The 115,343-nt window shown below is 73.4% G+C and carries 94 protein-coding genes and 2 pseudogenes (1 of these 96 only partly in view); 33 read left to right on the top strand and 63 right to left on the bottom strand.

What is annotated here, in order from left to right; translation table 11 throughout:
- The 3 genes from AB0947_RS04015 to AB0947_RS04005 all read left to right on the top strand — a co-directional run.
- On the top strand, positions 1–433 hold the end of the coding sequence (locus AB0947_RS04015; protein WP_366748662.1) for a DNRLRE domain-containing protein. The gene continues 3,035 nt to the left of window position 1, outside the view; the window shows 433 of its 3,468 coding nt (coding positions 3,036–3,468); the start codon falls outside the window, past its left edge; it ends in the stop codon at positions 431–433.
- Between the two features lie 108 nt (positions 434–541).
- Positions 542–952, top strand: a complete 411-nt coding sequence (locus AB0947_RS04010; RefSeq protein ID WP_366748661.1) for a VOC family protein — start codon at positions 542–544, stop codon at positions 950–952.
- Between the two features lie 74 nt (positions 953–1,026).
- Complete coding sequence (locus AB0947_RS04005) at positions 1,027–1,773, top strand: TetR family transcriptional regulator (protein ID WP_366748660.1); 747 nt, start codon at positions 1,027–1,029, stop codon at positions 1,771–1,773.
- 150 nt (positions 1,774–1,923) lie between these two features.
- Here the strand turns inward: AB0947_RS04005 and AB0947_RS04000 are convergent, their stop codons facing one another.
- The 3 genes from AB0947_RS04000 to AB0947_RS03990 all read right to left on the bottom strand — a co-directional run bounded on the left by AB0947_RS04000 (position 1,924) and on the right by AB0947_RS03990 (position 5,638).
- Positions 1,924–3,468 carry an ABC transporter substrate-binding protein gene (locus AB0947_RS04000; RefSeq protein ID WP_366748659.1) on the bottom strand — a complete coding sequence of 515 codons (1,545 nt, stop codon included), beginning with the start codon at positions 3,466–3,468 and terminating at the stop codon, positions 1,924–1,926.
- Positions 3,469–3,696: 228 nt separating this feature from the next.
- Positions 3,697–5,316: a metallophosphoesterase gene (locus tag AB0947_RS03995; RefSeq protein WP_366748799.1), complete on the bottom strand. Its 1,620-nt coding sequence runs from the start codon at positions 5,314–5,316 to the stop codon at positions 3,697–3,699.
- An 82-nt stretch (positions 5,317–5,398) separates the two neighbouring features.
- Positions 5,399–5,638 (bottom strand): SCO4848 family membrane protein, encoded by a 240-nt coding sequence (locus AB0947_RS03990; RefSeq protein WP_171153452.1) that lies wholly within the window; start codon positions 5,636–5,638, stop codon positions 5,399–5,401.
- 91 nt (positions 5,639–5,729) lie between these two features.
- On the opposite strand from AB0947_RS03990, the gene AB0947_RS03985 reads away from it, so the two are divergent.
- Positions 5,730–6,989: a D-alanyl-D-alanine carboxypeptidase gene (locus AB0947_RS03985; RefSeq protein WP_366748658.1), complete on the top strand. Its 1,260-nt coding sequence runs from the start codon at positions 5,730–5,732 to the stop codon at positions 6,987–6,989.
- Here AB0947_RS03985 and AB0947_RS03980 read toward each other — a convergent pair.
- Entirely contained in the window at positions 6,937–7,848 is a 912-nt protein-coding gene (locus tag AB0947_RS03980) for a YihY/virulence factor BrkB family protein (protein ID WP_366748657.1), read from the bottom strand. The genes AB0947_RS03985 and AB0947_RS03980 overlap by 53 nt on opposite strands.
- 85 nt (positions 7,849–7,933) lie before the next feature.
- Here AB0947_RS03980 and AB0947_RS03975 point away from each other — a divergent pair, with 85 nt between their 5' ends.
- On the top strand, positions 7,934–8,689 hold the full coding sequence (locus tag AB0947_RS03975; protein WP_366748656.1) for a decaprenylphospho-beta-D-erythro-pentofuranosid-2-ulose 2-reductase: 756 nt from the start codon (positions 7,934–7,936) through the stop codon (positions 8,687–8,689).
- On the opposite strand, the gene AB0947_RS03970 is transcribed toward AB0947_RS03975, so the two are convergent.
- The 3 genes from AB0947_RS03970 to AB0947_RS03960 all read right to left on the bottom strand — a co-directional run bounded on the left by AB0947_RS03970 (position 8,686) and on the right by AB0947_RS03960 (position 12,015).
- Complete coding sequence (locus AB0947_RS03970) at positions 8,686–9,270, bottom strand: 2'-5' RNA ligase family protein (protein WP_366748798.1); 585 nt, start codon at positions 9,268–9,270, stop codon at positions 8,686–8,688. The two genes, AB0947_RS03975 and AB0947_RS03970, sit on opposite strands and share 4 nt — an antisense overlap.
- A gap of 150 nt (positions 9,271–9,420) precedes the next feature.
- The gene (trpS, locus tag AB0947_RS03965) at positions 9,421–10,437 is read right to left on the bottom strand and encodes a tryptophan--tRNA ligase (RefSeq protein ID WP_366748655.1); all 1,017 of its coding nucleotides are present in this window, start codon (positions 10,435–10,437) and stop codon (positions 9,421–9,423) included.
- Between the two features lie 123 nt (positions 10,438–10,560).
- Positions 10,561–12,015 carry a glycine hydroxymethyltransferase gene (locus AB0947_RS03960; RefSeq protein WP_366748654.1) on the bottom strand — a complete coding sequence of 485 codons (1,455 nt, stop codon included), beginning with the start codon at positions 12,013–12,015 and terminating at the stop codon, positions 10,561–10,563.
- Positions 12,016–12,240: 225 nt separating this feature from the next.
- Here AB0947_RS03960 and rocD point away from each other — a divergent pair, with 225 nt between their 5' ends.
- Complete coding sequence (rocD, locus tag AB0947_RS03955) at positions 12,241–13,449, top strand: ornithine--oxo-acid transaminase (RefSeq protein WP_366748653.1); 1,209 nt, start codon at positions 12,241–12,243, stop codon at positions 13,447–13,449.
- A gap of 32 nt (positions 13,450–13,481) precedes the next feature.
- Here rocD and AB0947_RS03950 read toward each other — a convergent pair whose 3' ends face one another.
- The gene (locus tag AB0947_RS03950; protein ID WP_366748652.1) at positions 13,482–13,943 is read right to left on the bottom strand and encodes a nuclear transport factor 2 family protein; all 462 of its coding nucleotides are present in this window, start codon (positions 13,941–13,943) and stop codon (positions 13,482–13,484) included.
- 140 nt (positions 13,944–14,083) lie between these two features.
- On the opposite strand from AB0947_RS03950, the gene AB0947_RS03945 reads away from it, so the two are divergent.
- The 3 genes from AB0947_RS03945 (at position 14,084) to AB0947_RS03935 (ending at position 15,772) form a co-directional block, all read left to right on the top strand.
- Positions 14,084–14,665: a TetR/AcrR family transcriptional regulator gene (locus tag AB0947_RS03945; RefSeq protein ID WP_366748651.1), complete on the top strand. Its 582-nt coding sequence runs from the start codon at positions 14,084–14,086 to the stop codon at positions 14,663–14,665.
- Positions 14,666–14,837: 172 nt separating this feature from the next.
- Positions 14,838–15,332, top strand: a complete 495-nt coding sequence (locus AB0947_RS03940) for a MarR family transcriptional regulator (RefSeq protein ID WP_366748650.1) — start codon at positions 14,838–14,840, stop codon at positions 15,330–15,332.
- The gene (locus tag AB0947_RS03935; protein ID WP_366748649.1) at positions 15,329–15,772 is read left to right on the top strand and encodes a MarR family transcriptional regulator; all 444 of its coding nucleotides are present in this window, start codon (positions 15,329–15,331) and stop codon (positions 15,770–15,772) included. The genes AB0947_RS03940 and AB0947_RS03935 overlap by 4 nt, the downstream gene beginning before the upstream one ends.
- A gap of 46 nt (positions 15,773–15,818) precedes the next feature.
- Here AB0947_RS03935 and AB0947_RS03930 read toward each other — a convergent pair whose 3' ends face one another.
- Both AB0947_RS03930 and AB0947_RS03925 read right to left on the bottom strand, forming a co-directional pair.
- A complete protein-coding gene (locus AB0947_RS03930; RefSeq protein WP_366748648.1) occupies positions 15,819–17,003 on the bottom strand; it encodes a glutathionylspermidine synthase family protein in 1,185 nt (394 codons plus the stop codon).
- A 13-nt stretch (positions 17,004–17,016) separates the two neighbouring features.
- Entirely contained in the window at positions 17,017–17,436 is a 420-nt protein-coding gene (locus AB0947_RS03925; RefSeq protein WP_366748647.1) for a hypothetical protein, read from the bottom strand.
- Positions 17,437–17,559: 123 nt separating this feature from the next.
- Between AB0947_RS03925 and AB0947_RS03920 the strand changes: the two genes are divergently transcribed.
- Entirely contained in the window at positions 17,560–18,381 is an 822-nt protein-coding gene (locus AB0947_RS03920; protein ID WP_366748797.1) for a hypothetical protein, read from the top strand.
- Between the two features lie 247 nt (positions 18,382–18,628).
- On the opposite strand, the gene AB0947_RS03915 is transcribed toward AB0947_RS03920, so the two are convergent.
- Positions 18,629–20,050 carry a PLP-dependent aminotransferase family protein gene (locus AB0947_RS03915; RefSeq protein ID WP_366748646.1) on the bottom strand — a complete coding sequence of 474 codons (1,422 nt, stop codon included), beginning with the start codon at positions 20,048–20,050 and terminating at the stop codon, positions 18,629–18,631.
- Positions 20,051–20,096: 46 nt separating this feature from the next.
- Here AB0947_RS03915 and AB0947_RS03910 point away from each other — a divergent pair, with 46 nt between their 5' ends.
- The gene (locus tag AB0947_RS03910; RefSeq protein ID WP_366748645.1) at positions 20,097–20,597 is read left to right on the top strand and encodes a carboxymuconolactone decarboxylase family protein; all 501 of its coding nucleotides are present in this window, start codon (positions 20,097–20,099) and stop codon (positions 20,595–20,597) included.
- A gap of 39 nt (positions 20,598–20,636) precedes the next feature.
- On the opposite strand, the gene AB0947_RS03905 is transcribed toward AB0947_RS03910, so the two are convergent.
- Genes AB0947_RS03905 through AB0947_RS03885 form a run of 5 tightly spaced genes read right to left on the bottom strand, consistent with a single transcriptional unit; the run spans position 20,637 to position 27,817 of the window.
- Positions 20,637–21,590 (bottom strand): ABC transporter substrate-binding protein, encoded by a 954-nt coding sequence (locus AB0947_RS03905; protein WP_366748644.1) that lies wholly within the window; start codon positions 21,588–21,590, stop codon positions 20,637–20,639.
- A gap of 1 nt (position 21,591) precedes the next feature.
- Positions 21,592–23,526, bottom strand: coding sequence for an ABC transporter permease subunit (locus tag AB0947_RS03900; protein ID WP_366748643.1), 1,935 nt, complete (start codon positions 23,524–23,526; stop codon positions 21,592–21,594).
- Positions 23,526–24,725 (bottom strand): glycine betaine/L-proline ABC transporter ATP-binding protein, encoded by a 1,200-nt coding sequence (locus tag AB0947_RS03895; RefSeq protein WP_366748642.1) that lies wholly within the window; start codon positions 24,723–24,725, stop codon positions 23,526–23,528. The genes AB0947_RS03900 and AB0947_RS03895 overlap by 1 nt, the downstream gene beginning before the upstream one ends.
- A complete protein-coding gene (locus AB0947_RS03890; protein ID WP_366748641.1) occupies positions 24,722–26,251 on the bottom strand; it encodes a GMC oxidoreductase in 1,530 nt (509 codons plus the stop codon). The genes AB0947_RS03895 and AB0947_RS03890 overlap by 4 nt, the downstream gene beginning before the upstream one ends.
- A 45-nt stretch (positions 26,252–26,296) precedes the next feature.
- Positions 26,297–27,817, bottom strand: coding sequence for an aldehyde dehydrogenase family protein (locus tag AB0947_RS03885; RefSeq protein WP_366748640.1), 1,521 nt, complete (start codon positions 27,815–27,817; stop codon positions 26,297–26,299).
- A 190-nt stretch (positions 27,818–28,007) separates the two neighbouring features.
- Between AB0947_RS03885 and AB0947_RS03880 the strand changes: the two genes are divergently transcribed.
- Entirely contained in the window at positions 28,008–28,856 is an 849-nt protein-coding gene (locus tag AB0947_RS03880; protein ID WP_366748639.1) for a hypothetical protein, read from the top strand.
- 251 nt (positions 28,857–29,107) lie between these two features.
- Here AB0947_RS03880 and AB0947_RS03875 read toward each other — a convergent pair whose 3' ends face one another.
- From AB0947_RS03875 to AB0947_RS03850, 6 genes are all read right to left on the bottom strand, one after another.
- Positions 29,108–30,097 (bottom strand): malate dehydrogenase, encoded by a 990-nt coding sequence (locus AB0947_RS03875; RefSeq protein WP_366748638.1) that lies wholly within the window; start codon positions 30,095–30,097, stop codon positions 29,108–29,110.
- Positions 30,098–30,467: 370 nt separating this feature from the next.
- The gene (locus tag AB0947_RS03870; protein WP_366748637.1) at positions 30,468–32,273 is read right to left on the bottom strand and encodes a DUF2690 domain-containing protein; all 1,806 of its coding nucleotides are present in this window, start codon (positions 32,271–32,273) and stop codon (positions 30,468–30,470) included.
- An 83-nt stretch (positions 32,274–32,356) separates the two neighbouring features.
- Positions 32,357–33,022, bottom strand: coding sequence for a response regulator transcription factor (locus AB0947_RS03865; RefSeq protein WP_366748636.1), 666 nt, complete (start codon positions 33,020–33,022; stop codon positions 32,357–32,359).
- A 34-nt stretch (positions 33,023–33,056) separates the two neighbouring features.
- Positions 33,057–34,226, bottom strand: coding sequence for a sensor histidine kinase (locus AB0947_RS03860; protein ID WP_366748635.1), 1,170 nt, complete (start codon positions 34,224–34,226; stop codon positions 33,057–33,059).
- 215 nt (positions 34,227–34,441) lie between these two features.
- Positions 34,442–34,915, bottom strand: a complete 474-nt coding sequence (locus tag AB0947_RS03855; RefSeq protein ID WP_366748634.1) for a DUF3017 domain-containing protein — start codon at positions 34,913–34,915, stop codon at positions 34,442–34,444.
- Positions 34,905–35,759, bottom strand: a complete 855-nt coding sequence (locus tag AB0947_RS03850; protein WP_366748633.1) for a bifunctional methylenetetrahydrofolate dehydrogenase/methenyltetrahydrofolate cyclohydrolase — start codon at positions 35,757–35,759, stop codon at positions 34,905–34,907. The genes AB0947_RS03855 and AB0947_RS03850 overlap by 11 nt, the downstream gene beginning before the upstream one ends.
- A gap of 236 nt (positions 35,760–35,995) precedes the next feature.
- Between AB0947_RS03850 and AB0947_RS03845 the strand changes: the two genes are divergently transcribed.
- Positions 35,996–36,592: a hypothetical protein gene (locus AB0947_RS03845; RefSeq protein WP_366748632.1), complete on the top strand. Its 597-nt coding sequence runs from the start codon at positions 35,996–35,998 to the stop codon at positions 36,590–36,592.
- A 258-nt stretch (positions 36,593–36,850) separates the two neighbouring features.
- On the opposite strand, the gene purH is transcribed toward AB0947_RS03845, so the two are convergent.
- Both purH and purN read right to left on the bottom strand, forming a co-directional pair.
- Complete coding sequence (gene purH / locus AB0947_RS03840) at positions 36,851–38,413, bottom strand: bifunctional phosphoribosylaminoimidazolecarboxamide formyltransferase/IMP cyclohydrolase (protein WP_366748631.1); 1,563 nt, start codon at positions 38,411–38,413, stop codon at positions 36,851–36,853.
- Positions 38,410–39,048, bottom strand: coding sequence for a phosphoribosylglycinamide formyltransferase (gene purN / locus AB0947_RS03835; protein ID WP_366748630.1), 639 nt, complete (start codon positions 39,046–39,048; stop codon positions 38,410–38,412). The genes purH and purN overlap by 4 nt, the downstream gene beginning before the upstream one ends.
- 295 nt (positions 39,049–39,343) lie before the next feature.
- Here purN and AB0947_RS03830 point away from each other — a divergent pair, with 295 nt between their 5' ends.
- Complete coding sequence (locus AB0947_RS03830; protein WP_366748629.1) at positions 39,344–40,369, top strand: hypothetical protein; 1,026 nt, start codon at positions 39,344–39,346, stop codon at positions 40,367–40,369.
- A gap of 5 nt (positions 40,370–40,374) precedes the next feature.
- Here AB0947_RS03830 and AB0947_RS03825 read toward each other — a convergent pair whose 3' ends face one another.
- Positions 40,375–42,540, bottom strand: a complete 2,166-nt coding sequence (locus tag AB0947_RS03825) for a DUF6350 family protein (protein WP_366748628.1) — start codon at positions 42,538–42,540, stop codon at positions 40,375–40,377.
- Positions 42,541–42,636: 96 nt separating this feature from the next.
- Between AB0947_RS03825 and AB0947_RS03820 the strand changes: the two genes are divergently transcribed.
- A complete protein-coding gene (locus AB0947_RS03820; RefSeq protein ID WP_366748627.1) occupies positions 42,637–43,512 on the top strand; it encodes an RNA polymerase subunit sigma-70 in 876 nt (291 codons plus the stop codon).
- A 79-nt stretch (positions 43,513–43,591) separates the two neighbouring features.
- On the opposite strand, the gene sucD is transcribed toward AB0947_RS03820, so the two are convergent.
- The 5 genes from sucD to AB0947_RS03795 all read right to left on the bottom strand — a co-directional run bounded on the left by sucD (position 43,592) and on the right by AB0947_RS03795 (position 51,442).
- Positions 43,592–44,476, bottom strand: coding sequence for a succinate--CoA ligase subunit alpha (gene sucD, locus AB0947_RS03815; RefSeq protein ID WP_014674472.1), 885 nt, complete (start codon positions 44,474–44,476; stop codon positions 43,592–43,594).
- Between the two features lie 26 nt (positions 44,477–44,502).
- Positions 44,503–45,681 (bottom strand): ADP-forming succinate--CoA ligase subunit beta, encoded by a 1,179-nt coding sequence (gene sucC, locus AB0947_RS03810; RefSeq protein ID WP_171153557.1) that lies wholly within the window; start codon positions 45,679–45,681, stop codon positions 44,503–44,505.
- A gap of 471 nt (positions 45,682–46,152) precedes the next feature.
- Positions 46,153–47,361, bottom strand: coding sequence for a VWA domain-containing protein (locus AB0947_RS03805; protein ID WP_366748796.1), 1,209 nt, complete (start codon positions 47,359–47,361; stop codon positions 46,153–46,155).
- 5 nt (positions 47,362–47,366) lie between these two features.
- Entirely contained in the window at positions 47,367–50,315 is a 2,949-nt protein-coding gene (locus AB0947_RS03800; RefSeq protein ID WP_366748626.1) for a DUF5682 family protein, read from the bottom strand.
- A complete protein-coding gene (locus AB0947_RS03795) occupies positions 50,312–51,442 on the bottom strand; it encodes an AAA family ATPase (RefSeq protein WP_366748625.1) in 1,131 nt (376 codons plus the stop codon). Before AB0947_RS03795 ends, AB0947_RS03800 begins: the two co-directional genes overlap by 4 nt.
- Before the next feature lie 132 nt (positions 51,443–51,574).
- Here AB0947_RS03795 and AB0947_RS03790 point away from each other — a divergent pair, with 132 nt between their 5' ends.
- Both AB0947_RS03790 and AB0947_RS03785 read left to right on the top strand, forming a co-directional pair.
- Entirely contained in the window at positions 51,575–52,930 is a 1,356-nt protein-coding gene (locus AB0947_RS03790; protein ID WP_366748624.1) for an SWIM zinc finger family protein, read from the top strand.
- 59 nt (positions 52,931–52,989) lie between these two features.
- The gene (locus AB0947_RS03785) at positions 52,990–54,846 is read left to right on the top strand and encodes a DUF5691 domain-containing protein (protein WP_366748623.1); all 1,857 of its coding nucleotides are present in this window, start codon (positions 52,990–52,992) and stop codon (positions 54,844–54,846) included.
- 322 nt (positions 54,847–55,168) lie between these two features.
- Here the strand turns inward: AB0947_RS03785 and AB0947_RS03780 are convergent, their stop codons facing one another.
- Positions 55,169–55,591 (bottom strand): cobalamin B12-binding domain-containing protein, encoded by a 423-nt coding sequence (locus AB0947_RS03780; protein ID WP_366748622.1) that lies wholly within the window; start codon positions 55,589–55,591, stop codon positions 55,169–55,171.
- 221 nt (positions 55,592–55,812) lie between these two features.
- Between AB0947_RS03780 and AB0947_RS03775 the strand changes: the two genes are divergently transcribed.
- Positions 55,813–56,664 carry an alpha/beta fold hydrolase gene (locus AB0947_RS03775; RefSeq protein ID WP_366748621.1) on the top strand — a complete coding sequence of 284 codons (852 nt, stop codon included), beginning with the start codon at positions 55,813–55,815 and terminating at the stop codon, positions 56,662–56,664.
- A 298-nt stretch (positions 56,665–56,962) separates the two neighbouring features.
- On the top strand, positions 56,963–58,495 hold the full coding sequence (locus tag AB0947_RS03770) for a M23 family metallopeptidase (RefSeq protein WP_366748620.1): 1,533 nt from the start codon (positions 56,963–56,965) through the stop codon (positions 58,493–58,495).
- Positions 58,496–58,553: 58 nt separating this feature from the next.
- Here the strand turns inward: AB0947_RS03770 and pcrA are convergent, their stop codons facing one another.
- Entirely contained in the window at positions 58,554–61,070 is a 2,517-nt protein-coding gene (gene pcrA / locus AB0947_RS03765) for a DNA helicase PcrA (protein WP_366748619.1), read from the bottom strand.
- Between the two features lie 479 nt (positions 61,071–61,549).
- Here pcrA and AB0947_RS03760 point away from each other — a divergent pair.
- Positions 61,550–61,756, top strand: a pseudogene (locus AB0947_RS03760) (glycoside hydrolase); the annotation flags it as partial.
- A gap of 786 nt (positions 61,757–62,542) precedes the next feature.
- Positions 62,543–63,127 (top strand): C40 family peptidase, encoded by a 585-nt coding sequence (locus AB0947_RS03755; protein WP_366748795.1) that lies wholly within the window; start codon positions 62,543–62,545, stop codon positions 63,125–63,127.
- Positions 63,128–63,247: 120 nt separating this feature from the next.
- On the opposite strand, the gene AB0947_RS03750 is transcribed toward AB0947_RS03755, so the two are convergent.
- Positions 63,248–63,601: a hypothetical protein gene (locus tag AB0947_RS03750; protein WP_356344828.1), complete on the bottom strand. Its 354-nt coding sequence runs from the start codon at positions 63,599–63,601 to the stop codon at positions 63,248–63,250.
- Between the two features lie 541 nt (positions 63,602–64,142).
- On the opposite strand from AB0947_RS03750, the gene AB0947_RS03745 reads away from it, so the two are divergent.
- Positions 64,143–65,216, top strand: coding sequence for an NlpC/P60 family protein (locus tag AB0947_RS03745; RefSeq protein WP_366748618.1), 1,074 nt, complete (start codon positions 64,143–64,145; stop codon positions 65,214–65,216).
- 40 nt (positions 65,217–65,256) lie between these two features.
- Here the strand turns inward: AB0947_RS03745 and AB0947_RS03740 are convergent, their stop codons facing one another.
- Positions 65,257–66,000, bottom strand: a complete 744-nt coding sequence (locus AB0947_RS03740; RefSeq protein WP_366748617.1) for a response regulator transcription factor — start codon at positions 65,998–66,000, stop codon at positions 65,257–65,259.
- Positions 65,997–67,286 (bottom strand): PspC domain-containing protein, encoded by a 1,290-nt coding sequence (locus AB0947_RS03735; RefSeq protein ID WP_366748616.1) that lies wholly within the window; start codon positions 67,284–67,286, stop codon positions 65,997–65,999. Before AB0947_RS03735 ends, AB0947_RS03740 begins: the two co-directional genes overlap by 4 nt.
- Positions 67,287–67,507: 221 nt before the next feature.
- Between AB0947_RS03735 and AB0947_RS03730 the strand changes: the two genes are divergently transcribed.
- On the top strand, positions 67,508–68,950 hold the full coding sequence (locus AB0947_RS03730) for a PspC domain-containing protein (RefSeq protein ID WP_366748615.1): 1,443 nt from the start codon (positions 67,508–67,510) through the stop codon (positions 68,948–68,950).
- Positions 68,937–69,152 carry a hypothetical protein gene (locus AB0947_RS03725; RefSeq protein WP_366748614.1) on the top strand — a complete coding sequence of 72 codons (216 nt, stop codon included), beginning with the start codon at positions 68,937–68,939 and terminating at the stop codon, positions 69,150–69,152. The genes AB0947_RS03730 and AB0947_RS03725 overlap by 14 nt, the downstream gene beginning before the upstream one ends.
- Here the strand turns inward: AB0947_RS03725 and AB0947_RS03720 are convergent.
- The 6 genes from AB0947_RS03720 to AB0947_RS03695 all read right to left on the bottom strand — a co-directional run bounded on the left by AB0947_RS03720 (position 69,143) and on the right by AB0947_RS03695 (position 76,620).
- A complete protein-coding gene (locus tag AB0947_RS03720) occupies positions 69,143–69,670 on the bottom strand; it encodes a DoxX family protein (RefSeq protein WP_366748613.1) in 528 nt (175 codons plus the stop codon). The two genes, AB0947_RS03725 and AB0947_RS03720, sit on opposite strands and share 10 nt — an antisense overlap.
- Before the next feature lie 172 nt (positions 69,671–69,842).
- Positions 69,843–70,751: a hypothetical protein gene (locus tag AB0947_RS03715; RefSeq protein WP_366748612.1), complete on the bottom strand. Its 909-nt coding sequence runs from the start codon at positions 70,749–70,751 to the stop codon at positions 69,843–69,845.
- Between the two features lie 3 nt (positions 70,752–70,754).
- A complete protein-coding gene (locus tag AB0947_RS03710; protein WP_366748611.1) occupies positions 70,755–71,120 on the bottom strand; it encodes a hypothetical protein in 366 nt (121 codons plus the stop codon).
- Positions 71,121–71,131: 11 nt separating this feature from the next.
- On the bottom strand, positions 71,132–74,140 hold the full coding sequence (locus AB0947_RS03705) for a CHAT domain-containing protein (RefSeq protein ID WP_366748610.1): 3,009 nt from the start codon (positions 74,138–74,140) through the stop codon (positions 71,132–71,134).
- A 154-nt stretch (positions 74,141–74,294) separates the two neighbouring features.
- Entirely contained in the window at positions 74,295–75,575 is a 1,281-nt protein-coding gene (locus AB0947_RS03700) for a hypothetical protein (RefSeq protein ID WP_366748609.1), read from the bottom strand.
- A gap of 250 nt (positions 75,576–75,825) precedes the next feature.
- Positions 75,826–76,620, bottom strand: coding sequence for a class II aldolase/adducin family protein (locus tag AB0947_RS03695; protein WP_366748608.1), 795 nt, complete (start codon positions 76,618–76,620; stop codon positions 75,826–75,828).
- Between the two features lie 134 nt (positions 76,621–76,754).
- Between AB0947_RS03695 and AB0947_RS03690 the strand changes: the two genes are divergently transcribed.
- A complete protein-coding gene (locus tag AB0947_RS03690) occupies positions 76,755–77,222 on the top strand; it encodes a pyridoxamine 5'-phosphate oxidase family protein (protein WP_366748607.1) in 468 nt (155 codons plus the stop codon).
- A gap of 3 nt (positions 77,223–77,225) precedes the next feature.
- Here AB0947_RS03690 and guaA read toward each other — a convergent pair whose 3' ends face one another.
- On the bottom strand, positions 77,226–78,806 hold the full coding sequence (guaA, locus tag AB0947_RS03685; RefSeq protein ID WP_366748606.1) for a glutamine-hydrolyzing GMP synthase: 1,581 nt from the start codon (positions 78,804–78,806) through the stop codon (positions 77,226–77,228).
- Positions 78,807–79,085: 279 nt separating this feature from the next.
- Between guaA and AB0947_RS03680 the strand changes: the two genes are divergently transcribed.
- Complete coding sequence (locus AB0947_RS03680) at positions 79,086–79,355, top strand: chorismate mutase (RefSeq protein ID WP_366748605.1); 270 nt, start codon at positions 79,086–79,088, stop codon at positions 79,353–79,355.
- Positions 79,356–79,933: 578 nt separating this feature from the next.
- On the opposite strand, the gene AB0947_RS03675 is transcribed toward AB0947_RS03680, so the two are convergent.
- The 8 genes from AB0947_RS03675 to AB0947_RS03640 form a co-directional block, all read right to left on the bottom strand.
- The gene (locus AB0947_RS03675; protein WP_366748604.1) at positions 79,934–81,712 is read right to left on the bottom strand and encodes a GMC family oxidoreductase; all 1,779 of its coding nucleotides are present in this window, start codon (positions 81,710–81,712) and stop codon (positions 79,934–79,936) included.
- 70 nt (positions 81,713–81,782) lie between these two features.
- Positions 81,783–83,396, bottom strand: coding sequence for a succinic semialdehyde dehydrogenase (locus AB0947_RS03670; RefSeq protein WP_366748603.1), 1,614 nt, complete (start codon positions 83,394–83,396; stop codon positions 81,783–81,785).
- A gap of 133 nt (positions 83,397–83,529) precedes the next feature.
- Positions 83,530–84,456: a serine/threonine-protein kinase gene (locus AB0947_RS03665; protein WP_366748602.1), complete on the bottom strand. Its 927-nt coding sequence runs from the start codon at positions 84,454–84,456 to the stop codon at positions 83,530–83,532.
- 374 nt (positions 84,457–84,830) lie between these two features.
- A complete protein-coding gene (locus AB0947_RS03660) occupies positions 84,831–86,573 on the bottom strand; it encodes a serine/threonine-protein kinase (RefSeq protein ID WP_366748601.1) in 1,743 nt (580 codons plus the stop codon).
- A 106-nt stretch (positions 86,574–86,679) separates the two neighbouring features.
- Positions 86,680–88,497, bottom strand: coding sequence for a serine/threonine-protein kinase (locus AB0947_RS03655; RefSeq protein ID WP_366748600.1), 1,818 nt, complete (start codon positions 88,495–88,497; stop codon positions 86,680–86,682).
- A gap of 162 nt (positions 88,498–88,659) precedes the next feature.
- Entirely contained in the window at positions 88,660–91,434 is a 2,775-nt protein-coding gene (locus AB0947_RS03650; RefSeq protein WP_366748599.1) for a protein kinase, read from the bottom strand.
- Between the two features lie 163 nt (positions 91,435–91,597).
- Complete coding sequence (locus AB0947_RS03645) at positions 91,598–93,655, bottom strand: serine/threonine-protein kinase (RefSeq protein ID WP_366748598.1); 2,058 nt, start codon at positions 93,653–93,655, stop codon at positions 91,598–91,600.
- Between the two features lie 360 nt (positions 93,656–94,015).
- The gene (locus AB0947_RS03640) at positions 94,016–95,722 is read right to left on the bottom strand and encodes a glycerol-3-phosphate dehydrogenase/oxidase (protein WP_366748597.1); all 1,707 of its coding nucleotides are present in this window, start codon (positions 95,720–95,722) and stop codon (positions 94,016–94,018) included.
- A 280-nt stretch (positions 95,723–96,002) separates the two neighbouring features.
- Between AB0947_RS03640 and AB0947_RS03635 the strand changes: the two genes are divergently transcribed.
- A complete protein-coding gene (locus AB0947_RS03635; protein ID WP_366748596.1) occupies positions 96,003–97,211 on the top strand; it encodes a nucleotide sugar dehydrogenase in 1,209 nt (402 codons plus the stop codon).
- A 94-nt stretch (positions 97,212–97,305) separates the two neighbouring features.
- Here AB0947_RS03635 and AB0947_RS03630 read toward each other — a convergent pair whose 3' ends face one another.
- The 4 genes from AB0947_RS03630 to AB0947_RS03615 form a co-directional block, all read right to left on the bottom strand.
- Entirely contained in the window at positions 97,306–98,430 is a 1,125-nt protein-coding gene (locus tag AB0947_RS03630) for a GuaB3 family IMP dehydrogenase-related protein (RefSeq protein ID WP_014674429.1), read from the bottom strand.
- 135 nt (positions 98,431–98,565) lie between these two features.
- Positions 98,566–100,071, bottom strand: a complete 1,506-nt coding sequence (guaB, locus tag AB0947_RS03625; RefSeq protein ID WP_366748595.1) for an IMP dehydrogenase — start codon at positions 100,069–100,071, stop codon at positions 98,566–98,568.
- A 165-nt stretch (positions 100,072–100,236) separates the two neighbouring features.
- Entirely contained in the window at positions 100,237–100,824 is a 588-nt protein-coding gene (locus tag AB0947_RS03620) for a sigma-70 family RNA polymerase sigma factor (protein WP_030641278.1), read from the bottom strand.
- Between the two features lie 472 nt (positions 100,825–101,296).
- Entirely contained in the window at positions 101,297–101,908 is a 612-nt protein-coding gene (locus AB0947_RS03615; protein WP_003948568.1) for a response regulator transcription factor, read from the bottom strand.
- Between the two features lie 381 nt (positions 101,909–102,289).
- Between AB0947_RS03615 and AB0947_RS03610 the strand changes: the two genes are divergently transcribed.
- On the top strand, positions 102,290–102,619 hold the full coding sequence (locus tag AB0947_RS03610; protein ID WP_030641276.1) for a WhiB family transcriptional regulator: 330 nt from the start codon (positions 102,290–102,292) through the stop codon (positions 102,617–102,619).
- A gap of 154 nt (positions 102,620–102,773) precedes the next feature.
- On the opposite strand, the gene AB0947_RS03605 is transcribed toward AB0947_RS03610, so the two are convergent.
- Positions 102,774–103,688 (bottom strand): LysR family transcriptional regulator, encoded by a 915-nt coding sequence (locus AB0947_RS03605; protein ID WP_366748594.1) that lies wholly within the window; start codon positions 103,686–103,688, stop codon positions 102,774–102,776.
- Positions 103,689–103,768: 80 nt separating this feature from the next.
- Here AB0947_RS03605 and AB0947_RS03600 point away from each other — a divergent pair, with 80 nt between their 5' ends.
- The 4 genes from AB0947_RS03600 to AB0947_RS03585 all read left to right on the top strand — a co-directional run bounded on the left by AB0947_RS03600 (position 103,769) and on the right by AB0947_RS03585 (position 106,760).
- Positions 103,769–104,440 (top strand): MOSC domain-containing protein, encoded by a 672-nt coding sequence (locus AB0947_RS03600; protein ID WP_366748593.1) that lies wholly within the window; start codon positions 103,769–103,771, stop codon positions 104,438–104,440.
- A 71-nt stretch (positions 104,441–104,511) separates the two neighbouring features.
- Complete coding sequence (locus AB0947_RS03595) at positions 104,512–105,285, top strand: SDR family oxidoreductase (RefSeq protein ID WP_366748592.1); 774 nt, start codon at positions 104,512–104,514, stop codon at positions 105,283–105,285.
- 74 nt (positions 105,286–105,359) lie between these two features.
- Positions 105,360–106,067 carry an ester cyclase gene (locus AB0947_RS03590; RefSeq protein ID WP_366748591.1) on the top strand — a complete coding sequence of 236 codons (708 nt, stop codon included), beginning with the start codon at positions 105,360–105,362 and terminating at the stop codon, positions 106,065–106,067.
- 141 nt (positions 106,068–106,208) lie between these two features.
- Positions 106,209–106,760 carry a DUF3293 domain-containing protein gene (locus tag AB0947_RS03585; RefSeq protein WP_366748590.1) on the top strand — a complete coding sequence of 184 codons (552 nt, stop codon included), beginning with the start codon at positions 106,209–106,211 and terminating at the stop codon, positions 106,758–106,760.
- A gap of 112 nt (positions 106,761–106,872) precedes the next feature.
- Here the strand turns inward: AB0947_RS03585 and groL are convergent, their stop codons facing one another.
- The 4 genes from groL to AB0947_RS03565 form a co-directional block, all read right to left on the bottom strand.
- Positions 106,873–108,501 (bottom strand): chaperonin GroEL, encoded by a 1,629-nt coding sequence (gene groL / locus AB0947_RS03580; protein WP_366748589.1) that lies wholly within the window; start codon positions 108,499–108,501, stop codon positions 106,873–106,875.
- A gap of 118 nt (positions 108,502–108,619) precedes the next feature.
- Positions 108,620–108,928: a co-chaperone GroES gene (groES, locus tag AB0947_RS03575; RefSeq protein WP_004955293.1), complete on the bottom strand. Its 309-nt coding sequence runs from the start codon at positions 108,926–108,928 to the stop codon at positions 108,620–108,622.
- A 269-nt stretch (positions 108,929–109,197) separates the two neighbouring features.
- Positions 109,198–110,010 carry a polysaccharide deacetylase family protein gene (locus AB0947_RS03570; protein ID WP_366748588.1) on the bottom strand — a complete coding sequence of 271 codons (813 nt, stop codon included), beginning with the start codon at positions 110,008–110,010 and terminating at the stop codon, positions 109,198–109,200.
- Positions 110,007–110,924 (bottom strand): polysaccharide deacetylase family protein, encoded by a 918-nt coding sequence (locus AB0947_RS03565; protein WP_366748587.1) that lies wholly within the window; start codon positions 110,922–110,924, stop codon positions 110,007–110,009. The genes AB0947_RS03570 and AB0947_RS03565 overlap by 4 nt, the downstream gene beginning before the upstream one ends.
- Positions 110,925–111,014: 90 nt before the next feature.
- Between AB0947_RS03565 and AB0947_RS03560 the strand changes: the two genes are divergently transcribed.
- Positions 111,015–112,181, top strand: a complete 1,167-nt coding sequence (locus AB0947_RS03560; protein WP_366748586.1) for a methyltransferase domain-containing protein — start codon at positions 111,015–111,017, stop codon at positions 112,179–112,181.
- Between the two features lie 63 nt (positions 112,182–112,244).
- On the opposite strand, the gene AB0947_RS03555 is transcribed toward AB0947_RS03560, so the two are convergent.
- From AB0947_RS03555 to AB0947_RS03540, 4 genes and pseudogenes are all read right to left on the bottom strand, one after another.
- Complete coding sequence (locus tag AB0947_RS03555; RefSeq protein ID WP_366748585.1) at positions 112,245–113,501, bottom strand: sigma-70 family RNA polymerase sigma factor; 1,257 nt, start codon at positions 113,499–113,501, stop codon at positions 112,245–112,247.
- Positions 113,502–113,544: 43 nt separating this feature from the next.
- Positions 113,545–113,901 (bottom strand): YciI family protein, encoded by a 357-nt coding sequence (locus AB0947_RS03550; protein WP_366748584.1) that lies wholly within the window; start codon positions 113,899–113,901, stop codon positions 113,545–113,547.
- A 139-nt stretch (positions 113,902–114,040) separates the two neighbouring features.
- The gene (locus AB0947_RS03545) at positions 114,041–115,096 is read right to left on the bottom strand and encodes an LCP family protein (RefSeq protein ID WP_366748583.1); all 1,056 of its coding nucleotides are present in this window, start codon (positions 115,094–115,096) and stop codon (positions 114,041–114,043) included.
- A gap of 138 nt (positions 115,097–115,234) precedes the next feature.
- Positions 115,235–115,343 (bottom strand): annotated as a pseudogene (locus AB0947_RS03540) (LacI family transcriptional regulator); the annotation flags it as partial.

The raw sequence follows: 115,343 nt of genomic DNA, 5'->3' as shown, positions 1-115,343 counted from the left end.
CGGCGCCACCGTCGACCAGGCCGTCAGGCTGTCCGGCTCCTCGTGGAAGGACCGGGACATCGTCCTCGTCCAGGACATCTCCGGGGACAAGGTCGCCGACCTCGTCTACCGCAGTGACGTCTCCGGACGGCTGCTCCTGCGCAAGGGCATCGCCGCCTCCGGTGGCGGTGTCGACCTCACCTCGCTGGCGGCAGCCGCCAACTCGGCCGGAGGCGCTGACACCTACTGGACCGGCGAAGGCTGGCACAACGCGTCCGTCCCGTACCTTCTGGGCACGCCCGATGCCAACGGCGACGGCATTCCCGACCTGTGGGCCGTCCGCTCCGACGGCTCGGTGCGCTTCTACGCCGGCGACCGCACCAGTCTCCCCGGCTCGGGAACGGAGGTCATCGCTCCCACCACCTGGTGGAAGACACGTCTCGCCGTCGGGTGAGGCCACTTCCGGGCAGCGTCTGCGGTCGGGCACCGGGACGGGGACGACGCGGGGTCCGCTCCGGTGGGGCTCCTCGCTTCCCGGCGACAAGGCTCCTAATGTGACGACATGTCAGACGAAGAGTCGTACGAACTGCTCGGTTTCGACAACGTGCTGCTCCCCGTCGGCGACCTCGGCGAGGCCGTCGCCTTCTACGAGCGGGCCGGGTTCGCCGTGGGCTTCCGGTTCGACGAGGGCGGGATCGCACAGCTGAAGGTCGGCGGGGAGACGCCCGGCATCCTGCTGCGCGCCGAGGAGGAGCTGCGGCGGCGGACCCCGCCCTGGCCCTCGCCGCGCGTCTGGCTGGAGGTGCCGGACGCACGGGCGGCGGCACGGGAGCTGGCCGCCGCCGGCATCGAACTCCTCGACGAGGTCTTCCCGGTGGCCACCGGCTGGACGGTGGAGATCGCCGACCCCTGGGGCAACATCCTCGGCTTCACCGACTACACCAAGCGCCCGGCACTGGGCCGCAGACCCTGAGGCGGTCCCGCCGGTGCCCGGCGTGGCCGCCGTCCTGCCCGGGGGCGGCCCCCGTCACTCGTTAGGCTCCTCCCGTGCCCGCGAAGAACGACGGTCCCGAGGCGGCCGGCCCCCAGAGCAGCAAGTCCGAGCAGACCCGTGCGCTGATCCTGGAGACCGCGATGCGGTTGTTCCAGGAGCGCGGGTACGACAAGACGACGATGCGGGCCATCGCCAAGGAGGCCGGGGTCTCCGTCGGCAACGCCTACTACTACTTCGAGGGCAAGGAGCACCTGATCCAGGGCTTCTACGACCGGATCGCCGCCGAGCACCAGGCGGTGGTCCGGGAGGTCCTGGACCGGGAGACCGACCTGGAGGCGCGGCTCGCGGGCGTGCTGACCGCGTGGCTGGACATCGCCCGGCCCTACCACGAGTTCGCGGTGCAGTTCTTCAAGAACGCCGCCGACCCCGACAGCCCGCTCAGCCCCTTCTCGCCGGAGAGCGAGCACGCGCGCGAGCAGGCCGTCGGCGTGCACCGGGAGGTGCTGGCCGGTTCGAAGTCCAAGGTGGCCCCTGAGCTGCGGGACGTGCTCCCGGAGCTGATGTGGCTGGCCCAGATGGGTCTGGTCCTGTACTGGATCTTCGACCGCACGGAGGGGCGTGAGCGCAGTTACCGGCTGGCGCGGCGGGGGGCCCGCCTGACCGCCCGCGGTGTCTCGCTGGCCCGGTTCCGGGTGCTGCGGCCCCTGGTCCTGGAGGTCCACGAGCTGTTCACGGACTTCCTGCCGGGGATGACGAAGGCCCTGCCGGACCCGGGGCGGGGGGCACGGGACGGCGAGTGATCACTTCCGGGTGAAAGCGCGGGAACAGGACGCCCGGGGTCCGGGCTGCCGGACTGCGCGGCGCGGAGAAGGTCGGCGCGTACGCCGAGGCCAAGGTGCCGGTCTGCCTCGTGGCAGATCATCAAGGCCGGGCAGAAGAAGACCGACTGATCAGATCCAGGTCAGCCGCCACAGGCGGAACACGCCCGTGCCGTCCGACAGGTACTGGCCACCGCCCACGTCCTCGGTGCTGACCACGTACTCCTTGCGCTGCCAGAGCGGGATCAGCGGGACGTCCTCGGCCACGTCCGTCTGGATGTCCCTGAAGTCCTTCGCGGCCCGGGTGCGGTCGGCGTACTGCCGGCTGTCCAGGATGAGGTGGTCGACCAGCTTGTTGCTGTACCCGGTGCTCATCGTGGAGCCGGTGCCGACGAGCGGGCCGCCGAAGGTGTCCGGGTCGGGGTAGTCGGCGACCCAGCCCACCGCCCAGGCGTCCATCTTCCCGGCGGCCCAGCGCTTCTGGAAGTCGGTCCACTCGTAGCCCTTGACGTCGACCTTGAACAGGCCGCCCGCCTCCAGCTGCCTCTTCAGCTCCGCGGACTCCTCCGCGCCCGCGCCCCGGCCGGTGCCGTAGCCGAGGGTGAAGCGGACCGGCAGGCTCACCCCGGCCTCGGTGAGCAGCCGGCGCGCGCTGTCGGTGCTCTGGCGCGGGTAGGTGTCGAAGAACGAGGTGGTGTGCCCGGTGATGCCCGTCGGGATCAGCGAGTACAGCGGGTCGACCGTGCCCTCGTACACCGTCGTGGCGAGCTGCTCACGGTTGACCAGCCAGGCCATCGCCCGGCGCACCCGTACGTCGTGCAGCGGCGAGCCGGAGCGGGTGTTGAGGTACAGGTTGCGGGTCTCGGCGCTGTCGGACTCGGTGACCCGCTGCTTGGGGTCGCTCGGGTTCAGCCCGGAGAGCACGCCCGGCGGCAGGGTCCGGGTGGCCACGTCGACCTCCCGGCCCTTCCAGGCCCGGTCCAGCTTCGTGGAGTCGGCGTAGTAGCGCAGCTCGACCGGGCGGCCGACGCCGCTCAGATACCCCTTGTAGTGCCCGTTCGGCGCGAGGTCGGCCTTCTGGTCCTTGGCGTACCCCGTCAGCGTGTACGGGCCGGTGCCGTCGACGGCGGTGCCCGTGCGCAGGGCGCCGGCCGGGTACTTGTCCTTGTCCACGATCGAGCCGGCGCCGGTGGCGACCTTCTGCGGGAAGGTGGCGTCGGCTGACGACAGGTGGAAGGTGACGGTGTGCTCGTCGTCGGCGGTCACCGAGGCGAGCGTGTCGAACAGGGACGCCGGGCCGACATCGGAGTTGATCTTCTTGACCCGGTCGAAGGAGTACTTCACGTCCTGCGCCGTCATGGCGCGCCCGCTCGGGAAGGTGATCCCGGAACGCAGGGTGCACCGGTACGTCCTGAGGCCGCTGCCCACGAACGCGCAGCTCCGCGCCGCGTCCGGGACCGGCGTGACCCCGCCGGGCTCGAACGTCAGCAACGACTGGAACACGTTGCTGAACAGCGCCCAGGAACCGGCGTCGTAGGCGCCGGCCGGGTCGAGTGCGGTGACCGCGTCCGTCGTACCGACGGTGATGGTCTTGTCCTTGTCCTCCTGCGACTGCAGCAGCCGCCAGCCGCCGATCCCCACGACGGACAGCACGAGCAGCGTCACGAGAATCCGCATGCGAACAGATCGCATGGTGGTGCCCTCCCCAGGCCCGTCGGGGCCCTACCCCTGGCCGGCATGAATCGGCCACTCCCCTAAGTGGCGCGGCTCACCTAACCACACCGGTTTCACCGTGGGGAAGGGCTTTCTGACCAGTTGTGCAAGAACTTACCGAGGCGTGGTTTCCGCCCGGTTTCACAGCTCTTCCACAGGCGTGGGAGCGGTTCCGCGCAAGTGGGTCGCGGTTCACGCGCGGGTGGCGGCCAGTTCGATCACCGTCACGTCCGACGGCGCCCCCACGCGCGTGGGCGGTCCCCAGGCGCCCGCGCCCCTGCTGACGTACAACTGCGTGTCGCCGTAGCGGTCCAGACCGGCGACCGTCGGGTTGGCCACGGCGGCGAGGAGGCTGCCGGGCCAGAGCTGGCCGCCGTGGGTGTGGCCGGAGAGCTGGAGGTCGACGCCGTGGCGCACGGCCTCGTGGATCTGCACCGGCTGGTGGGCGAGCAGCACGCACGCGCGTGCCGGGTCCCGGTCGTCGAGCGCCCTGGCGAAGTCCGGGCCCTGGCCCTCGCTCTCGCCCTGGACGTCGTTGACGCCGGCCAGGTCGAAGTACGGCAGCTCGGTGCGGGCGTTCTGGAGCGGGTGCAGGCCGAGGTCGCGGACCTCTTCGATCCACTGCTCGGCGCCGGAGAAGTACTCGTGGTTGCCCGTGACGAAGTACGCGCCGTGGCGGGCGCTGAGCCGGGCGAGGGGGGCGGCGGCCGGGCCCAGGTCCTTGACGCTGCCGTCGACCAGGTCGCCGACGACCGCGATCAGGTCCGGCTGGGTGGCGTTGACCGTGTCGACGACCCGCTGCGCGAAGCCCCGGCCGAGGACGGGGCCGAGGTGGATGTCGCTGACGACGGCTATGCGGAAGCCGTGGGCTGCTCGCGGGAGCTTGGTGAGCGCCACGGTGACGTGTTCGACCCGGGGGCCCTTCAGGACTCCGTAGGTGCCGTGGCCGACTGTCGCCACGGCGGTGGTGGTGGCCGCGCCGGCGAGGAGGCGGGCGACGACGAGGCGCCGGGTGGGCCCCTGGACACCCGGCACCCCGGTGACCGCCCCAGGGGGCTCCGCCCCCTGACCCCCCACCCCCTGCCCACCCACCACCCGACCCTGTCGGCCGAGAGGCGAGGGCACGGGGTCGGGGCTCGGGGGGTTCGGAGGCGAGGGCACGCGGTCGGGGCTCGGGAGGTCGAGAGGTGAGCCCATGGGGTCAGCGCTCGGGCAGTCCAGAGGCGAAGCCACGGAATCCACGCTCGGCCGGCCGGAAGACGAGCCTCCAGAGTCCACGCCCGGCCGGCCGGAAGGCGAGTCCGCAGGGTTCCCGCTCGGGTGATCGGAAGACGAGCCCCCAGGGTCCGGGCTCGGGGAGTCGAGAGACGAGCCCACGAAATCCACGCTCGGCCCACCGGAAGACGAGCCCCCGGAGTCCACACCCGGCCGGCCGGAAGACGAGCCCCCGGAGTCCGCGCCCAGCCCACCGGAAGACGAGCCCCCAGGGTCCACGCCCAGCCCACCGGAAGACAAGCCCGAAGGGTTCCCGCTCGGGTGGTCGGGTGGTGAGGTCGTCGTGGGTGGGGTGCGGCGGGTGAGGAGGGGGCGTAGGGCCTCGGTCGCCAGGACCGTCAGCAGCAGGTACAGCGCAAGGGCCATCCACAGGAAGCCCGGCCAGGCCAGGGTGCGCTGGAGCCAGAAGGGGGCGCCCGAGCGTTCGGCGACCAGGGCTGCGATCGTCAGGACCGGGCCGGTGACGAACAGCGCGGTGCCGGCGCGGCGGGCCGGGCCCGGGCCCCGCGTGGTGTCGCGGACCAGGCGCCGCCACACGTACCAGTGCAGGCCCGCCACGACGGACAGGCCGGCCAGGGCGACGAGCGCGAGGACGATGACCACCCCGACCGGTCCCCCGCTATGAATTCCGGCGCAGTGCGCGCAGACCGCGCAACCCGAGGACCCCGATGACCGTCCCCAATACGAAGGAGACGACCGCCAGCAGCAGGTGCACCCAGAAGTACGCGGTCGGGTGACCGTCGTCGAAGGCGAGCCCGCTGCTGTCCTTGACCAGGTTCTTGATGAAAGTGACCCAGATGACCCAGGACCACACCCCGAAGGCGAGCAGGAACCAGGACACCGGGCGGCTGAGCTTCATGGGTCCAGTATCGCCGTCCCCTGTCCGGTTCCGTGCCGGGGGTAGGAGGCGACGCGGGACTTCGCCGTCGGGTACGGGTACGTTCTCGGTCGTGCCCGCACCGAACACGACCGTCAGGCGATCCCTGCTGGTCACCTCCGCAACCCTGCTGTCCCTGTCCGTCACCGCGCCCGCCGCCCTCGCCGCGCCGACCCCCTCGACGAGCCCCACGGCCACGCCCCCGGCGCGGATGTCCACCGTGGGCGGCGCCCGGCTCGGCATGCCGGGCACGCAGGTCAACCTCGCCCCCGGCGTGCCGGTCCTGCCCAAGGACCTCACCGCCCGTTCCTGGATCGTCTCCGACGCCGAGTCCGGGGAGGTCCTCGCCGCGCACAACGCGCACTGGCGGCTGCCCCCGGCGAGCACGCTGAAGATGCTGTTCGCGGACACCGTGCTGCCCCGGTTCCCGCAGAGCACCGAGCACAAGGTGGCGGCGTCGGACCTCAAGGGCGTGGGCGTCGGCTCCAGCGTGGTCGGGATAAAGGAGGGTGCCACCTACTCCGTCCACGACCTGTGGCTCGGGGTCTTCCTGCGCTCGGGCAACGACGCCGTGCACGTGCTGTCCCAGATGAACGGCGGCATCGAGCAGACCGTGCGGGACATGCAGGACCACGCCGGGGAACTCCAGGCCCTGGACACCAACGTGGTCTCGCCGGACGGCTACGACGCGCCGGGGCAGGTGTCGTCGGCGTACGACCTGTCGTTGTTCGCCCGTTCCGGGCTGCAGAAGAAGGACTTCCGCGACTACTGCTCGACGGTGAGCGCGACGTTCGGCTCCACCGAGATCCGGAACACCAACCGGCTGCTGAGCGGCGACACCGACGTCCCCGTCTACCAGGGCATCGCGGGCGTGAAGAACGGCAACACCACGCACGCGGGCGCCACCTTCACCGGGGTCGCCGAGCGGAACGGCAAGGTGCTGCTGGTCACGGTGATGAACCCGGCCAAGCGCGAGCACAACGAGGTGTACAAGGAGACCGCGAAGCTGTTCGACTGGGGTTTCCAGGCCGTCGGAAAGGTCAACGCGGTGGGCGAGCTGGTGCCGCCGAGGAGCGCCTCCTCGGCGACCCCGCGGCCCGGCACCGGCACGGCCGCCGCGCAGGATCCGGCGCAGGGGTCGGGACAGGCGGCCGGGAGCGGCGGTGCGGGGTCGAAGCCCGTGGCGAGCGCGGCGGCCGGGTCGGGCTCCGGCGGGGCCGGGATCGCCCTGGCCGTCGCGGGCGGGCTGCTGGTGCTGCTCGGGGGCGGGGCGTTCCTGGTCAACCGCCGATGGCCGTTGCCGGACCTGATGCGCCGTCGCGCGCGTCCCTGAGCCCCGCCGCCTCCTTGCTCGGCGTCGCCGTCCAGGAGGCGCAGAACAGGACCAGTTTGGCCGTGAAGTTGATCCACAGCAGCAGTGCCACGGGGACGCCGAACGCGCCGTACATGCTCTTCGCGGCGACCCCCTGGATGTAGCCGCTGAGGAGCAGCTTCAGCAGTTCGAAGCCGACCGCGCCGAGCAGCGCGGCGACCAGCAGGCGGCGGCGCGGTGGCTCGGCCCCGGGCAGCAGGGTCAGGACGTAGAGCAGGACGAGGAAGTCGGCGAGCACGGCGACGGCGAACGCGGCGATCTGCAACAGGACGCTGCCCCAGCTGTGTTCGTCCAGGCCGATCTGCCGGGAGAGCAGGCCGACGGCGGCCGAGGCGAGGGTGGACGCGGCGAGGGTGACCAGCAGGGCGCCGCCGAAGCCGAGCAGGATGACGGCGTCCTTGGCCTTGGTGACGACCGGGTTCTCCTCGCGGTCCGGCAGCTCCCACACCGCGCGCAGGCAGTCCCGGACCTGGCCGACCCAGCCGATGCCCGTGAACAGCAGGACCGCGCCCGCGATGACGCCGACCGTGCCCGCGTTCTGCACCAGGGAGGTGAGGTCCAACTGGTCGGCAAGGCCCGGGAACTGGTCGGCGATCCGGTGCTCCACGGTCTTCTGGCGGGCCGGGCTGAGCGTGGCGGCGGTGATGGCGGCGGCCACGGTCAGCAGCGGGAACAGCGCCACGAAGCTGACGAACGTCATGGCGGCGGCGAGCCGGGCCCACTTCACCCGGTCCAGCCGCTCGTAGCAGCGCCACGCGTGCGTGAGCATCAGCCGGGTGACGATCGGCCCGATGCCGGGGAGCCTCTTCAGCCAGTCCATGGTGCGACTGTGCCCGTTGTCCGGGGGCGTGAACACCGCGTTTCTTCACCAGAACGGTCATATACGGGCGATACGGTCAGCTGTCATGAAGGACGCCACCGCTCTGCCCCAGTCCCTGCTCGTCCTCGGCGGCACGTCCGAGATCGCGCTGGCCACCGCGCGCCGGCTGATCGCCCGCCGCACCCGCACGGTGTGGCTGGCGGGCCGCCCCTCCCCGGCCCTGGAGAGCGCCGCCGGGAGTCTGCGCGCGCTCGGCGCGGACGTGCACACCGTCGCCTTCGACGCCCTCGATCCCGAGTCCCACGAGGACGCCCTCGGCAAGGTGTTCACCGGCGGGCCCGTCGACATGGTGCTGCTCGCCTTCGGCGTCCTCGGCGACCAGGCGCACGACGAGCGCGATCCGGTACGGGCCGTGCGGGTCGCCCAGACCAACTACACCGGGGCCGTCTCGGCCGGCCTGGTCGTCGGGCGTGCCCTGCAGAACCAGGGCCACGGCTCCCTCGTCGTGCTGTCCGCCGCCGCCGCCGAACGCGCCCGCCGCGCCGACTTCATCTACGGCTCCAGCAAGGCCGGCCTCGACGTCTTCGCCCAGGGCCTCGGCGACGCCCTGTACGGCACGGGCGTCCACGTCATGGTCGTACGCCCCGGCCCGGTCCGGACGGGAAGGCCGGCCGACGGGGTGCCGGCACCGTTCGCCAGCACCCCGGAGGCGGTCGCCACGGCCATCGAACTGGGGCTGCGCCGCCGCTCGGAGACGGTGTGGGTGCCGGGCGCGCTCCGCCTGCTGATGGCGGCGCTGCGGCATGCACCCCGCGCGGTGTACCGCCGGCTGATGGCCTAGCGGCTGGCGATCGTGCCGCGTTCCACTTCCGTGTGGTCCGGCTGGGGCGGGACCACCGGACCCCCGAAGGTGTACTCGCGCAGCTTGCGCCAGACGCCGTCGGGGCCCTGCTCGTACAGCGCGAAGCCGGTGCACGGCCACTCGGCCTCGAACTCCGCCAGGTCCTCGAAGGCGCGGTCCATGGCCGCCTCGTCGATGCCGTGCGCGACGGTGACGTGCGGGTGGTACGGGAACTGCAGCTCGCGCGCCACCGGCCCGGAGGCGTCCCGGATGCGCTGCTGGAGCCAGGCACACGCGTCGGCGCCCTGGACGACGCGGACGTAGACCACCGGCGACAGCGGCCGGAAGGTGCCGGTGCCGGACAGCCGCATCGGGAACGGCCGGCCCGCGGTGGCGACCTCGGCGAGGTGCGCGTCGACCGCCGGCAGGTCGGCCTCGTCCACCTCGGTCGGCGGCAGCAGCGTGACGTGCGTCGGGATGCCGTGAGCCGCGGCGTCGCCGAAGCCCGCGCGCCGCTCCTGGAGCAGGCTGCCGTGAGGCTCCGGGACCGCGATCGACACGCCGATCGTTACGGTCCCCACGTCGTCTCCTGTCGTCGCGTCTGTCGTCTTCTCGGCCGTCTCGTCCCGGCCGTCGGCTATCGACTGTACGGCCACGGATGTCCTTCGGGCAGGCGCGGCGGAAGTGATGTGCAGCGCTCTGCCCGCGCGGGCCCCGTGCGGTCGTACGCCTCAGTGCTTGGCGGGGAGGAAGCCCACGCGGTCGTACGCCTGCGCGAGGGTCTCGGCGGCGACGGCACGGGCCTTCTCCGCGCCCTTGGCGAGGACCGCGTCGAGCGTCTCGGAGTCGTCCAGGTACTGCTGGGTGCGCTCGCGGAACGGCGTGACGAACTCGACCATGATCTCGGCGAGGTCGGTCTTGAGCGCGCCGTACATCTTGCCCTCGTACGCCTGCTCCAGCTCCGCGACCGTCCTGCCGGTGAGCGTGGAGTAGATGGTGAGGAGGTTGGAGACGCCCGGCTTGTGCTCGGTGTCGTAGCGGATCACCGTGTCCGTGTCGGTGACGGCGCTCTTCACCTTCTTGGCCGTGGCCCTGGGCTCGTCGAGGAGGTTGATGAGGCCCTTCGGCGTGGACGCCGACTTGCTCATCTTGACCGTCGGGTCCTGGAGGTCGTAGATCTTCGCCGTCTCCTTGAGGATGTACGGCTTCGGGATCGTGAAGGTGTCGCCGAAGCGGCCGTTGAAGCGCTCGGCGAGGTCGCGGGTCAGCTCGATGTGCTGGCGCTGGTCCTCTCCGACGGGCACCTCGTTCGCCTGGTACAGCAGGATGTCCGCGACCTGCAGGATCGGGTACGTGAAGAGGCCGACGGAGGCGCGGTCGGCGCCCTGCTTGGCGGACTTGTCCTTGAACTGGGTCATGCGGCTGGCCTCGCCGAAGCCGGTGAGGCAGTTCATGATCCAGGCGAGCTGGGCGTGCTCGGGGACGTGGCTCTGCACGAAGAGCGTGCAGCGGTCCGGGTCCAGTCCGGCGGCCAGCAGCTGGGCGGCGGCGAGCCGGGTGTTGGCGCGCAGCTCCTTCGGGTCCTGCGGGACCGTGATCGCGTGCAGGTCGACGACCATGTAGAACGCGTCGTGGGACTCCTGGAGGGCCACCCACTGGCGGACGGCGCCGAGGTAGTTGCCGAGGTGGAACGAGCCGGCGGTGGGCTGGATGCCGGACAGCACGCGGGGACGGTCAGCGGAAGCCATGCTGCCCATTCTCTCATCGGCCGGGGTGTCGTCGGCCCGAGAGGTGGGGGTGGTGCGGTGCGCGGGGGACTGCGGACCGGTACCGGCCGGTCGCGCAGTTCCCCGCGCCCCTTTCGGGGCGCTTCAGCCGAGGTCGACCTCCGGGTAGAGGGGGAAGCCCGCGACCAGGTCCGTCGCCCGCTGGGAGATCTCCTGGGCGACCTTCTCGTCCAGGACGTGGGCCGCCTTGGAGGGGGCGCCGGACTTGGTGGTGCCCGGCTCGGTGGTGGTCAGGACGCGGTCGATCAGGGCCGCCACCTCGTCCATCTCCGCCGTGCCGAGGCCGCGGGTGGTGAGCGCCGGGGTGCCGATGCGGATGCCGGAGGTGTACCAGGCGCCGTTCGGGTCGGCCGGGATGGCGTTGCGGTTGGTGACGATGCCGGAGTCGAGCAGGGCGGCCTCGGCCTGGCGGCCGGTGAGGCCGTAGGAGGTGGCGACGTCGATCAGGCACAGGTGGTTGTCGGTGCCGCCGGTGACGAGGGTGGCGCCGCGGCGCATCAGGCCCTCGGCGAGGGCGCGGGAGTTGTCCACGATGCGCTGGGCGTAGTCCTGGAAGGCGGGCTGCCGGGCCTCGGCCAGGGCGACGGCCTTGGCGGCCATGACGTGCGGGAGCGGGCCGCCGAGGACCATCGGGCAGCCGCGGTCCACCTGGTCCTTGAGCGAGTCGTCGCACAGGACCATGCCGCCGCGCGGGCCGCGCAGCGACTTGTGGGTGGTCGTGGTGACGATCTGGGCGTGCGGGACCGGGTCGAAGTCGCCGGTGAGGACCTTGCCCGCGACCAGGCCGGCGAAGTGCGCCATGTCGACCATCAGGGTGGCGCCGACCTCGTCGGCGATCTCCCGCATGATCCGGAAGTTCACCAGGCGGGGGTAGGCGGAGTAGCCGGCGACGATGATCAGCGGCTTGAACTCGCGGGCCTGGGCGCGCAGGGCCTCGTAGTCGATCAGGCCGGTGGCCGGGTCGGTGCCGTAGGAGCGCTGGTCGAACATCTTGCCGGAGATGTTCGGGCGGAAGCCGTGGGTGAGGTGGCCGCCGGCGTCCAGGGACATGCCGAGCATGCGCTGGTTGCCGAAGGCCTGGCGGAGCTCGGCCCAGTCGGCCTCGGTCAGGTCGTTGACCTGGCGGGCGCCGGTCTTCTCCAGGAAGGGCGCCTCGACGCGGTCGGCGAGGACGGCCCAGAAGGCGACCAGGTTGGCGTCGATGCCGGAATGCGGCTGGACGTAGGCGTGACGGGCGCCGAAGAGTTCGCGGGCGTGCTCGGCGGCGAGGGACTCGACGGTGTCGACGTTGCGGCAGCCGGCGTAGAAGCGGCGGCCGACGGTGCCCTCGGCGTACTTGTCGCTGAACCAGTTGCCCATCGCGAGCAGGGTCGCCGGGGAGGCGTAGTTCTCCGAGGCGATCAGCTTGAGCATCTCGCGCTGGTCGGTGACCTCCTGGCCGATGGCGTCGGCGACGCGCGGCTCGACGGCGCGGATCACGTCGAGGGCGGCACGGAAGGCGGTCGACTCGGTGGAGGGGGAGACGGAATTCTCGGGCATCGGGGACCTCCGGACGGTGTACGTACAGCGTTCACGTTCGGCCCAGGCGCACGGCACTCTTCCCGCTCGGGCCGCTCCCTGATGGTCCGTCCCATCCCAGCGCGCCAGTCACGGCCCGCTCGTCAGCCTACCGGGCGCGCCGCGCGGGGCAGGTCCCGCGTCCACCATGCGAGCGAGGATAAGAAGGAGGTCACCGTCGAGTCCGAGCCGTCCCCGGGAGAGGCCGTGACCGCTGCGAAGGACCTCATCGCCGCCGCCGGAGCGCACTGCGCGCCCACCTACGACCCGCTGCCGGTGGTGATCGCCAAGGGCGAGGGCGCGTGGCTGACGGACGTGGCGGGACGGCGCTATCTGGATCTGCTGGCCGGCTACTCGGCGCTGAACTTCGGGCACGGCAACCGGCGGCTGGCCGAGGCGGCCCGGCGCCAGCTGGACCGGGTGACGCTGACCTCCCGCGCCTTCCACCACGACCGGTTCGCCGCGTTCTGCGCACAGCTCGCCGAGCTGTGCGGGATGGAGATGGTGCTGCCCATGAACACGGGCGCGGAGGCGGTGGAGAGCGCGGTGAAGACGGCCCGGAAGTGGGGGTACCGGGTGAAGGGGGTGCCGGCGGAGACGGCGAAGATCGTCGTGGCGGGCGGCAACTTCCACGGCCGTACGACGACGGTCATCAGCTTCTCCACCGATCCGGAGGCCCGTGCGGACTTCGGGCCGTACACCCCGGGCTTCGAGATCGTGCCGTACGGGGACCTGGCCGCGATGCGGTCGGCGCTGACGGAGAACACGGTCGCGGTGCTGCTGGAGCCGGTCCAGGGCGAGTCGGGGGTGATCGTGCCGCCGGCCGGTTATCTGGCCGGGGTGCGGGAGCTGACCCGCGAGCGGAACGTCCTCTTCGTCGCCGACGAGATCCAGTCGGGCCTGGGACGCACCGGGCGGACCTTCGCGTGCGAGCACGAGGGGGTGGTGCCGGACGTGTACCTGCTGGGCAAGGCGCTGGGCGGCGGGATCGTGCCGGTGTCGGCCGTGGTGTCGAGCGCGGCGGTGCTCGGGGTGTACCGGCCGGGCGAGCACGGGTCGACGTTCGGCGGGAACCCGCTGGCCTGCGCGGTGGCACTGGAGGTGATCGCGATGCTGCGGACCGGTGAGTACCAGGAGCGGGCGGCGCGGCTGGGCGAGCGGCTGCACGGCCTGCTGGGCGGGCTGCCCGGCGCGGGCGGGGCGACGGCAGTGCGGGGGCGGGGGCTGTGGGCCGGGGTGGACGTGTCCCCGGCGGTGGGCACCGGGCGGGAGGTCTGCGAGCGGCTGCTGGCCCGTGGGGTCCTGGTCAAGGACACCCACGGGCCGACCGTCCGGATCGCGCCGCCGCTGGTGATCGGCGAGGAGGACCTGGACTGGGGGGTGGATCAGCTCCGGGCGGTGCTGGCCGGGGGCTGATCAGGGACGGGTCCGGTCGGGGACGGGGGCGCTCAGTGGAGCGGGAAGTCGGCGCCGTGCTCGTCGGCGGGCCGGGGTCCGAAGATGCGCCGGTCGGATTCCTCGATGGCCACGTCGTTGATGCTGGCCTCGCGGCGGAGCATCAGGCCGTGCTCGTCGAACTCCCACAGCTCGTTGCCGTAGGAGCGCCACCACTGGCCGCCGGCGTCGCGGCACTCGTACTGGAAGCGGACGGCGATGCGCTTCTCGTGGAAGCTCCACAGGCCCTTGCGCAGCGCGTAGTCCCGCTCACGCTCCCACTTCTCGGTGAGGAAGGCGACGATTTCCTCGCGGCCGGTGACGAACCGGTCCCGGTTCCGCCAGACGGAGTCGGGGGTGTAGGCGAGGGCCACCCGGTGGGGGTCGCGGGTGTTCCAGGCGTCCTCGGCCGCCTGCACCTTCCGGCGGGCGGTCTCCAGGGTGAACGGCGGGTAGGGCGGGCGGTCTTCGGACACGGTGACCTCCTGGGGTCGGTGCGCGGGGGAGAACGGCGCCGGGGGCGGTGCCGGGCCATGTCGGGGGATATCGAGAACGACCGTTCTCCATCGATGCGGCTACGATAGAGAACGCCCGTTCTCAACGTCAAGGAGCCACGATGCCCGCCGCCGTCACCGAGGAACAGAACCGCCTGGACCGCGCGGCGCTCCTGGACGCGGCGGAGACGCTGTTCTACGCGCACGGCATCCAGGCGGTCGGCATGGACCGGGTCCGCGAGGCCTGCGGACTGCCCCTGAAGCGGATCTACCGGCTCTTCGCGACCAAGGAGGACCTGGTCGTCGCCGTGCTCAGGCACCGCGACCGGCGCTGGCGCGCGGACCTCGCCGCCCACGTGGAGAGCGTCCCGGACCCCCGCGCACGGGTGCTCGCGGTCTTCGACTGGCTCGCCGCGTGGTTCGCCGAACCCGGCTTCCGCGGCTGCGCCTGGATCAACGCCCACGGCGAACTCGGCTCGTCGTCCGAGCCGGTCCTGGCGGAGGTCCGCGCCCACAAGCGGGCCTTCCACGACCAGCTGGCGGCCTGGGTCCGCGCCACCGGCACCCCGGTCGCCGAACCGGTCTTCCTGCTCGCCGAGGGAGCCATCGTCACCGCGGCCGTCACCGGCGACCCGGCACCGGCGCGGCACGCGCGGGCGGCGGTGGAGAGGCTGCTCGGGGACGCCCCCGCGAGCCCGGCATGATCCGGACGAGCGGCCCTGGCCAGGGCCTGCCTTCGGTCTTGATCATGTGGCGGGGCGGGAGCGGTCCCGCTGGAGGCGTTCCGTCGGCCCGTCGCGGCGCCGAGCCGGATGCCATCGTTACGGCCACCGGAAGATAGTAGCCATGGACATAGTAGCCATGTAATCTATTGGCATGAGCAAGGGTTCGCCGGGCCCCACGCCCGGTTTCCTGGTATGGCGGCTCGCCAACAAGTGGCGCGTCGCGGTCGATCGCGCGATGGCTCCGCTGGGCCTCACCCACGCGCAGTACTCACTGCTCGCGTCACTGCACGGCATGCAGCGCGCCGGCGAGCGGCCCAGTCAGCGCCGACTCGCCGACCACACCGGCCTGGAGGCGCTGTATGTCTCGAAGCTGGCTCGCGCCCTGGAGTCGGCCGGCCTGATCGAGCGCGCCCGTGATCCCCGCGACCCGCGCGCCGTGCAGCTCGCCCTCACCGAGCAGGGCCAGGCCGTCGTGCGGCAAGCCATCGTGGTGGTCCAGGACCTGCTTCAGCAGTTGCTGGAGCCGCTCGGCGGCCTCGACGCCCCGGGGACGCACGCGTTCACCGACCAGCTGACGACCCTGCTCGACGCACCTCTCGCTCCACCCGTACCGAACGACCAGAGCACTCAGGGGGCACCATCATGACCACCACCGAACCCGTCGCCAACGCCCGCGACCTCGCGCTGGCCCACTACGCCGCCCGCGGCGTCCTGGAGCACGTCCTGGCCCGGCACGGCATCACGTTCCAGCAGCAGATCGCCCTGCGCACCGCCCTCACCGCCGGCACTCCACAGACACCGGACGATCTCGTCGCCCAGATCCAGGCCTCCCTCAAGACCGATCCGGCCGACATCCGTGCCACTCTCGACGAACTGCTCGCCAAGCAACTGCTTGATGCGGACGGCCCGCACCTTCGTCCCACGGACACAGGGCGCAAGCTGTTCGCCGCCGTCGGCGCGGAGACCGCCCCTGTCAGCGCCCGCATCTGGGGCGGAATACCCGCTGCCGACCTGACCGCCGCCGGCCGCGTCCTCGCCCTGGTCACCGAGCGCGCCAACGCGGAGCTTGCGGCGCTGACCGCCTGACCGGCGGTCAGAACGAGCGCGAGCGGGCGGCATCGGCATACAGGCCCTAGAGGATCACATGGGGCAGGAAGCGGGCGTACCCGTCGGTGACCAGGCCGGTGGACTCGCGGATGCCGAGGCCCGCGGGTTCGTCCCGGACCACCCAGGCGCCCAGGACCACGTGGTTGCCGTCGAAGGCGGGCAGGGGGGCCAGCTGCTGGTAGCAGCAGGCCTCGTCACGCACGACGCCCGGCGATCCCGGCTCGTGGACCGTGACGCCCTCGCCCTCGCGGCCGAGGAGGGGCTTGGCCACGTAGCCGGCCGTGCGGGTCAGCTCGCGGGGGCCGTCCAGGTAGGCGGGCAGGAGGTTCGGGTGGCCGGGGTACAGCTCCCAGAGGACCGCCAGGAGCGCCTTGTTGCTCAGGAGCATCTTCCAGGCCGGTTCGATCCACAGGGTGCTGCCGGTGCCGCCGCCGTTGTCCAGGGTCTCCAGGACGTGTCCGCCGAAGGCGTCGGTGGTGAGCCACTCCCAGGGGTACAGCTTGAAGATGCCGCGGATGAAGCGGAGCCGGTTGTCGACGAAGCGGCCGGAGAGGCTGTCCCAGCCGATCTCCTCCATGGCCAGCCAGTCGGTGGCGAGACCGGCCTGCTCGGCGGTCTCCTTCAGGTAGGCGACCGTCATCAGGTCCTCGCCGAGTTCGTCGGCCGAGGAGTGCGCGAAGTGCAGCGGGCTGCCCGGGGGCAGCAGCGCGGACTGGGCGCGCCAGGCGTCGACCAGGCGTTCGTGCAGGGAGTTCCACTGGTCCGCGCCGGGGAAGTGGTCCTCCATCCAGAACCACTGCGGGGAGGCGGCCTCCACCAGCGAGGTCGGGGTGTCGGCGTTGTACTCCAGCAGCTTGGCCGGTCCCGTGCCGTCGTAGCGCAGGTCGAAACGGCCGTAGACGGAGGGGAGTTCGGCACGGCGGTGCCAGGCCTCGGTGACTGCGGCGGCCACCCGCGGGTCCGTGATGCCGAGGTCCGCGAGGCGGTTCTCGGACACGATGTGCCCGGCGGCGGCCAGGCACATGCGGTGCAGCTCCTCGACGGTCTCCTCCAGCGCCTCCACCTCCTCCAGGGTGAAGACGTAGTAGGCGCTCTCGTCCCAGTAGGGGCGCAGCGAGCCGTCGGGGTGGCGGGTGAGCGGGTAGACCAGGCCCTGCGCCTCCACGGTCTGCTGCCAGCCGGGGCGGGGGGTGGTGGTACGGCGTTCCATGCGCGTGTTCCGGTCAGCCGCCGGAGCCGCCCTTGCCACCGCCGAAACCGCCACGGTGGACTCCGCCGCTTCCGCTGTGGTGGTCGTCGTCATCGCCGGACGAGCCGCCGCCCGAGCCCTTGCCGGGCTTGGTGAAGGAGCCGCCGTCGACCCAGCCGTTCTTCTCCTCGCCCTCGTAGTACCAGGCGGCGTCGGTCTTCTTCCTGACGGTCGTCTTCCCGCCCGTCTTCTTGCCCGCCGTCTTCCCGGAGGCGCCGGTGGTCTTGCAGTTCTTGTCCGGGACGACCTTGTACCCCTTGGCGAGGTTGTAGCTGTCCCGGTCGACGCAGCGCTTGTCCGGTTCGGACGAGCAGGCGGTGAGCGCGGCGGCCAGCAGGCCCACGCCGCCGAGGACGACCGTGCCGGAGCGCAGTGGTCGTCGTGTGCGGTCCATCGTGTGTCTCCCCCGTCGGATGCGGATGCCGTGTTCGGCGGCCAGCCTAGAGATCGGTGTGAGTGTTCCCCCCGGTGGGCCTTTCATCTGCCCCTCCCCTAGAGTCACTTCGTGCTGTTTGGAATGGTGTGCGCCCTTGGTGCGGCGGTCTGCTTCGGTACGGCGACGGTGTTGCAGGCGGTGGCCGCGCGGGCGGCGGGCGCCGAGGGGGGTGGCGGCGGGGACGCGGCGCTGCTGCTGCGGGCGCTGCGGCAGTGGCGGTACCTCGCCGGTCTCGCGCTGGACGGGCTGGGGTTCCTGCTCCAGATCGCGGCCCTGCGCTCGGTGCCGATCTACGCGGTGGGCGCCGCGCTGGCGGCCAGCCTCGCGGTGACGGCGGTGGTGGCGGCGCGGCTGCTGCGGGTCCGGCTGAGCGGGGTGGAGTGGGCCGCCGTGGGCGTGGTGTGCGCGGGGCTCGCGATGCTGGGCCTGGCCTCGGGCGCCGAGGGCGACCGGGGCGGGCCGGACTGGCTGCGGTACGCCATGGTCGCGGCGGCGGTGGGCGTGCTGCTGCTCGGCGGGGTCGGCGGGCGGCTGTCCGGCCGGACCCGGGCGCTGCTGCTGGGGCTCGGCGCCGGGTTCGGGTTCGGGGTGGTGGAGGTCGCGGTACGGCTGATCGACTCGCTGCGGCCGGGGCATCTGCTGGTCAACGCCGCCGTCTACGCGCTGCTGCTCGGTGGCGGCGCCGCGTTCCTGCTGCTCACCTCGGCCCTCCAGCGGGGCTCGGTGACGACCGCGACGGCCGGGATGGTGCTCGGCGAGACGATCGGCCCGGCCGCGGTGGGGGTGGTCTGGCTCGGGGACCGTACGCGGGAGGGGCTGGGGTGGCTCGCGGCGCTGGGCTTCGCTGTGGCCGTCGCGGGGGCGCTGGCGCTGGCACGGTTCGGGGAGGCACCGGCGGAATAGGCGCGTCTCGCGGGGCGGAGGCGGGGGGCGCTGGCGCCGGCACGGTTCGGGGAGGCACCGGCAGAGTAGGCGCGGTGCGCCTCACCGGGCGGAGGCGGGTGGCGCTTGCGCCCGCGCGGCTCGGGGAGGCGCCGGAGGGGTAGGTGCCGTGCGTCTCACGGGGCGGGGGTCCGGTTCGTCCGGCGGGCGCGGCGCACCATGTGGCTGTGCGCTCAGTTCCCCGCGCCCCTGTTTCGCCCGGCCCTTATCAAGGCAGCACCCGGCACAGCGCCTCCAGCGCTCCCGCCCACGCGCTGTCCGGCGGGGTGCCGTAGCCCACGACCAGGGCGTCCAGGGGCTCGGTGACGGCCTCGGGGTGGCGGTGGTAGGTGAGGCCGTGCAGGGCCAGGCCCTGCCATGCCGCGGCCTGGACCACCGACTCCTCCGTGCCGGGCGGGAGCCGCAGCACCGCGTGCAGGCCGGCCGCGATCCCCGTGACCTCCACCTCCGGTGCCCGCTCGGTGACGGCGGTGGCGAGGGCGTCGCGGCGGCGCCGGTAGCGCAGGCGGGAGGAGCGGACGTGGCGGTCGTACGCGCCGGAGGTGAGGAACTCCGCGAGGGTGAGCTGTTCCAGGACTCCGACGGTGTCGGCCTCGCCCTTGGCCCGCGCCGCCTCCGCGGCGAGGGCCGGCGGGAGCACCATCCAGCCCAGCCGCAGCCCGGGCGCGAGGGACTTGCTGGCCGTGCCGAGGTAGACGACCCGGTCGGGGGCGAGCCCCTGGAGGGCGCCGACGGGCTGGCGGTCGTAGCGGAACTCGCCGTCGTAGTCGTCCTCCAGGACCAGCCCGCCGGTGCGCCGGGCCCAGGCGACCACGGCGGCCCGCCGGTCGGGATGCAGGGCGGTGCCCATGGGGAACTGGTGCGCCGGGGTCAGCAGCACCGCGCCGGCGGTCCGCGGCACGACGGGATCGGTGCCCAGCGCGTCGTACGGCAGCGCGGGCGTGGCCATGCCCGCGCGGCGCAGCAGCGCCCAGTGGACGTCGAGGCCGTACGACTCCACGGCCACCGTCCGCACCCCGCGGGCCCGCAGCACCGTGCCGAGGAGGGTCAGGGCGTGCGAGAAACCCGCGGTGACCAGGATCGCGTCGGGGTCGGTGCGCACCCCGCGGGCGCGGGCGAGGTAGCCGGCGAGGGCGGTGCGCAGTTCGGGGCGGCCGCGCGGGTCGCCGTAGCCGAGGGCGTGGAAGGGGGCCGTGGCCAGGGCCCGGCGGGCGGCCTTCAGCCACTCGGTGCGCGGGAAGGCGGCGAGGTCGGGGGTGCCGGGGACGAGGTCGTGGAGCGGACGGGTGGGGGCGCGGTGGGAGGTCGCCGGGGCGGTGCCGGGGGGCCGTGCGGGGGCGGAGGGGGTGCCGGTGCCGGGGGGCGTGCCGGGTGCCACTCGGGTGCCGGAGCCCTGGCGGGCCGTGAGCCAGCCCTCCGCGACCAGGTCGGCGTAGGCCTCGGCGACGGTGTTGCGGGCGATGCCGAGGTCGGCGGCGAGGGAGCGGGAGGACGGCAGCCGGGTGCCGGGGGCGAGCCGGCCGGAGCGGACCGCGTCGCGCAGGGCGTCGGTCAGACCCCGGCGCAGGCCGCCCGAGCCGCTCGGTTCCAGGTGCAGGTCGACGCCCAGAGTGGCCCACGATTCCGCCATGGAAATGGACCATACTCCTGGGCTGCCTCGCTCCTAGGGTCGAGGCATGACCACTGCACAGGAAACCGTCACGTACGCCGCCGAAGAAGCCCCGCGCCTGCCCTGGACCGAGCACGCCCCCGACGTCTACAAGGCCATGGTCCGCCTGGACAGCGTCGCGAAGCGGGGACTGGACCCCAAGCTGTACGAGCTGGTGAAGATCCGCGCCTCGCAGCTCAACCACTGCGCGTTCTGCCTGGACATGCACACCAAGGACGCCCTCGCCGCCGGTGAGAGCGTCGAGCGGATCGTGCAGCTCAGCGCCTGGCAGGAGTCCCGGCACTTCTACACCGAGAAGGAGCTGGCCGCGATCGAGCTGACCGAGGCCGTCACCGTGCTCACGGACGGCTTCGTGCCGGAGGAGGTGTACGAGCGGGCCGCCGGGCACTTCGAGGGGGCCGAGCTGGCCCAGCTCGTCGCCGCGATCACGGTGATCAACGCCTGGAACCGGTTCGGCGTGACCTTCCGGATGACCCCGGGCCACTACCAGCCCGGCCAGCACGGATGAGCCGTGGCCCGGCGCGGGCCGTGGACGCGCCGGTGCCGGTCAGGACAGCCACTTCTTCCACACGGCGGGGTGGCTGTCCACCCACTTCTGGGCCGCCTCCTGCGGGTCCAGCTTCTGTTCGGCGATCATCAGGGAGACCTCGTTCTGGTCCTCGGTGGTCCACCGGAACTTCTTCAGGAAGGCCGCGGCCTTCCCGCCGGACTTCGCGAAGCCGGCGTTGAGGTACTTCTGGAGCGGGGTGTGCGGGTAGGAGCAGGCCACCTCGGCGGCGTCCGCGTCGCAGCCCTCCTTGTACGGCGGCAGCTTCACCTCCGTCATCGGCACCTTCTCGAACAGCCACTGGGGCGAGTACCAGTAGGTCAGGAAGGGCTTCTTGTCCTTGGCGAACTGCTTCATCTGGGTGATCTGGGCCGCCTCGGAACCGGCGAAGACCACCTGGTAGTCCAGCTTCAGGTTCTTCACCAGCGCCTTGTCGTTGGTGACGTAGGACGGGGAGCCGTCCATCAGCTGGCCCTTGCCGCCGCTCTCGGCGGTGCGGAAGAGCGAGGCGTACTTGTTCAGGTTCCGCCAGTCGGTGATGTCCGGGTGCTCCTTGGCGAGGTACGTCGGCACGAACCAGCCGATGTGCCCGGTCACCCCGAGGCCGCCGCCGCGGACGATCGTCTTCTTGTCCTGGACGTACCGCTTCTCCTGGTCCGGGTGGCCCCAGTCCTCCAGGAGGGCGTCGACCCGGCCCTGGCTGAGCGCGTCCCAGGCGGGCACTTCGTCGATCTGGACGGTGTCCACGCGGTAGCCGAGCTTGTGCTGGAGGATGTACTGGGCGACGGCCGCGTCGGACTGCGCGCCCACCCAGGACTGCACGGACAGGGTGACCGACTTCGTGCCCCCGGCGTTCGCGAAGGGCGATGCCTGCTTGGTCATGTCGGCGGCACCGCAGCCGGTCGCGGTCAGCAGCACCAGCGAGCCCACCAGGGCGGTCGTACGGCGTCGCATGTCAGGCTCCCTTCTTCGGGCGCCGCTCGGTCGGCTGGGTCACCCGGTCCAGCATCAGGCCCAGGCAGACGATGGCGGCACCGGCGACCAGGCCGGTCGCCAGGTCGCCCTGGGCGAGGCCGAAGGCGACGTCGTAGCCGAGGGCACCGCCGCCGACCAGGCCGCCGATGATGACGACGGCGAGGACCAGCACCACGCCCTGGTTGACGGCGAGCAGCAGCGCGCGCCGGGCCAGCGGTAGCTGGACCTGCCACAGCTGCTGGCGGCCGGTGGCGCCCAGCGAGCGCGCCGACTCCAGCGCGGCCTGGTCGACCTGGCGCAGACCCTGCGCGGTGATCCGGACGACGGCCGGCAGGGCGTAGACGACGGCCGCGGCGACGGCGGGGGCGCGGCCCACGCCGAACAGGGCGACGACCGGGATCAGGTACACGAACTGCGGCATCGTCTGGAAGACGTCCAGGACCGGGCGCAGGACGCGTTCGACGCGGTCGCTGCGGGCGGCGGCGATGCCGGTCGCGAAGCCCAGGACGAGGGTGACGGCGACGGCGGCCAGCACCTGGGAAAGGGTGTCGAGCGACGGCTCCCAGACGCCGAGGACACCGATCGCGGCCATGGCGAGGACGGCGGTCAGCGCGGTGCGCCAGGTGCCGATCAGCCAGGCCAGGGCGGCGACGACGAGCAGCACCGACCACCAGGGCAGCCACTGCAGGCCGTCGCGTACGGGGTCCAGGACCCAGGTGGTGAAGTGGCCCGCCCAGTCGGCGGTGCCGCCGACGACCGGGACGCCGGAGTACAGGTGGGCGGTCATCCAGTCGACGGCCCGGTTGACCGGCTCGGCGATGCCCAGGGTCCAGCCGCCGGGCCAGTCCGGCGCGCCGAGGAGGCGGGTGGCGAGGGCGACGGCCACGGTGACGGCGAGGGCGTACGGCCAGCCGATCGTGCGGGGCCGGGTCGTGCCGTCCCCGGCGGCGGCGGTCACGCGGTCCAGGACGACCGCGAGCAGCACGATCGGGATGCCGGCCGCGAGGGCGGCACCGACGTCGACCGAGGCGAGGGCCTGGTAGACGCGGTCGCCGAGGCCGCCGGCGCCGATGACGGCGGCGATCACGGCCATGGACAGCGCCATCATGATCGTCTGGTTGAGGCCGAGAAGGAGTTCCCTGCGGGCCAGCGGGATGCGGGCGGTCAGCAGCCGCTGGCGACGGGTCGCGCCGAGCGACTCCACGGCCTCCAGGACCTCGGGGTCGGCACCGCGCAGGCCGAGCGCGGTGAGGCGGGCCATCGGCGGGGCGGCGTAGACGACGGTGGCGAGGACGGCCGCGGGGACGCCGATGCCGAAGACCAGGACGACGGGGAGGAGGTAGGCGAAGGCCGGGAGCACCTGCATGGTGTCCAGGACCGGGCGCAGGGCGCGGTCCAGGCGGTCGGAGAGACCGGCGGCGAGACCGAGGAGCGCGCCGACGGCGACGGAGGCGAGGACCGCCACGACCATCAGCGCGAGGGTCTGCATGGTCGGCACCCACATGCCGAGGGCGCCGCAGGCGAGGAAGGCGACGGCCGCGCCGGCGGCCAGGCGGACACCGGCCACGCGCCAGGCGAGCAGCGCGGCGAAGGCCGTCACGCCTGCCCAGCCGGCGGCGAGGAAGGTGAGGTAGACGGCTCGTACGGCCCAGATGACGGCGTTGCTGACGTAGCCGAAGAAGTACAGGAACAGGGGGTGGCTGTCCCGGTTGTCGATGACCCAGTCGCTGGCGGCGGTGAGGGGCTTGTCGAGGTGGACGGTCAGCGCGTGCGGCCAGGAACCGTTGCCCCAGCGGTCGAGGAGCGGCAGGAGGACCGCGGTGAGGAGCGCGAGCAGGAGAAGCTTGCCCGCGGCCCGGCTTCTGAGGACGCGGGGTTTGCCCGTGCCGGAGGTCGGGACGGTGAGCGTTGCCATCAGACGGCCTCCGGGGCGGTGCTCGCCGGGGACTGGGGCGCTCGCCCGCGCCGGCGGGGTGCCGGCTGCTGCGGGACGGGCGCCGTCCTGGCGGCACGACCGCGCGCGGCCGCGTCGGGTGCGCCGCCTGCCGCCGCGGCGCCCACGCCCGCGACCACGCCGAGCAGCCGCTCGTGGTCCACGACGCCGAGGCAGCGGCCCTTGTCCATCACGCGGGCCGGTTCGCCGGCCCGGGCCACCGCCTCGATGGCCTCCGCGACCGTGGCCTCCGGGCGGATCGCCGGGCCGGTCTCCGTGTCGTCCGGGCAGAGCGGCCGCATGGCGGTGCGTGCCGTCATCACCTGTTCGCGCGGTACGTCCCGGACGAACTCGCGGACGTAGTCGTCGGCCGGGTCGCCGACGATCTCCTCGGGGGTGCCCAGCTGGACCACCTGGCCGTCGCGCATCAGGGCGATGCGGTCGCCGAGTTTGAGGGCCTCGGTGAGGTCGTGGGTGATGAAGACCATCGTGCGGCCCTCTTCGCGGTGCAGGCGGGTGACCTCGTCCTGCATGTCGCGCCGGATGAGGGGGTCCAGCGCGCTGAACGGCTCGTCGAAGAGCAGCACTTCGGGGTCCACGGCCAGCGCCCGGGCGAGGCCCACCCGCTGGCGCTGGCCGCCGGAGAGCTGGCCGGGGCGGCGCTTCTCCATGCCGCCCAGGCCGACCTTGGCGACGAACTCGGCGGCGCGATCGCGGCGTTCGGACTTGCCGACGCCCTGGATCTCCAGGCCGTAGGCGACGTTGTCGAGGACCGTGCGGTGCGGGAGGAGGCCGAAGTGCTGGAAGACCATCGCGGCCCGGTGCCGGCGCAGTTCGCGCAGACGGGCCTTGTCCATCGCGCGGACGTCCTCGCCGTCGATGGCGATCGTGCCCGCCGTCGGTTCGATCAGACGGGTCAGGCAGCGGACGAGGGTGGACTTGCCGGAGCCGGACAGGCCCATCACGACGAAGACCTCGCCCTTGCGGACGTCGAAGGAGACGTCCCGGACGGCGGCCGTGCAGCCGGTGCGGGAGCGGAGTTCGCCGGGGGTCAGCGCGGCGAGTGCGGGGTCCTCGGGGACGCGCTCGGGCCGGGGGCCGAACACCTTCCACAGTCCGGACACCGAGAAGACGGACTCGGTCGTGGTGGGCGGCTTGCGGGTGGGGACGGTGAGACTCATCGGTCACCTCCGATCAGGTCGACGGCCTTCTCCCCGACCATGAGCACCCCGATCATCGGGTTCACGGCGGTCATGGTCGGGAAGACGGACGCGTCGGCGATGCGAATGCCTTCGAGGCCCCGGATCCTCAGCTCGGGGTCGACTACGGCGAGTTCGTCGTCGGCGGCGCCCATCCTGCAGGTGCCGGCCGGGTGGTAGACGGTGTGCGCGACCTTGCGGGCGTACTCGCTCAGCTCGGCGTCGCCGAGGATCTCGGGGCCGGGGCAGACCTCGCGCTTGAGCCAGCCGGCCAGCGGCTCGGTCCTGGCGATCTCACGGGCGATGCGGATGCCGTCGACGAGGGTCCGCGCGTCGTAGTCGTCCTCGTCGGTGAAGTAGCGGAAGTCGAGCGCCGGCTTGACGGCGGGGTCGGCGCTGATCAGGTAGAGACGGCCGCGGCTCTTCGGCTTGGGGATGTTCGGGGTCATCGAGACGCCGTAGCGCGGGCGTTCGTAGCCGAGGCGCTCCGGGTTGTCGGTGAACGGGATCTGGTAGAAGTGGAACATCAGGTCCGGGCCCGCGTGCGCGGGGTCACGGCGCACGAACAGGCCCGCGTCGGAGTCCATCGCGGAGTTCTCCGGGATCGGGCCGTGGGTCTCCCAGACGATGACCGACTCGGGGTGGTCGAGCAGGTTCTCGCCGACGCCCGGCAGGTCGTGGACGACGGGGATGCCGAGCGCCTCGAGGTCCCCGGCGGGGCCGATGCCCGAGTGGAGCAGCAGGCGCGGGGAGTCGACGGCGCCCGCGCACAGGACGACCTCCTCGCGGGCGCGGACCAGCAGTTCCTCGCCGTCCTTGGTGCGCACGCGGACGCCCTCGGCGCGGGTGCCGTCCAGCTCCAGCCGGTACGCCCAGGTCTCCAGGAAGATGCGGAGGTTGGGGCGTTCGTCCATCACCGGGTGCAGGTACGCCACGGACGCCGAGGAGCGCTTGTTGGTCTCGGGGTGGTAGGCGAGGTCGAAGAAGCCGACGCCTTCGGTGAACGGCTCGCGGTTGAAGCCCTCGACGCGGGGTACCCCGAGCGCCGACCGGGCCGCGTCGACGAAGTCGCGGGCGATGGCGTTCCGGTCCTTCTCGTCGACGGAGACGATGTTGTTCTTGAGGCGGGCGAAGTAGGCCTCCATGGGGACCGCGCCCCAGCCCTTGGCGCCGGCCTCCTCCCACTCGTCCCAGTCGGAGGGCAGGGGCTTGAACGAGATGAGGGTGTTGTGCGAGGAGCAGCCGCCGAGGACGCGGGCGCGGCTGTGCCGGATGTGGGAGTTGCCGCGGGGCTGTTCCACCGTCGGGTAGTCGTAGTCGAGCTCGCCGCCGAGCAGGCCCATCCAGCGGCGCAGGGTGAGGACGTCGTCGCGGCCGACGTCGCTCGGGCCGCCCTCGATGACGGCGACGGTGACGTCGGGGTCCTCGGTGAGGCGGGAGGCGATGACGGAGCCCGCCGTGCCGCCGCCGATGACGACGTAGTCGTAGACGTGGGTGGTGTGGGACATGGGGATGCTGCTCCAGGTGGGGACGTACTGCTTGCGGGACGGGGCTCAGCCGGCGAACCAGCGCACCGGCTCGGGCGCGAGGTTCTGGTAGACGTGCTTGGTCTCGCGGTACTCGGCGAGGCCGGCGGGGCCCAGCTCGCGGCCGGTGCCGCTCCTGCCGAAGCCGCCCCACTCCGCCTGCGGCAGGTAGGGGTGGAAGTCGTTGATCCAGACGGTGCCGTGGCGCAGCCGGGCGGCGACCCTGCGGGCCCGGCCGGCGTCACGGGTCCAGACGGCGCCCGCGAGGCCGTACTCGGTGTCGTTGGCGAGGCGGACGGCCTCTTCCTCGGTGCGGAAGGTCTCGACGGTGAGGACCGGGCCGAAGACCTCCTCGCGGACGACCCGCATCTCGCGGTGGCAGGCGTCGAGGACGGTCGGCTCGTAGAAGTAACCACCCTCGGGGCGCTGCGGCAACGGTTCCGGCCGTTTGCCGCCACAGCGCAGTACGGCGCCCTCTTCGAGCGCGGAGGCGACGTACGCCTCGACCTTGGCGCGCTGCTGCTCGGAGACGAGCGGGCCGCACTCGACGCCCTCCTCGGTGCCGCGGCCCAGGCGGATCTTCGCGGCGCGGCGGGCGAGTTCGGCGACGAAGCGCTCGCTGACCGGCTCCTCGACGATGAGGCGGGCGCCGGCCGAGCAGACCTGGCCGCTGTGGATGAAGGCCGCGTTGAGGGCCTGGTCGACGGCGGTGTCGAAGCCCTCCTCGGTGGCGCAGGCGTCGGCGAAGACCACGTTGGGGTTCTTGCCGCCGAGTTCCAGGGCGACCTTCTTGACGGTGGGCGCGGCGGCCTGGGCGACCTTGGTGCCGCTGACCAGGCCGCCGGTGAAGGAGACCATGTCGACGTCGGGGTGCTCGGCGAGCCGGGCGCCGACCGTGTGGCCGGGGCCGGTGACGAGGTTGGCCACGCCCGCGGGCAGGCCGGCCTCGGCCAGCAGCTCGATCAGCGCGATGGTGGTCATCGGGGTGATCTCGCTGGGCTTGATCACGAAGGTGTTGCCGGCGGCGAGCGCCGGGGCGACCTTCCAGCTGGCCTGGAGGAGCGGGTAGTTCCAGGGGGTGATCAGCGCGCAGACGCCGACCGGCTCGTGGACGACCACGCTGTGGATGTCGGGCGAGCCCGCGTCGACGACCCGGCCTGGGGCCTCGGCGGCGACCAGGTCGGCGAAGTAGCGGAAGGCGTCGGCGACACAGTCGATGTCGACGCGGCCCTCCTCGGCGGTCTTGCCCGCGTCCCGGCTCTCCAGCAGGCCGAGTTCCTCGCGGTCGCGCACCAGCAGGTCGGCGACCCGGCGCAGCAGGGCGGCGCGCTCGGCGACCGGGGTGCGCGGCCAGGGCCCTTCGTCGAAGGCGTGCCGGGCGGCGGCCACCGCGCGTTCGGCGTCCTTCTCGTCGCCCTCGGCGACCACGGCGAACGGCCGGGCGTCCGCGGGGTCGAGGATCTCCCGGGTCGCGCCGGAGATCGCCGCCAGCCACTCGCCGCCCGCATGGATGGTCGCGCGGCCGTGTCGTTCCGTTCTGTCCGCCATGATCGGTGCTGCCTTCCGTTTCTGATCCGTTCCCCTGCGTGACGGAGCCGTCTCGGCTGGGGACCGTCGCCGCCTGCCCGGGGGCCGTGCGTCGCATGCGCAATCGGTGGCCGAAAGTGCGCTGCGTCACTGAAAATGCGGCTGAAAAGCGACAAACGTAGGGTGAGAAGGGGCGTCGGAAGGTGGCGCGATGGCTCACGGATCGCGACTCTGTGCGGGGGCAAGCATCACCGCGGCCCTGCTGACCCCGCTCGCACTGCCGGATACGGCCCCCGCCGCGCCCGCCACGGCTTCCGCTCCGACCGCCACGGCACCCGCTCCGCCGGCCGCGGCACGTTCCGGTTCCGGCGGCCCGCAGACCCCCGCCCGCGACGGCCCGAGCGCCCGCGCCCTGGCGGACGAGGCCCGCGGCCATCTGCTCAGGGCACGCTCGGTGCGCGTCAGGTTCACGGATCACCGTGCCCGTGACGACCGGAGCGCCCCGGCCTCGCTGGAGCTGGCGCTCGACCGCGGCGGCAACTGCGTGGGCAGGCTGGTCATGGGCGACGGCGGCGGCAGCGTCGCCCTGGTCAAGCGGGGCGACCAGGTGTGGATGAAGCCGGACACCGCGTTCTGGAAGGCGCAGCTGCCGGACCACCAAGGCGATGCCGTGGTCGCGCGTCTGAAGAACCGCTATCTGCACGGCTCCACGAAGCAGGGCGCGCTGCGGGGCTTGTCCGGCACCTGCGACCTGGCCGCCTTCCAGAAGGAGGCCGCCGCCGAGTCGTCCCCGGACACCGCGCTGACCGAGGGCAAGGAGACGAGGATCGGCGGCACGAAGGTGATCCCGCTGACCGGCACCGAGCACGACGGGAGGAGGATCACCCTCTACGTCACCGCGGCCGGCCCGCACCGCCTGGTCCGGGCCACGCACCAGGGCGCCGGCACCGACCAGGACCTGACCTTCACGGGCTACGACGAGCCGGTCCCGTCCGCCACTCCGGCCCCGGCGCAGTCCGTGGACTTCTCCGAACTCCAGCGCGCACTGGGACGGACCTGACCGACGGGGCGTCAGTTCCCGTGCAAGGCCGCGCGGGAGGGCAGGGAGGGGGACAACGAACGAGGTCCCCCTCCGCCGTCGCGGAAGGGGACCTCGTACATGGAGCGCCGGGCAGGCCTTGCACCTGCATCTCCCCGCAGGAAGCGGGGCGTCTTTCCTTGGACCACCAACGCATCACCTGGTGCCGGGTTTTCCGGCGGCCGGTGCGTGATCAACTATAGCGCACCGGCGCCGGGTCGCACCACGTCGGATCAGATGAGGCCGAGGCCGCGGACCGCCTCGCGCTCCTCCTCGAGCTCCTTGACGGAGGCGTCGATGCGGGCGCGGGAGAACTCGTTGACGTCCAGGCCCTGGACGATCTCGTACTTGCCGTCCTTGCAGGTGACCGGGAAGGAGGAGATCAGGCCCTCCGGGACGCCGTAGGAGCCGTCCGACGGGATGCCCATGGAGGTCCAGTCGCCGTCGGCGGTGCCGTTGACCCAGGTGTGGACGTGGTCGATCGCGGCGTTGGCGGCGGAGGCGGCGGAGGACGCGCCACGGGCCTCGATGATCGCCGCACCGCGCTTGGCGACGGTCGGGATGAACTCCTCGGCCAGCCACTTCTCGTCGTTCACGACCTCGGCGGCGTTCTTGCCGGCGACCGTGGCGTGGAAGATGTCCGGGTACTGGGTGGCGGAGTGGTTGCCCCAGATGGTGAGCCGCTTGATGTCGGAGACGCTGCTGCCCGTCTTCTTCGCCAGCTGGGTCAGGGCGCGGTTGTGGTCCAGACGGGTCATCGCGGTGAAGCGCTCGGCCGGGACGTCCGGGGCGGCGGCCTGCGCGATGAGCGCGTTGGTGTTGGCCGGGTTGCCGACGACGAGGACCCTGATGTCGTCCGCCGCGTGGTCGTTGATGGCCTTGCCCTGCGGCTTGAAGATGCCGCCGTTGGCCTCCAGCAGGTCACCGCGCTCCATGCCCTTGGTACGCGGACGGGCCCCCACCAGCAGGGCCACGTTGGCGCCGTCGAACGCGACGTTCGGGTCGTCGGTGATGTCGATGCCCTGGAGCAGCGGGAAGGCGCAGTCGTCCAGCTCCATCGCCGTGCCCTCGGCGGCCTTGAGGGCCGGGGTGATCTCAAGGAGGCGCAGGCGGACCGGCACGTCCGCGCCGAGCAGCTGGCCCGAGGCGATGCGGAAGAGCAGGGCGTAACCGATCTGGCCGGCCGCGCCGGTGACGGTGACGTTCACGGGAGTGCGGGTCATGGCGTTCTCCGTATGACAGCTGGCGGTGGGGCGTCCCTGCCCCGGGCGGATGATCGATCTCTTGGCGTCAAGAGAGATCCAGCGGTCAGGCTATCGCGCATCCGGCAGGTGAGACGTCCGGGGCTGTGTGGCTCACCCCACAAGGGGATCAGGGGGACGTATCACCTGCCGGGCGCGGTGCGGAGGGGTGCGAAAAGGCGGCCGTCCGTCCGGGAGAGGGAGGGACGGAGACGGCCGCCGGTGGGGGTGCCGGCGTGCCGGACTCCCGTGGGGGGAACACCGGTCGCGTGCCCAGGATTCGGCCGGGTATGCGCCGCCTCCGGAAATTCCCCTTCCGCTTCTTCCGCCCCGCCGCCCCCGGCCGCCGCGCTCAGTCGGTGCAGCCGGTCTCGCCCGAGGCGAGCGTGGCGCAGGCCGTGGCCTGTGCCGGGTCGTGCACGGCGACCATCGGGGTGTAGCCGATGGTGTCTCCCACGGCGGTGATGTCACCCGTCTGGCGGACCTTGCCCACGGTCACCCGTACGGTGTCGCCCGGTGCGCCGCTGGTGATCCGGCCCCAGGCCGTGCCACACACCTTGCTGTAGCGGACCTCCAGGGTGGTGGTGCCGACGGTGGCGGTCTTCGCGGTGCTCACCAGGTCGCCGCTGCACCCCATGGTCTCCGCGTCCTTGCCGGTGCAGGAGGCGCCGACACACTTCACGCCGGGGGGCGGGCTCGGCCGTGCCGGGGCGGACGGAGAGGGTGACCTACGGGCACCCGCGTCCGTCCCGTCCCGATGGGTGAGGAAGAAGACCCCGGCGATGAGCACGCCGACCCCGACGAGTCCCGCGAAGAACATCACCACTTGCTGCCGGTGCACGGACCACCGCCGGCCTCCGGCGGCTCCGCCGGGGATACCCGGGGTGCGGCCGGGGGTGGCCGGGGTGCGGAGGGCGGTGGTCGGGGCACCTGCGGCGGGGCCCGGGGTGCGGGGAGGCACGGCCGGGGTTCTGACGGTGAGGCCCGGGGGCCAGACGGAGGTGTTCGGGCCTCCGCCGGCGGCGTCCGGGAACCGGGCGGGCGCGCCCGGTGCTCCGGCAGTCGGGCCCGGGGTCCGGGCGGGCGTGTCCGGGCTGGGGGGCGAGGAGGGCGGAGTCCGCGCCGGGCCCGGCCGGGCGCTCGCCTTCGACGGACCCCGGTAACCGGCCACTCCCCAGGAGTTCTTGACGGGCGGATCGTCATCGCCGGACGCGGTACGGGAATCAGCGGGGGACGTCGCGCTCACGTCAGCGGGGGACGCGGTGCCGGTGCCGTCAGCGGGGGACGCGGTGCCGGTGCCGTCACCGGCGTCCGGGCCGGCGTCCGGGCCGGTGTCCGGCGCCGTACCCCGGCCGCTCTCCCCCGCCGTGGCCGAGCCGTCGCCGCCGTCCCCGTCGCCGCCGGTGCCCGTGCCGTCCCGCGCGCCGGCGCGGTTTCCGGGGGCCTCCGAGGCGGTCGGCTGGGCCGGGATCTTCGGCGGGACAGCGGCGGGACCGGCGATCCCCAGCGCGGCCGCGAGGCCACCGCCCTCACCCGCACCGGCACCCTTCCGGCCGCCCGACCCCCCGGACACGCTCCCGGCCACACCGACGGACGTGCCCCCGGCGGCCCCCGCGGCCCTGCTCCCGGCCGCTGCGCCGGCCGGCCGCGCGGACTTGACCCCGGCCACACCGGCCGCTCCCGCGGACGCGCCCCCGGACGCAACGTCAGCCGGCCCCCCGGCCCGGCTCCCGGTCGCTCCGCCGCGCGTCCCGGCGCCGCCAGTCGGGGCCGTCGGTTTCGGTGCGGGTACGGGTGCCGTCTTCTTCGTCGGGTGGGCCAGGTCGCCCAGGGCCGCCCGGGAGCCGGTGATGTCGATGGCCTGGAGCGTGTGGTCGTCGTCCGACTCCGCCCGGGTCCAGGAGCGTTCGGCCCTTTCCCACAGGGCGGTCAGGGGGCCGGGGTCGGCGCCCGTGGCCTCGGCGAGGGCGATGACCGCGCCCTTCGGGGCGAGGAGCCGGCCGCCCAGATAGCGCTCCCAGGACGTCTTGCCGTAGCCCGTGCGGTCGGCCAGGGCCGCCGTGTTCAGGCCACCGCGGTCGGCCAGTTGCCGCAACCGGACGGTGAACTCCCTCATCTGCGGGTCCAGATCCTCCGGCAGGGCTTTCCACCGAGGCATCGCCTACCCCCTCTTCCCCTCTTCCCCCGTCTTCCTTGCAGGTCGCGCGGTACGCGCTGACCAAAAGGATGCCAGGGCGGCGGTCAACCGCCAGGGGTGACCAGCCCCGTCTCGTACGCCAGCACCACCGCCTGCGCCCGGCTGCCGAGACCGAGCTTGGTCATGGTGCGGTTGAGGTGGGTCTTGACGGTGGCCTCGCTGATGAAGAGGCGGTCGGCGATCTCCAGGTTGGACAGGCCCCGGGCGGTGAGCCTGAGGACCTCCACCTCGCGGGAGGTGAGCACGCCCAGGTCGGGCGGTGGCGCGGTGTCGGCGGGCGCCTGCTGGCGGGCGAAGGCCTCCACCAGGCGCCGGGTGACGCTGGGGGCGAACAGGGCGTCCCCGCCGTCGATTGCCGTGACCGCCGCCAGCAGCCGCTCGGGGCCGGAGTCCTTCAGCAGGAAACCGGAGGCACCGGCGCGCAGCGCGCCGTACACGTACTCGTCGAGGTCGAAGGTGGTCAGCACCAGGACCCGGGGCGGCCGTTCGGCGGCCTCGGCGAGGATCCGTTCGGTGGCCTCGATCCCGTTCACGCCGGGCATCCGGATGTCCATGAGGACGACGTCGGGCCGGGTCTCGGCGGCGAGCCGTACGGCCTGCTCGCCGTCCTTCGCCTCGCCCACGACCTCGAAGCCGGGCGCGGCGTCGAGCAGGCCGACGAGTCCGGCGCGGATGAGGAACTGGTCGTCCACGACGAGCACTCTGATCATTCCGTACGGTCGTCCCCCCGGCCGTGTCCCGTCCCTACCGCTCCGCCTCCCGCGCAGCCCCGCGGTCGCGTTCGGCGGCCGAGGTCGGCAGGGTCAACCGGACCTCGTAGCCGCCCTCGGTGCGTGGGCCGACACTGATCGTCCCGCCGTAGAGCGTGGCCCGCTCCCGCATGCCAATCAAGCCGTGACCGCCCCCTGTGGGCATTCTGTCCGGATCCGCCCCCTCGCCGTCGTCGGTGACGCGGACGGTCAGCTCGTGGGCTCCGTACCGCAGTTCCACGCGCGCGTGTGCGGGCCCGGCGTGTTTGAGGGCGTTGGTGAGGGCCTCCTGGACGACGCGGTAGGCGCACAGTTCGACACCGGGCGGCAGCGGGCGGGCGGTGCCCTCGACCCGGAGGTCCACGGGCAGGCCACCGGTCCTGACCCGGTCGACGAGTTCGCCGAGCCGGGCCAGGGTGGGCATGGGGGCCCGCTGCGGGGCCTCGGGGTCCTCCTCGCGCAGTACCTGGAGCATGCGGCGCAGTTCGTCCAGGGCCTCGCGGCTGGTGTCGGCTATGGTGCCGAGCGCGCCGCGCGCCTTGGCGGGGTCGGTGTCGAAGACGAACCGGGCGAGGCCGGCCTGCACCGAGATGACCGACATGTGGTGGGCGACGACGTCGTGCAGTTCGCGGGCGATCCGGCCGCGTTCCTCGGCGACCGCGCGGCGGGCCCGCTCGGCGTGTTCGGCGCGCAGCCGCAGGGTGAGTTCGGCGCTGCGGCGCGCCAGGTACCCGAACCAGACGAGCACCGAGCTGTAGAGCAGGGCCTGGCCGACCACGGACGGCATGGAGGGGCTGTGGCTGACCAGGCCGGCGTACACCCAGATCGCCGAGGCGCAGGCGGCGCAGGCCAGGGCCGTGCGCGGCGGGCGGACGGAGGCCACGGTGTACAGGGCGAGCATGGCGCCGAAGGTGCACACGACCGGCCAGTAGCCGAGGCTGATGTAGCAGGTGGCGGCGGTCTCGACGACCGCGAAGACGGCGAGGGGGCGGCGGCCGCGCAGGGCGACCGGGAGGTGGGCGAGGGCGACGAGGGCGTAGGCACGGGCGTCGAGTTCCAGCCATCCCTGCGACTGTGACTCCTGCCCGACCAGGACGGCCACCACGGCCATGGCCACCGCGATCAGCGTGTCGACGACGAGCGGGCGGGGGGTCCTCGGTCGCATCGCCGCAGGGTAACCCGCGCGGCCGGACCCGGGAGTCAATCGCGCGCGGTACCGCGGAAGTTGCAGCCCCCGGTCGCCGTACCCCCTGGGGTGGCAGGGCGGTTCGGCCCGGGGGCGGAGGCGGTGCGCGGCGGACGGCCGTAGTGTCGGGGCCGGGGGACGGCGGTGGCCCGCGTCCCCGGGGGAGACGCGGGCCACCTGCCGTACCGTGCGCGCTACTTGTCGAGCGTGAAGTGCAGGGTGTCCTTGAGGAACGGGATCTGGAGCCACGGGTCGGGCTGGGCCATCATCGCGAGCAGCACGATGGCCAGGCCGAGGACGCCGTAGGTGACGATGTCCGTGAAGCGGGAGCGGACGGCGAGCATGCCGACGCCGGGCAGCATCCAGCGCATGACGGCCCCGGCCAGCAGGCCGGCGCCGATCAGCAGGGTGCCGTAGCGGAACACGCCGAGCGCGGTCAGCAGCAGGCCGAGCGCCACCGCCGACAGCACGACGAGCAGGGGCCACTGCCGGGCGGGCGCCGGGGCGTCGCCGGGCGCGGCCCGGCCGCCGCCCTCGGGGCGTGCGGTGTCCCTGGTGAACAGCGGGAAGCGGCGGGTGACGCGGCGCGGGCGCCCCTCGGCGTCGGGGGCGCTGATCGCGTCGCGCACGGTCGGCTCCGCGGGCCCGCGGGTGTCCTCAGCCGGCACTGCGCTCCGCCGCCTCGACCACGTTGACCAGCAGCAGGGCCCGGGTCATCGGGCCGACGCCGCCGGGGTTCGGGGAGATCCAGCCGGCCACCTCGGTCACGTCCGGGTGGACGTCGCCGACGATCCTGCCCTCGGCGTTGCGGGAGACGCCGACGTCCAGGACGGCCGCGCCCGGCTTGACGTCCTCGGCGCGGATCAGGTGCGGGGAGCCGGCCGCGGCGATGATGATGTCGGCGCGCTTCAGGTGCGCGGAGAGGTCGCGGGTGCCGGTGTGGCACTGGGTGACGGTGGCGTTCTCGCTGCGCCGGGTGAGCAGCAGCGGCATCGGGCGGCCGATGGTGACGCCGCGGCCGACGACGACGACCTCGGCGCCCTTGATCTCCACGCCGTGGCGGCGGAGCAGGGTGAGGATGCCGTTGGGGGTGCAGGGCAGCGGGGCCGGCTCGTTCAGCACGAGGCGGCCGAGGTTCATCGGGTGCAGGCCGTCGGCGTCCTTGGCCGGGTCCATCAGCTCCAGCACGCGGTTCTCGTCGATGCCCTTGGGCAGCGGCAGCTGGACGATGTAGCCGGTGCAGGCCGGGTCCTCGTTCAGCTCGCGGACGACCGCCTCGATCTCCTCCTGGGAGGCGGTGGCGGGCAGTTCGCGCTGGATGGAGGCGATGCCCACCTGGGCGCAGTCGCGGTGCTTGCCGGCGACGTACTTCTGGCTGCCGGGGTCGTCCCCGACCAGGATCGTGCCGAGTCCGGGCGTGACGCCCTTCTCCTTCAGCGCCGCCACGCGGGCGGTCAGATCGGACTTGATCTCGGCTGCGGTGGCCTTGCCATCGAGAATCTGGGCGGTCATGGTCCCATCCTCGCGGATGACCCGGCCCCGGTTCCAATCCGGGTGTCACGGCATGATCAGCGATGTTGCACTTGCACAACGCCTGACGCCCCCGGCTGGACAAGTAAGAGGCTGTTAAAGAACGATGACCGGACAGTGCCGCGGGCAGTACCGGGGGGACGGACCGCATCTGTAGAACTTCCTCCGAACCGTGCCGCGCGTCGTCCCCGCACTTGAGCAGACGGAGGAAGACCGCCATGAGCTTTGGCGACCCCAACAACCCCTACGGCCCGCCGCAGGGCCAGCAGGGCCAGCAGGGCAACTACGGCTACCCGCAGCAGCAGCCCGGTTACGGCTACCCGGCGGCCCCCGGGTTCCAGCAGCCCGGCTACGGCTACCCGGCGGGGCCCGCCGAGATGCCGGGCGGAGTGAAGGCCGCGCGCGTGTTCCTCTGGATCCTGGGCGTCTGCCAGGCGCTCGGCGGTCTGCTGCTGGTCCTGGGCAGCGCCCTGTTCGCCGACCGGATCCGCGACGCCATCTCGTCGGACGGCAGCGTCTCGTCGACGGACGCCGACAAGGCCGCCAGCATCGGGGTGGGCGTGATGATCGTCCTGGGCGTCATCGTCCTGGCCTTCGCCTTCTGGGCGATCTTCACCGCCGTCAAGTTCGCGGGCGGACGCGGCGGCGCCCGCGTCTCGGCGATCGTCTACGGCTCGGTGGTCACCCTGATCAGCCTGGTGAACCTGCTGGGCGGCAACTTCCTCGCGCTGATCAGCCTGGTGCTGAGCATCCTCATCATCGTGTTCTGCGCCAACAAGGCCGGCGGCTCCTGGTTCAACCGTCCGCAGTACTGAGCCGCGCCGCGTCCGACACACCAGGGCCGCGTTCCGTCCGCCCGGACGGGGTGCGGCCCGGTGTCGTTCCCGGCGGCCGACGGGGCCGCACCGGTGGGCTTCGCCCCGCCGCGCACCCGGGAGCCGACCGGCAGCGGGGCGGGCATGGTGCGCGCCGGAGCACGTACCTGACCACGATGGACTGAAACGGTGGCGTCCGGATACGGCCGAGTCCCGCCCGTCGGGGACGGGCGGGACTCGGCCAAGGCGCGGGTGCGGCTAGTGGAAGAAGTGGCGCGTCCCGGTGAAGTACATGGTCACGCCCGCCTTCTTGGCGGCCTCCACGACCTGCTCGTCACGGATCGAACCGCCCGGCTGGACGATCGCCCGGACACCGGCGTCGATGAGGATCTGCGGGCCGTCCGGGAAGGGGAAGAAGGCGTCGGAGGCGGCGTAGGCACCCCGGGCCCGCTCCTCGCCGGCCCGCTCGACGGCCAGCTTGCAGGAGTCGACGCGGTTGACCTGGCCCATGCCGACGCCGACCGAGGCGCCGTCCTTGGCCAGCAGGATCGCGTTGGACTTCACCGCACGGCACGCCTTCCACGCGAACGCGAGCTGGGCCAGCTCGTCCGCGTCCAGGGCCTCGCCGGAGGCCAGCGTCCAGCGGGCCGGGTCGTCGCCCTCGGCCTGCAGCCGGTCGGCGACCTGGAGGAGGGCGCCGCCGTCGATCGGCTTGACCTCGACCGGCTGGGCCGGGCCGTCGGCGCAGCGCAGCACGCGGATGTTCTTCTTCTTGGTGAGGGCCTCCAGCGCGCCCTCCTCGTAGTCCGGCGCCACGATGACCTCGGTGAAGATCTCCGCGACCTGCTCGGCCATCTCCTTGCTGACCGGACGGTTCACGGCGATGACCCCGCCGAACGCGGACAGCGGGTCGCAGGCGTGCGCCTTGCGGTGCGCCTCGGCGACGTCCGCGCCGATGGCGATGCCGCACGGGTTGGCGTGCTTGATGATCGCGACACAGGGCTCGGCGTGGTCGTACGCGGCACGGCGGGCGGCGTCCGTGTCCGTGTAGTTGTTGTACGACATCTCCTTGCCGTGCAGCTGCTCGGCCGCCGCGAGGCCGCCCTCGCCGGAGGTGTAGAGGGCGGCGGGCTGGTGCGGGTTCTCGCCGTAGCGCAGGGTGTGCGCGCGCTCCAGGCTGGAGGCGATGAAGTCCGGGAACCGCGAGTCGTCCGCGGGCGCGTAGGAGGAGGCGAACCAGGAGGAGACGGCGATGTCGTACTCGGCGGTGTGCCGGAACGCCTCGGCGGCCAGCCGCTTGCGGGCGGCGAGGTCGAAGCCGCCGTCCTTCACCGCGGCGAGGACGTCGGCGTACCGCTCCGGGCTGGTGACCACGGCCACCGACGGGTGGTTCTTGGCCGCGGCGCGGACCATGGACGGGCCGCCGATGTCGATCTGCTCCACGCACTCGTCGTCCGAGGCACCGGAGGCGACCGTCTCGCGGAACGGGTAGAGGTTGACGACGACCAGGTCGAACGGCTCCACGCCCAGCTCGGCGAGCTGCTCGCGGTGGCTGTCCAGCCGCAGGTCGGCGAGGATGCCGGCGTGCACCTTCGGGTGCAGGGTCTTCACCCGGCCGTCCAGGCACTCGGGGAAGCCGGTCAGCTCCTCGACCTTGGTGACGGGGACACCGGCGGCGGCGATCCGCCCGGCCGTCGACCCGGTGGAGACCAGCTCCACACCGGCCTCGTGCAGCCCGCGGGCCAGCTCCTCCAGGCCGGACTTGTCATAGACGCTGACGAGCGCGCGACGGATGGCCCGCTTGTTGCTCTCGGCGGTCACTGGATAACTACCTTTCGTCCCTCGATGCGATAGCCGTTGCGGGCGAGCCGCCCCACGACCTCGACGAGCAGCCTTCGCTCGACTTCCTTGATGCGCTCGTGCAGCGCGCTCTCGTCGTCCTCGTCCCGGATCTCGACCACGCCCTGGGCGATGATCGGGCCGGTGTCGACGCCGTCGTCGACGAAGTGGACGGTGCAGCCGGTGACCCGGGCGCCGTACGCGAGCGCGTCACGGACTCCGTGGGCCCCCGGGAAACTGGGCAGCAGGGCCGGGTGGGTGTTCACGAACCGCCCGCCGAACCGCGCGAGGAACTCCTTGCCGACGATCTTCATGAACCCGGCGGAGACGACGAGGTCGGGCCGGTGAGCGGCCACCGCCTCGGCGAGGGCGGCGTCCCACTCCTCGCGGGAGCCGTGGTCCTTGACCCTGCACACGAAGGTGGGGATGCCGGCGCGTTCGGCGCGGGCCAGCCCCTCGATGCCGGTGCGGTCCGCGCCGACGGCCACGACCCGGGCGCCGTACGCCTCGGCGCCGACGGCGGCGATCTCGTCCAGCAGCGCCTGGAGATTGGTGCCGGAGCCGGAGACCAGCACGACGAGGCGCTTGACTGCCGGGCCGGCGGTGGTGGCGGCCACGATGGGGCCCTTTCTGGGGTTGCGGTCCGTGTACGGCCGGATCCGTACGGCGGGTTTGTACAGTCGTACGAATGCTTCACGCCCCCTGATACGGGGAAGTCTACGAAGCGGCCGACCGCCAGCAACGATACCGGCACCGGGGAAGGGGCCCTCGGGACGGGTGGGCGGCCGGACGGTAGCGTTCGCAAGGAGTCACGAAGGAGCAGCCTCGGGAACCGGGTCGTCGTGCGGTGCGTTCACGGGGTGGAAGCTCATGCCGGACAGCCGTAGTCACCTAGGGGAAGACGCTCTTTTGATGCCCGATCGCAGCCTGCGACTCCTCACGTTCCCGCCGCGCCCGGCCCAGGGGGGCGAGCGTGGCGCCGCACTGCTGCGGGAGCGCCCGACCTCGCCGCCCACGGGGTCGCCACGGGATGGTTCCGGCCAAGGGGGCGCCGGTCAGGGAGGCCCGGGACACGATGGCTCGGGCGGCTCCGGGTGGGGCGGCTCCGGGCACGGTGGTTCCGGGCACGGTGGTTCCGGTTCGGGCGGCTCCGGGCCGGGCGGTGAGCGGCAGGACGACAATCCGTTCGCGCCGCCGCCGGAGGGCGTTCCCGACCAGCCGTGGCGGCCCCGTCATCACGGGGACCCGTCCGGCACCGGGCACGGACATGGCCAGGGTCAGGGTGCCGGTCAGGGCCCGGGTGGCCCGGGGTCCGGGCATGGCGGTCAGGGTCCGGGGTACGGCCCGGGTCCGGGTCAGGCTCCCGGACAGGGACCCGGCGGCGGCCAGGGGCCCGGTGGCCACGCTCCCTGGGGCAGTCAGTGGAGTGACCGGCAGCCCGGCCGCTCGCCCGGCAACTTCGGCGAACGCCCGGGCGGCGGTCCCCAGGGCCCCGGCGGACCGGCCGGCTCCGGCATGCGCTGGGACCCGACGGACCCGGCCCAGCGCCGCGCGCGGTACGCCCTGCTCTCCGGCATGTGGGCGGTCTTCTTCGCCCTGTTCAGCTGGCCCTACGTAGCCCTGCTGCTGGGTGCGCTCGCCCTGTACTGGGGCATCAGCGCCCTGCGCGCCAAGCCGCGCCGGCCGTCCCCGGACGCTCCGGCGGCCCCCGGCGGGCCTGCCGCCCCGGCCGGCCGGCCGCAGACGACGGCGGCCGTCAGCGGCCTGGTCACGGCGGGCCTGGCGCTGGTCCTGGTGGCCTCCACCTTCACCGTCCAGCTCGTCTACCGCGACTACTACACCTGCGTCAGCGACGCCCTCACCCACGAGGCCAAGCAGTCCTGCGACACCCTGCTGCCCCGTGAGCTGCGGGGCGTGCTGGGCACGCAGAACAGCTGAGCCGCTCACCCGGAGGAGCCCGGCCGAGGGGTGGGGCCTTGGTTCGGGCCGGGGCCGGGGCTCGTTCCGGTGCGGGGCCCGGGGCGCCCGCCGGCGTCCGGTTCCGGCCGGGGCCCGGCGTGCGCGCCAGGGTGTGCCTCGGGGCGCGTCCCGGCGTGTGACTCCGTGCGCGGCCGGGGTGCGGTGTCGGGGACGGCGCCCCCGGGGGCGTTCTCACGCATGGCCTCGCGCGCGGCCTCGCGCGCTTTCTCCGCAGTTCCCGCCGCCTGCTCCAGGGCCGCCCGGCGGGAGGCGCGGGCACCGTCGTCGTGCCGGCCCCCGGCGAACGGCTCGGCGACCGGACGCGGGACCGGCGCGGGGCCCGGAGCCGGGAGCGGACTCCGGACCGGCGCGGGAGCCGGAGCCGGGTACGAGGTCGGGAACGCGTCGGCGGCGGGAAGCACCTCGTACCGGTCCTCCTCCTCCGCCCCGGCCGCAGCGGAAACCGCCCCCGCCCGAGCCGCCGTACCCGCCCTGCCGTCCTCGCCCCGGCCCCGCGCCTTGAGCCCGCCCGCCAGGTCCCCGCTCCCGGTACCGCCGTCGGCCAGGGCCGGCCGAGCCTCGCCGTGCCCGGCCCCACCGGCCGCCCCGCCCGCGCCCCGGCCCCCGGTCGCCACCACCCCGGTGTCTCCCGCGGCCCCCGACTCCGCCCCTTCCCCCGTCTGCCCCGCCTTCGCCGCGACCGCCGGCGTCACCGGTCCGGCACCGCCCTTCGCTCCGGCCGCCGGTGTCACCGCCCCCTTGCCGCCCTGCTGCGCCCCCCTCGGGGCCGCGGCCCCCGCCTCCGGGCCCGGGGCGCCGTCGTGGCGCCGGGGCCAGGTGCGCAGCCGCCAGGCCCGGGCGATCAGGGCCACCGGCAGCGCGAACAGCAGCGTCCAGGCCCCGGCCGCGCCCCCGGTCCGCCACCACGGCGGGCCGAGGCGGGACAGCGCGGCGACGCCCAGGGAACCGCCCGCCAGCGCGGCGAGCAGGGCGAGGGCCACCGCGCAGACCAGTGCCGTCAGCAGCACCACCCCGGCGGTACGGCCGGCCGACCAGCGGGCCCGCGCCGGTCCCCCGGCCTCCGGCCGGCGCACGGCCGCCCGCGCCACGAACCACCCCGCCGTCATCCCGGCCACCGCCGGCACCACCCCCGCCGCCCAGTTCCCCGGCGTACCGGCGCCCGGGTCCGGGACCGCTGCCAGCAGCGGGAACGGCGGCAGCAGCGGGGCCGGGTCGGAGGCGAGGGGGTGGACAAGGTGTCCGGCGCCGAGGAGGAAGCCGGGGCCGAGCGCGTAGGAGGCGGCCCAGACGGCCGCGTTGGGGATCAGCGCGATACCGAGCAGCAGCACGGCGAACCGTCCCGTCCAGCCCCCCGTCAGCTGGACGAAGGAGGCCCGCGCGAGCTCGCCGTGCCACACCAGTGACACCCCGACCAGCAGCGCGCCACCCCCGAACAGCACCGTCGTCGCGGCACCGGCGGCGCGCACGGCCGCGCTCAGCCGTGCCCACTCGTCCGTGCCGAACACCAGCCGCCGCACCGGTCCCGGCACCACCACCAGGGCGCGCAGCACCGGCTCGTGCGGGCGGCCGTACGCCGACCACACCCCGGCACCGGCCGCGCCCGCCGCGACCAGCGGCAGACACACCGTCACCCAGATCCACTCCGGGCGCAGTTCACCCCGACAGCCGTACAGGGCCGCGGCGGTGCCGACGCCCAGGTAGCCGAGGACCACACCCGTCCACGCCGTACGCGCCCGCACCGGCGGCGGGCCGTCGGGTTCGGTGGGCGCGTCGGTGGCGTCCCGCGCCGCCCGGAACAGCAGCCACAGCGGCAGGGCGAGCAGCAGCAGCGGGGTGACGCCGACGGGCATGGGCGCGCCGGAGAGGGTACCGGTGCGGGTCAGTTCCACTCCGTGCGCCAGCAGCCACAGAGCGGCGGCGATGTGCAGCGCGCCGTCCGGTCCGTCGTCCGGATAGGGCGAGCTGACCCACAGCACCATCACGAGCACGGCGAACGAGGCGAGGCCCAGTCCGGCCGCGACGGCACCGCCCAGCAGGCTCGCGCCGAGTCCGGGTGAGCGGTCACGCATCCGGTGGGCCAGGGGTGACGTCGAGGAGCGGCGAACGGTCATCGGGATCACGCTCGCCATGCTCCCAACGACACGCGCTTTCCCGTCGTAACAGGCGAACCTCCGAAGTGTCGCTCAATATACGTTTATGTTCTTTTTCGTACAGAAGGGTGCATCGTGACGACACAGAGTCCCGAGCCGACAGCCCCTCAGAACCTTGCGGCCACAGCGCGTCTGACGGCCGGACAGGCACCCTCGCTGACTCCCGCTCAGGCCTTCGACGCGCTGTACGCCTTCTGCGCCCCCGCCCTTGTGCGCCAGACCTATCTGCTCACCGGGCGCCGGGAGCTGGCCCGCGAATCCGTGGAACGGGCCTTCCAGCTGGCCTGGCAGCGCTGGCCCGAGGTGGCCCGGGACCGTGACCCGGCCGGCTGGGTACGGGCGGTCGCGTACGACTGCGCGCTCTCCCCCTGGCACCGCTTCCGCCCCCGCTACCGCTCTCCGGAACCCCCGCCCGCCGACCCGGCCGACCAAGCCCTGCTGAACGCCCTGCTCCGGCTGCCGGCGTCGTACCGGCGCACGCTCGTGCTGTACGACGGTGTGGGCCTCGACCTTCCCGAGACGGCGGCGGAGACGGAGGCGAGCACACCGGCCGCGGCGAACCGGCTGATCCACGCCCGGGAGGCGGTGGCCGCACTGCTGCCGGAACTGGCCGATCCGGAGAAGCTGCACCGCCGCATGCTCGAACTGGCCTCCAGGGAGCGGCTGCGCGCGGAGAAGCCGACGACGGTACGCACCGGCTCCGAACGGCGGAACGTCTTCTGGACCCGCGCGGCCATCGCCTTCACCGTGACGATCATCGGCGCGACCACGCTCACGCTGCGCACCGCACCGACGCGCTACGAGGCCCCGGTCGCACCCGCCCAGGCGGTGCAGGGCGTTCCCCCACCGGCCGGGCTGGGCCCGCTCTCCCGGCAGGAGCAGCAACTGCGGACGAAGCTCCACCGGTCGCAGGCGAGCGGGCCGGAGAGACTGGCACCGGAGCCGAAGTGAGCGGTGACGCTCCGGCGAACGCCGGCAGGCCCGCCCCCGGGCGGGGGAACGGGCCTGCCGGTCTGCGCGAAGGGGAAGCTCAGGCGCTCAGGATCTCCCGGGCCAGCTTCGCCGTCTCGGTCGGGGTCTTGCCGACCTTGACGCCCGCGGCCTCCAGGGCCTCCTTCTTCGCCTGGGCGGTGCCGGACGAACCGGAGACGATGGCGCCGGCGTGGCCCATGGTCTTGCCCTCGGGCGCGGTGAAGCCCGCGACGTAACCGACGACCGGCTTGGTCACGTTCTCCTTGATGAACGCGGCCGCGCGCTCCTCGGCGTCGCCGCCGATCTCACCGATCATCACGATCAGGTCGGTGTCGGGGTCGTCCTGGAACGCGGCCAGGGCGTCGATGTGCGTGGTGCCGATGATCGGGTCGCCACCGATGCCGACGGCGGTGGAGAAGCCGATGTCCCGCAGCTCGTACATCATCTGGTACGTCAGCGTGCCGGACTTCGACACCAGGCCGATGCGGCCCGGCTTGGTGATGTCGCCCGGGATGATGCCGACGTTCGACTGGCCCGGGGTGATGATGCCGGGGCAGTTCGGGCCGATGATGCGGGTCTTGTTGCCCTTCTTGCCGGCGTACGCCCAGAAGGCGGCCGTGTCGTGCACGGCGATGCCCTCGGTGATCACGACGGCCAGCGGGATCTCGGCGTCGATGGCCTCGACGACCGCGTCCTTGGTGAACTTCTCCGGCACGAAGATGACGGAGACGTTGGCGCCGGTCTTCTCGACGGCCTCCTTGACGGTGCCGAAGACGGGTACCTCGGTGCCGTCGAAGTCCACGGTCTGACCCGCCTTGCGCGGGTTCACGCCGCCCACGACGTTCGTGCCGTCACCGAGCATGAGCTTGGTGTGCTTCATGCCGGTGGCGCCGGTCATGCCCTGGACGATGACCTTGCTGTCCTTGTTGAGCCAGATAGCCATGGTGGTTTGAGTCCTCGTCCTCGTGCTTACTTGGCGGCGGCCAGCTCGGCGGCCTTGTCGGCCGCGCCGTCCATGGTGTCGACGCGCTGCACCAGCGGGTGGTTGGCGTCCGTGAGGATCTTCCGGCCCAGCTCGGCGTTGTTGCCGTCGAGACGGACGACGAGCGGCTTCTCGACCTTCTCGCCGCGGTCCTCCAGGAGCTTCAGGGCCTGCACGATGCCGTTGGCGACCTCGTCGCAGGCGGTGATGCCACCGAAGACGTTCACGAAGACGGACTTGACGTCCGGGTCGCCCAGGATGATCTCCAGGCCGTTCGCCATCACCTGGGCGGAGGCGCCACCGCCGATGTCCAGGAAGTTGGCGGGCTTGACGCCACCGTGCTTCTCACCGGCGTACGCGACGACGTCCAGGGTGCTCATGACGAGACCGGCGCCGTTGCCGATGATGCCGACCTCGCCGTCGAGCTTGACGTAGTTGAGGTTCTTCTCCTTGGCGGCGGCCTCGAGCGGGTTGGCCGCGGCCTTGTCGTGGAGCGCCTCGTACTCGGGGTGACGGAACTCGGCGTTGTCGTCGAGCGACACCTTGCCGTCGAGCGCGAGGACCTCACCGGAGGCGACCTTCGCGAGCGGGTTGACCTCGACGAGGAGGGCGTCCGACTTGATGAAGGTGTCCCACAGCTTGACCAGGACGTTGACGACCTTGTCCGCGACCTCGGCCGGGAACTTGGCGGCCTCCACGATCTCGCGGGCCTTGGCCTCGTCCACACCGTCGATCGGGTCGATCGGGGTCTTGGCGACGGCCTCCGGGCGGGTGGCCGCCACCTCCTCGATCTCCATGCCGCCCTCGACGGAGGCGATGGACAGGAAGGTGCGGTTGGCACGGTCGAGGAGGAAGGAGACGTAGTACTCCTCGACGATCTCCGGAGCGGTCTCGGCGATCATGACCTTGTGGACCGTGTGGCCCTTGATGTCCATGCCGAGGATGTCCGTCGCACGAGCGACGGCCTCGTCCGGGGAGGCGGCCAGCTTGACGCCGCCGGCCTTGCCACGACCACCGACCTTCACCTGCGCCTTGACGACGGACTTGCCGCCGAGCCGCTCGGTGATCTCGCGCGCCGCCTCAGGCGTGTCGATGACTTCACCGGCCAGCACCGGTACATCGTGCTTGGCGAAGAGGTCCCTCGCCTGGTACTCGAACAGGTCCACGCGCTTCCGTCCCTATCAGTGATCTCGCGGTTCGTTGGATGCGTGGGCGTGCCGCGAAGGGCAACGTGACGTCCGCTGTCACTAGGGAAGCGCACACGGTGTCCGAGCGCGCGGCATGTCCGTCTCGCAGGTTATCGCTGCTTGCGGGGGCCCTCTAAATCGCGGGTCACACCTGAGCGGTGATACCTGTCACATGATGCCGGTTTACCTGGCACGGCGTGCCGCCTCCGGGTGCGGTACGGGCGTTCCGCGAGGCCTCACCGGGCTGGGGTTGACCCGGTGAGACCCCCTGGCGGCCCCGGGGGCGACCCGGGGCCGGGGCGCTTGATCCCCACCCCAATGGGGACCACACACCCGGTCCGCGGGGCTCCGCCCGGACGAGCCGACGGCTTTCGACCACCCGGGCCGGCCACCCCGCGGAGCTGTGCGCGCCACCCACTCCGCTTACCGGGTGCCCCTTCCCGCCCGGTGTCACGCCGTCTCCGGTATCGGCAGGGGCCGCTTCTCCAGCGCGGCGGCCATCACCTCGGGGAACAGGTCGGGCGTGCAGGCGAAGGCCGGTGCGCCGAGCGCGGCGAGCGCCGCCGCGTGCTCGCGGTCGTAGGCGGGCGCCCCCTCGTCGGACAGCGCGAGCAGCGCCACGAACTGCGTCCCCGACGCCTTCATCGCCGCGACCCGCTTCAGCATCTCCTGGCGGATACCGCCCTCGAAGAGATCGCTGATCAGCACGACGACGGTCTCGGCCGGCCGGGTGATCTGCGCCTGGCAGTAGGCGAGCGCCCGGTTGATGTCGGTACCGCCGCCGAGCTGCGTGCCGAACAGCACGTCGACGGGGTCGTCCAGCTGGTCGGTGAGATCGACGACCGCCGTGTCGAAGACGACCAGCCGGGTGCCGATCGACCGCATCGAGGCGAGGACCGCGCCGAACACCGACGCGTACACCACGGACGACGCCATCGACCCGGACTGGTCGATGCAGAGCACGACCTCCTTCTTCACCGACCGCGCGGCCCGCCCGTAGCCGACGAGCCGCTCCGGCACGACCGTGCGGTACTCGGGCAGATAGTGCTTCAGATTGGCCGCGACGGTGCGGTTCCAGTCGATGTCGTGGTGGCGCGGGCGGGTGACGCGGGCACTGCGGTCCAGGGCGCCGGTCAGGGTGGCCCGGGTGCGGGTGGCGAGCCGCTTCTCCAGGTCCTCCACCACCTTGCGCACGACCGCGCGGGCCGTCTCCCGGGTCGTCTCCGGCATCGCCTTGTGCAGCGAGAGCAGCGTGCCGACCAGGTGCACGTCCGCCTCCACCGCCTCCAGCATCTCCGGCTCCAGCAGCAGAGAGGCGAGGCCGAGGCGGTCGATGGCGTCGCGCTGCATGACCTGGACGACGGAGGACGGGAAGTAGCGGCGGATGTCCCCGAGCCAGCGCGCCACGGACGGCGCCGAGGCACCGAGCCCCGCCGACCGGTCCCGGCCCGTCTGCGGCTTGTCGCCCCTGCCGTAGAGGGCGGCCAGCGTGCCGTCCATCGCCGCGTCCCGCCCGGACAGCGCGTACCCGGTGCCGTCGGCCTGCTCCCCGCCGAGCACGAGCCGCCACCGCCGCAGCCGCTCCCGCGAGGGGTCGCCCACGTCCGCGGATGTCACGGCCCTGTCTGTCCTGCCTGTCCTGTCCGTCCCGTCTGTCATGTCCGTCATGTGCCCACCCCCGTGAGGCAGTCGTCGTGCGGGGAATCGGGTGCCGTGGTGCGTATCGCCTCGCGGTTCGCGCCGGGTGGAGGGGTGCGCGCCGGGACGGGCACCGTGTCGAGGTGCGCGTCCAGGCCGAGCAGCAGCCGCAGTACCGGGAGGACGGCGTCGGCACGCCCGGTGTCCGGTTCGGCGGCGAAGCCGGGGATGCCGGCTCCCTGGGCGGTGGTCCCGCCGGGTCTGCCCGCGGGACCGCGCCGGACCAGTTCGCCGAGGGTTCTGCGCACGCCCGGCTCGTACGCCGCGAAGGTGCGCCGCAGCAGCGGCAGTACGTCCGTGAAGGCGTCCGCCGGAACCCCCGTCAGCCAGGTGTCCAGCAGGGCGAGCAGCCGCTCGTCGTGCACGAGCAGCAGGCCGCCCCCACCGCCGGCGAAGCCCTCCACCCAGGCGGCGGCCACGGCGGGAGGGGTGCCCGGCGACAGCGCGAGCCCCATCAGCCGGGCCGCCTCCCCGGACGCCAGCGCCCCGTCGTCCAGCAACAGCCGCACGGCCCGGCCCCGGATGACCCCGGGCACGGTGTCCCGCAGGGCCAGCACCCGCAACACGGCCCGCCAACGCCCCCGCAGCCCGCCCCCGGCTCCGCCGACCACCCCCGCAGCCGCCTCGCCTCCGGCACGGTCAGCGACGGCATCACCATCCGCAGCCGCACGGGCACCCACACCGGCGTCATCACCGCTCACGCCCGCAGGCCCATGGGCGCCGTCACCGGCCGCCCCCGCAGGCACACCGGTGCCTCCCCCGCCGTCTCCCGCGGAGTCAGCGGCATCCTCACCCCTCGCCGCGGCCACACCGGTGCCCTCGCCTGTCCCGCTCGCAGCCGCACCGGCAGACGCATCGGCGCCCCCGCCGGCCGCCCCCGCAGCCACATCGGTCCCTCCCCCACCGTCTCCCGCGGAGTCAGCGGCATCCTCACCCCTCGCCGCAGCCCCATCGGCGCCCTCCACGGCCACGGCCACGGCCTCCCCGGAGCCGCGAGCGCCCTCAGCAACCACCCCCGCATCCGCATCGGCACCGTTCCCGCCCGCACCGGCAAGCACATCGGCGCCCCCGCCCGCCGCCCCGGTCAGGCTCTCCGTCAGTAGTCCGACCGCCGTGTGCACGGCGTCGACATGGCCGCGCATTTCCTCCGCCGCGTCCGTGTCGAGTGCGACGCAGGCCGGGGGCAGGCCGACGAAGACGCGTTCGGCGAGGCCCGCCGCGACCTCGGCCAGCGCGCCGGTGTCGGTGCCGCGCACGTCGCCGTAGCGCAGCGAGCGGACCAGGGCGGGCAGGGCCTGGGCGAGGTGGCCGACGTCGGTGTCCAGGGCCGCCCGGTCGGCGAGCACCCGCATGACCACGGGCAGCGCGTCCGGCAGTCCCGCCAGCAGGCACTGCTCGGCGAGCGCGGTCACGTCGGCGAGTGCTCGCGCCCCGGTCGCGTCCGCCTCCGCCTTGGCCCGTGCCGCCGCGTGGACGGTCGTCCCCCACACGCCCGCCTCGGCGACCCGTACCGACAGCTCGGGCTCCCAGCGCAGCCGCCAGGTCTCCCGGAACGTGCCCGTGCTCCCCCGGGACCGCACCGGCTCGCCCCAGCCCACGCCGAGCAGCCGCAGCCGGTGCAGCAGCCTGCTGCGGCCGGCGTCGGTGTCCCCGCGCAGATCCAGCTCCAGCTCGCGCTCCAGCGCCTCGGGCTTCAGCCGCAGCGACCGCTGCCGGCGGGCCAGGTCGCGCTGCAACGGCACCGCGGGCGCCGACTCCGGGACCTCGCCCAGGACGTCCCCGACCACCAGCCGGTCGTGCACCAGCGCCAGCGGCACGTCCGAGCCGTCACACAGCACCGCCCGCACCGCGTCGGTGGTCTCACCCAGCCCGGGCAGCGGGCGGCCCCGCATCGCGGCCAGGGTCTCCGCGAGCCGTACGGCCTCGATGACGTGCGCGGAGGACACGATCCGGTCCTCCTCGCGCAGCAGCCGGGCCACCTTCGTCAGCCATCGCTCGACCGGCCGGTCGGGGGCGTGGAACAGGTGCCCGTACCAGCCGGGCGAGTCGATGCCGGCGCCGTAGCCGCCGGACCGGGCCAGCCTGCGGTGCGTCCACGGCACCCAGGTCAGGTCGGCCCTGGTCCTGGGCAGCCCCCTGAGCAGCGCCCGGTCGGCGGTGACGGTGGTCCTCTCGCGCAGCGCGGGCACGTGCCAGGCCCCGCAGACCACGGCCACCGCGTCCCCGAACTCCTTGCGCGCATCCCGCAGCCTGAGCCGCATGTGTGCCTCGCGGACGAGGTCCCGGGGACGCCCGCCGGCGCCGTACCGCTCGCGCAGCGCTTCCATGGCCTCCGCCACCGCCGCGAACGGCGCGAAGGGGTCACGGGCGCCCGGCCCCCGGTGCTCGACGACGTCCTCCCACCAGCGCTCGGGATCGTCGTACCCGGCCGCCTCGGCGAGCACGGCGAGCGGGTCGACGCGGGCCTGGTCACCGGGGCGGGGATCGGGACCGGGAACCGGATCGAGCCCGGGCCCGGGCTCTTCGGCGCCGGCGCCGTCGCCGGACTCGTCCGCTTCCTTCTGCCACGCCAGCGTGTGCGTGGCCGGCAGGTCGATGAAGCGGGCCGGGACGCCCTGGTCGAGGGCCCACCGCAGGGCCACCCACTCGGGACTGAACTCGGCGAACGGCCAGAACGCCGAGCATCCGGGCTCGTCCACGGCGTGGGCGAGCAGGGCGACCGGGGGCCGCAGGCCCGGGTCGGCGGCCAGCGGGACCAGCGCATCGGCCTCGGGCGGGCCCTCGATCAGCACGGCGGCCGGCCGGGCGGCGTCCAGCGCGGCCCGCACCGCGCGCGCGGACCCTGGCCCGTGGTGCCGCACCCCGAGCAGCAGCGGCCCGGCGGCGTACGCCGTGCTCCCGCCGGTGCCGGTCACGCGCTCACCTCCCGGCAGGCGCGGTAGAAGTCGGTCCAGCCCTCGCGCTCGCGCACGACCGTCTCCAGATACTCCTGCCACACGACCCGGTCGGCCGCCGGGTCCCGGACGACGGCGCCGAGGATGCCCGCGGCGACGTCTCCCGGCCGCAGCACGCCGTCGCCGAAGTGGGTGGCGAGCGCGAGGCCGTTCGCGACGACGGAGATGGCCTCCGCCGTGGACAGCGTGCCGCTGGGCGACTTCAGCTTCGTGCGGCCGTCGGCGGTGACGCCGTCGCGCAGCTCGCGGAAGACGGTGACGACCCGCCGGATCTCCTCGATGCCGTCGGGCGCGGCCGGCAGGTCGAGGGAGCGGCCGAGCTGCTCGACCCGGCGGGTGACGATGTCGACCTCGGCGTCGGCGCTCTCCGGCAGCGGCAGCACCACGGTGTTGAACCGGCGGCGCAGGGCGCTGGAGAGGTCGTTGACCCCGCGGTCGCGGTCGTTGGCGGTGGCGATGAGGTTGAAGCCGCGGACCGCCTGGACCTCTTCGCCCAGTTCGGGAATGGGCAGGGTCTTCTCGGACAGGATCGTGATCAGCGTGTCCTGCACGTCGGCCGGGATGCGGGTCAGCTCCTCCACCCGGGCGGTCATGCCCTCGGCCATGGCGCGCATGACGGGGCTGGGCACGAGCGCGTCGCGGCTCGGTCCGTGCGCGAGGAGCTGCGCGTAGTTCCAGCCGTACCGGATCGCCTCCTCCGGGGTGCCGGCCGTGCCCTGCACCAGCAGCGTGGAGTCACCGCTCACGGCGGCTGCCAGGTGTTCCGACACCCAGGTCTTCGCGGTGCCGGGCACGCCGAGCAGGAGCAGGGCGCGGTCGGTGGCGAGCGTGGTGACGGCGACCTCGACGATGCGGCGCGGGCCCACGTACTTGGGGGTGATCACCGTGCCGTCCGGCAGCGTGCCGCCGAGCAGGTACGTCGCCACCGCCCACGGCGACAGCTTCCAGCGGGCCGGGCGCGGGCGGTCGTCCTGGGCGGCGAGCGCGGCGAGTTCGGCCGCGAAGGTGTGCTCGGCGTGCGGTCGCAACGCCTGTGCGCTCTCGTCACGGTCGGGTGCGGCGGTCGTCGGTTCCACGGACACAGACATGGCTGAGGCCCCCTCCAGCTCGGCCGGTTCGGATCTGGCATCAACCGTGCACCACGCCACTGACAATCGCTCTGACCAGCGGAAACGCGCTTGCCGGACCGATTGTCAGTGGCGGGACCTACCGTCGGTGACATGACTGAGCAGGGGGTGCGCTGGACCGCGGACCAGGTGCTGGCACTGGCGCCTGACGCCGCGTCACGCAAGGCCGGGAGCAAACTCGCCGTCGCCGGGCCGTGGTCCGGGACGGGGAGCGGGGAGGGGACGGTGTGGGGGCTGTGCAAGGGCAGCGGCAGCAGGTCGTACCAGACGGTGGTGGACCTGGCCGACGCGGCCGGACCGGCGTACAAGTGCAGTTGTCCGAGCCGTAAGTTCCCGTGCAAGCACGCGCTCGGGCTGCTCCTGCTGTGGGCGGGCGACGACGGCGCGGTGCCGGCCGCCGCGCGGCCGCCGGAGTGGGCCGGGCAGTGGCTCGCGGGCCGGCGCGGACGTGCCGGGAGCGGACGGGCGCGGGCCGAGGCGGGTCCGGCCGCCGGGCCCGCCGATCCGGAGGCGGCCCGGCGGCGGGCCGAGCGCCGGGCCGAGCGGGTCACGGCGGGCGCGAGCGAACTGGAGCAGCGCCTGGCCGACCTGCTGCGCGGCGGCCTGGCCGCGGCCGAACACGCGGGGTACGGCCTGTGGGACGAGACGGCGGCCCGCATGGTCGACGCGCAGGCGCCGGGACTGGCCGCACACGTCCGGGAACTGGGGGCGATCCCGGCGTCCGGTCCGGGCTGGCCGGCGCGGCTGCTGGAGGAGTGCGCGCTGCTGCATCTGCTCGACCAGGGCTGGCTGCACCGCGACCGGCTGCCGGACGGCCTCGCGGCCACGGTCCGCTCCCGGCTCGGCCTGCCCGCCGCGCCGGACGGCCCGCCGGTGCGCGACCGCTGGCTGGTGCTCGCCCAGTACGACACCGTGGACCCGAAACTGACGACGCGCCGCATATGGCTGCACGGCGCGGGGTCCGGCGGTACCCGGCTGCTGCTGTCCTACGGCGCGGCGGGCCGGGCGCCGGAGCTGTCGCTGCCGGTGGGCCTCGCCCTGGAGGCGGAGCTGACGGCGTACCCGGGCTCCGGCCGGTCCCGGGCCGCCCTGGGCGAGCGGTTCGCCCCGCCGGCCCCGGCCGCGTTCCGGCCGCCGGGTGTGTCGACGGCCGAGGCGGTGTCCCGGTACGGCGAGGCGCTGCGCGACGACCCGTGGCTGGACGCGGTCCCGGTGACCCTGGACCGGGTGACGCCGGTCCCGGACGGCGACGGTTGGCAACTGGCCGACGCCGGCACGGACACGGCCCTGCCGGTGAGCCGGGCCGCCCGCTCCCGGCCCGGCCTGTGGCGGCTGGTCGCCCTGTCCGGCGGCACCCCCGTCACGGTCTTCGGCGAGTGCGGCCACCGCGGCTTCACCCCGCTCACGGCGTGGGCGGAGGGAGAGGGCGAGGCGGTGCCGCTGTGCTGACCCCGGCGGGCGAACGCGGAAGGGAAGAAGACGAAACGGAAGAGGGAGGGGAAGGGAACATGATGAACGGGACACCGCCCAGCGGCGGGACACGGGCCGGCGGCGGGACACAGGCCGGCGGGGAGGCAGGCGATCCGGCGGGCTCCTGGGGGAGTCCGGCGAACACCGAGCACCACTCGGTCGGCTCCTCCGCGAACCCCCTACAGGCCCCGGCGGCCTCCCGAACGACCGCGGTCCCCTTCCCGCCGGCCCCGGCCGCCTCCTGGGAGGACCTGGTCACCACCGCGCTCCTCGGTACCGACCGGCGTGCCCCGGCGCACGTCGTACCGGGCCGTCCGGCGCCGGTGGCACTGCTCGACGCGGCGGCCGTGGCGACCGTACGGCGGCGGGCCGGGTTGCGGCCCGCGCGGGCGGCACGGCGGCCCGGTCCGGCGCCCGCCGATCCACGCCCCGCCCTGCCCGCACCGGCGGCCCGCAGACTCACCACCCTGCTGGCCGACCGGTCCGGCGGCGCGGCCGGCGGCCGGCGGGGCAGCTCCCCGGACCTCATGGAGCTGCTCCCCCAGTGGCTCGCGGCGGCCAACGCGCACGGGTACGCCGCGCCCCCGCAGCTGCTGCCCGCCCTGCTGGACGCGGCCCGGGGCCGCACGGACCTGCGTCCGGCGGCGCTGGCCTTCGCCGGCCCGCGCGCACTGTGGCTGGCCCGGCTGAACGCGGACTGGCGGTTCGCCCTGCGCGCGGCCCCCGGCGGCGGCGCGGCACTGCCCGATCCGGCGGACACCGAGGCGGTGCGCCGGTTGTGGCAGGAGGGGCTGTTCGCCGAGCGGGCGGCACTGCTGGGGGCCCTGCGCGTCCGCACGCCCGCGCTGGGCCGCGACTTGCTGGCGTCGACATGGGCGACGGAGCGGGCGGAGGACCGGCTGATGTTCCTCGACTCGCTGCGTACGGGCCTGTCGGACGCGGACGAGCCGTTCCTGGAGCAGGCGCTGGGCGACCGCAGCCGCAATGTCCGGGCGACGGCGGCGGAACTGCTGTCGGCGCTGCCGGGCTCGGCGCTCGCCGCGCGGATGGCCGTACGGGCCTCGGCGTGCGTGGCCCTGGACCGTACGGGGAGCGCGCCGGCGATCGCGGTGGAGGCGCCGCTCGAATGCGACGCGGCCATGGAACGGGACGGTGTCGTGGCCTCACCTCCCGCGGGGCGGGGAGAACGGTCCTGGTGGCTGGGCCAGTTGGTGGAGGCCGCCCCGCTCGGCACCTGGCCGGGGCGGCTGGGCGGACGCACGCCTGAGGAGATCGTCGCGCTGCCCGTGGCGGACGGCTGGCAGGGTGAGCTGCACGCGGCCTGGTGCCGGGCGGCGGTACGGCAGCGTGACGCCGGGTGGTCGAGGGCGCTCCTCGGCTCGCCCTCGGCTTCCGAGGCGGGTGGGCCGGGCGCGGTGTCCCTGGCGGAGCGGGCGAAGCTGCTGGCCGCGCTGGATCCGGCGGAACGCGCCGTGTGGGTCGCCGGGTTCATCGCCACGCACGGCCTGTCGGAGGCGTTCCAGTTGCTCGGGGTGTGCGCGGTCCCCTGGGCTCCCCCGCTGGGCCAGGCGGTCGTGGACGCCCTGAACATCGCCCGGGACGCGGGCAGTTACCCGTGGAGCTTCAGCGGGGTGATGGGCCTGGCGGAGCGCTGTCTGGACCCGGCGGAGGCGGTCCGGCTGGAGGCGCTGCTGGCGGTGCCCGACGAGCGGGAGGACGCGTCGCCGGGGGCCGGCGGGTACTGGGCGGAGGCCTTCCAGCGCCTGGTCACGACCCTGCGGCTGCGGGCGGCGATGACCCGGGAGCTGACCCCGCCCGCCCAGACCACCCCGGCACCGGGCACACCCGCGCAACCACCGAAGACACCCGCACCACCACGGGAGGCAGCCGCGTAACCCGAGAAGGGACCACCCGGCCACCGGCGGCGACCGCGCGACGGCCGAGGACAGCCGCCTGGCCTGCGCAAGCAGCCGCAGAACCGCCGGGCGCGGCCTCGGACCGGCCTTGGGACGGGCTGGACGGGGGACAGTCGCGTGACGGCCGGAGACAGCCGTCCACCGCGCGCAAGCAGCCGCGGAACGGCCCGGAGCAGCCGCCTACCCGACGGGAGGAGACCCCAGCCACCAGGAGCGAACCACCGCGCAACCCCGGAAGCAACGCCGCTCGGAAACAGCCGCGCCGCCCGGAGACAGCCGCCGGACCGCCGGAGACAGCCGGTCAGCCGCCCGATGCCGCCGGCTGGCGGACGTTCGCGCGGACCCACTCCACGATCGACGCGGTCGTCGCCCCGGGGGTGAAGATCTCCGCGACGCCCTTCTCCTTCAGCGGCGGGATGTCCTCGTCGGGGATGATGCCGCCGCCGAAGACGAGGATGTCCTCGGCCTCCCGTTCCTTGAGCAGGCCGATGACGGCGGCGAACAGCGTGTTGTGGGCGCCCGAGAGGATGGAGAGGCCGATCGCGTCGGCGTCCTCCTGGATCGCGGTGTCGACGATCTGCTCCGGCGTCTGGTGGAGCCCGGTGTAGATGACCTCCATACCGGCGTCGCGCAGGGCCCGCGCGATGACCTTGGCCCCACGATCGTGGCCGTCGAGCCCCGGCTTGGCGACCACCACGCGGATCGGACCGGCTGCCACACCCATCACTGCCTCCATCAAGCGACCACGGAAGCGATCGCTTCCGTCCGTATCGACAAGTACCGCACTTTTGGCGCGTTCCGCCACCGTCGCGAAGTGAACGAACGTTATCTCCAGCATCCCGCAAGCGGCAGTTTTACGGTGCGCGGCGAGGGGGAAATCACATGGTGGGACATGAGGGCACACGGGGGTCGAGCCGCCCCCCGGTGTGCCGACAGGAGGTGCCCATGAAGGTCACCGGGGTTTTGCCGCTCTTCCTCCCGCTCTGCCGCCGTATGTGGCCCGGCAGACTCGCCGGACTGTCCATGACGCTGCTGCGGGCGACGGCCTTGGAGGCGGCGATCCTCGCGGGTCACCTCCTGCTGTACCCGACCGGCCTGATCCAGGAGCGGCGCTCCGGCGCCCTGCCCGCCCCGGACGGCACCGCGCGGCTGCCGGTCCGCCCCGCGCCACCGGTCGTCCTGCTGCACGGCTTCATCGACAACCGTTCGGTGTTCGTCCTGCTCCGCCGCACCCTCGCCCAGCACGGCAGGCACCGGGTGGAATCACTCAACTACTCGCCGCTGACCTGCGACATCCGCATCGCGGCCGAGCTGCTCGGCCGGCACATCGAGGAGATCTGCGAGCGCACCGGCAGTGCCCGGGTCGATATCGTCGGGCACAGCCTCGGGGGTCTGATAGCGCGCTACTACACCCAGTGCCTGGGTGGTGACCTGCGGGTACGCACGCTGGTCACCCTCGGCACCCCGCACTCGGGGACCCGGGTGGCGCCGCTGGCGGACGCGCACCCGATCGTGCGGCAGATGCGGCCGGGCTCCGCGGTGATCGAGGAGCTGGCCCGGCCCGCCCCCGGCTGCCGGACCCGCTTCGTGAGCTTCTGGAGCGACCTGGACTCGCTGATGGACCCGCTGGAGACGGCCTGCCTCGAGCACCCGGACCTGGACGCGCAGAACGTCCGGGTGACCGGTATCGGCCACCTCGCCCTGCCCGTGCATCCCGCCGTGGCGACCGGGATACGCGAGGCCCTGGACACCCCGGACTCCGGGGACCGGGCCGCCGACGGCCTGACGGTGGCCTGAGCCCGGTCCCGACCCGGTTGCGGCTCCGATTCCGGCCCCGGTTACGGCCGGGGCGCAGAGCCCGTGCAGAGCCCGCGCACAGCCGGCGCATCACCGACGCACAGCCCGCACTTCGCCACTCGACATCGAACATGCTTCGAACGCAAAGCCAAGGTCGGGTCCTGGAGCCCCGAAACACGGCCGAATGCCCGTTTCCGGCCCACGCGAAACAGGCCGAAGATTGTCGCGCCCAGGTACCGCCGGGTACAGTCGCCGCACTGCTCTGGCAGCCCCTGTTGTCGAGGCGAAAGAGAAGTTGGTGAACGACCGTCACCCGTCGGGGACCATGACCACCCCGGCCCCGGCTTCCGACGCCTCCACCGCGCACTACGCGCCGTACGGGGCACAAGAAGCTCCCTACGACGACCTCACCACGTACGGCGGTTACGACGCCACCCATTTCGCCGGTGACCCCGGGAGAACCACGGCCTTCCACACCGACCCGCTCTTCGGCAGCCTCCCGGGCGGCGAGCAGGCCACCGGCGCGTACGACACCACGCACTGGCAGACCGGCACCGCCCAGACCCCGGCCTACGACCCGTACGCGGCGCAGCAGTACGCCGCCTATGACTCCGGTGTCTACGACAGCACCGCCTGGACCGTCCCCGGGCAGCCCACCGGGAACGACGTCAGCGGCCAGTGGGACGCCGGCGCCTGGTCGCAGCCGGACTCGTCCGGCGGCGCCGACCCCGCCCAGCAGTGGGAGTGGGGCACCCAGACCTTCGACACGGGCGCGTACGACGCCACGCAGTGGAACTCCGCGGGGCAGAGCGTGCCGGCGCAGTCCGAGCCGGGTGGCGAACCGTTCGATCAGCAGGCCACCGCGACCTTCGAGGCGGTCGGCGGCCCGCAGTCCGCGTTCGAGCACGCGGGCGACCCGCAGGCGGGCGCGGCCTTCGAGCAGGCACCGTACGAGGACACCGACTTCGACGAACAGCACGCCGCCGACGGCGAGTCGGACTCCACCGGCGAACTGCCGGCCGCGACCGGTCTGCTGGACGGCCAGGAAGAGGTCGCCCCGGCGCCGGCGACCCGCGCGGGCTCGCGCGGCGGGGCGCGCTCCCGGCGCCGTACGCCCGCCAAGCGCTCCGCGCTGCTGACCGTCGCCGTGCCGTCGGCCTGTGTGATGGGGGTGGCCGGGATCGCCGTCGCCTCGGTCGGCGCGCTGACCGACGACTCCAAGGACACCGCCACCACTGCCTCGGACGCGCAGCCGGTCAAGCCGTCCGTCGCCAACAGCAAACTGGACAGCCAGCTCAAGACGCTCTCCGCGGGCGCCGACGACTTCGCCGACCGGGCGAGCCGCACCCAGGAGCGGATCGACCTCAAGGCGCAGCAGGAGCTGGAGAGGAAGAAGGCTGCCGCGGAGGCCGCGCTCAAGGAGCGGCTGCGGCCCAAGTTCGCGCTGCCGGTCACGCAGCACGGACTCAGCGCCTACTTCGGCCAGGCGGGCATCAACTGGATGTCGGTGCACACCGGCATCGACTTCCCCGTCTCCTACGGCACGACGGTGATGGCCGCCACCGACGGCACCGTCACCACCAAGTGGAACAGCGCCTACGGCAACATGATGATCGTGACGGCGAAGGACGGCACGGAGACCTGGTACTGCCACCTCTCCAGCTACAGCGTCGCCTCCGGTACGACCGTCAAGGCCGGCCAGCCGATCGGCCATTCCGGCAACTCCGGCAACTCCACCGGTCCGCACCTGCACTTCGAGGTACGGCCGGCGGGCGGGGCGGCCATGGACCCGCTGCCGTGGCTGCGCAGCCACGGGCTGGATCCCACGTAGACACCAGGGCCCCGCTCTTCAGCGGGGCCCTTCCGGCTTTCTCGGCTTGCCCTGCCTGCTACAGCTTCTCCACCGGCGCGTACCGCAGCAGCAGCCGCTTCGGCTTGGCGTCGCCGAAGTCGATCGTCGCCTCCGCGTTCGAGCCCGTCCCCTTCACGGCGACGACCGTGCCGAGCCCGAACTGGTCGTGGGTGACCCGGTCCCCCACGGCCAGCGCGACCACCGGCTTCTCCGACGTGCGCCGCGTGGCGAACCCGGACGCGCCCGACGCCGAGGAGCGCGAACGGGTCGAGGACAGCGAGGCGGCGATCCCGGACGCCGGCCCGGAGGCCACGGGCGCCGCCGCGCCGGTCCGCTTCCACTCCACATGGGCGGGCGGGATCTCCTCCAGGAAGCGGGAGGGCGGGTTGTACGACGGCTGGCCCCAGGCGCTGCGCAACGCCGACCGCGTGAGGTAGAGCCGCTCCCGCGCGCGCGTGATGCCGACGTACGCCAGGCGCCGCTCCTCCTCCAGTTCCTTGGTCTCGCCGAGGGCGCGCATGTGCGGGAAGACGCCGTCCTCCATGCCGGTCAGGAACACGACCGGGAACTCCAGGCCCTTGGCGGTGTGCAGGGTCATCAGCGTGATGACGCCGTCGCCGTCCTCCTCGTCCGGGATCTGGTCGGAGTCGGCGACCAGGGCGACCTGCTCCAGGAAGTCGGCCAGGGTTCCCTGCTCACCCTCGCCCCGCTCCTGCTCGAACTCCAGGGCCACGGCCGCGAGTTCCTGGAGGTTCTCGATCCGGGTCTCGTCCTGCGGGTCGGTGGAGGCCTGCAACTCGGCCAGGTAGCCGGTGCGTTCGAGGACGGCCTCCAGCACGGTGGCCGGTCCGGCGCCGGACTCGACGATCGTCCGCAGGTCCTCCATCAGCGTGTTGAACCGCTTGACCGCGTTGGTGGAGCGCGCGGCCATGCCGTACGCCTCGTCCACGCGCTTCAGGGCCTGCGGGAAGCTGATCTTCTCGCGCTGGGCGAGGGCGTCGACCATCGCCTCCGCGCGCTCGCCGATGCCCCGCTTGGGCACGTTGAGGATGCGGCGCAGCGGCACCGCGTCCTCCGGGTTGGCGAGGACCCGCAGGTAGGCGAGGACGTCCCGGACCTCCTTGCGCTCATAGAAGCGGACTCCGCCGACGACCTTGTAGGGCAGGCCGACGCGGATGAAGATCTCCTCGAAGACACGGGACTGGGCGTTGGTGCGGTAGAAGACGGCGACGTCTCCCGCGCGCGCGTGGCCCGCGTCGACCAGGCGGTCTATCTCCTCGGCGACGAACTGGGCCTCGTCGTGCTCGGTGTCGGCGACGTAGCCGACGATCCGGGCGCCCTGCCCGGCGTTGGTCCACAGGTTCTTCGGGCGGCGGGACTCGTTGCGCTCGATGACGGCGTTGGCGGCGGACAGGATGGTCTGCGTGGAGCGGTAGTTCTGCTCCAGCAGGATCGTCGTCGCGTCCGGGTAGTCCTCCTCGAACTGGAGGATGTTGCGGATCGTCGCACCCCTGAAGGCGTAGATCGACTGGTCCGCGTCGCCCACGACGCAGAGTTCGGCGGGCGGGACGTCGTGCTCGCCGGGCGGGGTGTCCTCGTCGTGCTCCCCGGTGCCGACGAGCTCCCGCACGAGCGCGTACTGGGCGTGGTTGGTGTCCTGGTACTCGTCCACCAGGACGTGCCGGAAGCGGCGGCGGTAGTGCTCGGCGACATCGGGGAAGGCGCGCAGCAGGTTGACCGTCGTCATGATCAGGTCGTCGAAGTCCAGCGCGTTCGCCTCGCGCAGCCGCGACTGGTACAGGGCGTAGGCCTGCGCCAGGGTCTTCTCGAAGCCGTCGGTGGCCTGGGCGGCGAAGTCCTCCTCGTCGATCAGCTCGTTCTTCAGGTTGCTGATCTTGGCGCTGAAGGACTTCGGCGGGAAGCGCTTGGGGTCGAGCTCCAGGTCGCGGCAGACCAGCGCCATCAGGCGCTTGCTGTCGGCGGCGTCGTAGATCGAGAACGACGAGGTGAAGCCGAGCTTCTTGCTCTCGCGCCGCAGGATGCGCACGCACGCGCTGTGGAAGGTCATCACCCACATCGCGTTGGCGCGCGGGCCGACGAGCTGCTCGACGCGCTCCTTCATCTCGCCCGCGGCCTTGTTGGTGAAGGTGATCGCGAGGATCTGGCCCGGGTGGACGTTCCGCTCGGCGAGCAGGTAGGCGATGCGGTGGGTCAGTACGCGGGTCTTGCCCGAGCCGGCACCGGCGACGATGAGCAGCGGGGAGCCGGCGTGCACGACCGCGGCGCGCTGGTTCTCGTTCAGCCCCTCCAGCAGTGCCGCCGCGTCCAGGACGGGGCGCGGGGCGCCGTCGCGGTAGTAGCCTCCCCCGCTCTCGCCTTCGCTCGCGCGGGGGGACCCCCATCGGTCCGGAGGCACGTCGAACTTCCCGCCGAACAGATCGTCCGGAAGCGGCTCCGGAGCATGATCGTCCTCGGGCGGCGGCGGGGGTTCCTCCTCGTGCCCACGGGGGGTCTGGAGGTCCGCCAGGAAGCTGTCGTCAAAGAGGCTGCTCATCGCTCTACGAGTCTAGGGCGCCGCACCGACAACCGGTCGCGGTCCCAGGAACATGACGGCTCCCGGCGCGGGTCGGTCTTCGCGAGGACCGGGCGCGCCGAGCGCTCACGCATCGGAAGCACCTGGTCACACGCACGTGAACCTTCACGCCCCCAGGGCAAAGGTCACGGAAATGTATCGGACAAAGCGCACACCAACCTTCACAGAAGACACACGAGTTGGCTAGGTTTCCGTCAGGCCGCACGACCCCCCTCCGGCGAACCTCGCCGGGCCGCGCGGCCACCGCCGAATCCGGCGCGCCCCCGCACGGTGCCCGGAGCCGGGGACCCACCGATCCTGGGGTGAATCGGCCGACTCCCGCCCGGGACGACGCCGTAGGGCGACCCTTCCGATCACCCCCGAACCCTCCCCCCGAGGGAAGACCCGGGTACCCCCACCGCTGACCCCGGCAGGCGGCAGTACGGAAGGAGTCGCCTCCCTTGGCGTCGCACCGCAAGCCGCGCCCCGGCGGAACCCAGGGAGAGGGCGCCCGCACACCCGCCCTCGCCACCGCCGCCCTCACCTCCGTGGCCGTGCTCTCCCAGACGGCCGGGGCCGCACCCTCGCCCGCCCCGGGCCGGCCGAGCCAGGAGGAGATCGCGCGCAAGATCGAGGACTTCTACCGCCGAGCGGAATCGGCGGCGGAGACGCCGGTCGCGGCAGCCGACGGGGGCCGGGGCGGCCGGCGGGCCGGGCGAGCCGACCGGGACGCCGGACGGGCCGCGCGGGACGCCGGGCGGGCTGATCGTGGGGGCAGGGACGCCGACGCCGGGGTCGGAGGTGCCTACCGGGCGGCCGGGTGGGCCGAACAGGGGACCGGGTGGACCGGGTCCGGGGGGAGCGGGCAAGGAGGCGGGTGGACCGAGCCCGGTACCGGAAGCGCCGACCGGGGTACGGAGTGGGACGGCCGGGGAACGGGGTGGACCGACCGGGGCACCGGAAGCGTCGATCAGGAAACCAGCCGGACCGGACGGGGCGCCGGGCGGGCCGCACGGGCCGGGTGGTCCAAGCGGGCCGAGGGCGGCGAGCTGGTCGAGCCGGCCGCGGCCTCACGACGGCCCGCCGACAACCTCCAGCGGCTCCGGGACGAGGTCGCCCGCCGTGCCCGGCACCGGGGCCGCGCCGTACAGCGGGCCGTGAACCCCGGCCAGGACAGGGCCCTCCCCACCACACAAGCCGTAATTCCGGCTGAGGGCGGCACCGTTCCGACCGGGCAGCCCGTGATTCCCGCACAGGACGGCACTGTGCCGCCCCAGCGGGCCATGATCCCGGCCCAGCGCGGTACGGTCCCGGCCCAGCGCGGCACGATCGGTGTCCGGGGTACGGGCGTGACACCGCCGCCCGCCGGGGGCACCGCCGTCGCCGGTCCGGTTGGGCACACGGCCGTTCCCGCGCCCCTCGGGAACACGGCGGACCACCGGGCGGAGGTGGCCGTGAGCGGCCCGAGGGCGGCCAAGGCGGCCGTCCAGAAAAAGCTCGCCCACGCGCGCGTGCTGCTGTCCCAGCGGGCGACACGGACCACTGCCACGCCCTCCACCGCCTCCACGGCCACGGCCACGGCCACGGCCACGGCTTCCACGGTCACGACTGCCGCCGTCGCGCCCGCAGCCACCCCGGCCCCAGCCGCCGCACCGCCCTCGGCCGCAGCGTCCGGCACCTACGCCACCAAGGCCAGGAAGGCCATCGCCTTCGCCCGTGCCCAGGTCGGGAAGCCGTGCGTGTGGGGCGCCGCGGGTCCCGGCTCCTACGACTGCGCGGGGCTCACGCAGGCCGCCTGGAAGTCCGCCGGCGTCACCCTCCCGCGTACCGCGCGCGAGCAGGCCGGCGCCGGCACCCCGGTCGCACCGGCCGACGCACGCCTCGGCGACCTCGTCTTCTTCGGCGACGACGCCGGCCACGTCGGACTCTGCACAGGCGACGGCATGATGATCCACGCCCCCAGGCCGGGCGCGTACGTCCGCGAGGAACCGGTCTCCGGTATCGAGGCGGCCGTCCACAGCGTGGTGCGGCCGGGCTGACTCAGCGGCGCACCGAGGTTCACGTCCGGGGAACCGCGATCAAGCCCACGGGAACGGCGATCAAGCCCAGAGGACGACGATCAGGTCTCCAGGACGTCGGTCGAGCCCACAGGACGACGATCAAGTCCACAGGACGGCGATGAAGATGTTGGCCGTGGTCAGCAGGCCGACCAGCCCGAAGAGGCCCTTGTCGATCCGCTCCTCGTCGCGCTTCACATAGACCAGGCCGAGGATCACGATCAGCAGGGCGAGCTTCACGCCGATCTTGACGGTGTTGACGTGGTGGTCGTCGGCCTGGTTGAGGCCGACCAGGGCCACGCCGGTGACCAGCATGGTCAGCGCGCCGTGCAGCATCCCGGGCACGAACCGGGCCGTGCCCTGGCCCATCGCCTTCATCTGGGTGAGGAAACCGCCGAGCAGCGCGGCGATGCCGATGATGTGCAGGCCGACGAAGAGATGGATGAGTACGTCCATGGAGCCGGAGCCTAACCAGCCGGCTCCGGCCCACCACCCACCGGACCCCCTCCTCAAGCCCCCTTCCTGAGCCGACGACCCTCCATGACCGTCCCGGCGACCCCCCGTCACCGCCCCCGGCGACCCTCCGTCACGGCCCCCGGCGACCCTCCGTCACCACGCCCTCCCGCGAATCCGGCAGTCCGGCGGCCCCGCCATGCGGTCTCGCATATATGCGCCCCATAGCACCTCACAGCCACCGGCAGTCCCCCTTTTCCGCTCTTCGGTCAGCACGCTCCGTAAAGGCGACGGCTCCAGTGAGCCCGCATGGTCACATACGGTCACGTCTCGGTCCGTCCGAACCAGTTCCGTACACCGCGTTACCTTCTCGTCACCGTCCGGCCTAGCGTCCTCCCCCAGGTGACCGGCTCCCCACCGCCGCCCGGACCAGGGGCGGCAGTCGGCCACCACCGCCGGAAGAGGCCCGGCGGCTGCCCGCTCCCCTGTGCGGGCCGCCGCGGGGCGTACCGACCGCTCGGTCGTGTGAGTCGTACGGAAGGACGTGACGGTCCAGGTGGCAGCGCACCGCAAGCGCCCCCAACGCCCGCTCAGCGGTCATACGGCCCGGACGGCCGCCACGCTCGCCCTGGCGGGCGCGGCCACCGCGACCGCCTTCGACGGGACGGGGCAGGCCGAACCACAGCCGACGCCGGCGCAGGTGAAGGCCAAGGTGGAGACGCTGTACCGGGAGGCCGAGGCCGCCACCGAGAAGTACGACGGGGCGAAGGAGGAGGCGGACGCCCGCCAGCGGCGGCTGAGCGCGCTGCAGGACGAGACCGCCCGCAAGCAGACGAAACTCAACTCGGCACGGGAGGCGCTGGGCTCGATCGCTGCGGCGCAGTACCGGGAGGGTGGCATCGACCCGGCCTGGCAACTGGCCCTCTCCAGCGATCCCGACCGGTATCTGGACGGTGCCGCGTTGGCGGAGCGGGCCGGTGACCGGCAGGCCGCCGCGGTCTCCCGGGTGCGTCAACAGCTGCGGGAGATCGAGCGGTTGCGCGGCGCCGCGCGCGTCGAGGTGAGGTCGCTGCGGTCGCGGCAGGCGGAGCTGAGACGGCAGAAGGGGATCGTCACCGGCAAGCTGGACGAGGCCCGGCGGCTGCTGGCACGGCTGACTCCGCCGCAGCGGGCCGAGGTCACCGGTGCCGGCGGCACGGGCGCCCGTGTCTCCCGGTCGGGCACCGGCGCGCGGCAGCCGCTGGAACGGCCCGGGTCCGCCGCCCCTGCCTCCCACGCGGCGGCGGCCCTCGCCTACGCCTACAGCAAGCTCGGCAGCCCCTATGTGTGGGGCGCCACCGGACCGAACGCCTTCGACTGCTCCGGTCTGGTGCAGGCCGCCTACCGCTCCGCCGGCATCTCCCTGCCCCGCACCACCTACGCCCAGATCAGCGCGGGACGGCGGGTGTCCCGCTCCGAACTCCAGCCGGGTGACCTGGTGTTCTTCTACTCCGGGATCAGCCACGTCGGCATCTATGTGGGCGGCGGCCAGATGATCCACGCCCCCAACCCGTCGGCACCGGTCCGTCTCGCCCCGATCGACCAGATGCCGTTCGCGGGAGCGACAAGGGTGGAGTGAGGGACGCCGCGGGGCTGCCCCGGAGCGGGACCGCGGGGGGTCAGACCAGCCGGCGCGCGGTCGCCCAGCGGGTCAGTTCGTGCCGGTTGGACAGCTGGAGCTTGCGCAGGACCGCCGAGACGTGGGACTCGACCGTCTTCACGGAGATGAACAGCTGCTTGGCGATCTCCTTGTAGGCGTAGCCCCGGGCGATCAGGCGCAGCACCTCGCGTTCCCGCTGGGTGAGGCGGTCCAGGTCCTCGTCCACCGGAGGGGCGTCGGTGGAGGCGAAGGCGTCCAGGACGAACCCGGCCAGCCGCGGGGAGAAGACGGCGTCGCCCTCCTGGACGCGGAAGATCGAGTCGACCAGGTCGGTGCCGGTGATGGTCTTGGTGACATAGCCGCGGGCGCCGCCGCGGATCACCCCGATCACGTCCTCCGCCGCGTCCGACACCGACAGCGCGAGGAAGCGGACCGGCCGCTCGGCGTCCGCCATCAACGCGGCGCACCGGCGCAGCACTTCGACCCCGCCGCCGCCCGGCAGGTGGACGTCGAGCAGGACCACCTCGGGCCGGGTGGCGGTGATGACCGCGACCGCCTGGTCGACGTCCGCGGCCTCGCCGACCACCTCGACCCCGGTCTCGGCGGTCTGCCCGATCTCGGCCTGGACGCCGGTACGGAACATGCGGTGGTCGTCCACCAGCACCACCCGTACGCGCCGTCCGCCCGCGCCGCCGCCGGTCCGGTCGGTCTCGGCCGGCTCCGCCGCCCCCGCCGTGCCGTTCGCCTCGGTCGCGTCGCTCATGACGTCTTCTCCGCCCTCTCCATCTCCAGCTCGACCTCGGTGCCGCCGTCCGGCACCGCCCGCAGCCGGGCCGTGCCGCCGTAGCGCTCCATGCGGCCGATGATCGATTCTCTGACACCCATGCGGTCGGCGGGTATCGCGTCGAGGTCGAAGCCCGGGCCACGGTCCCGCACGGACACGAAGACCGTCTTTCCCTCGACTTCGGCGTAGACCTGTACGGCACCGCCCTCGCCACCGTACTTGGCGGCGTTCACCATCGCTTCGCGCGCGGCCTGCATCTGCGCACCGGTCTTCTCGTCGAGCGGGCAGTCGCCGACTATCACGACCTCGATGGGCACCCCGTGCTTGTCCTCCACCTCGGCTGCGTTGCGGCGCACGGCCTCGGCGACCGTGTCCGGTTCGTCGGCCTCGTCCTTGCCGGTGCCCTCCGGCTTGTAGAGCCAGGTCCGCAGGTCGCGCTCCTGGGCGCGGGCGAGGCGGCGCACCTCGCCCGCGTTGTCGGCGTTGCGCTGGATCAGTGTGAGGGTGTGCAGCACGGAGTCGTGGACGTGGGCGGCGACTTCGGCGCGTTCCTGGGCGCGGATGCGCATCAGCCGCTCCTCGGACAGGTCCTGGGTCATGCGGACCAGGTAGGGGCCGGCTAGCAGGGTGATGCCGACGAGGACGGCGAGCGCGGCCTGGAGGACGGCGCCGAGGTGGGCGGTCGAGCCCTGGAGGACGAAGATGGCGGTGACACCGGCCGTGACGAGCAGGACGCCGCCGGCCGCGCGGAGCAGGGTGAGGGTGCGGCGCCGGCGGCCGGCCTCGGCCCAGCGGGCCCGGCGGGCGTTGTCCGCCTGGCGCCAGACCAGGGCGACTCCGGCGGCGACGAGCACGGCGGGCACCAGGTACGCCTTGGTGGCGCTGCCCAGGTTCACGCTGCCGACGAAGACCACGGACACGATGACCATGAGGAGCAGCGCGACGATCTGTCCCCGGTCCGGCTTGCGGGCCACCAGTTTGCGGCGGCCGTCCGGCGAGGTCTCCGTGCCCACCAGCGACGGCTTCTGGTCGCCGACGCCGCCGATGCCGAGCGGCACGAAGAACCAGAACGCGGCGTACAGCAGCGCTCCGAGTCCGTCGGCCAAGAACAGGCCGACGAAGACGAGCCGCACCCACACGACGGGCAGCCCGAGGTGCCCGGCGAGGCCCCGCGCCACTCCGCCGAGCCAGCGTCCGTCGCTGCTGCGGTAGAGCTTGCGCGGGGGCCGCGGGTCGTCGAGTGGCAGGCTTGCGGCTTCCGGCATGCCAACGATGGTCACACGAGCGGCGGGAGGGAGCATCAGGGTCGGCCCCCGAGACGCCCCTGATCTTTCGTCGGGGGCGGTCCGGGCGGGCGGTTCGGCGGGTGTCGCGCGGCGCCCGGTGCCGCTCGAACGCTTCCCCGTCCCGTCTCAGGGCCGATTTCAGGGTTGGCCCAGGGTCGTCCCGACTGCCGTCGCGGCGGCCGGGCCGTCACCATGGACGCATGACGGATCACGAGCACGCCGCGACGGGTCCGGGACCCGGCCCCGGCCCGCGCCCGGCCCCGGGCACCGGGCCGACGGATGCCGCGCCCGCCGCGACGGACGAGACGGGAGCGGCCGGCGCCGGCCCGCACTCCCCCACGCACGAGCCGGAACGGAAGGAGGGCGCCGAGGTGCCCGACCGGTTCCGGCGCGACCGCCGGCACAAGATGATCGCGGGCGTGTGCGCGGGACTCGGCCGGCAGACCGACATGGACCCCGTCATCTTCCGGATCACGTTGGCCGTGCTCTCCGCGACCGGTGGTCTCGGCCTCATCTTCTACGGCTTCGCCTGGCTCCTGGTGCCCTACGAGGACGAGGAGGAGAACGAGCTGCGCAAGCTCCTCACGGGCCGGGTGGACGGCCAGGCGCTGGCCGCCGTGCTGTTCGCCCTGGTCGGCTGCGGGATCTTCCTGACGATGCTGAGGAACGGCGGGGTCCTGGCGTTCGCGACGGTGCTCTCGTTGCTGCTCGCCGGCGCCGGGTACTGGTCGCGGCGCCGTGGCGCTCCCGACCCCGACCCCCTGGCCGCGCAGGCCGCGGCCGACGCGCCGCCGGAAGCCCAGGCGCCGCCGGTCGTCACCACCTACCCCTCCTGGTGGCGGGACCCGATCGTCAAGGACGGCACCCATGTCGGCGGCACCGGTTATCTGTGGGGGCCGGGCGACGCCCGTGAGCGTGATCTGACCTCGGTCGTGGACGTCGGCGTACCCGATCCCTGGACACACCCCGGGGCGATACGGACGCCGCACGCCGCGCCCCCGAGACCGCGCGGCCCACGCTGGATCGGCGGCTGGGTGTTCCTGCTCGCCCTGCTGGCGGGCGGCCTGGGCACGGGGCTCAGCTGGGACACGCACCCGCTGGGCACCAGCCTGCAGACCGGACTGGCGTGCGCGCTCGCGGTGTTCGGGCTGGGCATCGCGCTCAGCGCGTTCCTGGGCCGCACCGGGGCCGGCACGGTGTTCCTGGCGCTGGTCACGGCGGGGCTGCTCGCGGGGGCGTCGGCACTGCCCCGGGACATCACCACCCACTGGCGGGAGACGTCGTGGAAGCCGGTGGCGGCGGCCCAGGTGCGGTCCGAGTACGACCTCGGCACCGGGCGGGGCACCCTGGACCTGACCCGGGTGCACCCGGCCAGGGGGCAGACGGTCGCGACGGACGCCCGGGTGGGCGCGGGACAGCTGAAGGTGATCGTGCCGGCGGATGCGGCGGTGCGGCTGAGCGTCGACGTGGGGGTGGGCGACATCCGGCTGCCCGGGGACAGCGGAAAGGACGTGGACGTGCGGCCCGGCAGGCACCAGGAGGTGACGCTGGCGCCCGCCAAGGGCGCCGGGAAGGGCGGCACGCTGGATGTGACGCTCGGCGTCGGAGTGGGACAGGTGGAGGTCAGCCGTGCTGCGTCATGAGTTCCAGCCGGGAAAGCTGGTCACCGGGCTGTTCCTGACCGCCACCGCCGTGGCCTTCGCGGGGGACGCGGGCGGTCTGTGGGAGACACCGTGGTTCGCGGTCGTCCCGCTGGTCGTGGGCGGGCTCTGCCTGGCCGGCGTCACGGCGGTGCTGACCCGGGGGATACGCAGACGGGGCGGCGCCGAGGGCGGTCAGCGGTAGCCGCCGGTCCTTCGGCGGCGGGCCCGCCAGGCGGCGTCGAGGGAGAGGTAGGGGGTGCCGGCGAGGACCAGGGGGAGCCAGGCCATCAGATAGGCGAGGTCGTTGCCGTAGTAGTAGGGGGTGGTCGCCCAGCTCACCGTCAGCCAGAGGCTGAGGGAGATCAGCGCGCCGCCGAGTGCGGCCAGCCGGCCGAACAGGCCGATCAGGACGCCGATGCCGACGGCCAGTTCACCGAGGGCCATGGCGTAGCCGAAACCGACCGGGCTCTTCAGGGCCAAGTCGACCAGGGCCGGGATGGCGGCGGAGTCGCGGGCCGAGCGCATGGTGTCGCCGATGGAGCCGGTGCCGCCGGACTTCAGGAACGCGCTGTCGGTGAGCTTGTCCAGACCCGCGTAGACGAAGGTGAGGCCCAGGAAGATCCGCAGGGGCAGCAGGGCGTAGTGGCTGGCGGTCTCCCGCCAGGTGCGGTGGCCGTCCAGCCGGGTGGTGTGCATGTCCGTCCGCATCCCGTGAGTCATCGCTGCCCGCCGCCTCTCGCCCGCCGTAGCACCCCTCACGTGACCATACGTATGACGAAGGGAGCCCGTTCAATCCTTTCCTGAACGATTTTCCGGATTTCGGGTGTCGGCGTGAACAAGGGGGGCCGGGCTTCCGAGGGGCCTCACCCGCCTCACGCGGCCCTGCTTCTCCTCACGCGGCCTTGCGGGCGATGCGGTTCAGGGCGAGACCCAGGCGGCGGTCGGGCGGCCCGTCGGTCAGTCCGGTGAGCCCGATCTCCTCCGCCAGTCGTCGCAGGTGGACGTCGACCGCGGACTCCACGTGCTCGGCGAGTGCCGCCGCCGCCCGCGGCACCCGCTGCCGCGCCAGGAGCCCCGTCACGACGGCGGCCACGGCGGCCGGCCACCAGAAGCACCCCAGCACGGCGTAGCAGACGGCCCAGACGGAGCCCATGACAGCGGTGTCGAAACGGGTCCGCAGGGTGCGCAGCTCGGTCCGCACGTCGTCCGGCAGCACCATCCACAGCCGGGGCCAGCAGGCGGCGAGGTCGATGCCGTACTGGGTGTCCAGGCGGACGACGGTGGCCGCGAGCCGGTCACCGGTGTAGGTGGGGCGCGTCGGCCGGGCGAGCGCGATGCGGTCGCGGCGGGCGGTCAGCATGTCGATCTCCTGGCGGGCTTCCGCCGTCCGGTCGCGGGCCGGACGGGCGGCGCGCAGCCGGTCGATGTCTTCCCGGAGATCGTCCCAGTGCCGGGCACGGCGGGCGGTCAGCCGGTGGGCCGGCTGCCGGAGCGGGCCGGCCCAGTCTCCGGTCCAGATCCGTACGGCGCCGTCGCCGCACGTCCGTACCAGCGTCGCGACGGCCACGGCGGCGAGGACGAGGGCCGCCGCGGCGACGAGTTGCTCGCCGGTGGGCCAGTGCCCCGCTGTCGTCGCCCAGTGGCCGAGCCGCCTTCGCAGCAGCGACCAGTCGAGGGCGTGGGCGTGGCCGAGGACGGCGGCGGTGGCGGTGGCCCCCACGAACAGCAGGCCGGGGGCCGCCAGCGCGGTCAGCCACTTCTCGGCCAGCTTCTCGCCGAGTCCGTCGAGGACCGGGGCCACCGGTCATGCCTCCACGACGCGCAGCGGCCTGTCGTGCAGCCAGCAGCGTCCGCCGGCCGGGATGGTGCCGCTCGGCCGGCGGGGCTCGTTCAGACCGCACCAGCCCTCGGGGCAGCGGTAGACCTCACCGCCGGCGCGGGGAACGGCACCGGGGAGGAGGGAGTCACCCGGTTCCCATCCGCGTACCGCGCCGTCCGGGCCGGTCAGGACGTGTTCGGGCACGCCCAGGGCGTCGATCGCCTGCCGCACGGTGGCCGTACCGTCGAGCACGGACCGCACGGCGGCACGGAGGGCGGCTCCTTCCTGCTCCTCGGGCAGCCATTCGAGCGCCGCGCAGAAGCCGGCGCGGAGTGTGCGTTCGTCGTCCACCGGGCAGCTCCTCACAGTCCGTGGTGAATGACCGAGCCCCAGAACAGCGGATCGCGGTAGCGGGGGTGTGCTCGCAGCACGCCGATGGCCCGGTGCAGGGCGACCGCGGCGGGCGGGGTGCCGGGGGCGGCGAGGTGGCGGTACACCTCTCGGGCGAGCAGGGGGCCCATCCGGTCGTCGACGGTCCACAGGCTGCCGATCACCTGCCGGTAGCCGCAGAGCTGGAAGGCGGAGGCCACGGAGATGACCTCGTCGGCCAGTTCCTCGCCGGGTGCGGCGCTGTGGCAGGCGGAGAGGTAGGCGAACCGGGCGTCCGTCAGCCGCTCCCCCGCCAGTTCGCGCAGGGTGAGTTCCCCGCCGTGCAGAAGCAGCCGGCTGCGCGCGGGGTCCCCGGGGTCCCGTACGCCGTGGCAGGCCAGGTGGGCGTGGGTGTGGCCGCGCAGTGCGGCCAGCACCGCCCGTGGCGTGGCCTCGGTGCCGCGCAGCACGTCCCGGCGGCCCGGCGCCGCGCCGATGGCGGCCAGTTCGTCGTCCAGGGCGGCCAGCGGGGGGTGCGCGCCGCGGGCGTCCACGGCCACGGCCAGGAGGGAGGCGGGCTGCTCGCCGGTGACCGGCAGGGAGCGGGCGTGCAGCAGGGCGCCCAGGGTCGGGGTGAACGAGGAGACGACCCGGTCGTGGGTGTGGACGGGCCCGTCGGGGCCGTCCTCCAGCACCGCGGCGTGCAGCGGCAGGAGGGACAGCACCCCGGTCGGGCACCACCACAGGCGTGGCGGGGACGCGCCGGGGTCCGGCGGTCCGGCCAGGTCCAGGTGGGCGAGGACGGGTCGCACGATGCGGGCCCCGAGCCAGCGCAGCGTGTCCTTCAGCTCCTGGTCGGCCCGCAGGCGCTCGCGGCCCGTCGCACCGCCGAGCCGGGTCACGGCGGTGCGGAAGACCTCGGCGCGCCGGCCGATCTCGTCCTCGGTGACATCGAGCGGCAGCCTGTCCACGCGGCCGGGTCCGCCGGGCGGCCGGGTCACGAGCAGCACGGAACAGCCCCACGCGGACACGTTGATCACGGCGACGGGACCGTCCGCCGCGGCCTCGCTCAAGCGTTCCCAGCCGAGCGGCCGCTGGAAGTCCTCCCAGTCCTCCAGGGCGCGGATGTCCCGGACCACCTGGTCGTACTCGGCGGCTGCCGCCTTGCGTTCCTCGGGTCCGCGCTGACGCGCGACCAGCTCGGCGCAGACCCGCTCGAACCGTTCGGCGAGGGGGCGCGAGACGGCGGCGAGGTCGTCGTGCCGGCCGCGCAGCCGCAGGGCCTGGGCCAGCAGGACACCGCGCCCCTGTTCCAGCCGGACGAGTGCTTCCTGGGGCCGCCCGGCCATGACGGAGGCGGTCGCGGCGACGGTGGCCAGCGAGGACACCTCGCGCAGCCTGGTCTCCTGCGACTCCCGGCCCAGCGCCGGACCGGTCAGCTTGGGCAGCAGCTCGGTGAGCGCCACGCGGAAGCCCTCCCGGGCGAGGTCCAGGGCGCCCAGACTGGCCGCGTGGACGCCCCAGGCGTAGGCGCAGCGCAGCCGGGTGCGGATGTCCTCGGTGGGTGTGAGGGCGGTGGCGCCGTACTGCTCGACGGCCTCGGCGATGGCCCGGTCGTCGCCGAAGAGCGCGCCCCGGTCCGCGAGCAGCTCGGCCAGCTCCATGCGCGCGAGTTGCCGGATGGGGCCGGCGCCCGGGGAGCCGTCCGCGACCTGGCGCAGGATCGCCTCGGCCCGGCGCAGGTCCTCGGCCCCTCGTCGGTGGGTGCCGCGTCTGCCCAGCGCGACGGCCAGCTTGACCGCCATGACCGGGTGGTCGTGCTGGGCCGGTGGTGTGGCGGCCACGGCGAAGGTGAGGTGCTCGACGGCCTCGTCGAGGTCGGCCTGCCGTTCGTACAGGTCGTAGCGCGCGGTGAGGACGGCGGCCAGGTTGGTCAGCCGCTGGGGGTGGGCCGGGGAGGCGGCCACGGCGGGGTCGCAGCCGTCCCGGACGGCGGTGGTGGCCGCCTCCAGGTCGGCGGGGTCCTGGGTGTGGACGTACCGGTCGAGGTGCGCCAGACCCAAGAAGGAGGCGACCGACGCGCGGAGCTCGGCGTCCAGTGCCCCGCCCGCGAGCGCGGCCCGCAGCTCGGTGACCGAGGCGTCGAGGTCCGTCAGTTCACCCGTCGTCTCGAACCGCATCCGCAGGACCTGTCCCAGCTCGGCGCGGCGCAGGCTGCGCTCCGGTTCCGCGGTCGCGGACGTGGCCAGGGCGGTGCGCAGCCGGTCGACGGCGTCGTCGAGGCGTTCCAGGCCGCCGCCCCGCATGTACGCGCCCACCTCGGCCGCGGGGCTGCCCTCGGCCGGCGGCTGAGGCGGTGCCTTGGCCAGTGCCGACGCGAGTTCGGCCAGCATCGCGTCACGGAACTGGTCGTCGGTGGGCAGCTCGGCGAGGGCCCGGCGCATGAGGGTGATCCCGCGCGCCCTGGCGTCCTCGGGTCCGACGCCGAGGTCGGCCATCGCCTTAAGGCCGATGGCGAAGCCGAAGGCGATGTGCGGCCCGGACTCCTGGCCGCGGGCCTCCACGAAGGCGTGCCCCAGGAGCGCTCCGGCCACCAGGACCGCCTCCGGGTCCTTCGCGGCGGTGCCGGCGGCGAGCAGCGCCCTGCCGACGGCGTGCACGGTCTCGTACGCCGGCACGTCCCCGGGCGGATGCTCGGCGAAGCCGTCGCGCAGCGGCTGCGGTACCGAGGCGGGCCGGACCGCGTGCACGATCCGCAGGAGGAGGGTGTACGCGTGATGGTCCCAGACCTGGCCTTCGGGCAGGTGCTGGAGCCGTTCCAGGTAGTAGGTGCCCGCCAGGTAGACGGCGTCGAGGACGTCCGGGTCCGCGGCGGCGTGCGCCGGGGTGAGCCGGTCGCGGTGCTCGTGGACGCCGCGGGCGATGTTGCGGTGGGTCTCCGACGAGAGCACCGCCTCCGGCTCGACGAACGACCACAGCCTCAGCGTGTCCGGCTCGGCCATCGCCGCATGGATGGCATCCCGTATCCGCGCGCTCGGTTTCCGCATCCCCGTACCCCCCACCGCGTCCGCGTCGCCGGCTGCGGTTGGCGGTACTGTAGCGAGGATCACGGCAGGAGTCGGGCGATCGTATGAAATTCGGTCTGTGCCGGGGCGTTCACTCCGTCACCTGGACGACGCACCGGTTCGTCGCCACGCCGGCCGCGGTCACCACCTGCACCTCCACCGCGCCGGGCTCCACCTCGGCCGGTACGGGCACGGTCAGGACGGTGTCCGTGGGATTGCGGAAGCCGCCCGTGACCGGGACCAGGGGGACGTGCACGTCGACGGCGCCGATGCGGACGACCGTGCGGGAGAGCCGGTCGGCGTCCTGGGCGCCGGGCGGGACGAAGCCGCTGCCGCGGATCTCGATGTCGTCGCCGGTGCGGATCGGGCCGTCGAGGTCGCCGGGTTCGCGGGCGCGGACCACCGAGAGGATGACCGGCCGGCCGCCCTCGGCGTACTTGCCGGCCAGGTAGGTCGCGGCCGAGATCAGCACGATCACGCCCAGGCCCCAGGGCAGGTCGGGCAGCTGGTCGGGGCGGCGGGCCAGTCGTACGGCGGCGAACAGCAGGGCGACGGCGCTGATGGCGACGTACTGGATGTCGGTGAAGGCGCCCCGGCCGGAGTCGTCGGTGAGCAGGTCGGCGGCGCGCGGACGGTGGGCGGGCACCTTCTGCAGCCGTTGGGCGAGGATGCGCAGGCCCACCACCCGGCGGACCAGGACGGCGACGCCGCAGACGACGGCGAGGACGGTGACCACGCCCGCGCCGCGCGCCAGGCCGAGGCCGGAGAGCAGCGCGTCGCGTCCGGCGTGGTCGGAGGCGGCGGCCAGGCGGGCGGCGAGCAGCAGGACGGCGTACGCGACGAACAGGACCCAGCAGGCGGCGACGGTACGGGAGGTGGAGAGGCGGTTGTCCTCGCCGATCACCGGCGCGAGCGCCCCGCCGCGCGCGCGGTGCAGGAAGCAGGCGGCGGTGAGTACGGCGGCGACGACGAGCGCGGCGAGCAGGGCCGCGGTGCGGGCGCCGGTCCAGCCCGCGCCGACCGCGGTGAGCGCCTCGGCCAGCAGCAGCGCGGTGAGCGCGCCCCAGACCGTGTACACCGTCCGCAGCCACAGCCGGGCGAGCCGGGCCGCGCCCTCGGCCCGGCTGTGTTCGGCGACGGCCTCGGCCCGCTCGGTCAGCTCCTCGGAGATCCACTGGCGGGACGCGGAGGCCGAGTGGGCCACGGCCGCCGGAAGTCCCCGGCCGGCGGCGAACTCGTCGCGCCGGCGCAGGAACGCGGCGACGGCCCGCCGGTGTCCCTCCCGGGCGCCGTGCGGGCAGTCCCCGCAGGTGCATCCGCCCTCGTGGACGCCGTCGGCGTCCGTGTGCCCTCTCGCCTCCTGCACCGCCACGCCCGACGCCCGCCTTCCCCGTGACCTGCCGATCCGGCCGGTGGCACCCGTGGTGGGCACGACGGCCGGGCAACTCCCCTGTGCCGGAAGCGAATTGTGCCCTACGCCGGGCCCTGTGGCGTGCCGGGGCAGGGTCACCGGGGGTGAAGCCGGTACCGCTGTGTTGACCCGGCGGCGGATCGCCCACGGAGCGCACCGCTCCGGTACGTCGGCCGGGCGGATCCGGCGGGTCGGCGGGCGGCCCGGTGCGTCAGCCGAGCAGGTCCGGTTCGCTGCGGCTGATGTCCTGCCACAGGGGCTGGTAGTTGATCCAGGCCACGAGGTCGCCGCCGAGCTGTTCGCGGGTGGCGACGGCGAGTTTGTGGTCGATGAGCACCGGGCGGCCCGCCGCCCTGGCCAGCAGCTGCACCTGGCAGGACCGGTCCAGGGACAGGAACCACCAGGCCGCCGCGTCGACCGAGTCGCCGACGGTGAGCAGCCCGTGGTTGCGCAGCACCAGGGCCTTGCGGGAGCCGAGCACGGCGGCGATCCGGCGGCCCTCCTCGGCGTCCACGGTGACGCCGGTGTAGGTGTCGTACAGGGCGAGGTCCTCGTAGAAGGCGCAGCTCTCCTGGGTGATGGGGTCGATCAGGTCACCGAGGGCGGCGAGGGCGCGGCCGTGCACGGAGTGGCAGTGGGCGACGGCGACGACGTCGGGGCGGGCGGCGTGCACCTGGGCGTGCACGGTGAACGCGGCCTGGTTGACGTGGTAGCGGCCCTCGACGACCTGCCCGTCCTGGTTGACGAGGACGAGATCGCCGACGGTGACGTGCCGGAACGGCATCCCGAAGGGGTTGACCCAGAAGCAGTCGGTGAACTCGGGGTCCCGGGCCGTGATGTGCCCGGACACCCCGTCCTCGAAGCCGGCCCGCCCGAAGATCCGCAGGGCGCCCGCGAGCCGCTCCTTGCGGTGCCGGCGCTCGTCCTCGGCCGAGTCGTGCATCGGCGGCATGGCGAACTGCAGCCGGTCGGTGGGCAACGGCAGGGGCGGGGTGGGCCCGTGCATGGATCCTCCCGTACGGGGATTGCGGTAACGGGCCGGAAGGTACCGCCGGCCGGCGCGAAAGGGCAGAGCCGTGCTGTGAAGATGCCGCGCAAACCCGACAACAGGTGTCGGGATTGACGGTGAGACTGGCCCGTATGAACTGGGCAGACTTCAGCACCGCCGTACCCGATCTGGCGCGGACCGCCGAGAAGCGCTTCGGCGCCCACCGCCACCATGTCCTCGCGACCCTCCGCAAGGACGGCTCGCCCCGCACCTGCGGGATCGAGGTCCGCTTCCTGGGCGGGGAGCTGTGGCTCGGCATGATGCCGGGTTCGGTGAAGGCCCTCGACCTGCGCCGCGACCCCCGGTTCGCCCTCCAGGCCAACCCGGGCGCGGGCACGGACATGGGCGGCGGCGACGTCCGGATCGGCGGTCGGGCGTACGAGGTCGAGGACGGCCGGGCCAGGGCCGCGTACGTGGAAGAGGTGGAACCGCCGCAGCCGTTCCACCTCTTCCGCACCGAGCTGACGGAGGTCGTACGGACCTGCGTCGAGGACGACACGTATCTGGTCACCCAGGTCTGGAAGCCCGGTGCGTCCCTGCGCACGCTGAAGCGCGCGTAGGGCCTACTCCCACTCGATGGTGCCCGGCGGCTTGCTCGTCACGTCGAGGACGACCCGGTTGACGTCACGGACCTCGTTGGTGATGCGGGTGGAGATCTTCGCCAGCACGTCGTAGGGCAGCCGCGACCAGTCGGCCGTCATCGCGTCCTCGGAGGAGACCGGGCGCAGGACGACCGGGTGGCCGTAGGTGCGGCCGTCGCCCTGGACGCCCACGCTGCGGACGTCGGCGAGCAGGACCACCGGGCACTGCCAGATGTCGCGGTCCAGGCCGGCCGCGGTCAGTTCCTCGCGGGCGATGGCGTCGGCCTCGCGCAGCAGGTCCAGCCGCTCCTTGGTGACCTCGCCGACGATGCGGATGCCGAGGCCCGGGCCCGGGAAGGGCTGGCGCTGGACGATCTCCTCCGGCAGGCCCAGCTCCTGGCCGACCATGCGGACCTCGTCCTTGAACAGCTTGCGCAGCGGCTCGATGAGCTTGAACTCGAGGTCCTCGGGCAGGCCGCCGACGTTGTGGTGCGACTTGATGTTCGCGGTGCCGGTGCCGCCGCCGGACTCCACCACGTCCGGGTAGAGGGTGCCCTGGACCAGGAACTCCACGGCCGGGCCCTCGTCGGCGATGATCTCGGCCTGCGCCTGCTCGAAGACGCGGATGAACTCCCGGCCGATGATCTTCCGCTTCTCCTCGGGGTCGCTGACCCCGGCCAGCGCCTCGAGGAAGCGCTCCTCGGCGTCGACGACCTTCAGCTGGACGCCGGTGGCCGCGACGAAGTCCTTCTCGACCTGCTCGGTCTCGCCCTTGCGCATCAGGCCGTGGTCGACGTACACGCAGGTCAGCTGGGAGCCGATGGCCTTCTGGACGAGGGCCGCGGCGACGGCGGAGTCCACGCCGCCGGACAGGCCGCAGATCGCGCGCTTGTCGCCGACCAGCTCGCGGATGGCCTCGACCTGCTCCTCGATCACGTTGCCGGTGGTCCAGTTCGGCTCCAGGCCGGCACCGCGGTACAGGAAGTGCTCCAGCACCTGCTGGCCGTGCGTGGAGTGCATGACCTCGGGGTGGTACTGGACGCCGTAGAGCTTCTTGTCGTCGTTCTCGAACGCGGCGACCGGGACGACGTCCGTGGAGGCGGTGACCGCGAAGCCCTCGGGAGCGGCGGAGCAGGCGTCGCCGTGGGACATCCACACGTGCTGCTCGGCCGGGGTGCCCTCGAAGAGGGTGGAGGAGTTCTTGGCGACGTGCAGGTCGGTACGGCCGTACTCGCGGGCGCCGGTGTTGTCGACCGTGCCGCCGAGGGCCTGCGCCATGAGCTGGAAGCCGTAGCACATGCCGAAGACGGGGACGCCGGCCTCGAAGATCGCGCGGTCGAGGGTGGGGGCGCCCTCCTCGTACACGGACGAGGGGCCGCCGGAGAGGATGATCGCCGCGGGGTTCTTGGCGAGCATCTCGGCGACCGGCATGGTGCTCGGCACGATCTCGCTGTAGACCCGCGCCTCGCGGACGCGTCGGGCGATGAGCTGGGCGTACTGCGCGCCGAAGTCGACGACCAGGACGGTGTCGGGGGTGGCGGCAGACTGGGTCGCTGATGACACGGGGTGCCTTCTGGTGGTCGGGCGGGGGTCTGTGCTTCCGATTCTAACGGGGCGGCCGGGGGACCTTCCGAGGGAAGCCGCCGTGGCATACTGGCCGTATGCGCAAGCACTCGACCTTCGTCTTTACCTATGGCACCCGGCCCGCCGGCTGCCATGGTCGTGCTGCTTGAGCTGACGCCAAGCGACTTCCCAGGCGCCCCGGGCCGACAAGGCCCGGGGCGTCTGTCGTTTCTCCGGGCCGTGTCGTTCCGGGGCACTCATCCCAGCGAGGAGCCCGACATGACCACCACCGCACCGGACACCGCACCGGAGGCGATCATCGCCGACGCCCGTGACCGCATCGACGCGCTCGACGACCGGATCATCGGTCTCGTGCAGGAGCGGATGGCCGTCTCCGCCGTCGTCCAGCAGACCCGTATCGCCTCCGGCGGGCGGCGGGTGCACCTGTCCCGCGAGATGGAGATCCTCGGCCGCTACCGGGACGCGCTCGGCAAGCCGGGCACCGCTCTCGCCATGACGCTGCTCGAGCTGAGCCGGGGTCGTATCTGAGTTCGGTGCCGCTCTCACCCGTACGGCGCGTGACCGGCCCGCGCACCGCTTCGTTGAGGGGGGTGTCCGTGCCAGCCAGGGGCGGGCCCGAAAGAACCACGCGTGGCTCGTTGGAGCGATGAGGCGTACGGGTCGTGCCGTACGCCGTGGGACCTCGCTCCGGGACGTGACCGGACGGCAGGGGACAGCAGCCCGGTCACCCAAGAGAACGGCCGGCCCCGGGGACGCCCGGGGCCGGCCGGCGGAACCCGACAACTGCGGACAGACCACAGGGCACAGGGACAAGCGGCGCGGCCCCCGGCGCCGCTCCCCGGCACCGGCGCTTGCCCTGACGCCGGTGCTGACTGGAAGAAGGGCCCCGCGGCCTCTCCGTCCCGCGGGGCCCTTCGTCATGCCCGTACTCCGCATTGTGACTCGTATCACATAAGAATCCCCGGTCTCCGGAGCAACCCTTCACTCTTTCCGCCGATCAAACGTGCGGATCAAGAAAACGGTGAGAGGGACCTGCCTTCGGAGGGGGATGCAGGTCCCTCTGTGCCGTCAAGGCGACTCCCGCGGGGCGCTCCCCGCCCTTCCGGTCACTTCTTCGGCGGTACCGCCGGCATCCCGAGGAACGGCAGCCGCAGTGCGCCGAACGCGTCCGCCGGGACCACCGGGGCCTGCGGCTCCACCGGCTTCAGCCGCTCGTACGCCGCTCCGGGCGCCGGCCGCGGGTCCTCCTCGCCCTTGTTCGGCCAGAACGACATCGCCCGCTCGGCCTGCGCGGTGATCGTCAGCGAGGGGTTCACCCCCAGGTTCGCCGAGACCGCGGCGCCGTCCACGACCGAGATGCCGGGGTGGCCGTAGAGCCGGTGGTACGGGTCGATCACGCCCGTCTCCGGTGAGTCGCCGATGGGGCAGCCGCCGAGGAAGTGCGCGGTGAGCGGGGTGCCCATCAGCTCGCCGACGTTGCTGCCGGGGAAGCCGTTGATCTCGGCGGCGAGCGCGGAGGCGGCCTCGGTCGCGGCCCTGATCTGCTTGGGGTTCGGCGCGCCGTGCCCCTGCCGCGCGGTGAGCAGGCCCTTGCCGACGCCGCCGGGCTTCAGGTACGTGGTCAGCGAGTTGTCCAGGGACTGCATGACCAGGCCGATGATGGTCCGCTCCGACCAGCGCCGGTTGGACAGGGAACGGGCGACCAGCATCGGGTGCCGGGCCGCGTTCGCCAGCCAGGCGAGGACGCGCGAGGAGCCCTCGGCGTAGGGCACCTGGAGGATGGACAGGCCGCCCATCGAGTTGGAGCCCTTGCCGTAGCGGACCGGTTCGATGTGGGTGTTCTCGTCGGGGTGGATCGAGGACGTGATGGCGACGCCCCGCGTGAAGTCGGCACGCGGCGCGCCGGTGGCCCTGCGGTAGCGCCGGTTGTCGGTCTGGGCGCCGACCAGGGCCTCGGAGTTGGTGCGGGTCAGGTCGCCGAGCCGGGCGGAGAGGTACGGCAGCTGACCGCCGGCCCTCATGCGGTGCAGCAGGGTCTGGGTGCCGTAGGTGCCGGCCGCGAGGACCACCTTGCGGGCGGTGAAGAGCCGGCCCTCGCCCTTCTTCCTCCGGTCCGTCGGCAGGGTCGCCACCGCGTAGCCGCCGCGCGAGTCGTCCGTGACCGACACGACCGTCGTCATGGGGTGCACGACCGCGCCGGCCTTCTCGGCGAGGTACAGGTAGTTCTCGTTGAGGGTGTTCTTCGCGCCGTGCCGGCAGCCGGTCATGCACTCGCCGCACTCGGTGCAGGCCTTGCGGTCGGGTCCGGCCCCGCCGAAGTACGGGTCGTTCACCTGCTCGCCGGGCCGGGCCCTCGCCTTGCCGTCGGCGTCCTCGCCGTCACCGAAGAACACGCCCACCGGGGCGAGGTGGAAGGTGTCGCCGACGCCCATCCGCTCGGCCGCCGCCTTCAGGTGGACGTCGGAGGGGGTCATGGTGGGGTTCAGCCGCACGCCGAGCATGCGCCGGGCCTGGTCGTAGTACGGCTTCAGCTCCTCCTGCCAGTCGGTGATGTGCCGCCACTGGGGGTCGTCGAAGAAGGGCCGCGGCGGCACGTAGAGGGTGTTGGCGTAGTTGAGGGAGCCGCCGCCGACGCCCGCGCCGGCCAGCACCATCACATTGCCCAGCAGGTGGATGCGCTGGATGCCGAACATGCCGAGCCCCGGGGCCCAGAGGTAGTTCCTCAGGTCCCAGGAGTTCTTCGGCAGGGTGGCGCGGGTGAAGCGGCGTCCGGCTTCCAGTACCCCGACCTTGTACCCCTTCTCGGTGAGCCGGAGGGCGGACACCGAGCCGCCGAAGCCGGAGCCGACGATCAGGACGTCGTAGTCGTAGGCGTCTTGCGGCACGTGTACTCCTCGTCGAGTTGCGGCTGCGGGTCGTTCGTGGCCGGACGCGGCTCCCCGCGCCCCGGGCCGGTCAGCGGAACCGGAATGCCTTCATCAGCTTCAGGCTCGTGCTCATGAAGCGGGCGTAGGACTCGTCGTCCATCCCCAGCGAGGGCGCCATCGGCAGCAGCCGCTGCTGGGCGACGGTCTGGGCCTCCGTGTACTTGAGGATGCCCTCGGAGCCGTGGCGGCGGCCCAGGCCGGAGTCCTTCATGCCGCCCATCGGGGACTGGACGCTGCCGTAGGCCGGGGCGTAGCCCTCGTTGACGTTGACCGTGCCGGTGCGCAGGCGGGCTGCGACGTCCCGGCCGCGGCGGGCGTCGGTCGTCCACACGGAGGCGTTCAGGCCGTACGGCGTGGCGTTGGCGCGTTCGACGGCCTCGTCGTCGCTCGTGAAGCGGTAGACCGAGACGACCGGGCCGAAGGTCTCCTCCTCGCACACGGCCATGGAGCTGTCGACGCCGTCGAGGATGGTGGGCTCGAAGAAGTAGGGGCCGATGTCGGGGCGGGCCACCCCTCCGGCGATCACCTTCGCGCCCTTCGCGACGGCCTCCTCGACGTGCCGCCGCACGGTCTCCAACTGGCGTTCGCCGACCAGCGAGCCCATGTCGGCGCCGTAGGCGAGGGAGGTGCCGAGCCGCATGGCCCGGGTGCGGGCGGCGAACCGCTCCAGGAAGGCGTCGGCGACGGACTCGTGGACGTACAGCCGCTCGATGGAGATGCACAGCTGGCCGGCGGAGGAGAAGCAGGCGCGTACGGCTCCGGCGGCGGCCTTGTCGATGTCGGCGTCCTCCAGCACCAGCATGGCGTTCTTGCCGCCGAGTTCGAGGGAGACGCCGACCAGCCGGGAGGCGGCGCCGACGGCGACCTCGCGGCCGGTGCGGGTGGAGCCGGTGAAGGAGACGTAGTCGGCGCGCCTGACCAGTTCCGGGCCGACGACCGGCCCCTCGCCGAGGACCACCTGGAAGACGCCCTCGGGCAGGCCGGCCTCGATGAGCAGGTCCCGGGCCCACAGCGCGGTGAGGCAGGTCTCGGTGTCCGGCTTCATCACGACGGCGTTGCCGGCGGCGAAGGCGGGCAGCGCGTCGCCGACGGACAGCTCCAGCGGGTAGTTCCACGGGGCGATCTGGCCCACCACCCCGCGCGGGTGGCGCAGTTCGGTGACCTTGGTCAGCGTCGGCACGGCGCCCGCGTGCCGCTTGGGCTTCAGGTAGGCGGCGGCCCGGCGGCCGTAGTGGCGGGCCGCGACGGCGACGGCCTGCACCTCCTCGTGCGCGTGCAGCCGGGCCTTGCCGGTCTCCAGCTGGACCAGGTCGAGGACCTCCGCCTGCCGCTCCAGCAGCAGGTCGTGGAAGCGGAGCAGGACGGCGGCCCGCTGCCGGACCGGGACCTTCGCCCACACGGCCTGGGCGGCGCGGGCCGCCTCGAAGGCCTTGCCGACGTCCTCCGGCGTGGACTCGGGCAGGTCGGCCAGCTTCTCGCCGGTGAACGGGGTGTGGTTGGCGGTGCGGCCGGAGCCGGCGACGCCCTTGGTGAGCTGGGCCACCAACTCCGGCGTGACCACGTCGGCGGCGGTGCGGGCGCCTTCGGGCGCGGGCGCGAGCGGGTTGGTACCGGCGGTGTCCGGGGCCTGCGTGTCCGTCATGACGCGCAGGGTATGCCGCGGCGGAGGCTTTGTGTACCCGTCGGTAACGGGGATTCACCGACTGCTCACACGCTGCCAGTGATCACTGGCAGTGAATGCGCTGATCAGGGCGTTGGGGCACTGCACCGCAGGATCAGTCGACCTCGCCCCTTCTCGCGAGGAGCAGACCGAGGGCGGTGAGGGGGGTGCGGCGGGGCGCCGGCTCCGGCTCGGGGACCGGCGTGGGCTCGGGCGCCTGGGCGGCCTCGGGTGCCGGCTCGGGATCGGGGTCCGGGGCGGCGGCCGGCGGGCGGGGTTCCCGCGCCGGTTCCGGTACGGCGGTGAGCCCCAGGCAGTCGCGGAGCGCGGCCTCGGTCTCCGCCGCGTCCGGCCGGGCCGCCGGCTCCACGGCGTGCAGCCGGTCCAGCAGCGGGCCCAGCGGCCCGGGGTCCGTGTCGCCCAGGGTGGCGCGGAGCAGGGCGCCCAGGGACCACAGGTCGGAGGCCGGGCCGGCGCCGGGCCTCGCCGCCCGCTCGGGTGCGACGAAACCGGCGGGCGCGTTCTCCGCGTGCCCGTCGCCGATGCCGAAGTCGGTGAGGACGACCCGCCCGGTCCCGGTCTCCAGCAGCACGTTGGCCGGTTTGAGGTCCCGGTGCACGATCCCGACGGCGTGGGCGGCGCGCAGCGCGCCGAGCACGGCGAGCCCGACGCGCGCGGCCTCCTCCACGGGGAGCGGGCCCCGGCGCAGCACCTCCCGCAGGGACTCGCCGGCCACCAGCTCCATGACGATCCAGGGGACGCCGTCCTCGGTGACGACGTCGTACACCGTCACGGCCGAGGGGTGCCGCACCCGGGTCGCGGCGCGGGCCTCGTGGTGGAGCCGGTGCGCGACGCGCCGGCTGTCCTCGTCGGCGGCCGGGTCGCCGGGCAGGAGGGGTTCCTTGACGGCGACCAGCGCCTCCCCCTGTTCGTCCCGGGCGCGCCACACGGTCCCGGACGGCCCGGAGCCGAGGCGTCCGGTCAGCCGGTAGCGACCGCCGATCAGCCGTGCGTCGGGCGGGTGTTCGCCGTCTTCGGTCATGTCACATGAGTACCGTGTGCACCATGCCGTTGTCGAAGCGGGAGGCCGGAAACGGGACCCGGGAACCGGGGCGGCCGGTCACACGGCCCACCGGTGCGGGCTGAAGCCGTGGGCGGCCTCGCGCAGGAGTGCGCCGGTACGGCCAACGCCCGCTCCCGCGCCGCCCGTTGCGGTACCCGCTGCCGGGTCCGCGCCGCACGCCCCGGCCCACAGGACAGCTGAGGGGCGTGTGCCCGGGGGCGGCCTCCCGCACGAGGTGCTCGCCGATCCGGCAGGTGCCCTACCGGACCACCGCCCGCCCGGCCCGGTGCACGGGCGCGACGCCGTCCTCGTGGACCAGCCGGTCCACGGGCCGCGCGCCGCCGGCGAGCCGGTCACACCCCCGTGGCCGAGAACGTGTCGACCGCCACGTCGAAGTACTCGCGCGCCTCGTGCACCTGCCCGACCGGCGCCGACACCCACACGTCGTACAGCCGGCCGTTCTCCTCCCAGCACAGGTCGTAGGTGTGGCGCGGGCCCTCCGCCGCGCTGAAGCCGTCCCAGCTGAACTCCCAGAGCGCGGCCGGGTGCCCGTGGTGCGTCATCCGGACGACCCGTCCGTCGTGGTAGCCGGGGTTGGTGGAGGGGCCGTCGGCGGCGGAGCGGTTCATCGCCGCCTCGGGGCCGCCCGGCTGGGGCCCGCCGACCCGGATGCCCAGCCGGAAGGCCCCGCCCGGCGAGAGGTAGAAGACGCGGGTGCCCTCCGGGCTGCGGGTGAAGTCCTCCGGTACGGCGAGGGAGAAGCCGGCCGGGTCACGGGCCGTGCGGTAACCGGAGGGCGCGGTGCGCGAGTCGGCGCTGGGCTTGGGCGGCGGTGCCGGTGCGGTCCCGGTCGGCGACGGGGAACCGGCCGTACCCCCCGTGCCCTTCCCGGTCGGTGACGGGGATGCCGTCGTGCCTTTCGTGCCGGTCCCGGTCGCCGGGCTCGTCGCGGTACCGCCCGGCGTGCCGCCGCCCCCGTCCCCGCTCCCGTGCAGCAGCAGCGCCGCGGCCGACACGCCGGCCCCGGCCAGCGCGGCGACGAGCAGGGCCGCGACCAGCGTGCCGCGCGGGGAGGAACGCGCCGGGGGCGGTTCCGGCGACGGCCGGGCCGGGCCGGCCGCGGGCGGTCCGCCGTGGGGCAGGTCCCGCTGCGCCGGCGGGTTCGGTGCCGGGGACTTCGGCGTGAGGCTGCCGCCGATCCGGTGGATGAGCCCGCCGCCGTGCGCACCCGCCGGGCCCGGATCGCCCGGCGCGGGCGGCGTCCGGCCGGTCTGAAGGTACGTCCACAGCATCCGCTCGGCGTCCGCCGCGCCCAGCCGCCGGTCCGGGTCGCGCTCCAGCAGCCCCAGCACGACCGGCAGCAGCGGCTCCGCCTCGGCAGGCGGGCGGATGTCGTCGGAGACGACGGCGTGCAGGATGCCGCCGAGCGAGTCGCGCCGGAACGGCGACTCGCCGCTCAGCACCGTGCACAGCAGCGCGCCCAGCGACCACAGATCGGACTCCGGCCCGGTGCGCAGCCCGGACATCCGCTCCGGCGCGGTGTACTCGGGCGAGCCGACGAACGAGCCGGTCTCGGTGAGCGTGGTGGCGCCCTCGACCTGCGCGATGCCGAAGTCGGTGAGGACGACCCGGTCGGTGCCCGACTCGATCAGTACGTTCGCGGGTTTGATGTCCCGGTGCAGCACCCCCGCCTCGTGCGCGGTGCGCACCGCGCTCAGCAGGGCGATGCCGATCCGCGCGGCCTCGGAGGCGTCGACCGGACCGTGCCGGTCGATCCGGTCGGCGAGCGAACCGCCGTCGACCAACTCCATGACGAGGTAGGGCCGTTCGTCCTGCTCCACCACGTCGTGCACGACGATGATGTGCGGGTGGCGTAACTGGCAGACCGCGCGGGCCTCGCGGAGCGTACGGTCCCGGCGGCGGCGCGCGTCGTCGTCCGGGAGCGCGTCGTCGGGCAGGAGTTCCTTGACCGCCACCTGACGGCCCAGCACCTGGTCGCTCGCCCGCCACACGACGCCCATGCCGCCGCGCCCGACGCGTTCCTCCAGGCGGTAACGGCCCGCGATCAGCCGGAAGCCGGCTCCCTCGGTCCCCATGGGCCCATCATGCCGCACGGGACCCGTGCCCCCCGGGCTACCGACCGGCCAAGACACACCGGTCAGCCTGCCATTTTCGGCCGACTCGGCGACCGCCGGGGCCGGTTCAGCCCTCGTCCGGCTGCTGCCAGCCGCGCAGCACCCAGGTGAACTGCTCGCTGGTCGTGGCCCAGTCCACGGCCGGCGAGGACATGTAGAGGGCGTACTCGGTGCCCTGGCGGGAGAAGTACGTCTCCTCGACCGCGTGCCGCGGCCCGGGCACGTACGGCGGGTCCTTCTTCAGCGCGGTCCAGGTGTACTCCCACCGGGCGCCCTTGCGGTCGCGGTAGACGTTCTCCTTCATCGTGACGCGCCGGTAGTCGACCAGCCGCTGGAGCTGCTGCTCCAGGTCCTGCTGGTGGGAGAGGGGGTCGGCGAAGTCCGGTGAGCCGTCTATGGCGATGCGGACGAAGTGCTTGCCGTCGTCGGGCGTGTAGTCGATCTGCTTGAGGTCGCCCTGGATGCCGTACACCTTGCGCTTCCAGCCCTTGGGCAGGGAGAGGCTGAAGCCCAGCGGGTCGTGGTACGTCGTCCAGCCGTCGGGTATCGCGCCGTCGGCCGCGGCCGTGTCGCTCTCGGCGGGCGCCGGGCTCACCTCTCCGCCGGAGCCGGTGTCCTGCCCGCCCCAGTGCTGGATCGCCACCGCCCCGGCACCGCCGAGCACCGCGGCCAGCGCGACGACCACCGCGAGGGTGCGCAGCCGCCGGCGGGGCCGGACGGGCGCGTGCTCGTACGGGGAGGTGGCGGACCCGGAACGGTACGGGGTGCCGGCGGAACCGGAACCGTACGCGGCCGTCGGGCCGCCGGTGCGGTGACCCTGGCCGGAAGAGTTCGCGCCGTAGCCCTGGGCGGAGGGGTCCGGACCGTAGCCCTCACCCGGGGCGCCCGGACCGTAGCCGGAAGCCGGGGTCCCGGAGCCGTAGCCGCCGCCCGACGTGCCCGAGCCGTAGCCGCCCGTCGTGCCGGCGCCGTGGCCGGGGGGCGGGGGCGTGCCCGGGTTCTGGTGGCGGCCGGTGGCTGTGGGGAAGCCCGAGCCCTGGGTCGGGACGAACGCCTGCGCGGCGCGCGGCCGGCGGTTCTCCGCCGCCTCGGCGAGCATCTGCTCGGCCTCGTCCGCGCCGGGCCGCCGGGCCGGGTCCTTGCGCAGCAGCGCGGCGATGACCGGGGTGAGCACACCGGCGTGGCGCGGCTCGTCCGCCTCCTCCTCGACGACCGCCTGCATGGTGCTCAGCGGCGAGGTCCGCCGGAACGGCGAACGCCCCTCGACCGCCGTGTACAGCGTGGCGCCGAGCGCCCACAGGTCGGAGGCCGGACCGGGGTCGTGGCCGCGCACCCGCTCGGGGGCCAGGTAGTCGACCGAGCCGACGACCTCCCCGGTGCGGGTGATGGTGGTGTCGCCCTCGATCTGGGCGATGCCGAAGTCGGTGAGCAGGACCCGGCCGTCCGCGCCGAGGAGGACGTTGCCGGGCTTGACGTCCCGGTGCAGGACCCCGGCGGAGTGCGCGGCGCGCAGCGCCCGCAGCACCCACAGCCCGATCCGCGCGGTCTCCGCCGGCTCCACGCGCCCCCGCTCCTTGACCGTGTCGGCCAGCGAGGCGCCCTCGACCAGCTCCATCACGATCCACGGGCGGCCGTCGTGTTCCAGGACGTCGTGCACGGTGACGACGGCCGAGTGGTTGATCCGCGCGGCGGCCCGGGCCTCGGCCCTGGTCCGGGCGAGCAGCACGCCCCGGTCGCTGTCGGAGACGTAGAGCGCGGCGGTCAACTCCTTGACGGCGACCTTCCGGTGCAGCACCTCGTCGTGGGCACGCCACACCCGGCCCATGCCGCCGCTGCCGATGGAGTCGGCGAGCCGGTAGCGGCCCGCTATGAGCAGGCCCTGCATCTGATTCACGTTGCCCCGCAATGCTCTTGACAGGGTCAGACTAAGGACCGGCCTGCCCCCAGGGAACCAGCGGGGTGCCAAGGACACCGCACTGTGACGATGGTCATTTCCGCGCGAGAGAGGGAACCGCACCGGCACCGCACGGCCCCGGGCACGCGCTGCTCAACCGGTGTAGCGATACGTCGCGGTAGCCTGCTCGTACAGGCGCGTCACCTCGTCCCGCTGCGCCTCCGGACCGCGCACCTGGACGACGTGGTAACGGCCGTTGAGCAACAGCGCCATGTTCCGCACGAACAGGTCCCGGCCCTGCCCGTCGGTCCAGGTGAACTGCCCCTCGGCCATGGTCCGTCCACCCACCTCGATGGTCCGCAGCCCGGTGGCCGTGGCCCAGCTGGAGTCGCGGTACGGCTGCAGTTCGCGCTCCTTGTCCCGCTGATAGACCATCGGATCGCTGCCGTACGCGGAGGTCCCGTCCCGTCCCGGTACGACGATCAGCTCGAAGTTCCCGTGCGCGTAGACCACTTGGCCGCTGCCGTTCTTCGGGGTGCGCGCCCAGCCCTTGGCGACGGCGACCTTGAAGCCGTCCGGGTCCTTGCGCAGGGTGAACCCGTCGGGGACGGCGGGGTCCCCGCCCGTCTGTGTCTCGGTCGCGGGCGCGGAGGCGGAGGCGTCGCCGCCCGGGGTGCTCTGCCCGGCGGAGGGGCTCGGGGTGTGCGAGGGCGCGGGACCGGTCTGCCCGGTGCCGCCGGTGCGGTCGCCGCCCGCCGCGCCGCTCTCACCCTGTTTCGGCATGAAGAGCATCGCGTAGGCGATCGCACCGGCCAGCAGGAGCAGGATCAGCAGGAGCAGGGTCCGGCCGAGGCTGCGCGGCGAACCCGCGCCGTCCCGGGCCCGCTTGTGCCGGCCGTGCGGATGGTTGGCGGGCAGCCCGGCGCGCCGCCGGCGCACCAGCTCGCCACGGCGCCGGACGATCGGCAGCCGGCTCGGGTCGGCGGGCGGCGTGGGGACGACATGGGCGCCGGCGTCCGGCTCGGGCGCGGACCGCACCAGCGACCGCAGCCAGCCGCTCAGCTCCTCGACGTCCGGCCGCTCGGTGGGGTCCTGGCGCAGCAACGACTCCACGACCGGCCGCAGCGGCCCGCACTCCTCGGCGAAGGCGGGCGGCTCGGCGCACACCAGCTGCACCAGCTCGGCCGTGGACTCCTCCGGGTACGGCGCGTGCCCCTGCACGGCACGGAACAGCAGCGCGCCCAGCGCCCACAGATCGGTGGCCGGGCCGATGGGCGCCGCCAGCTGCCAGTTCTCGTGCACGGGCCCGGCCTGCTCCGGTGCCCAGCGCTCGGTCACCGGCCCCACCACGGTCATCCGCACCTGCCGCGCCCGCTCGGCGGCGAGCGCGGTCCCGGGCCCGCGGCGCACACCGCCGGGCTGGTCCCAGCCACCGCCCTGCGCCCCGGAGCGACCGGCGCCGGAGGCGGCTGCGGGGACACCGCCGTGCGCGGGGGCGGTGCCGGACGCGGGTGCGGGTTCGAGTGCGGAGTACGGCGGGGTGGCACCCGCGTAACCGGGCTCGGTCACCCCCCGCGCCTGCCGGCCGTGCTCACCACCGGGCACGGACGCATGTCCCGGACCGTGGCTTCGGCCCGACGCCGGCGCCTGCCGCCCGGGCCCGGAGCCCTGGCCCGGCACGGACGCCTGCCCGGTGGCGGGGTCCGCCGGTGGCAGGCCCGGTCGGTGGGCCCCGCCCTCCGGGGTCGGGGGTGTGCCGCCGGGAAGGGGGCGCGGTGCGGCGCCGTGCCAGGGGGCGCCGCGCACCCCGTAGGGGTCGGCTATCCGGCCGGGCGGCACCGTGGTGCCGGTGCCCTCGCCGGACGCGCCGGAGGGGTACGACGGTGCCGCGCCGGTGCCGGTGTCGTCGGCGGGTGGCCGTGCGCCCGGCAGGGCCGCGTGTTCGCCCTGCTGCGCCTCGTGCACCCGGGCGGCGGCCCGGGCGCCCGCCCGGTACGCGGCGATGGCCCCGGCCCGGGCGGCCCGGATGTCGGCACCGCTCTCCAGCGCCGGCTGACCCACCGCGCCGGAGGCGCCGCTCGCCCCCGGCGCCGGGAGCCCTCCGGCCGCCCGCGCCTGGATGGCGGCCCGCCGCGCGGCCTCGGGATCGACGTCCCCGGCCGGTCCCGCGCCCGCCCCGCCACCGCGGCCCCCGGATCCCGCGGAGACCTCGCCGCCTCCCGTGCCGGGGCCAACGCCCCTGGTCGCTCCGCCGACGGAGCCCTGCTCGGCGCCGAACCCCTCCCCCGTGTCGCCGTCCTCGTCCTCGGGGGCCGGCACGGGGTCGTATCCGCACAGCGCCTCCTCCGCCGCGCCGGCCGCGAGACCCGTCAGCATCACGCGGCCGTCTTCGCAGACGAGGACCGTGCGGACGGTGATGTTGCGGTGCACCCAGCCGTGGGCGTGCAGCACCCGGAGCGCCATGAGCACGTCGGAGGCGACCTCGGCCGCCCGGTACGGCGTCAGCGGCCGCTCGGTGAGCAGGGCGGCCAGCGGACGCGCGTTCACCAGCTCGCTGACGATCCACAGGGACCCGCCCTCGGCGAACACGTCGAAGACCTGGTCCAGCCGGGGGTGGTCGGGGATGCCGGCCGCCGCCTGCGCGGCCTCGACGGCGCGCCGCACCGCCGGATCGGCGGGCCGCCGGGTGGCGGTCCTCGCCTCCGGCGCCCGGCGGGACGCGCGCTCCCGTGCGGTGAACCCGGCGGGCAGCCCCTCCGCGTCGAGCACCTCGGCCTCGACGACCTCCGGCAACGGCACCTGCCGGACGAGGACTTCCTGACCGCTGTAGGTGTCGAAGGCGCGGGTCTCGGTGAGTTCGTACTCGTCGGACGGCGGCAGTGGCAGGCGGTAGCGGTCGGCGAGCACCCGACCCGCGTAGTCGTCCACTTTGTCTCCCCCGGCCGCCCGGTTGGTCACATCCGTTCGCCCCGCGGCCCGTTTCGTACACGCGTCCGGCCGCGTACGGTCCGCGACCCTTCACGATACGTGCCGGAGGCAACCCGCATTGAGAGGATGACGGATTCTCACGTACCAAACCGGCGCACGGCGCCTATGACTTGGGTTCGAAGGACCTCGTCAACGTCTTCCAGGTGTCCTTGCGCAGTTCGCCGTGCCAGTCGGCGCCCTTCGCGGTGTACATCAGCGCGTAACCGAGGTGGTCGTTCACCACGAACCCCCGGTCGATCGTGCGGTACCCGGTGCCGCCCTCGACATAGGTGAACTCCCAGTCGGCGGTGTTCCAGTCGTGGTAGTCCACCTTCTCGATGCGGATCTTGTGGTACTGGGAGCGCACCATGGAGCCCTCCTGGTTCTTCCAGTCGGCCACCGGGTCGTCCTTGGGCGTGCTGGTCCAGGCGACGAGCAGCTTCTGCCCGTCGGGCCCGGTGTAGCGGTCACCGGCCGCCCCGCTGGACTGGTCCTTCCACCCCTTGGGCAGCCCGATCGAGTACCCCTGGCCGCCCTTGCGGGTGGAGACCACCGGAGCGCTCCCGTCCTCCTTCTTCGACCCGGAGGCGTCGTCGGAGGAGTCGTCGTCGGAGGAGCCGGAACCGGTGTCGGAGCCGGCGGACGGGCTCGCCCCGGTGCCCGTCGTCGGCCCGGTGCTCGCGGAGGCCGAACCCGCCCCGTCCGTCCGGGGCCCGGTGGCCGTGCCGCCGCCCGTGCCCTTGTCCCGCCCGGCGGACGCGCCGGGACTGGCCGCGGCCCTGGCCCCGCCGCTCTTGTCGTCCTTGCCGTCGTCGCCGCCCAGGGCGAAGGCCAGCACGGTCCCGAGCACGGCGAGCACGACCACCACGGCGATGATCAGCAGCGTCCGCTTCGACACCACGTCGGTCAGCGGGGCCCGCGGCACCGGCCGCGTCGGCAGGTCCAGGTCCGGCGGCGGCACCACGGGCCAGCCGGAACCCTGCTTGTCCGTGCTGGAGTTCGGCACGCCGGCGGCATCCGGCGCCGCACCGCCCGGCCTCGCGGCGGGTACGGCCCCCGGCCCGGCGGAGAACCCGGGCCGCGTCCCAGCGGGAGCCGCGCCCCCGGCACCCACCGCGCCGCCCGTCCCCGGCGCGGACGGCTCGCCCGCGCTCTTGGTCCGCGCGGCCGCCGCCCCGGCCGCCCCGGCCGCCTTGCGGACCGACCGCAGGGCGCCGCGCAGCTTCTCGCCGCCCTCCTCGCCCCGCTTGCCCGCGGGCCCGCCGGACTGGGCGGGCAGCGGGACCACCTGCGTGGCGTCCAGCGGCTTGGGCTCGGGCGCCCGGATGACGGCGTTGAGCATGGCCCGGGCCCCGGCGTCGTCCAGCCGCTTGGCCGGGTCCTTGGTCAGCAGGCCGTAGATGACGTCCCGCAGCGGTCCGGCGTTCTTCGGCTCCTCCAGGGACTCGGTCATCACCGCGGTGAGCGTGGCGATCGCCGAACCCTTGTCGTAGGGCGGGGTGCCTTCGACCGCCGCGTACAGCAGGCCGCCGAGGGACCAGAGGTCGGCCGCCGGTCCCGGCTTGTGGCCGCGGGCCCGCTCCGGGGAGATGTAGGAGGGGGCGCCGACGAGCATGCCGGTGGAGGTGATGGACGGGTCGCCCTCGACCTGGGCGATGCCGAAGTCGGTGAGCACGACCCGGCCGTCCTCGGCGATGAGCACGTTGGACGGCTTCACGTCCCGGTGCAGGATGCCCTCCCGGTGCGCGGAACGCAGCACGTCGAGGACGGCGAGGCCCACCTCGGCGGCGCGCCTGGGCTCCAGCACGCCGTCCTCGCGGATGACCTCGGCGAGGGACTTGCCCTCGACCAGCTCCATGACGATCCAGGGCCGGTCGTCCTCGTCGACCACGTCGAAGACCGTCACCGCGCTGTTGTTGCGGATCCGGGCGATCGCCTTGGCCTCGCGCAGGGTGCGCGTGATCAGGCGCCGCTTCTCCTCCTCGTCGATGTTCGACGGGAACCGCAGTTCCTTCACGGCGACCGTCCGGCCCAGGGTCTCGTCCTCGGCGCGCCAGACCGTGCCCATACCGCCACGGCCCAGCACGTCTCCCAGCCGGTACCGCCCCGCGAGGAGACGCCGCTCGTTCTTGTCCTGACGAGTCTCCTGACGAGGTGTACCCGCCCGCTCCGCCTCCGACATGCGTCCCCTCATACAACCCGCCCTGACAGAGCCTCCATTGTCCCTCACCCGACAAGTGCCCGACGCCCAGGGTGCCCCGGGCCGTGGCCCGCCCCCGCCGCCCCGGAAGCCCACCTGAAGCAGGTGTTCCGCTTACCGGGATGATGGGTCGTAAGAAGGGCGGAACCGGCATGCCGACGCTTCGGACAGTCCCGTCCATACCGGTGTCCCTGACACCGTCGCGGCTCGTCAGCGACGGCGCCCCCCGCCTCGAACCCGCGCCGCCCGCCTCCGAGTTGTCCCCTCTCACCCGGTACAACGGCCGCGATTCGAGCGGAGATCCCGGAAACGGCCACTCGTTCGAGTGAACGTCGGCCGCCGCTACAGCGGCACGATGTCGGGCGCGCCCAGCCTCGCGGCGTCCGCGGTCTGGTCGTCCGGCTGGACCTGGGACTCCCGTTCCGCCTCCACCCGCTTCTCGTAGTGCTCGACCTCGCGGGCGATCTGGTCCTCGTCCCAGCCGAGGACGGGCGCCATCAGCTCGGCCGCCTCGCGGGCGCTGCGGGTGCCGCGGTCGAAGGTCTCGATGGAGATGCGGGTGCGGCGGGTGAGGACGTCGTCCAGGTGCCGGGCGCCCTCGTGCGAGGCGGCGTACACCACCTCGGCGCGCAGGTAGTCGTCGGCGGCGTGCAGCGGCTCGCCGAGCGTGGGGTCGGCGGCGATGAGGTCCAGGACCTCCTCGGCCAGCGAGCCGTACCGGTTCAGCAGGTGCTCCACGCGGACCACGTGCAGTCCGGTGCGCGCGGCCGTCCGCGCTCGCGCGTTCCACAGCGCCTGGTAGCCCTCCGCGCCGAGCAGCGGGGTCTCCTCCGTGACGCAGTCGGCCACGCGCATGTCGAGCCCGTGCACGGCCTCGTCGACGGCGTCCTTGGCCATCACCCGGTACGTCGTGTACTTGCCGCCCGCCACGACCACCAGTCCCGGCGCCGGGTGGGCGACCGTGTGCTCGCGGGACAGCTTGCTGGTGGCGTCGGACTCGCCGGCCAGCAGCGGGCGCAGTCCCGCGTACACCCCCTGTACGTCGTCGCGGCCGAGCGGCACGGCCAGCACCGAGTTGACGCGCTCCAGCAGGTAGTCGATGTCGGCGCTGGACGCGGCCGGGTGGGCCTTGTCCAGGTCCCAGTCGGTGTCGGTGGTGCCGATGATCCAGTGCCGGCCCCAGGGGATGACGAACAGGACGGACTTCTCGGTGCGCAGGATCAGACCGGTGGTGGAGTGGACGCGGTCCTTGGGCACGACCAGGTGGATGCCCTTGGAGGCGCGGACGTGGAACCGGCCGCGCTCGCCGACCATGGCCTGCGTGTCGTCGGTCCACACACCGGTGGCGTTGATGACCTGCTGGGCGTGGATCTCGTACTCCCCGCCGGCCTCCACGTCCTGCACCCGGGCGCCGACGACCCGCTCCCCCTCGCGCAGGAACCCGGTCACGCGCGCGCGGTTGGCCACCTTCGCGCCGTAGGACGCGGCCGTGCGCACCAGGGTGGCGACGAAGCGGGCGTCGTCCATCTGGGCGTCGTAGTACTGCAGGGCGCCGACCAGGGCGTCCTTCTTCAGGCAGGGGGCCACGCGCAGGGCGTGGCGGCGGGTGAGGTGGCGGTGCACGGGCAGGCCGCGGCCGTGGCCGCGGGCCATGGACATCGCGTCGTACAGGGCGACGCCCGAGCCCGCGTACACCCGCTCCCAGCCCTTGTGCTGGAGCGGGTAGAGGAACGGGACCGGCTTGACCAGGTGCGGGGCGAGGCGCTCCAGCAGCAGACCGCGCTCCTTGAGGGCCTCGCGGACCAGGGCGAAGTCGAGCATTTCCAGATACCGCAGGCCGCCGTGTATCAGCTTGCTGGACCGGCTGGAGGTGCCGGACGCCCAGTCGCGGGCCTCGACCAGGCCGGTGGACAGGCCGCGCGTCACGGCGTCCAGCGCGGTGCCCGCGCCCACCACTCCGCCGCCGACCACCAGCACGTCCAGCTCGCGCTCCGCCATCGCCGCCAGTGCCCCGGCGCGCTGCGCCGGCCCCAGAGTCGCTGTCCTCACCGCTGCCTCCCGCTGTCGCAGACTCGCTCGCGTCGGCCGCACCCGGTGGGCGAAGCCCGGTTCATCCCCTCCTCATGCCCAAATTCTGACCGGGCTGCCCGACTTCAGCCACCACGGGATCCCGTCCTGTGGACAACTTGCGCACAACCCTTGGAAGACACACAAACACAATCACGCATAACGGTCATATATGTACCTAGTCTGACAGTGCACTCGCTCGTCTTCTCCACAGCGGTTGCGCACCTGTCCCGCTTCGGCTACTGGAAGGACGGCCCACGCCATGCCCGCAGACCTCGCCGTCATCGGACTCGGTCCCTACGGCCTGCCGCTCGCCCAGGCCGCCGTCGCCTCCGGTATCCCCACCGTCGGCTATGCCACCGGCCCCGAGGCCGGCTCACTCAGCCCCGCGGAGCTGCGCCGGATGCACTCCGCCGGATTCCGCCCCGTCACCGACCCCGCCCAGCTCGGCCGGGTGCGCACCGCGGTGATCTGCGCGCCCACCCCGCGCGGCGCCGACGGCGGACTCGACCTCGGTCAGGTCGAGGCGGCCGCCCGCACCCTGGCCGCGCGGCTGCGCCCGCACACCACGGTCATCCTGGAGTCGCCGGTGCTCCCCGGCACCACGGAGGAGTTCCTGCGCCCGCTGCTGGAGGACGGCTCGGGGCTGCGCGCCGGCCGCGACTTCCACCTCGCCTACTCCCCCAGCCGGGTCGACCCCGGCAGCCGCGACCACATCCCCGCGAGCACCCCCAAGGTCATCGGCGGCCTCACCCCCGCCTGCACCGAGTCGGCCGCCGCGTTCTACGGCCGGCTCACCGACAAGGTGGTACGCGCGCGCGGGCTGCGCGAGGCGGAGACCGTGCAGCTGCTGGAGACCAACTACCGGCACGTCAACATCGCGCTCGTCAACGAGATGGCCGTCCTCTGCCACGAGCTGGGCGTCGACCTGTGGGACGTCATCCGGTGCGCGGAGACCAAACCCTTCGGCTTCCAGGCGTTCCGGCCGGGTCCGGGCGTCGGCGGGCACGGGGTCCCGCTGGACCTGACCGGGCACGCGACCCGCACCCTGCGCATGGTCGAGCTGGCCCAGCAGGTCAACAACCGGATGCCCCGGTACGTCGTCCAGCGCGCGGCCACGCTCCTGAACGAACACGGCAAGTCCGCGCGCGGGGCCCGTGTGCTGCTCCTCGGCGTCACCTACAAGCCCGACCTCGCCGACCAGCAGGGCACCCCGGCCCAGGAGATCGCCGTACGGCTCATGGGCCTCGGCGCGGCCGTCAGCTACCACGACCCGTACGTGCCCGAGTGGAGCGTCCTGGACCGGCCCGTGCCGCGCGCGGACTCCCTGTACGAGGCCGCGGCCGACGCCGACCTCACGATCCTGCTCCAGCAGCACCGGACGTACGACCTGCAGGGCCTCTCGGTGAAGGCCCAGCTGCTGCTGGACACACGCGGCGCCACCCCCACGGGAGCGGCGCACCGGTTGTGAATTCAGGCGCACGACCGTGCCTGGGCATGCGGAAGGGCCGGTCATCCGGTGGGGATGACCGGCCCTTCCGGCGTCGTGGTGACCGCTCCGGCGGCTAGCGACGGTGCTGGCTGTCCGCCACCGTCACCTCGACCCGCTGGAACTCCTTCAGCTCGCTGTAGCCGGTGGTGGCCATGGCGCGGCGCAGGGCGCCGAAGAAGTTCATCGAGCCGTCCGGGGTGTGGGACGGGCCGGTGAGGATCTCCTCGACCGTGCCGACCGTGCCGAGGTCGACCTTCTTGCCGCGGGGCAGCTCCTCGTTGACCGCCTCCATGCCCCAGTGGTGGCCCTTTCCGGGCGCGTCGGTGCCCCGGGCCAGCGGGGAGCCCATCATCACCGCGTCGGCGCCGCAGGCGATCGCCTTGGGCAGGTCGCCGGACCAGCCGACACCGCCGTCCGCGATCACGTGCACGTACCGGCCGCCGGACTCGTCCATGTAGTCCCGGCGGGCCGCGGCCACGTCGGCGACGGCCGTGGCCATCGGGACCTGGATGCCGAGCACGTTGCGCGTGGTGTGCGCGGCGCCGCCGCCGAAGCCGACGAGGACACCCGCGGCGCCCGTGCGCATCAGGTGCAGGGCCGCCGTGTACGTGGCGCAGCCGCCGACGATCACCGGGACGTCCAGCTCGTAGATGAACTGCTTCAGGTTCAGCGGCTCGTGCGAGGACGACACGTGCTCCGCCGAGACCGTCGTACCGCGGATGACGAAGATGTCCACGCCCGCGTCCACGACCGCCTTGGAGAACTGGGCGGTGCGCTGCGGGGAGAGCGCGGCGGCGGTGACCACGCCGGAGTCGCGCACCTCCTTGATGCGGGCGCCGATCAGCTCCTCCTTGATCGGCGCCGCGTAGATCTCCTGGAGCCGGCGGGTCGCCTGCTCGGCGGGCAGCTCGGCGATCTCGTCCAGCAGCGGCTGCGGGTCCTCGTACCGCGTCCACAGCCCTTCCAGGTTGAGCACGCCGAGGCCGCCCAGCTCGCCGATGCGGATCGCGGTGGCCGGGGAGACCACGGAGTCCATCGGGGCGGCCAGGAACGGCAGCTCGAAGCGGTAGGCGTCGATCTGCCAGGCGATCGAGACCTCCTTCGGGTCCCGCGTACGGCGGCTGGGGACGACGGCGATGTCGTCGAAGGCGTACGCCCGGCGGCCGCGCTTGCCGCGCCCGATCTCGATCTCAGTCACGTTGGTGGCCTTTCCCTATGCGTTGCAGCGCCTTCCAGTATCGCCGACGGGTACGGCGACGGCGGCCCCGGATGCTCCGGGACCGCCGTGGCGCGAGCCTCACGCGCGCGGGGGCGTCGCCTCCCGCCGCTGTGCTTACTTCTTGTTGCTGTAGTTCGGCGCCTCGACCGTCATCTGGATGTCGTGCGGGTGGCTCTCCTTCAGGCCCGCCGAGGTGATCCGCACGAACCGGCCCTTGGACTCCATCTCCTCGATGGTGGCGGCGCCGACGTAGCCCATGGTCTGGCGCAGGCCGCCGACGAGCTGGTGCAGCACGTTGGCGAGCGGACCGCGGTAGGGCACCTGGCCCTCGACGCCCTCGGGCACGAGCTTCTCGTCGGCGGTGACGTCGGCCTGGAAGTAGCGGTCCTTCGAGTACGACTTGCCCTGGCCGCGCGACTGCATGGCGCCCAGCGAGCCCATGCCGCGGTACGACTTGAACTGCTTGCCGTTGATGAAGAGCAGTTCGCCCGGGGACTCCTCACAGCCCGCGAGGAGGCTGCCCAGCATCACCGTGTCGGCGCCGGCGGCCAGCGCCTTGCCGATGTCGCCGGAGTACTGCAGGCCGCCGTCGCCGATCAGCGGGACGCCGGCGGGACGGGCCGCGAGGGACGCCTCGTAGATGGCGGTGACCTGCGGCACACCGATACCGGCGACGACACGGGTGGTGCAGATGGAGCCCGGGCCCACGCCCACCTTGATGCCGTCCACACCGGCGTCGATCAGCGCCTGGGCGCCGTCACGCGTGGCGACGTTGCCGCCGACCACGTCGACGTCGACGCTCGACTTGATCTTCGACATCCAGCTCAGGGCGTTGCTGTTGTGGCCGTGCGAGGTGTCGACGACCAGGAAGTCCACACCGGCGGCGGCGAGCGCCTGGGCGCGCTCCAGCGCCTCCGGGCTGGCGCCGACCGCGGCACCGACGAGCAGCCGGCCCTCGGCGTCCTTCGCGGCGTTGGGGTACTTCTCGGCCTTGACGAAGTCCTTGACCGTGATCAGGCCCTTGAGGACGCCCTCGTCGTCCACCAGCGGCAGCTTCTCGATCTTGTGCTTGCGCAGCAGCTCCATGGCCTCGGGGCCGGAGATGCCCACCTTCCCGGTGACCAGCGGCATCGGGGTCATGACCTCGTGCACGCGCCGGGTGCGGTCGCTCTCGAAGGCCATGTCCCGGTTGGTCACGATGCCGAGGAGCTTGCCGGCCGGATCGGTGACCGGGACGCCGCTGATGCGGAACTTCGCGCACAGGGCGTCCGCCTCGGCGAGCGTGGCCTCCGGGTGCACCGTGATCGGGTCGGTGACCATGCCGGACTCCGACCGCTTGACCAGGTCGACCTGGTTGGCCTGGTCCTCGATGGAGAGGTTGCGGTGCAGGACGCCGACGCCGCCCAGCCGGGCCATCGCGATCGCCATGCGGGACTCGGTCACCTTGTCCATCGCGGCCGACAGCAGCGGGATGTTCACCCGGACGTTGCGGGAGATGCGGGACGAGGTGTCGACCGCGTTGGGGAGCACCTCGGATGCGCCCGGCAGCAGCAGCACGTCGTCGTAGGTCAGCCCGAGTGTCGCGAATTTACCGGGCACTCCGTCGACGTTCGCAGTCATGACACCTTCCCCAAATGGCCTTGATCGGTGCGGATGTCCATGCTAACGGGAAGCGTCGCTAGCAAATTCCACGGTACGGGGTCGCTCCGGGCTTCGTATGTTCATACGGAAACGGCGGCGTGCCCGTTCGGTGCGGGAGCCACTACGGGCTGCGCGCAGGGGGGTTCACTGTTCGGCGAGCGCCCTCAGGCGGCTCAGGGCCCGGTGCTGGGCCACGCGGACCGCGCCGGGTGACATTCCCAACATCTGCCCCGTCTCCTCCGCGGTCAAGCCCACGGCGATGCGCAGCAGGAGCAGTTCGCGCTGGTTTTCGGGGAGGTTGGCCAGCAGTTTCTTGGCCCACTCGGCGTCGCTGCTGAGCAGCGCGCGCTCCTCGGGGCCGAGGGAGTCGTCGGGCCGCTCGGGCATCTCGTCGGACGGCACCGCGGTCGATCCCGGGTGGCGCATCGCGGCCCGCTGGAGGTCGGCGACCTTGTGGGAGGCGATGGCGAAGACGAACGCCTCGAAGGGGCGGCCGGTGTCGCGGTAGCGGGGCAGGGCGAGGAGGACCGCCACACAGACCTCCTGGGCGAGGTCCTCCACGAAGTGGCGCGCGTCGCCGGGCAGCCGGGACAGGCGGGTGCGGCAGTAGCGCAGCGCCAGGGGGTGGACATGGGCGAGCAGATCGTGCGTGGCCTGCTCGTCCCCGTCGACGGCGCGATGCACGAGCGCACCGATCGCCCCGTGGGCCGTGCCCGCCTCGTCGTCGCGCATCGGTCCATGGTGCCCTGCGGCCGTCCGGTCCGTCGCATCGTGCTCGTGGTTGTGCACCGAAGCGTTATGAGCAGGTGCGCCGGCACTCATTCCCTGCGCCCTCCCCTTCCGCTCGACCGACTCGTCCCCGAGAGACTCCACACCTCCAAGGATGCGGCATCCGCGCCGAAACGAGCAGCGCGCGTCCGGCGGGCCGCCGGCCGCTGCGACGGTTCGCCCGTCGGGCGCGGGCCCGGACGGCCGGGACAGCGGGGTGACCAGGGTGGACCGGGACGACCGGAATCACCCGGACGGCCCCGTCCACCGAACGGCACGGCGACGGCACGACGGCCCGCCACGCCACCGCGGCACCCGGGTACCGGCGGTACCCGGGGACCGGAGCTCGAGCCGGGCCGCCCGCACAGGGGCCGCGGGCGCGGACGGCACCCGGGATGTGCCCCGGCGCCGAGCGGCCCGCCCGGCTCCACGCTCGCTAGCGGACCAGTCCCCAGCGGAAGCCGAGGGCCACCGCGTGCGCCCGGTCCGAGGCGCCGAGCTTCTTGAACAGGCGCCGGGCGTGCGTCTTGACGGTGTCCTCGGAGAGGAACAGCTCGCGCCCGATCTCGGCGTTGGAGCGGCCGTGGCTCATGCCCTCCAGGACCTGGATCTCCCGCGCGGTGAGCGTGGGCGCGGCGCCCATCTCCGCCGAGCGCAGCCGGCGCGGGGCGAGTCGCCACGTGGGGTCGGCCAGCGCCTGGGTCACCGTGGCCCGCAGCTCCGCGCGCGAGGCGTCCTTGTGCAGGTATCCCCGGGCACCGGCGGCGACGGCGAGGGCCACCCCGTCGAGGTCCTCGGCGACGGTGAGCATGATGATGCGTGCGCCCGGGTCGGCGGACAGCAGCCGGCGCACGGTCTCGACGCCGCCCAGGCCGGGCATGCGGACATCCATCAGGATGAGGTCGGAGCGGTCGGCGCCCCAGCGGCGGAGGACTTCCTCGCCGTTGGCCGCCGTCGTCACGCGCTCGACACCGGGCACGGTCGCGACCGCGCGGCGGAGCGCTTCTCGGGCAAGCGGGGAGTCGTCGCAGACGAGGACGGATGTCATGACCGCCCTCCGCAGCTGATGCGCGTCACCTTGAGCCTCCAGGCTGGTACGGAATCGTCACCTGTGCGGTCGACCGTCTCGGACGCCTGCCCGAGCGCTTGTTTTCTCAACCGCATCCGCACTCTCAACGACGGTCACTCGAAAGAGTTACGGGCCCGCGTGCCGTCTTCGGCACTCTACGTGAGGGCGTCGACACGGTGCAGACATGCTCGACGGACCCACAACTTTTCATCACAACCTATGCCCCATTCGGCCCTTTTTCTTCCCGTTTCGCAGTGTCCGGGGCTAGATTCGCAATGAGTCATATTTTCATCTCCTTAGACCGGAGATGTACGGTCGTTGGCACCGTATCCGCCCAGAACGGCGACAAGGGGTCACGTAATGGCAGATTTCTCCCGCCTTCCCGGACCGAACGCGGACCTGTGGGACTGGCAGCTGCTGGCTGCCTGCCGCGGGGTGGACAGCTCGCTCTTCTTCCACCCGGAGGGCGAGCGCGGGGCGGCTCGGAGCGCTCGCGAGAACTCGGCCAAAGAGGTCTGCATGAGGTGCCCGGTCCGTGCGGAGTGCGCGGCACACGCACTGGCGGTGCGCGAGCCGTACGGCGTCTGGGGCGGCCTGACCGAGGACGAGCGTGAGGAGTTGATGGGGCGGGCGCGCAACCGCCTGGTGGCGGCCTCCACCACCAGCGGGGACACCGCTTCGGATCACTGAAGGAACGTTTCTGCATCACCATCGGCAAAGCATCCGTTTCCTTACCGGGCACGCACGCGCGTGCCCGTGCCTCGTCCGGGCGGCCCCCTCGTCTCCGTGACCCCTGTTCCTTCGGTGACCTCCGTGCCGTCTTCGGCGACCTCCGTGCCGCCGGCTACGCCTGGCCGCGCCCCGCCGCCCGCGCCGCCCGCGCCAGTTGCTCCAGCGTGGCCGACACCGCCGGCACCTGGGCCAGGTCGGGCAGCGTGAGGGCGACGATCTCCCGCCGTACCGCCGGTTCCAGCCGTACCGTGCGCACGCCCCGCGGCCGTACCGACTCCACGGCCAGCTGGGGCAGGACGGCGACGCCGAGGCCGGCGCCGACCAGGCCGACCACGGCCGGGTAGTCGTCGGTGGCGAAGTCGATGCGCGGGGTGAAGCCGGCCCCCTCGCACACCTCGACCAGCTGGCCGCGGCAGCGCGGGCAGCCCGCGATCCAGGGCTCGTTCGCCAGCTCGCCGATGGCGACGGTGTCCGCGCGCGCGAGCCGGTGCCGTTCGGGCACCAGGGCGACCAGGCGGTCCGTCAGCAGGGGTCGCAGGACGAGGTCGTCCCAGTCCTCGGCGACCGCCGCCCCCTCGTAGCGGAAGGCCAGGGCCAGGTCGCAGTCGCCTTCGCGGAGCAGTTCCACGGACCTCGGCGGTTCGGCCTCCTCCAGCGAGACGCGGGTGCCGGGGTGGGCCGCGCGCAGGGCGGCCAGGGCGGTGGGGACCAGGGTGGAGCTGCCGCTGGGGAAGGAGACCAGCCGGACGCGGCCCGCGCGCAGGCCGGCGATGGCGGCGACCTCCTCCTCGGCCGCGGTGAGCCCGGCGAGGATGCCGGAGGCGTGCCGGACCAGGGCCTCGCCGGCCTGGGTGAGGCGCATCTCGCGCCCAGTGCGGACCAGCAGCGGGGTGCCGACCGAGGCTTCCAGGGCCTTCATCTGCTGGCTGACGGCGGGCTGGGTGCAGCCCAGCTGGCGTCCGGCCGCCGAGAAGGAACCGGTGGTGGCGACGGCGCGCAGGACGCGGAGATGACGGGCCTCGATCACGCGTCGAGCATAAGGCAGGCTTGGACGGGACCGACGATAATGCGTCGACGCTTTGGGTCCGGATCGCTTACCGTGCCGGGATGAAGCTTCTCTCGGTCAATCTGGGCCGGCCCCGGCAGGTGCCCTACACGAACCAGCCGGACGGCCTGACCGGCATAGACAAGCAGCCGGCCGACGGCCCGGTGCGGGTGGCGGCACCCGGCCCCAAGGGCGTCGGCGCGAGCGGGCTCGCCGGGGACGCGGTGTGCGACACCCGCTACCACGGCGGGGACGACCAGGCGGTGTACGCGTACGCCCGCGAGGACCTCGACGCCTGGGAGCGCGAACTCGGCAGGCCGCTGGCCCACGGGTGCTTCGGCGAGAACCTGACGACGGACGGTCTGGACGTCTCCGGCGCGCTGATCGGGGAGCGCTGGCGGATCGGTCCCGCCGTCGTGCTGGAGGTGACGTCCGGCCGCATTCCGTGCGCCACGTTCCAGGGCCATCTGGGCGAGCGCGGCTGGGTCAGGAGATTCACGCGGATGGGCGCGACGGGCGCCTACCTCCGGGTGATCGAGCCGGGCGAGATCCGGGCCGGCGATCCGGTCGAGATCGTGCACCGGCCGGACCACGGCGTGACGGCGGCGATGCAGTTCCGCGCGGTCACCACCGAGCGGGAGCTGCTGCCCCGGCTGCTCGCGGCGGGCACGGCGCTGCACACCGAGACGCTGGCCAAGGCCCGCACGTACGTGGCCGAGCACGGAGAGGGGTGATCCGCCGGCGCCGCGGCGGGCACGGCGCGCGGACCACGGAGGCGGTCCGTCCGGGTCACTACGCTTGGGCCATGACAACGGCTCTGATTACGGGATCGACCGCGGGGATCGGTGCCGCGTTCGCGCGGCGGCTGGCGGCTGACGGGCACGACCTCGTCCTGGTCGCGCGGGACGCCAAGCGGCTGCGCGAGCAGGCGACGGAACTGCACGACCGGCACGGCATCGAGGTGGAGGTGCTGACCGCCGACCTGGCGCAGGACAAGGGCATCGAGGCGGTGGCCGACCGGCTCGGCGACCGGAAGAACCCGGTCGACCTGCTGGTCAACAACGCCGGCTTCGGCAACAAGGGCCGCTATCTGGACGTGCCGATGGCGGACGAGCTGCGGATGCTCAAGGTGCACTGCGAGGCGGTGCTCCGGCTGACGTCGGCGGCGGCCGGGGCGATGCGCGAGCGCGGCCGGGGCGGGGTGGTGAACGTCGCCTCGGTGGCCGCGTTCGTCCCGCGCGGTACGTACGGCGCGTCCAAGGCGTGGGTCGTGCAGTTCACCCAGGGCGCGGCCAAGGACCTGGCCGGCAGCGGGGTCCGGCTGATGGCGCTGTGCCCGGGGTTCGTGCGCACCGAGTTCCACGAGCGGGCCGGGATGGGCACGGACAACATCCCGGGCTGGCTGTGGCTGGACGCCGACAAGCTGGTCGCGGCGGCGCTGTCCGACCTCGCGCGCGGCAAGACGGTGTCCATCCCCGATCCCCGCTACAAGGCGCTGATGGGCCTGGTGAAGGTGGCGCCGCGCGGGCTGATGGGCGGGATCAGCTCCCGGACGGGGCGCAGGTACGGGCCGCGGTAGCGAGCGGGTGGCGCCGCCGTCCCGGTGGGAAGATGGGCGGGACGGTACCGGACCAGGGGGGCCGGAGGCGGCGCATGACCTTCGTACAGCTCATCGAGTGCAGGACGAGCCGGCTGGACGAGATGAACCGGCTCATGGACGACTGGGTCCAGCAGACCAAGGGGAAGCGGACGGCGACGCACGCGGTGGTCGGCACGGACCGGTCGGACGCGTCGCACGTCGTCGAAGTGCTGGAGTTCCCGTCGTACGAGGACGCGATGCGGAACTCGAACCTCCCGGAGACGGACCGGATCTTCCGGGGGCTGGTGGCGCTGTGCGACGAGATGCCGACGTTCGTCGACCTGGACGTCGTACGGGACGAGAGCCTGCCCGAGGGCATGGTGCGCGGGTTCTTCGAGGCGCTGTGCGCCGAGGGTGACCTGCCGCCGCTCAACGACCTGCTGGCCGAGGACGTTCACAGCCACGACCCGATGAACCCGCAGGACACCATCGGGCTGGACAACGTCCGCGCCGAGTTCCGGATGTGGCGCGGCGCCTTCGACTTCGCGTTCACGGTGGAGGACGTGCTCAGCCAGGGCGACCGGTCCTGCGCGCGGTGGACCTGGTACGCCGCGCACCAGGGCGATTTCCTGGGGATCGCGCCGACCGGCAACCAGGTCACCATGACCGGGATGACGCTGTTCCGGTTCGGCGACAGCGGCAAGATCGCCGAGCTGTGGTGGCAGCACGACCAGCTGGGGCTGATGCAGCAGCTGGGGGCGCTCGACGCGTTGGAGCAGTAGGCGTTCCCCAGCCGTCGCAGCACCTTGTCCCGGAGCGCGGATCATGGCATCTTGCGGATCCTGCCCCCGCTTCCGTGTGGGGGCGAGCCCCGATCTCCCTGCACGACGTGTAAGGGGGTCTTCGTTCCACAGGATGCCCTTGTGCACAGCAGTGACGCAGCCGGTACGCCCCTCAACTGGGATCTTTACCGCACGGCAGTGGTCGACATCCGTTTCGGGGACCGCACCCTCCGCGTCGGACCGCGTCCTTCGGGCACGGTCGAGGGTTGCTTCCCGGCACCGGCCCACGGCGCCACCATTCATGTGATCACCGCGTGGAATCCCCTCGGCCGTACCGCGCCGGCCGACGCCAACGCCCGCGCCCAGCGCCTGCTGCTCGACGACGTCCGCCGGCAAAGGCTCACCTGGTGGCCCGCGCAGGGAGGCGACGTACGCGGCTCGCACCGCGAGGAGAGCGTGGCCGTCGTCGGCCTGAGCGACACCGCGGCGCGCGACCTCGGCCGCCGCTTCGGCCAGGACGCGGTCTTCGCCTGGACTCCCCGCGACTGGCGCGTCCTGGCCTGCGCCACCGGTGCCGTGGCGGCCGGCGGATGGGCGGTCTCCGGGGCTGACCACGCGAGGGCCGGTCTGGCCGGGCCGCACGAGCTGCCCCGCGGCTTCACCTACGTGTGTGAGGACGAGCGGGGCATGTAGACGAGGGAGCGGGGGCGGCGCCGATCCCGGCCGGTCCGTCCGGTCGCCGCAACGCACGGTGCCCGGCACCCCCGAGGGGGCACCGGGCACCTAGTTCAGCTCAGCGCCGGGCTCAGTGGGCGTGGCCGTGGCTGTGGCCGTGGCCCGCGGCCTCCGGCTCCTCTTCCTTCTTCTCGACGACCAGGGTCTCGGTCGTGAGCAGCAGGGAGGCGATGGAGGCGGCGTTCTCCAGGGCGGAGCGGGTGACCTTGACCGGGTCGATGACGCCGGCCTTGATCAGGTCGCCGTACTCGCCGGTGGCGGCGTTGTAGCCCTGCCCCTTGTCCAGGTCCTTGACCTTGGACACGATGACGTAGCCCTCCTGGCCGGCGTTCTCGCCGATCCAGCGCAGCGGCTCGACCACGGCGTTGCGGACCACGGCGACACCGGTGGCCTCGTCGCCGGACTTGTCGAGGTTGCCGTCGAGCACCTTGGAGGCGTGGACCAGGGCGGAGCCACCACCGGAGACGATGCCCTCCTCGACCGCGGCGCGGGTCGCGGAGATGGCGTCCTCCAGACGGTGCTTCTTCTCCTTCAGCTCCACCTCGGTGGCGGCGCCGACCTTGATCACGCACACGCCGCCGGCCAGCTTCGCGAGGCGCTCCTGGAGCTTCTCGCGGTCCCAGTCGGAGTCGGTGGTCTCGATCTCGGCCTTGATCTGGGCGATGCGGCCCTGCACGTCCTCGGACTTGCCGGCGCCGTCGACGATCGTGGTGTCGTCCTTGGTGACGGTGACGCGGCGGGCGGAGCCGAGCACGTCGGTGCCGACCTGGTCGAGCTTGAGGCCGACCTCCTCCGAGATGACGGTGGCGCCGGTGAGGACGGCCATGTCCTGGAGCATCGCCTTGCGGCGGTCGCCGAAGCCGGGGGCCTTCACCGCGACGGCGTTGAAGGTGCCGCGGATCTTGTTGACGACCAGGGTCGACAGGGCCTCGCCCTCGACGTCCTCGGCGATGATCAGCAGCGGCTTGGAGGAGCCGGCCTGGATGACCTTCTCCAGCAGCGGCAGCAGGTCGGCGATGGCGGAGATCTTGCCCTGGTTGATGAGGATGTACGGGTCCTCCAGGACGGCCTCCATGCGCTCCTGGTCCGTCACGAAGTACGGCGACAGGTAGCCCTTGTCGAAGGCCATGCCCTCGGTGAAGTCCAGCTCCAGGCCGAAGGTGTTGGACTCCTCGACGGTGATGACACCGTCCTTGCCGACCTTGTCCATGGCCTCGGCGATCAGCTCGCCGACCTGCTGGTCCTGGGCGGACAGCGCGGCGACGGCGGCGATGTCGGACTTCTCGTCGATCGGGCGGGCCGAGGCGAGCAGGTCCTCGGAGACGGCCTTGACGGCGGCGTCGATGCCCTTCTTCAGGGCGGCCGGGGAGGCACCGGCGGCGACGTTCTTCAGGCCCTCGCGCACCAGCGCCTGGGCGAGGACGGTGGCGGTGGTGGTGCCGTCACCAGCGATGTCGTTGGTCTTGGTCGCCACCTCCTTCACCAGCTGCGCGCCGAGGTTCTCGTACGGGTCCTCGATCTCGACCTCGCGGGCGATCGTGACACCGTCGTTGGTGATGGTCGGGGCGCCGAACTTCTTGTCGATGACGACGTTGCGGCCGCGGGGGCCGATCGTCACCTTGACGGTGTCGGCAAGCTTGTTGACGCCGCGCTCAAGGGCGCGACGGGCGTCCTCGTCGAACTTCAGGATCTTCGCCATGGCAGCGGGAGCCCTCTCGGAAATCTGTGGGTGAAAACGCCGCGCCCCGGGCGCCCGGCTTCATATCGATCGCGGGGGGCCAGGGGCGCAGCTTCAAGCAGAGAGTCGCTTGAGGTGATTACTTCTCGATGATCGCGAGGACGTCGCGAGCCGAGAGGACGAGGTACTCGTCGCCGTTGTACTTCACCTCGGTGCCGCCGTACTTGCTGTAGAGGACGACGTCGCCGACCTTGACGTCGAGCGGCAGACGCTCGCCGTTCTCGAACCGGCCCGGGCCCACGGCGAGGACGGCGCCCTCCTGGGGCTTCTCCTTCGCGGTGTCCGGGATGACCAGGCCAGAGGCCGTGGTCTGCTCGGCGTCCAGCGGCTGGACCACGATGCGGTCCTCGAGCGGCTTGATGGCAACCTTGGAGCTGGCGGTCGTCACGATCCGACCTCCCCCTTCGGAGATCTCACGGGGTTAACTGTCTGAGGTGGCGACCAGGTCGATCCGTCGTCGCGGGTGCCGGACCTGCCCGTCGCGTTTGTCTGGCACTCTCCAGTGGGGAGTGCCAGAGCCGAGACTATGACCGCGATTAGCACTCGGTCAAGCGGAGTGCCAATTGCCCGCGGCGCGTCGGCCGGATTCGCGACGCGAGGGCCGCCGCCCCGGTGGGTCGCCGCCGCCCCCCGACCCGCCCCCCGACAGGCCGGACCTCACACGTAGTCCTCCAGGAAGCCCGCCGTCAGTCCTCTCCCCTGGGCCTCCGTCAGCACCCGTACCGTCCGTTCCCACAGCGCCGGCCTCCTCGACTCGTCGGGGCCCACCAGGACGATGTCGCCGGGGCGGAGGTGGTGGGCGCCGTGGGTGTAGGTGAGGCCGGCCGGGGTCAGGGCGGCACGCCACAGGACGAGCGCGGAGACGCCGCAGCCGGCCGCCGCGCGCAGGGTGGTGCGGTCGTAGGAGCCGTAGGGCGGGCGGAAGAGCCGGGGGCGGACGCCGAGGGCGGCGCGGAGGCGGTCCTGCTGGCCGCAGATTTCGGCGCGCTGGCCGGCGTACGGCAGTCCGGCCGGGGCCCGGTGGTCGACGGTGTGGTTCCCGATGCCGGCGCCGAGGGCGCGCAGGCGGGCGAAGTACGGGTAGCCGGGGGCGGCGACGCTGTCGGTGAGGAACAGGGTGACCGGGAGCCTCAGTTCGCGGACCATGTCGACGAAGCGGGGGTCCCGCTCGGCGCCGTCGTCGTAGGTGAGGAAGACGACCGGGTCGCGGGTGGGGACGCGGTCGACCACGGGGAGCGGGGCGCCGGCCCCGGTGCGCTCGGCGAGCGGGCGGGCCGGGTGCACCGGGGAGCGGGCGAGGGGCCGGGTCAGGCCCCAGGCGCGGTAGCGGTGGTCGGGGGCGGTGCCGTGCGGGCGTACCCCTTCGGCGGCCTTCTTGCCGAGGCGTTCGATGGGGTCGACGGACTGGGCGCAGCCCGTCAGGAGCAGGGCCGCGGCGAGGACCGCGGCCGGGCCCCGAGCCCGCCTCACAGGTAGTCCTCCAGGCGGGCCACGGCGTAGCCCTCGCGCGTGACCTTGTTCAGGAAGCGGCGCATGTCGTCCACCATCGTGCCGTCCCAGTCGTCCCGGCCGCGGAAGTGGGTGAGGACGATGTCGCCGCGGCGCAGCCGCTGGTCGTCCTCGCGGTACTCCCAGTGGTCGACGAAGACCTCCTCGTTCCAGATCGGCGCGTACGTGATGCCGCATTCCTTCGCGGCGACCAGGGTGTCCTGGTTGTAGTTGCCGTAGGGGGGACGGAAGACGGTGGGGGCCTTGCCGAACTGCTTCTTCATGATGGCCTGCATGCCGCAGATCTCGTCCTTCTGCTCCTCGTAGGACAGGCCCGGCAGGTAGGGGTGGTGCAGGGTGTGGTTGTTGAGGGTGTTGCCGTAGGACCGCATCTTGCGGAAGTAGGCGTAGTCGTCCTTGACCAGGTAGTCGCTGAGGAACGCGGTGTACGGGACCTTGAGCTCGCGCATCATGGCGAGGAACCGCGGGTCCTTCTCGGCGCCGTCGTCGATCGTCAGGAACACGACCTTGTCCCGGGTGGGGACCGTGGTGAAGACGGGGGGCAGGTGCCAGTCCTCCTGGTGGTCCACCTCGAACCCGTCGCGTGCGGTGATCCTCGGCTTGGCCGCGGGGGGCGGCGGGGGCGTGAGCGGGACCTGGTCCAGCCCCCAGCGCCGGGCGGCGGCGGCCAGCCGGGCGTGTTCGGCGGCCCGGCGCGCCGCCGGGTCCTGGGGCTGGGGCTGGGCGGGGCCACCGTGACCGGACGCGGTGCGCACGGACTCGGGTCCGGCACAGCCGGAGAGCAGGGCGGCGGCGGCCAGCGTGGCGGCTCCGCCGCCGAGGGCCAGCCGCCGGAAATGAGTCCGACTTTTGTCATTTTGTACTACTGCTCGCATGGTGCCGGATCCTCCCAGGCCCCGGCCCGCGACCCCGCGCGACACCGCCGCCGGAGGCGCACCATCCACCGACTGGCCCACAATGTCCCGGTGAACGACCTCGCTCTGCTCCTCACCCCCGAAGGCCGCGCCCTCCTCGACGAGGTGCGCGACACCGAGCCCGCGCGGGAGCTGGCCGTGGCCACCCGGCTGCGCCGCGACCACCCGGCCGAGCTGGTGTCGGCGGCGCTCGGCCAGGCCCGGCTGCGGCAGCGGGCGGTGGCGAAGTTCGGGGCCGGGGACGCCGGGCGCATGTTCTTCACGCCCAACGGGGTCGAGCAGTCGACGCGGGCCTCCGTGGCGGCGTACCGGGCCGGGCGGCTGAAGGAGCTGGGCGTGGCCTCCGTCGCCGACCTGTGCTGCGGGATCGGCGGGGACGCCATCGCGCTGGCGCGGGCCGGAATCCGGGTGCTGGCCGTGGACCGGGACCCGCTGACGGCGGCGGTGGCGCGGGCGAACGCGGAGGCGCTGGGGCTGGCGGGCCTGATCGAGGTGCGCGAGGCCGATGTGACGGAGGTGGACACCGCCGGGTACGACGCGGTGTTCGTGGACCCGGCGCGCCGGGGCGCGCGCGGCCGGCTCTTCGATCCGGAGGCGTACTCGCCGCCGCTGTCCTGGGCGGTCGGGACGGCCCTCACGGCACCCCGCGCCGCACTGAAGATCGCCCCGGGCATCCCGCACGAGGTGGTCCCGGCCGCGGCCGAGGCCGAGTGGATCTCCGACGGCGGCGACGTGAAGGAGGCGGTGCTGTGGTTCGGGACCGGGGCGCCGGGCGCGGTGCGGGCCACGCTGCTGCCGGGTCCGCGCACGCTGCTCGGCCGCGGGCTGCCCGATCCGGGGGTCCGGCCGGTGGGGCGGTACCTGTACGAGCCGGACGGCGCCGTGATCCGCGCGCACCTGGTCGCGGAGGTGGCCGAGGAGGTCGGCGGGGGGCTCCTGGACCCGACCATCGCGTACGTCACCGCCGACGAGGCCCGGCCCACGCCGTACGCCACCGGTTACGAGATCACCGACCAGCTCCCGTTCAACGTCAAGAGGCTCAAGGCCCTGCTGCGGGAGCGCGAGGTCGGCACGCTGACCGTGAAGAAGCGCGGCTCGGCGGTGGAGCCGGAGGAGCTGCGCCGGAAGGTGAGACCGCAGGGGCCGAACGCGGCCACCGTCTTCCTCACCCGTGTCGCCGGGGCGCCGACGATGCTGATCGGCCGCCCGCTCGGCTGACGCTCGCGGAAACGGGCCAGCACCTGAAGGAGCCGCGCCGGAAGGCGAGACCGCCGGCCGCCCTCAGCCGCACGCGCGCGCCCGGTCCCGCAGCAGCCGCCGCTCCCTTTCGTTGCGGGTCAGCGCCGCCGCCCGCAGGAACTCCTCACGGGCCTCGGCGGTGCGGCCGAGGCGGGCCAGGAGGTCACCGCGGACACTGGGGAGCAGGTGGTAGTCGCGCAGCGCGGGCGCGGCGGCCACGGCGTCCACCAGCTCCAGGCCCGCCGCCGGGCCGTCGGCCATCGACACGGCGACCGCGCGGTTCAGCTCGACCACCGGGGACGGCGCGCGGGCGGCCAGCAGGCCGTACAGGGTGGCGATGGCGTGCCAGTCCGTCTCCTCGTAGGTGTACGCGCGCGCGTGGCACGCGGCGATGGCCGCCTGGAGGGTGTACGGGCCCGGGGGGCCGCTCGCGGTGGCCCCGGCGCGGTCGAGGGCGCGGATGCCACGCGCGATGAGCATGCGGTTCCAGCGGCGGCGGTCCTGGTCCTCCAGCAGCACCGGCGTGCCGTCGGGGCCGGTGCGGGCGGCGGCGCGGGACGCCTGGAACTCCAGCAGCGCGGTCAGGCCGTGCACCTCGGGCTCCTCGGGCATCAGCGCGGACAGCACTCGCGCCAGCCGCAGCGCGTCCTCGCACAGGCCGGGGCGCAGCAGGTCGTCGCCGGCGGTGGCCGCGTACCCCTCGTTGAAGATCAGGTAGATGACGTCCAGCACGGAGCCGAGGCGGGCCTCGCGGTCGGGGCCGTACGGCACCTCGAAGGCGACGTTCCGCTTCGCCAGGGTGCGCTTGGCGCGGACGATCCGCTGGGCGACCGTCGGCTCGGGCACCAGGCAGGCACGGGCGATCTCGGCCGTGGTCAGGCCGCCGAGCAGGCGCAGCGTGAGCGCGGTGCGGGCCTCCGGCGACAGCACCGGGTGGCAGGCGGTGAAGACCAGCCGGAGCAGGTCGTCGTCGATGCCGTCCGGGTCGGCCGGTGCGTCGTACGACGGCGGGGCCGCGGCCAGGTCGCGGCCGAGCTCGGCGAGTTTGCGGGCGTAGGTCTCGCGGCGCCGGACCAGGTCGACGGCCCGGTGCCGGGCCGTGGCCATGAGCCAGGCGCCGGGGTTGTCCGGCACCCCGTCCCGCGGCCACCGCTCCAGGGCGGCGACCAGGGCGTCCTGCGCCAGTTCCTCGGCGATGCCGACGTCCCGGACGATCCGGGCGACGCCGGCGATCAGCCGGGGCGACTCCAGGCGGAAGACGGTCTCGATGGCGTGCGCCGCGGCGGGCTGTGTCTCCACAGCCCACCATGCAACACCCTGGACGGCGGCGGGCCAAACGGCCTCAGCCCTCGGCGATCTCCCGCAGCTCGCAGGCCAGCCGCCACTCCGGGCCGTGGATCTTCAGGAAGCGCTGCGTCCACTCCAGCGCCTCGGCCCGGTCCTTGCACTGCATGAGCGCGTAGCCGCCGACGACCTCCTTGGACTCGGTGAACGGGCCGTCGGTCACGGAGACCTTCTCGCCGTTCCAGTCCATCCGGGCCGCCTCGGCGGAGGGGGTGAGCCCGGCGGTGTCGAGCAGCACACCGGCCTTGGTCATCTCCTCGATCAGCTCACCCATCCGCCGCATCAGCTCCGCGCTGGGGCCCCCGGCGGGGGCGGCGGACTCGTCGACGCGCACGAGCGACAGGTAGCGGGGCATGGTGACTCCTCCGGTCGGGGCGGCGGGTCCGTTCCCGCCGCTCACCCCTTGCGTCGAACGGGAGACACCCGGATCGACACGCTCGCGGAAAGAATTTCCGGGATCTTCTCCAGCGCCCCGGCGGCCGGGCGGCACCGGCTCAGCGCAGGGAGGCCCAGAGGTCCTTCGCCGCCGGTTCCCGGGCGACGACCCGGTTGGGGTCGGAGGGCGCCGTGACGACCGGCATGGTCACCGTCCGCACCCGGTCGGCGGTCAGTCCCTTCAGGCTCCGGCCGAGGCTCACCAGCTCGTTCAGGGAGTTCAGGCCGGTGTCGGTGGTGATGCTGGCGGTGACGGCGTCGGCGACCCGGTACAGCCGGGCCGGGTCGGTCAGCAGGCCGGCGCCGGAGATCCGCTCCAGCAGGGCCTTGACCAGCGTCTGCTGGAGCCCTATCCGGCCCAGGTCGCTGCCGTCGCCTATGCCGTGCCGGGTGCGGGCGAGGGCGAGGGCCTGCTTGCCGCCGAGGTGGTGGGTGCCGGCCTTCAGGTGCAGGTGGCTCTTGTCGTCGTCGATGTCCTGGCCGGTGGTGACGTCGACCCCGCCGAGCGCGTCGACCAGCTTGGCGAAGCCGGAGAAGTCGATCTCCAGGTAGTGGTCCATCCGGACGCCGGTGAGGGTCTCGGCGGTCTTCACCGCGCACACCGGGCCGCCCACCGCGTAGGCGCTGTTGAACATGGCGCCGTACGCCGGTGCCGTGCTGCCGCCGGAGGTGAGCGGGCAGGACGGGCGGGTGACGAGGGTGTCGCGCGGGATGCTGACGACGGTGGCCCTCGTGCGGCCCGCGTCGATGTGCACGACCATCGCGGTGTCGGACCGGGCTCCGCCGCTGTCGCCGCCGCCCAGCTCCTGGTTGTCCTTGCCGCTGCGCGAGTCCGAGCCGAGGACCAGGATGTTGAGGGAGCCGGTGGGCAGCGGGGAGGCGTCCGCCGGGGCGGTCGCGGAGGGGGTGACCACGGCCCTGGCCGGACGGTCGTCGCCGAGTGCGCCGTCGATGTCGACGCTCGTGATGTTGCGGTCGAGGTGCCGGTAGGCCCAGCCGGCCGCCGCCAGGCCCAGGACCAGGGTGCCCGCCAGAGCGAGGCCGACGATCTTCACCGCTCTCGAGCGCCGGCCCACCCGTCTGCCCGCGTCGCCTTGCTCCTCGTGTCGCGTCACGACAGGAACATAAGTCCGAATTATTAGGGGACTGTTAGCGGAAGCCGCCAGAGTCGGTTTTCTTGTGAAATTCTCATCCACGCGGCAGCGAACGCCCGTTCGCGCGACCTGGCGGAGGGGCGCCCTCCGCACGGACCGCTAGGCGGCCGGGGGCGCGTCCGTGCTCGACCGCACCACCAGGCTCGTCGCCAGCTCCACCCGGGTCGCCGCCCGCTCCTCCCGCTCGCTCCCCAGCTCCAGCACCAGC

This window comes from Streptomyces sp. NPDC047841 (assembly GCF_040704085.1).
Classification (GTDB): domain Bacteria; phylum Actinomycetota; class Actinomycetes; order Streptomycetales; family Streptomycetaceae; genus Streptomyces; species Streptomyces argyrophylli.
Note: the sequence above shows the minus strand (reverse complement) of the source record. Positions and strands in the feature narration are given on the sequence as shown.

Coding starts and splice junctions, on each gene's coding strand:
- AB0947_RS03690 (WP_366748607.1), top strand. CDS start 76,755: ATGAACTGGGCAGACTTCAGCACCGCCGTACCCGATCTGGCGCGGACC.
- AB0947_RS03720 (WP_366748613.1), bottom strand. CDS start 69,670: ATGACTCACGGGATGCGGACGGACATGCACACCACCCGGCTGGACGGC.
- groL (WP_366748589.1), bottom strand. CDS start 108,501: ATGGCGAAGATCCTGAAGTTCGACGAGGACGCCCGTCGCGCCCTTGAG.
- AB0947_RS03865 (WP_366748636.1), bottom strand. CDS start 33,022: ATGATCAGAGTGCTCGTCGTGGACGACCAGTTCCTCATCCGCGCCGGA.
- AB0947_RS03875 (WP_366748638.1), bottom strand. CDS start 30,097: ATGACCCGCACTCCCGTGAACGTCACCGTCACCGGCGCGGCCGGCCAG.
- AB0947_RS03790 (WP_366748624.1), top strand. CDS start 51,575: ATGACTGAGCAGGGGGTGCGCTGGACCGCGGACCAGGTGCTGGCACTG.
- pcrA (WP_366748619.1), bottom strand. CDS start 61,070: ATGAGCAGCCTCTTTGACGACAGCTTCCTGGCGGACCTCCAGACCCCC.
- AB0947_RS03615 (WP_003948568.1), bottom strand. CDS start 101,908: ATGACATCCGTCCTCGTCTGCGACGACTCCCCGCTTGCCCGAGAAGCG.
- AB0947_RS03830 (WP_366748629.1), top strand. CDS start 39,344: ATGCCCGATCGCAGCCTGCGACTCCTCACGTTCCCGCCGCGCCCGGCC.
- AB0947_RS03705 (WP_366748610.1), bottom strand. CDS start 74,140: ATGGCCGAGCCGGACACGCTGAGGCTGTGGTCGTTCGTCGAGCCGGAG.
- AB0947_RS03880 (WP_366748639.1), top strand. CDS start 28,008: ATGGCTCACGGATCGCGACTCTGTGCGGGGGCAAGCATCACCGCGGCC.
- AB0947_RS03870 (WP_366748637.1), bottom strand. CDS start 32,273: ATGCCTCGGTGGAAAGCCCTGCCGGAGGATCTGGACCCGCAGATGAGG.
- AB0947_RS03925 (WP_366748647.1), bottom strand. CDS start 17,436: ATGGACCGCACACGACGACCACTGCGCTCCGGCACGGTCGTCCTCGGC.
- AB0947_RS03940 (WP_366748650.1), top strand. CDS start 14,838: ATGAGCAAGGGTTCGCCGGGCCCCACGCCCGGTTTCCTGGTATGGCGG.
- AB0947_RS03805 (WP_366748796.1), bottom strand. CDS start 47,361: ATGACAGACGGGACGGACAGGACAGGCAGGACAGACAGGGCCGTGACA.
- AB0947_RS03550 (WP_366748584.1), bottom strand. CDS start 113,901: ATGCCCCGCTACCTGTCGCTCGTGCGCGTCGACGAGTCCGCCGCCCCC.
- AB0947_RS03935 (WP_366748649.1), top strand. CDS start 15,329: ATGACCACCACCGAACCCGTCGCCAACGCCCGCGACCTCGCGCTGGCC.
- AB0947_RS03890 (WP_366748641.1), bottom strand. CDS start 26,251: ATGTCCCACACCACCCACGTCTACGACTACGTCGTCATCGGCGGCGGC.
- AB0947_RS03850 (WP_366748633.1), bottom strand. CDS start 35,759: ATGACCGCCCAGATTCTCGATGGCAAGGCCACCGCAGCCGAGATCAAG.
- AB0947_RS03885 (WP_366748640.1), bottom strand. CDS start 27,817: ATGGCGGACAGAACGGAACGACACGGCCGCGCGACCATCCATGCGGGC.
- AB0947_RS03730 (WP_366748615.1), top strand. CDS start 67,508: ATGACGGATCACGAGCACGCCGCGACGGGTCCGGGACCCGGCCCCGGC.
- AB0947_RS03645 (WP_366748598.1), bottom strand. CDS start 93,655: ATGTCGGAGGCGGAGCGGGCGGGTACACCTCGTCAGGAGACTCGTCAG.
- AB0947_RS03695 (WP_366748608.1), bottom strand. CDS start 76,620: ATGCACGGGCCCACCCCGCCCCTGCCGTTGCCCACCGACCGGCTGCAG.
- AB0947_RS03735 (WP_366748616.1), bottom strand. CDS start 67,286: ATGCCGGAAGCCGCAAGCCTGCCACTCGACGACCCGCGGCCCCCGCGC.
- AB0947_RS03655 (WP_366748600.1), bottom strand. CDS start 88,497: ATGCAGGGCCTGCTCATAGCGGGCCGCTACCGGCTCGCCGACTCCATC.
- AB0947_RS03825 (WP_366748628.1), bottom strand. CDS start 42,540: ATGGCGAGCGTGATCCCGATGACCGTTCGCCGCTCCTCGACGTCACCC.
- AB0947_RS03635 (WP_366748596.1), top strand. CDS start 96,003: ATGCCCGCAGACCTCGCCGTCATCGGACTCGGTCCCTACGGCCTGCCG.
- AB0947_RS03920 (WP_366748797.1), top strand. CDS start 17,560: ATGGTGTGCGCCCTTGGTGCGGCGGTCTGCTTCGGTACGGCGACGGTG.
- AB0947_RS03590 (WP_366748591.1), top strand. CDS start 105,360: ATGACCTTCGTACAGCTCATCGAGTGCAGGACGAGCCGGCTGGACGAG.
- AB0947_RS03610 (WP_030641276.1), top strand. CDS start 102,290: ATGGCAGATTTCTCCCGCCTTCCCGGACCGAACGCGGACCTGTGGGAC.
- AB0947_RS03860 (WP_366748635.1), bottom strand. CDS start 34,226: ATGCGACCGAGGACCCCCCGCCCGCTCGTCGTCGACACGCTGATCGCG.
- AB0947_RS03990 (WP_171153452.1), bottom strand. CDS start 5,638: ATGAAGCTCAGCCGCCCGGTGTCCTGGTTCCTGCTCGCCTTCGGGGTG.
- AB0947_RS03600 (WP_366748593.1), top strand. CDS start 103,769: ATGAAGCTTCTCTCGGTCAATCTGGGCCGGCCCCGGCAGGTGCCCTAC.
- AB0947_RS03565 (WP_366748587.1), bottom strand. CDS start 110,924: ATGCGAGCAGTAGTACAAAATGACAAAAGTCGGACTCATTTCCGGCGG.
- AB0947_RS03795 (WP_366748625.1), bottom strand. CDS start 51,442: ATGTCTGTGTCCGTGGAACCGACGACCGCCGCACCCGACCGTGACGAG.
- AB0947_RS03905 (WP_366748644.1), bottom strand. CDS start 21,590: ATGCGACGCCGTACGACCGCCCTGGTGGGCTCGCTGGTGCTGCTGACC.
- AB0947_RS03780 (WP_366748622.1), bottom strand. CDS start 55,591: ATGGGTGTGGCAGCCGGTCCGATCCGCGTGGTGGTCGCCAAGCCGGGG.
- AB0947_RS03740 (WP_366748617.1), bottom strand. CDS start 66,000: ATGAGCGACGCGACCGAGGCGAACGGCACGGCGGGGGCGGCGGAGCCG.
- AB0947_RS03930 (WP_366748648.1), bottom strand. CDS start 17,003: ATGGAACGCCGTACCACCACCCCCCGCCCCGGCTGGCAGCAGACCGTG.
- AB0947_RS03670 (WP_366748603.1), bottom strand. CDS start 83,396: ATGACGGACACGCAGGCCCCGGACACCGCCGGTACCAACCCGCTCGCG.
- AB0947_RS03980 (WP_366748657.1), bottom strand. CDS start 7,848: ATGGACTGGCTGAAGAGGCTCCCCGGCATCGGGCCGATCGTCACCCGG.
- AB0947_RS03785 (WP_366748623.1), top strand. CDS start 52,990: ATGATGAACGGGACACCGCCCAGCGGCGGGACACGGGCCGGCGGCGGG.
- AB0947_RS03620 (WP_030641278.1), bottom strand. CDS start 100,824: ATGCGCGACGACGAGGCGGGCACGGCCCACGGGGCGATCGGTGCGCTC.
- AB0947_RS03775 (WP_366748621.1), top strand. CDS start 55,813: ATGAAGGTCACCGGGGTTTTGCCGCTCTTCCTCCCGCTCTGCCGCCGT.
- guaB (WP_366748595.1), bottom strand. CDS start 100,071: ATGACTGCGAACGTCGACGGAGTGCCCGGTAAATTCGCGACACTCGGG.
- AB0947_RS03900 (WP_366748643.1), bottom strand. CDS start 23,526: ATGGCAACGCTCACCGTCCCGACCTCCGGCACGGGCAAACCCCGCGTC.
- trpS (WP_366748655.1), bottom strand. CDS start 10,437: ATGGCTTCCGCTGACCGTCCCCGCGTGCTGTCCGGCATCCAGCCCACC.
- AB0947_RS03680 (WP_366748605.1), top strand. CDS start 79,086: ATGACCACCACCGCACCGGACACCGCACCGGAGGCGATCATCGCCGAC.
- AB0947_RS03895 (WP_366748642.1), bottom strand. CDS start 24,725: ATGAGTCTCACCGTCCCCACCCGCAAGCCGCCCACCACGACCGAGTCC.
- AB0947_RS03975 (WP_366748656.1), top strand. CDS start 7,934: ATGAAGGACGCCACCGCTCTGCCCCAGTCCCTGCTCGTCCTCGGCGGC.
- AB0947_RS03665 (WP_366748602.1), bottom strand. CDS start 84,456: ATGACCGAAGACGGCGAACACCCGCCCGACGCACGGCTGATCGGCGGT.
- AB0947_RS03595 (WP_366748592.1), top strand. CDS start 104,512: ATGACAACGGCTCTGATTACGGGATCGACCGCGGGGATCGGTGCCGCG.
- AB0947_RS04010 (WP_366748661.1), top strand. CDS start 542: ATGTCAGACGAAGAGTCGTACGAACTGCTCGGTTTCGACAACGTGCTG.
- AB0947_RS03910 (WP_366748645.1), top strand. CDS start 20,097: ATGACCACTGCACAGGAAACCGTCACGTACGCCGCCGAAGAAGCCCCG.
- AB0947_RS03845 (WP_366748632.1), top strand. CDS start 35,996: ATGAGCTTTGGCGACCCCAACAACCCCTACGGCCCGCCGCAGGGCCAG.
- AB0947_RS04000 (WP_366748659.1), bottom strand. CDS start 3,468: ATGCGGATTCTCGTGACGCTGCTCGTGCTGTCCGTCGTGGGGATCGGC.
- AB0947_RS03915 (WP_366748646.1), bottom strand. CDS start 20,050: ATGGCGGAATCGTGGGCCACTCTGGGCGTCGACCTGCACCTGGAACCG.
- AB0947_RS03945 (WP_366748651.1), top strand. CDS start 14,084: ATGCCCGCCGCCGTCACCGAGGAACAGAACCGCCTGGACCGCGCGGCG.
- AB0947_RS03660 (WP_366748601.1), bottom strand. CDS start 86,573: ATGGGGACCGAGGGAGCCGGCTTCCGGCTGATCGCGGGCCGTTACCGC.
- sucD (WP_014674472.1), bottom strand. CDS start 44,476: ATGGCTATCTGGCTCAACAAGGACAGCAAGGTCATCGTCCAGGGCATG.
- AB0947_RS03750 (WP_356344828.1), bottom strand. CDS start 63,601: ATGGACGTACTCATCCATCTCTTCGTCGGCCTGCACATCATCGGCATC.
- AB0947_RS03960 (WP_366748654.1), bottom strand. CDS start 12,015: ATGCCCGAGAATTCCGTCTCCCCCTCCACCGAGTCGACCGCCTTCCGT.